Below are 115,343 nucleotides of genomic sequence, written 5' to 3'. Positions count from 1 at the left end.
ACTTTGCGGCCAAGCATAAGTCGTAACTGGATAACCTGCAAGGGGAAATGCAAACCATGTACTATTACCACATCGGGTTTAAGGCTTTTAATATACAAATGCAAAGCCCACGGAAAATATTTGAGCGCCGCTTTTGGGTATCTTCTGAAATGGTAGTTAACCCCGTTTTGTGTCAGTTCACCTTCGTAATTGATTTGTTCAATGCTGATCACCTCGTTGCTTTTGGCCAGGGCATCTAATATGCCGGTATACATGTTAATGCGCTTTAACCAGGCCTGTGGCTGGTTAAACTCTTTGGTGTACACATAACTGGCTAAAACGTATCTCATTTAAAAAGTATTAATCGTGGCAAAAGCAAATGCTATTTTTATTTAGCGGTATCAAGGTCTTTATCCAACCCCAAAACGTGGCATGCACTATCCCTTAAATAAATCGCTTTGCGTTTCGATTTTGACCATATTTTTTTGATGATATTCATGCGGCAGGCAGGGCTGGGTAAGGTATGGGAAAACCGGCATCCGGCTTGTATCCTTTTATTTCGGCTATTAAACCAGGGATATCGCCCATCACGTATTTGAAATGGTTGCCGGTAAAGACCTTACTGTAATTTTGGGTAATTATACCCGTAAGCTGGTGATAAAGCGATTCATCAAACAGCAAAATCACGCCCTTATGCATCACCAGTAAAATATCATTGGGTGTTATATTATAAAAAGCCTGCAAACCAACTTTGCCTTTTGCTTTGGCTATTACAATATCGGCATCAAATCCGCTGGTAATGCTGCCACTATTTAGTTCCCAGGTTTGGGCAGGGGATGAAGTAAGAGAGCTGTACAATTCATCATCATTAAGCATTTGGGTTTTACGCGCAAGGCGAATGTGATGCCAGATGTCCCAATGCCCGGTAAGTGTGCTATCTGTGCCAAATAAAATCGTTGTTTTGCTTTTTAGCTCATCAATGGCCGCTGTTTTATTAAGCAGGAAATAGTTTGATTCGGGGCACCAAACCAGGGCTTCGAAATGTTTGGCTTGTTGAGGATCCATAGCTACTCCATGGATCCCGATGAGTTTACGCTTAAGGATATTCCATTTAATTAGTTCATCTATTTCGGTATGAGCGATATCGTTTGTGCCCTCGCCTATATGGATCACCGCCGGCTTATTTATTTTAAGCGGGTTATTGAGCCGTTTTTTCCAGTTTTTTTCAAACCGGACAGAGTGGATACTCTGGCAATTATCAAATATAGTGATGAGAGGATCATTTATGGTAGCTTTTTCCCCGTGGTTTACTACTGTGGTAACGCCGCAAAGCAGGTTTTTATAAACGCCCCAGCGTTCGCGCAGGGCAATAGGGATTTTTAGCACAGATGCAATCTCACCGGCGTAAACGCGGTGAATGTGTTTTCCCCATTCGGTATAACTTTCATAGGTTTTGTTGCCAAGCTGCGGAAAAAGATTAAAATCAAGATGGTCATGCGAGTTGATCAGGCCCGGAAAAGCAATGGCATTCACAAAGGTTAGCTGTTCGTGGTCATCAGTATGTGAGGGGGAAACCTGTTTTATTTTACCCTCGCTTATACTTATGCTCACCACGGCATCGTTTCCCGGTATCATGACCTTATTCAGTACCATCAGTTCTCGTCAAGTGCAACCCGTAAATAATGGGGAAGCCTTTATATTTATCATAAACATGAAGCGCGTTTTTATTGGCATAATAATGCTTCATGGTTTCATCTATTTTAATTTCTTCTTCGGCAATTAGCTTAAAACCGTTGTTTAGCAACAGATCATTAATGGTATTTACGGAGTGCACATAATTTTCGACCGCTATAAAGCTGCTGCCATGTTTAAATGTCCGCTTGCCGCCGTTTGCCAGTGTCTGCGGATGGAAATCGGTAATAATGATGTCGCCGGTCGGTTTCAGGATCCGCATCCAGGCCTGCAAGGCAACTTCAATATTTTTGATGTGCGCAACGGTAAGTGTTGAAACTATGGTGTCAAAACTCCCCGATGGCATGTCACCGAACAGGTCGTCGGTAATTCGGTAAATATTTGCCGATGGAAACTTTTGCTGTAAACGGGCCAGCATCCCGGCAGATGTGTCAAAGCCTGTTAACCGCCCCGGATTTAGCGCAAACATCTTTTCCCAATGTCTGCCGGTACCGCAGCCAATATCGGCCACGTTTTTACCGGCGATAACTGTATCCGTAACCAGGCGGGGAAACAAAACTTCATCCAAATCGAGCATCAGGTTGCCGGGCTGCTTATCATAGTTTTCGGCCCAGATGTCATAGGCATCAACCGAGTTTTTTTCCAGGATGTTGGGCGGAAAAAAACGTTGCTTAATATAATTTTTTACAGTTTGGATCACAGTTCCGGGGGTATTTAATTAAACCTTATATCAGCAGATACGGCTGTTAAATAATAATGGTTGCCAGCTATTTTATTTATAAAGGCAGGCAACCTGTGTGAAAGCCAGGGCGTATTTATTAGTGTGAAAGTGATAGTGTAGAAGCTCAGATTAATTGTTGAATGGGCAATCCCCTCATTTGTGATTGGGTATGGCAGTGGGTTTTATTTTGTGTGCAGACTTTGTAATGGCAGGGGTGCTTTACAGGTTGCTTAAACTAAAAGATAAACCCATTGCCGGGGGGATTGAAAGCAAAGTATTGATACTAACAGATGAACAAGATATTATTATTTAACCCGCGCAGTGCAAATAACAAGTATCGCATACCTAATTCGATACTAAATATAGCGGCCTCGGTTGATGGAAAATATGATTGGGTAATTGTTGACGGCAATTGTGAGCATGACCCGATGGTTAAGATAGATAGCTATTTAAGCACCGGCGAGTTTAAATACTTTGGGTTTACAGTTATGCCCGGTCCGCAGTTAAAGCAGGCTATTACTGCGGCAAAAATTATAAAGCAAAGATATCCCAATACCAAAATGATCTGGGGGGGGTATTTCCCATCAAATCAGCCTAACGCGGTTTTATATTCCGGTTATGTCGACTTTATTATCAACGGGCCTGGTGATCACGCTTTCCCCGCCTTGATTGATGCCCTGGAGAAAAACGAACCTTATGAGTTTATCCGCAACCTCATCTATAAAGCAACCGATGGCAAGATCATCAAAACCGCTAAGGAAGACCTTTTAGATCAGGACAGCCTACCGGCCTTGCCATATGATAAGCTGAGTACTTTTTATCCCATTACCAAGTTTTTGGGTAAAACTTACCTGGGCGAAAAAACGATGGCTTATCACTCCAGCATCGGTTGCCCCTTCACCTGCTCCTTTTGTGCTGTAGTGCCAATATATGAGGCAAGATGGAAGGCAAAATCGGCCCGGAATGTTTATAAGGATGTAAAATATATTAAAGATAAATGGGGTGCAGATGCCATTGAGTTTCATGATAACAATTTTTTTGTATCAGAAAAGCGCGCGGTTGAGTTTGCCCGTTTAATAAAACCGGAAAACATGACCTGGTGGGGTATGGCCCGCATCGATACCATGTCGAAATTTAAAGATTCATCCCTTGCCGCAATCCGCGAATCAGGATGTAAGATCATCTTTTTCGGAGCCGAAAGTGGTAACAATGCCATTTTAGAACAGATGGATAAGGGCGGCACGCAAACAGGCGACCAGATCATTGAGTTTGCCGAACGCCTTAAAAAGTTTGACATCATACCCGAATATTCCTTTGTATTAGGCACTCCAGCGCCAACCCAGGAACAGGTTCAGTCGCAAATTGATTTTGAAATAGACTTTATAAAAAAGGTAAAGGCTGTTAACCCTAAAACCGAGATCGTAATTTATACCTACAGTCCTGTGCCTACCGAAGGGTCAGAATTGTTTAAGCAGGTAATGAAAAGTGGCTTCCGTTTCCCCGAAACGCTGGAGGACTGGATCAGCCCGGCATGGGAAGCCTTTGATCTTCGTAAAAATCCGCTCACGCCATGGCTCACGCCGGAGATGATTGATAAGATCAGAAATTTTGAAACAGTGCTGAATGGGGTGTATCCAACGGTAACTGATATCAGGCTCAATATGATTAAACGTATGGCCATCAAACTTGTAGCTACCATGCGCTATAAGGCGAGCATGTACCATTATCCTTATGAAATAAAGTTGCTACAAAAGGTTTGGCGTTACAGACAGCCCGAAATACAGGGATTTTAATTTATGCAGATGACAGGCCAATCGTTATATCATACCTTTCAGCGTTTCCGCACATTGCAAACGCACCGCATCGCTGCGCTACCCATCGTGATTTTGATGCCGCACAGTGCCTGCAACTGCCGTTGCGTAATGTGCGATATCTGGAAGGATAATAAAAACCTGAAGCAGCTTACCGAAGCCGACGTGACCGATCTGTTAAGTGCTTTACGAAAATTCGGTACAAAGCAGGTATTGATGTCGGGCGGGGAAGCGTTGCTGAATACCAATTTTTTCAGGCTATGCGAGATTTTGCGTGCTGAAAAGATCAAGGTTACGCTGCTGTCGACAGGTTTGTCTATCAAAAAAAACGCATTCAATATTTTAAAATGGGTTGATGATTTGATTGTTTCTTTAGATGGCGATGAGCTTTTACATGACGCTATCCGGAATGTACCTGGCGCATTCAATAAACTCCGGGAAGGGGTGAAATTCATTAAATCTATTGAACCAAAATACCGCATAACAGCTCGTACGGTGATCCATCGGCTAAATTACAGGAACTGGCCGGCTATTATTGAAGCGGCAAGGCAAATGGAGATAGACCAGGTAAGTTTTTTACCGGCTGATGTTAGCAGCCATGCCTTTAACCGCCAAACAGCATGGGCCGAGCCTCGGCAACATGAGATACTGCCGACTGAAAATGAACTTGCCGAATTTCAGGAAATGACGAACCAGGTGCTGGCTAATAAAAGCGATTTTGCCAACAGGTTCATTGCCGAATCCCCTGCTAAGATCCGGGATATTTATGGTTATTATGCTGCTTTTTATGGCCATAATGCATTCCCGTTTAAAAAGTGTAATGCACCATGGGTGTCGGCAGTGATTGAGGCTGATGGCGCGGTAAGGCCTTGCTTTTTTCATGAGGCGATAGGTAACATCAGGGATAATTCATTAAATGATATTTTGAACAGCAAAGAGGCGATCAATTTTCGCAAAACACTGGATATGGCTAATGACCCTACCTGTGTTAAATGTGTGTGCTCGCTTAATTTATCGCCGCTGGCGAGGTTGGATTGATAATAAAAAAGCAATGAGCGCGGAAATTTGCGATTTCTTCCCCTGGGAGGGTATAGGAAATTTCCCTGGATTTAGAAACAGGCTAAAACACGATGAACAATATACTGTTTACACATTCTTACTTTTTACGGTTCGACCCAAAGCAATGGGGCATAGGGCAACCTTATGCGCCACTGGGTACTATATATGCTGCTGCGCTGATGCGGGAGCAGGGTTACCGGGTAAGCCTGTTTGATACCATGTTTGTGAGCAATCCTGACGAGGTGATAGCCGCTATTGAGTTGAATAAACCGGATTTTTTTGTTGTTTATGATGATGGGTTCAACTACCTGACCAAAATGTGCCTCACCAATATGCGCGAGGCTGCATTTAAAATGTGCAAGCTGGCTAAGGAACGTGGCTGTACAGTTATCGTTTCCAGCTCAGATTCAACCGACAGGTATGCAGCATATCTTGCCGAAGGAGCTGATTTTGTGATATTGGGTGAAGCCGAACAAACGCTGATAGAACTAATTGAACATATCCGAAGTGGCAATACTGATCATTTTGAGATAAAAGGATTAGCTTACCCGAACGGCAGCGAGATTATTAAAACGCACGGCCGTGCAGTGATGAAGGAACTGGATAGTTTGCCCATGCCCGCCTGGGATTTGGTGAATATGGATACCTACCGGAATATGTGGATGAAGAATGCAGGCTATTTTTCAATTAATGTGGTAACCACCCGCGGTTGTCCGTTCAAGTGTAACTGGTGCGCCAAGCCTATTTATGGCAACCGGTATAATTCTCACAGTCCGCAGTATATTGTTAATGAGCTTAAAATGCTTAAGGAGCGGTACCAGATGGATCATATCTGGTTTTGCGATGATATTTTTGGATTGAAACCCGGTTGGGTACAGGAATTTGCCAAAGTACTGGCACAGGAGGGAATTAAGATCCGTTTCAAGATCCAGTCGCGGGCCGATTTATTGGCAGAGGAAGAAGCTGTAGCAACCCTGGCCGCCGCCGGTTGTGAAAACGTGTGGATAGGAGCCGAAAGCGGATCGCAGAAGGTACTGGACGCCATGGATAAGGGTATCACTATCGATCAGATCCATACGGCTACGCACCTCATGAAAGCGCATCGCATTAAGCCATCGTTCTTTATCCAGTTCGGTTATCCCGAAGAAACGCGGGATGATATTATGCTTACCATAGATATGATTAACCGGTTGCTGCCATTTGAAATTGGTATTTCGGTATCATATCCGCTGCCGGGTACCGGTTTTTACGAGCGCGTTAAAACCGAGTTGAAAAAGAAAACCAACTGGACAGACTCCGACGAGATGGCGCTGATGTTTAAAAACACCTATCCGCCTTTTTACTATAAGCAATTACATAAATACGTACACCGTAACTATCACAAGCACCTGGCAAAAAATAGCTTCCAAAAACTGCTAAAAGATCCGTTCGGGAGCTCGGTAAAAAATATCAGGAAAGCGTTATCGGTGTTTTATTATGCGCCGCTTACTTATCTTGAAAAGCTGAAGCTGGAAAAATTTGAAAAGGCGATATGACCGGCACCGCATCACGTATAAACGAACAATTTGCCGAGGCTGCATTTAGCAACCAGTCGGTAGTTTTTGATGAGCTGTACTCAGGCGACACGATAATTGCGTACAAGCGCAAACGCGTGCGTGATCATATCCTGCAATACCTGAAGACTGGAAGCAACATCCTTGAACTGAATAGTGGTACCGGTGAAGATGCACTGTTTTTTGCACAAAAAGGATTTAAAGTACATGCTACTGATATTTCAAAAGGGATGCAGCAGCAACTCCGCGAAAAGATTGTAAAGTATGATATGCAGCATGCCTTAAGCAATGAGCTTTGTTCATATACGCAGCTTGAACAGCTAAACAACAAAGGCCCTTATGATCTGATCTTTTCCAACTTTGCAGGCCTCAATTGTACTGGCGAACTGGAAAACGTATTGAGCTCATTTGCCGGGCTGCTAAACCCCGGCGGCACAGTGACCCTGGTGGTGCTGCCTAAATTCTGCCTTTGGGAAACTTTACTGGTATTTAAAGGGAAATTTAAAACTGCTTTTCGCCGGTTTTTTAGCAGTAATGGCCGCAAGGCGCATGTTGAAGGTGTATACTTTGATTGTTTCTATTACAACCCATCCTACATTAAAAAACGTTTAAAATCCGACTTTAAAGTATTGGATGTTGAGGGCTTGTGTACCATCGTACCGCCATCATATATTGAAGGCTTTGCCGAAAAACATCCGCGTGCCTATAAAACACTTGCCCGTTGGGAGAATAGGTTGAAGGCCACCTGGCCGTTTAAGTACGTGGGCGATTATTATATTATTTCGCTGAGGAAAATGTAATTGAAAAAGTTGCCCGAACTTTTTGCGGAAACTATAAACAAGTATCTCATGCAAGTTTTAGACTTAGCATTTTAGGGCCGAAATAATTTCGGTATGACAATAAGGAGGAGTTTTATTGCGCCATCCGTTCTTCAAATTGCTGTAACAGGATGGAAACTTTAATCCGATATTTTTCTATCAGTTTAATTTGAAAGTTTTCGGGAGAGGGCTTGGCAAAATGTTTGCTTGCGGCCATGCTCATTGCTGTACCCCGCATATTCAATTTCTTCATTTCAGTTTTCTTGTTCCATCGCCCGGAGGTGATTTTCATCAATACATTATCCAGCCAATCGCCGAACGAATTATTGAACAGGCTTTCTGTAAATGTTTTATACCACCGCTTTTTTAATGGTTTAGCAGTAGCGAGGCGCATACATTTGTTAGGCAGGAAACCGGAGGTCCAGGCATTAGATTTATAAAAGCTTTCAAAGGTAAGGTCACCCTCTAATGGGATAATAGTTGCTACTTCAATTGCTGTATAAATGTTCTTTTCAACTATCTGCAGTTGGGCCTCATCAATATAGTAGTTCATGCAGTAGTTGTGCTGCTTACCAACCAAAAAGGTAAGTTTTTTGAACATATGCATAAACGTACGTGCAAGCCAAAGCCTGTTGCGTTCGGTAATGATAAAAAAATCAATGTCCGAATTGTCATCGGCAAAGTTCTTAGACAAAGAACCGGAAATGCCAATACCGCGAACGTAAGGAAACCGGATCAGGAAGGCGCCTACTTCTTTAGCTTTATTGATTAGCGTGGCAGCTTTTTTGTTTCCTTTATTACGCTTCACCGCTATCATATAATCGTTTTTGAGCGAATAAAACCTGTCGAAATGAAATACCAGCTTATTGACGATAAGTTGATCAAGCGCTTCAGTGAAATCATGCCGGCCATACTTGTTTTCCAAAAACAGGAATATCTCGCCGTAGGTTAACGGGTAGTCCCACATGTCAAAATAGGCAAGGGTAGCTAAAATATTATTCTTGGTATTTAACAATCGTTTATTGTTTTGTTCAACTAAGATGGCTGTGTTTTTCACGTCTTTGTATATATAATGATGACGTACCCCTTGCAGCTTTGGTTGCCTGTGAATAAACTAATTACACAATATTTTTAGCGCGGATAGCTGTTGTTTCTGAGCTTGCAGAAAATATTAGTAATGAGAAAAATACACTGTAAAAAAAGATGCCTTTATCCACATCTAAAAAGTTTTCTGAAAAGGAAACGGCGGTTATAATAACCATAAAAGCCATGAGCAATAGGTCGCGTTTTGCAACGGCTGCCCTGATGCCAAATGCCAGCACGCACAGGTAAACCATCAACCCAACGATCCCCGATTTAATAAAAAAGCTGATAAACTGGTTATGTGCATTCAACCCGGCCAGGTACGACCGATAAAATTGATGGTCAAAAAATGGGTCTTTGAGCAATCCAATTTCAGTGCCTGCGCCATGACCTATAACAGGCGATTGTGCTCCCACACTAATGGCCACGTTCCAGCGCGCTAATCGCGGATCAGTAAGCTCGGCATCGGTTGATTGACTTAGGTCTTTTTTTAACTCGGTTACATAACGTTCTTTAAAAGTATCCCGGGTATAAATGCCTGCCATCACCACTATAAATAATGCTGTGCTAATGGCTGTGAACCTGAAGCGGCTTGGCCCTTTTAGCATGAACCAGGGCAGTGCGATATTTATAATAAGTAGCAAAGCTATAAATATCGATTTTGAACTAAGCTGCAGAATCCCCATTGCTAAAATGCCACAGCAAATGAGCCAGAAAAATTTACGGGCCTTTACTGTTTCCCTCACTAAAACATACAGCAGATAAACCAGCGCTATAGCTATCTGCATGGAGAAAAATGTAGCATGGATTTCCAGCGGTTCCGAAAAATTGTGGTTTGTGAATGCTGGGGATGCTAATGCTTTTAAAGGCAGATGATAATATTTTATGGTAAAAATCGCCTGTAAAAAAAGGTAAGTGATAGTGATGGTACAGCCTAATGAAAATACAAGTAAAAACTTACGCCTGTATTTTTTTAAATCGAGCGGATTAAAACAAAAAATTAGCGGGATAAGCAAAATGGTAACCTGCCTGCCTAACTCTGTAAAAGCCTGGGGTTTATTGGTGGTGTAAATAATGCTTAAAAGCGTTACAAAAAAAACAGCGGCCAAAGCAAAGTTAGCCCTTGTTAATAGCGGCTTTATGGTTGTTTTGCGAATTTGTATAATGGTATGCAGAGCCAGGCCTATTAAAAACAGGTGGCTGTAAAACAGGTTGAACGGCAGGCTCAGCAATAACAGCATCAACAGGTAATAGCTTATCCTGTTGTTTAGCGTATCATCAGGTCTTAGTAACTTTTCCATGTTGTTGCTGATAGCATTCCAGTATAAAATCTTCGTAATCGTTGATCACTACCTCCCAGTTAAACTGGTATTGGATCTTGTGAAGGTTGTTTTTTACCATTTCGCGTTCGGGATCCTTGCGCTGTACATTCTCAACCAAATGGCGCACTTCGTTAGCATTATCAAAATAAAAAGCATCTGAGTTGAGTACCGATTTATTGAAAGGGTTATTATGGGCGGCAATCAGGGCTTCGCTGGCCATGGCTTCAAGCAGGGACGGATTAGTACCGCCCACGCTATGCCCGTGGAAATACAGGTAGCTGTTGTTCTGTAGTGCGCGCACAACCGAATTGTCAAAATTGGCGCCCTTAAACTGGATGCGGTCATCGTTTTTAAACCTGTGGGTTATGAATTTGCCAAAGCGGTTACTGGTATCGCCCAAAACCATAAAGCTTTTTTTTGATGAACTGTTGTTAAAGCCTTCTAAAACAGTTTCGATGTTGTTTTCGGGCTCCATACGGGCCATCAGCAAAAAATAATCTTCTTTAAGCACCTCGCTTTTATCAAACTGCTCTCGCTCCTGGTCTGAAAACAGATCGGCTCCATAAGGGATATATCGGCTGTCAACCTCGTACTTATCCTTAAGATATGACCTGATCACCCTTGAGTCGGAAATATAATACTGGCTGTGTTTCACGGCCAGCTTTTCCGCGTACTTCAAAAATTGTTGTACAGGCTTTGAGTACTTGGAGCGTTTCCACTCCAATCCATCCATATTGGTAATGATAACGCTGTTGGACGGGTAAAGGTGCCCCCACACCGAGCTGCTGGTGTAGCCCATAAGCAGTACCACATCAAACTTACGTTTACGGGCATCCATAAGGCAGTTAAAATCATAGGCAAACTGCCCGGCAGTGCCTATCAGATACTCCGGATCGTAACAATGTACAATGTTAACGCCGTTCCAGGTATCGGCTTCATAAGGGTGGTTGTGGGAGTTATAAACGGTGACTGAATGTCCTTTTTTTACCAAGCCAGCCGATACATATTCGGAAATATGCTCAAACCCGCCATAGTAATTCGGGATGCCCCTCGTGCCTAAGATCGCTATTTTTAGTTTCATGACAATGAAAATTTGCTTGTAACAAGTTGTAAAATATGGTGCTGCTTTTTTGCCAGTGGTATTGCTGTTCAACATGCTGCGCTACCTGGCTGGTGAAGGCATCGCCGGGTGGTTGCTGTGCGGCAAGTAATAGCTTTTGCTCAAAATCCGTATGATTGGCCGGGTTAAAAGTATATGGCGCAAAAAAGCCAAAGTTTTTCATGGCTGTTTCTGAAGAGCATAGTACCGGCGCCCCACAAATGGCTGCTTCAAGCGGCGGGATCCCAAAGCCTTCGGCTTTTGAGGGATATACAAACAACCTGCAGGCCCGGTAAAAAGCTGCCAGATCCGCTTGTTCTGCCCGCGGTATCCACCTGAAAAACCGCTCTTGCTCAGGCGTAAGGCTCTTGATCAGCCTGGCTAAGCCCGGAGTTTTTATGGATGCTTTACCAATGAACACCAGGCTAATGCCTTTTTCGTATAGCTTCAGTTTCAAATATTTTTGCAGTAACAAAAGGTGGTTTTTGCGGGGTTCAATGCGGCTGGTGTACAGGATGAAACTGCTTATGCCGAATTTTTCTGCTACCCAATCTTCTGCCTTTTTTTTTGATGACTGGTATTGCAGTAATGAGTTATTTACCCCGTTTTGGATAATATGCACTTCGTCAGCGGGGATCTGGTAATAATTACAGATCCGTTCTTTTGAATAGTCGGATACAGTGGTTTTGATGTCGGCATTTTTAATACTGCGACCAAAAAGGTAATTGCGCGTTAAGCAGAACAGGATGGGGAAATCCGTCCTGAAATCGTTAAACAGCATATCGTGCATGGTTACTATGTACCTGCAGCCCGCCATTTTTTTAGGGCTGACGTATTGAAAATGTGCAAAATCAAACCTGTATTTTTTGATGTAGGCCGGTATATCAAATACAAAGCGCAGGATGTTGATTCCCCTGTTTTTATAAGGCAATATGTTTTGCGGCGGCAGCAGCGGGAACAATCTGCGGATATTATCGGTATCGTGGACGCCGATGTAAATATCTATGTCCGGGCGGTGGGCCAGCAGGTGGTTGTATAATTCGCGTATAAAAGTTTGCGCTCCTTGAAATTCTTTATCAAAGGAGTGGGCATCAACAAACAGTTTTATCTTTTTAGCTGCCATAATTCAATTCGTTTTGATTTAAAACAGCGGTTGGCAGTTCGGCGTCGGCTAATCGGAAATTGCGTTTACCTAATTGGTATAAATTCATCAGCATACGCTCGGGCAGAAATGACATCAGCAGCAAGAAATAATTTTTGAGATGCAGCGGGCTGATAGAGAGTGTTTTCAGCAGGTTTTCCCTTGCCTTTTCCGGCTGATAGTTATTCCACAGGTATTTTTTGCCGAGCAGGGCATAATAAGCTCCTTTTTTGATGCGTGGAGATAACTGTTTATTGCCGATCTCAGACAACCGCCTTCCTTCGGCTTCAGTAATGCTCCCCTTGCGCAGGGCATTGTACTTGATCTGCCTGAATTTACCTGTACGCCATTTTTCATCAATGGTAACGGATTCGGCATTGAGCCTCACCTTAATGAGCGGTTGATTAAGGTTAAAAGCTTTTTCGTGTTTAAGAATACCTGCCCACAAAAAATGATCTTCAAAAGTGTAGGCCAGCTCATTGTAGCCACCGGCATTTAAAACGGTATCACGCTTATAAAATACACTGGAGTGAATGAAGGGACAAATCCTGTAACTGAGCTGCCTTATCTGGTTATGGCTCAGGGCGTCAGGTTGCCAGGTAAATATCAGATCGCCGTTAACATCGGTATAGTCAACTCCCGAACCAATAATGCTATAATAGGGATGTGATGTGATGAAATCATACTGCACCTGCAGGCGGTAAGGATAACATACATCGTCGGCATCGAAACGGGCTATATAAGGCGCCCGCGCGTGGCGTAAACCCTTATTGAGGGCCGCAGCTACACCTTTGTTTTCCTGGCCCAAAACCACTATACGCTCATCGTTAAATGAGTTAATAATATCTGCCGTGTCATCAGTTGAGCCATCATTTACAATCAGCAATTCAAAATCAGCAAACGATTGTTCAAGTACCGATGTAATGGCTTCGCGAATATATTTACCGGCATTATACGCAGGCATTAAAACAGTAATTTGAGGGTTATGCATACGCAAGTTCCTCCTGCACTGTAGTTTTTGTTTTCAAATGGGGGGTAGTGGTTTCTTTTATATTGAGGAGTAACATCAATTCAAAAATTACCAGTACCGAGAGCTGCTCAAACCAGTAATCGAGAAAGAATATGCCCGTTACCATCATTAGTATGGGCAAACCATAACTAAGCTTTTTATAATGCCGGGCAAAAAAGCCAATGTAAAATATAAGCAGGGCAAGCAACCCGAGGATACCGTATTCACTCAGCATTTGATCGTAAGTGGAGTAGGGGTTATTTCGTACCGAACGGAAACCTGCATCCTTGCTGAAAAAGCTCAGGTACAGGTCTAAATGATTGTGCATAAATGCCGGGTTGATATAGATGTATTTTTGGGGATAATTGCCCCTTATACCGGCACCAACCGCCCTGAAAGCTATTTTGGATGAAAAATTTCCGGGAGCTAAGCCCACTATACTTTGTAAAGGATGACTGATAAGATAATTAAAGGTTTGTATTGCACCGGAAATCTTTCCAGGCAATGCAGGATTGAAGGGCTCAAGCCGGCAAAGTGGTAGCTGGGCCCTGTGAGCAGCTATACAGTCGATAAGCTGTTGCCTGTCGGGAGTCATTTCGCCGGTGTTATAAAATTCGGCAAAGTGTGTGTTTGGCCCCGGGATGTATAGCCTGCCGTCATCGGTAAGCGGCAAGCTTTTGATCTTTTTATCAAGTGCACTTGGTTTTTCCTGTTCAGCCTTTATCCTGCTCAGGCTATCCAGATAGTTTTGTGCAAATCTCCTTCTTTGTTCATCCCTGGTTATGAATCGCCCTCCGGGATTGGCACTTGTTGCCTGCACTGCTGCCTGGCCCTGTTTCTCAATGCGATTTTCCCGCAGCGTACTTTTAGTAACCTCGTTAATATACTTTTCATTTTGCGGCGATATTTTGACCAGGGAGATCACATAAAGCAGCAATGCCACTACTATCATACTTTTTTGATTGCGCGTGGTTTTAAAAACAAAAATGAAAGCGAGGATCAGCAGTACCAAAATGCTGATGAGGTTACTGTAGGTAAGTGCCAGCGTGCTCATGCACACGATCATCATGGGCAAGCTAATCTTATAAATGAAGTAAAACACACCGAAAGCACAGATAACGGCATTGGTTGATGAAATGTCAAAGCTTATGCCCATTACATCATCGCCGGTATTGATATAATAGCGCTGATGCATCCCCATAAAAGCATAGGGGTTAATGCTTTTAGTGATCCACATAATATGCATTAGGTTACCCGCCGAGAAAGCTGCGTTTATGATAAAAAAAATGATCAGTGTACGGTAAATGGTTTCGGCATCTGTTTTATCAACCATCAGCTTAACCTGGTGAACGGCCAGCAGGGCCAGCGCCCAGCATATCAAAGCCCAGCCAAAAACGGGTATATAATACAGGTTGGCAAAATTTTGGTTGATGATGGCTGCAGCAATAGCTATTGGGAAAACGAGCAAATAGAATAACGGGATCCTTGAATTGCGCAGCTTAAAGCCAAATTGAAAGTTAAACTGGCTTATGTAAACAAAAAGCAATGCCACTATCTTAAATGGGATCCGCACGTTGATAAACAGCAGCAGGAAGATCAGCAGCCGCCAATCGGCATAGGTTTTCCACCTCTTAATATCAAAACCCGGCAAACTGATTGTCATTATTCCCTGGTATTTATTGATGTCCATATCCCGGTTTTGCCGGCCTTGTCGCAATTGTTTCGTTTAAATAGGTTACGTGCCAAAAAATGGAATGGTTGCCTCGTTAATGTGCTGATATATGCAGATATTTAACCGGGATATTAAAATGTTACAGGCAACCGGCCGATAAAAACAATAGTATAAGAGTATAAACATATACGTCGTTGTTCAGGAGTAAAGCATTCATCAGTTTTTTTTCGTCAGGTTTGCAGGCACTTGCCTTGCAGGTGCTTGGCAGTATCTTTTTTTATATTATTTCTGTCTACCTGAGTAAGGACAGCTTTGGAGCCATTAGCTGGATGAATGCCTTATCGATATTTGTTACCACCATCCTGGGGTTCGGACTGGAGCAGGTAGTGATCAGGCGTATAGCAGCCTCACAACGGTCGGATTGGGCGGCTGCTGCATTTTTGTTCCATTCGCTCGCTACTTTTTTTGTAACCCTGGGTGTACTGTTACTATTAAGTTTAGTATTGCGTGACAATATTTACCAGGCGCTTCCATGGTTTTTTATAGCCCAGGGCCTGCTTTTCCTGGGTATTCCGTTAAAACAGTTTCTAAACGCAAAGGAAAAATTTACGCCTTATGGCATAATCGCCATTATAAGTAACAGCCTAAGGGTTTGTGGTGCGTTTTATCTTATTACTATCCATCAATTACAAGTTCGCTCTGTAGTTATGGTAATGATAGGTACAGCCGGGGCCGAATTGTTGGCCCTGCTCATTTATGTTATCACGAAAACAGATTTTAGTTTTAAATTTCAATTTCGAGCATATAAAAAGTTGCTTAAAGAGGCCACGGCGCAGTATGTATCGGTAATATTTGATATGAGCTTATCGCGGATGGACTGGCTGTTGCTGGGTTTTATGGCAGGCAAAACCGTGCTGGCCGACTATAGTTTTGCATACCGGGCTTATGAGCTTTCACGGTTGCCAATGCTTATTATAGCTCCTGTTATTTTACCGCGCCTGTCAAGGCTGATGGCCTTAAAGCCATCTAACCAATTGCAGGAGCAGGTAAATTCCTTTAATACAGTCGAGTCGCTGTTGGCTATGCTCTTACCACTTGTCCTTAATATACTTTGGACACCTGTAGTGGGGATGATAACCGGCGGCAAATATGGCGCTGCCAATGCTACCGAATTTTTGATCCTATCGTTGTGCATACCCCTGCAGTTTTTTATAAACCTGCTTTGGTCGTTAAGTTTTAGCGCTAAAAAGTATAAGGCCGTATCATCTGTTACCGTAATCTGTGCTACAACAAATATTGCGCTTAACCTGATATTGATCCCGCTGCTTAATGGCAGTGGTTCGGCTGTGGCATTTTTAATTACCAATATATTACAGGCGGTGCTCTATTACAGGTTGGTGAATGAAAATATTATGCATATCAGCTTACGGCCATTTGTGATACTACTTCCTGCTGCTTTGGCCGGCTGGTTTATAACAGCTTCAATCAACATACATTTCTTGTTCAGGCTTTTATTGGGGATAGTTTTTTATTTGTTAATAGCTTTAATATCACAACAATTGAGCAGTCGTAATATTCAAAACAGTAAACAGTTTTTAGCGCAATGAACATTTTATATCTGTGCGATGAATATCCTCCCGGACCACATGGCGGTATCGGAACCTATGTACGGCTCATTACCCGGCAAATGGTAAAGCTGGGACATAAGGTAATTGTTGCCGGATTGTATAGCCGCGGATACGGAGGCGCGAATGAATTTGAAGATGAAGGTGTAAACGTTTTGAGATATCGCTGGGGCATTGATGATAAGTGGTTTGAAAATCAGCGGTCTGCCGGGGTGCGGATGCTTAACAGGATATTACTGGATACAGGTATTACGCAACGGGATATAAAAAGAAGCCTTGCCTCTTATCAAAAAAAACTGGAACAGATCATAGCTGATGAGCAGATCGGTATTATTGAAATGCCCGATTATAATGATTATATCAGGTATTGTAAATCATATGTGCCGTTCCCCGCATTACCCGTTCCTGTAGTTGTTAAATTGAATGGTTCCATTACCTACTTTAATGCTGAGGCAGGGATACAGATTGCACCGCATGTTTTGAAAATGGAGCAGGATATTTTAAACCGCGCAGCGGCTGTTAGCAGTGCAAGCGCCTATACTGCAAAAAAAAGTGCTGTTTACCTGTCGTATAACAAGTCCATCACGGTGTTGTATAATGGTATAGATACAAACGTAGCCTTTGAAAACAGTCCCCTGGTTGATAATAAACAGGTGGTATTTACGGGGAGCCTTGTTCAAAAAAAAGGGATTTTTCAGTTAGCGGAGGCCTGGAATACAGTTATAAAACAGGTCCCTGATGCCCGGTTACTGATACTGGGGAAAGGCCCGGTAAGTAAAGTAATCGCCTGCTTGCAGAAGGATGCAAAAAGCAGTGTTGTGTTTAAAGGGCACGTGGGGAGGGATGAACTTTATGCCTGTTTAAGTAATTCGGCAGTGGCGGTATTCCCATCATATGCCGAAGCTTTTGCACTTGCGCCGTTAGAGGCCATGGCATGTGGAACAGCGGTGATCAATTCAAACCGAACATCCGGCCCCGAACTTATTGATGATGGCGTTAACGGGCTGCTGATAGATCCAGACAATGTTGAGCAATTGGCATCGGCGATAGTTACATTGCTTAATGAGCCTGAAAAACGCCTGCGACTTGCTTTAGCTGGCAATGAAAAGGTAAAACAATGTTTTGATATCGATATATTGGCCAGGCAAACGTTGCAGTTTTACCAACAGGTGCTGGACAAATAGTTTTAAGTCGATAGTACTTAGCCTCAGCTCAAAAGTCCTGTTTAATTTTGACTTCAGACTACCAACTATACGATATCATACCTTGGTCAGTTAATCTGCTCTATAGCCAACTCGTTACGATAGGTGTTTCGCGTTTGAGACAACTCTTTATATTGTTTCAGATAAGCGTATTTAAGGCGTGTGTTTTTATAAATAACACGCGCTATAGCCAATCCTTCAGCTCCATCTAAAAAACCAAGTCTGATAATGTAATTGCGTAAAAAGCCAAAAGCGGGCGAGAAATATAGCTTGATAAACGTTGCCTTTTTACCGGCTTTGTAATATTTGGCTGCGCTTAGCTGTGCATAAAGAATAGCTTTACGCTTAAAGTCGTCAATATCGGTTACAGAGTGGTGTTGGATATAACCCGCTATGCTTTTGATCTCGGCATCGGAAGGTAAAAGCAGAGTTTCGTGTACTTCGGTTTCGCCCCATTTTACCAATGAACGATTAAACAAACGCAGGTGATGATCATTTCCCCAATTACCAAAACGGATCAGCTTTTTGCCAAAGTATGATTTGAATTTGATATCGTAAACAACATTCGGTTTGTCAAAGGTTAAATTATGGAGCGATTTAATAAGCTCCAAATCAGGTACCTCATCAGCATCAATACTTAAGATCCAGTTGTAGCGGGCCTGGGTTACCCCTTTATTTTTGTTTGCTCCATATCCGCTCCAGCTTTTTTGAAACACCCTGCAGCCATAACGGGAGGCAATAAGCGGCGTGCTATCGGTACTGTCATTATCAATCACAACAATATCATCGGTAATTAAAGAAGCCATTTTTATACAATCTTCAATTAAGGCAGCTTCGTTTTTAGTAATGATCACAACAGACACCGGTACCATGCAGCAGTAGTATTATTAGTATATAAATTATTAAGGGCTTGTTATGCCCTTTTATAATATATATCGTGCATGTTCAGGGGATGGTTGCCTTAAGATAAATAAACCGGCGAAAAAACATTATGGATTTTGCTTATTCCATTCTGTTATATTAATCAGCTTGTCAGAAATGGCATTTCGACAATTCGGATTGGGACACAGGATAATCCAGCGATCTTTTGCTTGTTCAATTATCGGACGTGTCCCGCAGGTTTTACAATTTTTTACAGGGAAGTTTGGGTTTATGTCGATTCTCATAAAAGGCCTTTAAAGCAGGCGGGGTTTACATGGCATTACGCTATAAATACACGTACAGGTTGCCTCATTGTCAAAAATATAATTATTTGCAAAGATTTTATTGAGGCTGTGTTAGCTTGTGCATATTTTGTATAAATGATTTCCGTAGGTGAGAAAAGTGTGCATGATTTTATCCAATTGTGAGAAAAATTTAAATTATTTTGCACAACGGGCAACCTTTTAATAATAGTTGCCGTGATGTGCGTAGATAAGGTTAAATTTATGTGTTTGATTCTGAGTTTATAACCCCCGTATGGGCGAAGAAGAGTTACATCAACTGATCAATGGCTGCGTAAAGCAGGACAGGAAAAGTCAGAAAATGCTCTATAAAGCGTTTTATGGATTTTCTATGGGCATTTGTCTCCGTTATGCAGGTAACCGTGATGAAGCTGCAGAAGTTATGAACCAGGGTTTTATGAAAGTATTTACCCATATAGACAGGTTTGATACTTCAAGGCCGTTTAAAGCATGGATTGGACGTATTATGATGAATGTTTCTATTGATTATTATCGTGCCAATTTAAAAATGGCCTATACCGAGGATTTGGAGAAGGCAGAAAATGTGAGTGAGGGAGACCTGACAGATAAAAATTTAAATTATGAAGACCTGCTGGCTATGGTACATCAGTTGCCGCAGGCTTATCGTACGGTTTTTAACCTTTTTGCGATTGACGGTTATTCGCATGAAGAGATAGGGGAAATGCTAAATATTAATCCGGGAACATCAAAGTCAAACCTGCACAAAGCGCGACAAAAACTAAAACAAATGATATTAAAAGCAGAGGAAACTGCTAATAAAACAAATTACAACAGGGGTATGGATATTAACCCAATTGTGGCGTATAATGGCATAGGTATAGATGTAAGGACAACCTTTTTTAATAATGGTATCAGAGGATGAAAAGCGAAGAAGATTTAGATAACATTTTTAAGAAGGGGCTGGAAGACCCGGCAAATCATCGCGCGTTTAACGAGGATGACTGGAATGCGCTTGAGCAAATGCTTGACAAAGGCAAGAAACGTCGTGGAATCGTTTACTGGTTGCCAATTGCAAGCGGAATAGCAGCGATGTTACTGCTGTTTTTAGGATGGTGGTTTTTTAAACCTAATGTAAAGGATGATAATACAGCTGGGCAACAACAGGTTAAGGTTAAGCCCGCTGCGCCTAAAACAAATCCGGTAACGAACGGTGTTGCCGTACAAAATCCTCAGGTTACAGATAGTATCAAAACAACATCGCCAACAAATAACAATGTTGCAGCTAACAGCAATAAGAATAATTATGTTAAAGCCGGCCAAACAGTTTTGATACCTTCTGTAGCTGGTGCTAACCGCGCCGTTACCGGATCAAACAAAAAGGGAATAGTTGGTCGTGATACCATCATGTCACGTCCTTCTGAGCTGATAGCAAACACAGATCCTTCAATTAATCCCTTAAATAATAAAGCTTCCATTGAAAGTTTACTGGAGAAAAGAGCTTTGTCGCTTGACATACAACCGGCACCTTTAGCAGTTCCTGACTTTAAGACAAATATCGAGAGACAGCCTGTTGCCGCATCTGTATCCAAACCGGACAAGAAAATAACTAAACAAAGCTTTGGTTACCGGCCGCAATGGGCTATCACGGCCTTGGCTTCTTCTGATGTTAATGGTACAAATTCGTTCCAGGGCAAGGTTGGCAGCAATTATGGTTTGCTGCTTTCATTTGGTGCCACTAAAAAGTTAACAATTACAAGTGGTGTTGTGTATTCATCAAAACCTTACAATACAAGCTTTGCCAATTATCGCACTGCATATGTGTTTAAAAATGAGCCAACGGATGTAACGGCAGACTGTAAAATGCTTGATATTCCGGTTAATATAGCCTACCAGGTATATGGCAATTTTCGCAATAAATTATCGATAGGCACTGGTTTATCGTCCTATCTGATGTTGCATGAAAAGTATACTTATAATTATGCCGATGGTGTTAATAGTGCTGCGTGGCCTCAAACTTATACTGTACCTAACAGTAAGGGGTATTTATTGAGTATTATCAATATAAATGCAACTTATGAGCACAAAATAAACTCAAAGTTTGGGGTAAGCGTTCAGCCTTATATGAAAGTGCCAATTTCAGGAGTTGGATATTCTGATATTAAACTGCAGTCTACGGGTGTAGCGGTGGGGGTAACGTATAATCTTAATTCGTTCAGCAAACCCTAAGCTTTTGTACAACCCTTACGGTAAGGCTTGCATTCCTCTTATACTAAATGGAATTATTATCTTGCGCCACATTTACCGTACAAGATCAATCGCCATGAAAAAACTACTGTTTTTTGCCCCTTTGTTATTACTGTTTTCATGTGGGCATGGCCCGGCACAGCAGCTCGAAAATAAAAAGCTCAATAGCCTTGCTGTTGAATATGTAAAGCTTGGCCTTGCAATAGGGCAATACGACGGCGACTTTGTAGATGCTTATTATGGGCCGGATTCATTGAAGCCAAAATCGGAGCCCCTGAAAACTTTCCCTAAGGATAGTCTGCTGGCCTCGGCAAACAGCCTGATGAATGACCTGCGCACCATCGCCAATACTTCGAAAATTGATACCAATAAGATCCGCGCTAATTGGATGGCCGATCAGTTGGTTGCTTTCAGTCGCCGGATCCGTATTTTTTCGGGAGAGGAAAGGCCTTTTGATGAAGAATCTCGCGAGTTATTTGGTGTAGCTGCCCCGGTTTATACCGATGATTTTTTTAAGGGGCAGATAGCCCTGCTCGACAGCATTTTACCGGGTAAAGGAAACGTGAACGACAGGTTTCAAAAGCTGGCCAATAAGTTCATTATACCAAAAGATAAATTAGACCCTGTTATAAAAGCGGCTATTGCCGAGGCCCGCAAGCGCACAATTGTCCATTACCAACTGCCTGCCGGCGAAACATTTACGCTGGAATATGTAACTAATAAGCCATGGTCGGGTTATAACTGGTACAAAGGAGGTTACAAAAGCACGGTACAAATCAATACCGATCTGAAGATTTTTATTGACCGCGCTATTGATGTGGGCAGTCATGAAAGTTATCCCGGACACCATGTATACAATATGTTGCTGGAGAAAAACCTTTACCATGATAAAGGTTGGGTTGAAATTTCCCTGTACCCGTTGTTTAGTCCGCAATCGTTGATTGCCGAGGGTAGTGCCAATTACGGTATTGAGGTAGCGTTCCCCGGTGATGATAAAATAAAGTTTGCGAAAAACGTATTGCTGCCGTTGGCCGGTTTGGATACCGCCGGTGCCGACCTGTATTTCAAGGCCCTGGCTATAAAAGGTACTTTAAACTATGCCCGCAACGAGGCAGCAAGAGGCTTGATCAATAATACCATGAGCCAGGATAAAGCATTGTCGTACCTTAGAAAGTATTGCCTTATGAACGATGAGACTGCTCAAAAATCAATCAGCTTTATCAAAAAATATCGTAGTTATGTTATCAATTATAATTACGGCCAGGATTTGGTGAAAAACTACATTGAATCAAACGGAGGCACCGCAAAAGCTCCCGCAAAACGCTGGGAGCTGTTTGGAAAACTGTTGAGCCAGGAGGTTGCACCTGTTAGTTTAGTGAAGAAATAAAAGTAAGGGTTCCCTGTAGAGGATGCTTGTGATACATCTTGTAATGCCATGGCTTTTTTAGCTATGGCATTTTTTATGGACGAAATGATATACGCAGGCAACGGATGAATATTTGTAAAATAATTTTTATTCATACATTTAGCGAACACTGTTGCAAACACGCGCCGCACCATATATGCTGAAATGCGTCGGGACTCAATTAACACCAAATTTTTACATTATAAATGATTAACACCCGGTATTTGATAGCCCTGTGCTTTGCGGCAGGCATTTATGCGTCCTGTAAAAATCAGCAAGGTAATCAAAATAATAACTATAGTGGTTGGCCTGCCTATGCGGGTTCAAAAGAAGGGGTACGGTATTCATCCAATGATGAAATTACTTTAAATAATGTAAACAAGCTAAAAGTGATGTGGACTTTTAGCACCGGAGATAGGGACACTGCTAACCTGAGCCAGAATCAATGCAACCCAATTATGGTCGATGGTATTTTGTATGGTACCAGTCCTAAATTGAAGCTGTTTGCGTTAAATGCTGTTACAGGCCTGCAAAAATGGCTGTTTGACCCCGCTAAGGATGATACTACTAATAATGGCGACCCTATGGCTTACTATAAAGTGAGCCGTGGAGTAATATACTGGCAAAATGATAATGGCGGTGAAAAAAGGATTTTCTACAGCGTGGGAGCTAAAACCTGGGCTATTGACGCCGAAAACGGCACTCCGGTGCGCTCATTTGGCAAGGGTGGATATCTCGACCTTACTAAGAATTTAGACAGGGATACCAAATCATTTGTTGCGGGAACTACGCCCGGCGTGGTTTATAAAGATGTGTTGATTGTTGGTGACCGCGTATCCGAATCAGCCGATGCGGCTCCTGGGCACGTGCGTGCTTACGATGCCCGGACAGGAAAGTTAAAATGGATCTTCCACACCATACCGCATCCCGGCGAAGTGGGGTACAATACATGGAAAGATACAGCGGCTTACAAAAAATTTGGCGGGGCTAATAATTGGGCAGGGATGGCTTTGGATGAAAAGAGGGGGATCGTGTATATTCCCACCGGCTCAGTAGGTGGCGACTTTTATGGTGGGTTCAGGAAGGGGCAAAATCTGTTTGCCAATTCATTGCTGGCACTTGATGCGGCTACGGGTAAGCTTAAATGGTATTACCAGTTTGTACATCATGATTTGTGGGACAGGGACCTGCCCGCCAACCCCAACCTGGTAACCATCGTTAAAGACGGCAAAAAGGTAGATGCCGTAACGCAGATCACCAAGCATGGTTATGTATTTATGTTTGATAGGACTACAGGTAAGCCAATATTCCCGATAGTGGAAACGCCTGTGCCAACCAAAGCGCTTCCAGGCGAAGAAGTTTGGCCTACGCAACCCATCCCAACTTTGCCGCAACCTTTCGCCCGGCAAATGTTTAATCCCGAAGATGTTACCGACCGTACGCCCGAAGTGCACAGGGAAATGCTGTCAAAATATAACCAGGTAAAAAACCGGAACATGTTTACCCCGCCAAGCAAGGAGGGAGGCTGGATCTTCCCCGGTTTTGACGGCGGGGGCGAGTGGGGCGGAGCTGCAGTTGATCCTGAAAGTAAGATACTATACGTAAACTGCTCTGAAATGCCATGGGCGCAGGTAATGATTGATGTACCTAAAACCAACACTAACGATCATTCACCTCAGGCATTGGGACACGTGGTGTATAATACAAATTGCATCGGCTGTCACGGCGCCGAACTGAAGGGTAATGGCACCTCCTATCCATCGTTGGTAAACATCGGCAAAAAGTATACTGCCGATCAGGTGAGCGGTATTATTGCTGCCGGCCGCAACATGATGCCTTCTTTTAAACAGATTTCGCCCACAGATAAAAAGAACCTGCTTGCTTTCCTGCTCAAGATCCCGGAAACTAAGGGGGCGAAAGAGGTAGCCAAAGAACCAACCGGCAATCGCTCCGCCAGTTCGGAGGCGGAAAAGAAAATGGTTGATGAAGTACCTTATGCCATGAATGGTTATAACCGTTTTTTAGATAATGATGGCTATCCCGGTATAAAACCGCCATGGGGTACGCTCAATGCTATCAACCTTACATCGGGCAAGTTGCTTTGGAAAGTGCCGCTGGGTGAGTATCCTGAGTTAACCCAAAAAGGAATCCCTGTAACTGGCACCGAAAACTATGGCGGCCCCGTGGTTACCAAGGGAGGTTTAATTTTTATTGCTGCAACTAAGGATGAAAAGATCCGTGCGTTTGATAAACGTACCGGCAAAGTGGTTTGGGAAGCTAATTTGCCGGCGGCGGGTTATGCTACCCCTGCAACTTATTCAATTGATGGTAAACAGTACATAGTTATTGCCTGTGGCGGCGGAAAAATTGGAAGTAAGTCGGGAGATAGTTATGTTTGTTTTGGATTAACCGACTAACATCTCTTTATGGATTTATTTGAAGCAGTTTTTGATTTGTACGAACAGATACGGTTAAAAGCCGAAAATGATTTTCAGGATCTGATCAAATGCCAGTACACGCAGCAATGTTACAGCGATAATGGCGCTTTTTGCCTTGTATTGGAGATCACTGTTTTAAAAAATATCTCTGATGATGATTATGGGCTGGTGTTTTCCATCAACGCCCAAACAGAACCAAATCACCCCGACCATAAAAGTGATGCTAAAGGTATATTTTTAATTGCCGATGTGCATCGTGGTGATAACAAGGTGATCAGTAATTTGGATGAGATTGTTTTTGACCCGCAGAATGAAGATGCTGTTAAGGAAGGTTATGCTAAGATTGAGCAATTTGTTAAACCGTTTACCGCGAGCGTGAGTGATCTGCTTGTCCAGGGGTATGATATTAATTTAGAGGATAATTCGGTAAATTAGGGTTGCTGGAGCACGTTTGTTTAATGAACTCCTGTATTTAGTTTCAATAATGCTTATCTTTATATCATGACAACGATGATATTACAAGTTCCTGAAGCGTTGGAAAAAGAACATGACGAAACGGTTCGTCTTATTGCAGCTAAACTTTATGAAGCTGGAAAACTATCTTTAGCACAAGCTGCCGAAATGTGCAGCATGAAAAAGTGGGATTTTGCGGAGATCCTTATCAACTTTGGTGTTAATTATCTCGACCCAAGTGTAAAAGCTGATTTAGATCGTGATTAAGAAGATAGTTGTTATTACCGATACAAGCTGCTTTATTATTTTAGATAAGATCAAAGCATTACATTTACTCCATGACTTATTCTCGAAAGTAATTACAACTCCCGAAATAGCAAATGAATATGGTAGAGTACTGCCTGATTGGGTAATTGTACAACAGGTTCAAAATTTAGATTTGCAAAATCAGATAAAAGAAATTGTTGATCCTGGTGAAGCAAGTGCAATAGCTTTAGCTGCTGAAATTAAATCTGATTATTTGTTGACGGATGACCGGGCCGCCAGAAAACTTGCCGAACAAAGAGGTATCATGGTTAAAGGCTCGGCAGGGGTATTGCTTTACGCCAAGCAACAAAAAGCAATCCCGCTAATCCGTCCCTACCTCGATTGCATTCAGCAAACCAATTTTAGGATATCACAATCACTTATTGATAAGCTACTTTTAGAAGCACATGAATAAGTGATGAATTAAATGCTTTACAACATCTAAAACTGCTCCTCATAAACCGCCCCTCCGGGCGTTTCCAGCTTATAATGTTTTACCTGCCCCGGTCCTTCAAATTCAAAACGGATGCCTACAATACGGCCCATGGTGTGAGCCTGTTTAAATTCAAAGATCTGTTTGTTATTAAGATATATTTTCAGGTAATGGTCTTTAACGCTGCATCTCAGGTTTTGAAATTGTGACATATCTGTACCAAAGGCACTCAGGTCATGGTTTTTTCCATCAACCCATTCTTCGCCGGTTAAAATGCCCATATCGGCGATACACCCTTTGTTTACTATGGGGATCACAATGGCAGTACCGTTACCTAAAATGGTGAGGTCGGCTTTGGCGCAGGCCGATTGGCCGGGTGTTGAGGTATTGCGCAGGATACAATCCATAGTGAAATTATCTGCATTAATTCCCGGAAATTCGCGGATGTTAGCAAATTTTACCCTCGTATTGTTAAAAACAGGCGTTCCTGATTTTTGCTCCATGACATCTGCTGTAATTCCCATAAACCCTTGCCCTTTAATTTCTTCCGGCGAAAGATAAACAGGTATGGGCTGGTGATCAAGGATGCCTTTCCAGCCCTTGGTTTTAATAAATACCGATGTTTCCTTTCGCACATGTTTGTCTACAATGAGCTTTGCTATAAAATAACCGGGATCATAATAGATAGAGGTATACTGTTTGCCGTCACCGGGTACCTGTTCGCGGCGATTAGGGTCCAATGATTGCTGAATAAAAACGCTATCAGAATGAAATGCTGAGGCGTCATAATTAAATACAGCCGAGTTCGGCAAATCGTCAGAAACTTTCTTGCTGGTGAATTTTATTGAGCCGGGATCAATAGGTTTATTGCGCTTGCTGCTCATGAAAAACAATGCGCCCAATACCAGCAGTAATGCGCTGCCAAACCATATATAGCGTATACCGGGTTTTGAAAGCGGAACCACAACTGCGGTATCTGAATCATTTATTTTAACCGGTTGCTCAATTACGCCGTTAACCTGGTGGTGCTGCCTGAAATCGCGCCAACTGGTGTAGTCAAGGAAACGGGCAAGGGCGTTCAGTGTTGCTGCATTGGGAAAGCTTTCGTAGCGCACCTTACCCCAGATCCTTTTTAGGGTTGATACACTGAGCTGCACCCGTGTTTTATCAAAGATTTGCTGGCTTAGCTGCTCAAAGTCATCATTACCCCAAATATCACTATCACCCCAATTTAAGGTTCGCTCAATAAGCTGCCGACATAACAAAAGCAATTGTTTTTCCTTTTCCATTGATCTACAGGTAATAATGTGGTTTAAAAATCCCTAAAATGCTTTGAACAAACTTGAACTTAACTTGAAATGCCGCCCGTGCTTTATTGTAATGACAATTTGCAAGTTTTGATTAAAGTTAAAATCAAAACCCATGAACAACAAGATTTTATTGTTTGCCATACTAAGCATGACGCTTGGCGGCGGCTTTTGTTACAGTCAGCAAAAAAGAGTTACATATGATATTAACCAATTGCTTAAGGAAAATAAAATGGTGAAAGCCTACACCCGCCAAACTGTTAAAGAACTTACCGATGGCAATAAACAAGGCCTAACATTAGATGGTATTTTATGGCTTAAAGATGTGAATTTTAAGACAGGCACTATCGATATCGATTTACGGGGCAGAGATGTTTTTCAGGAAAGCTTTTTGGGTATAGCTTTTCACGGGGTTGATACTACAACCAATGATGTTATCTATTTCCGCCCTTTTAATTTCCAAACCACGGATACGCTTCGCCGCAAACATACGGTACAATACATCAGCGAGCCGGATTTTCCCTGGGATAAACTCCGTAAGGAGCATCCGCTGGTTTATGAAAATGCAGTAAACCCTTTTCCGCTTGCCGAGGCCTGGTTTCATGCGCGTATTGTAATTAATACCAATGATATTATTGTGTATGTTAACCATTCCGATCAACCATCGCTTACTGTAAAAAAACTGAATAACCGGCAGAGCGGGCTCGTTGGCCTTTGGTCGTCCGGGCTGCCAGGCGATTTTGCCAACCTTGTTATTACTCAATAAGTATAAAACAACCATCATCATGAAAAAATTAGTCTTAATGTTAACACTGTTTGCTGCCGTGGAAACACGGGCACAACAAAAGCACCAGGTATACAACCTTTCGATTGTAAACCCTAAACAATGGATCATTCCTAAAAACGATACGCTTGACTATGAGCTGGGTACTTTCCAGGGACAAAAAGCGCTGCTCATCAAACGGAAAATCGGCGACTACAAATCGGCCAGTTTAGCGTATAAACCGGGTTTAAATTTTAAGGACGGTATTATTGAAATGGATGTAGCTTGTGTAAATCCCAAAGGAGGTTTTGTTGGTTTGGCTTTTCATATCCGGGATGCCCATCATTATGAAACAGTTTATTTCAGGCCGGGATCATCCGGTACTATTAACGCTATCCAGTACATGCCCGAAAAGAAGGTGGAGTTTAACTGGTGGGACTATGAGGCAACAAAATACCAGGCTAAAGCTATAATCCCGCAAAATAAATGGTTTCATGTTAAGGTGGTAGTTCATGGCAGCAAAATGGAGGTTTATGTAGATAATGCCCCGAAGCCGGCTATGGTGTACACCCCGCTTGATCCATCATTGAAGAGCGGTTCGGTAGGTTACTGGCACGGCAACTGCCCACAGGGGGCATATAAAAATCTTGTCGTAACGGCTTTTAACTAAGAAATGATGCTGACGGGATTTGTGTGCTCTCTGTCCTGCCTTGCTCGGTTTTTAAACTTCCTGAGTCTTCAGCTGAAAAAAATCACCCTAACTACATCGATGTAGTAGAAATATATAGTCAAATGGCTGTCTGGTGCTTGTTTTTATTGAACCAAAATCTGCACTTTTATAACTTGAAATGTGCCCTGCATGAGCACTTTAACCAGTTATTTATAATCTATGAAATTTAAACACCTGTACAAATCAGCAATTACTGCATGTTTATTAGCGCTAAGCCTCAATTCTTTTTCGCAAAATAGCTTTAAACCTCAAAAGGATGTGTTGGCAACCATCAAAAAAAACTTTGCTGATGCGGGCATACAATATAAGTACATGGCCAAACAATTTGGACCTGAGCAGTTCCCTAAAACGTATCACCCTACTACCGATAAGTTTGAAACAAGCAATAGCAGCTGGTGGTGCAGTGGTTTTTATTCAGGTACATTACTAAATCTATATCAGCAAACTAAAGATGCTGAACTGCTTAACCAGGCTAATGAAAACTTGAAAGGCCTCGAAAAAGAACAATATAATAAAGGGACGCATGACCTTGGTTTCATGATGTACTGCAGCTTCGGTACAGCAAACCATCTTGAGCCGAAACCTGAGTATAAAGAAATTCTGATTAATAGTGCCAAATCACTTTCAACAAGGTTTAACCCAACGGTTGGCTGTATCCGTTCATGGAATTCAAAGGCTAATGATTTTCTGGTGATCATTGACAATATGATGAACCTGGAACTGTTGTTTTACGCTACCAAGGCAACCGGCGACTCGAGTTTTTATAAAATAGCGGTTACCCATGCCAATACCACTATGAAAAACCACTTCCGCCGGATTTTAGTTCGTACCACGTAATTAATTACGATGAACAAACAGGAGCGGTAAAGGAAAAGAAAACCGCGCAAGGCTTTGCTAACGAGTCGGCATGGGCAAGGGGACAATCCTGGGGCTATACGGCTATACAGTTATGTACCGCGAAACTAAAGACAAAAAATACCTTGAGCAGGCAAAAAATATAGCGCATTTTATATTGACCAATCCAAACTTGCCTGCCGATAAAATACCTTACTGGGATTATAACGCACCAAACATCCCTAACGCGCTTCGCGATGCATCTGCAGCATCAGTTATGGCCTCGGCCTTGCTTGAACTTTGCCGTTATGTTGATAAAAAGGATGGTCAGGAGTATTTTAATACAGCTCAAACTATTATCAAAAACTTATCTGCACCGGCATATAAGGCTGATTTGAACACCAACGGAGGTTTTATTTTGAAACACAGCGTGGGCCATTTTCCGGCAGGTACCGAAGTTGATGTGCCTTTAACTTATGCCGATTATTACTTTGTTGAGGCTATGGAGCGTTATAAAGCTTTTGCTAAATAACGCTATATTTATTGCATGGCATTAGGCAAGGGCAGGTTAGAAGCATTTAGTGATGGCGTAATAGCCATCATTATTACCATTATGGTGTTGGAAATGAAGGTTCCGCATGGCGAAACCCTGGAAGCTTTGAAGCCACTTATCCCGGTTTTTTTAAGCTATCTGCTCAGTTTTGTATATGTAGGTATTTACTGGAACAATCATCACCATACCTTGCAGGCGGTACGCTCTGTAAATGGTAAAATATTGTGGGCCAACCTACACCTGTTATTCTGGCTATCGTTGATACCTTTTGTAACCGGCTGGATGGGAGAGACCCACCTCACCCAATGGCCGGTTTTCTTTTATGGTGTGGTGCTCATCATGAATGGTATTGCCTACCGTATTTTGGCCTTCTGCCTTATAAAACATCATGGTGAAAACTCGCTGATAGCACAAGCTTTCGGTAGTGATTTTAAAGGCAAAATTTCTGTGGTGCTATACGCGGTTGCTATTTTATGTACCTGGTTAAATCCTGTTATCAGCGTGGTAATTTATGTAGTGGTAGCCGGGACCTGGTTCATACCCGATAAACGTTTTGAACGACTCCTCGAATCTTAACGGTTTCCTGAATTAAGATCGGGATCCCGGTATGATAAAAAGTACAGTAACCTTGCTTACTTGGTGCGCATAGTTAAAAAGCAGTTCACTTTTAACTAAGCTTTATTTACCCAAATAGTTTATTCCGGCCGCTTTTAATTTTTTAACAACCGCTGCTGCCACATCGCGCCCCTGCTGATTTCCGTTAACAATGGCATCATTAAAATGAATACCACCATAAAAGCGGGACAAAGAAGCTTCTTCAGCCGCCTGCTTAAATGATTTGAAGTCGCGGGGGCCAACACCATAGGGGATTTCCGAATCATCTGTGTAAGCAAAGTTATCACCCAACAGATAACTTAATACTCCAGCCGACGAATTTGACAACACGGCATGGCCGCTTGGATATTCCGGGAATGGCGGGGTTTGCAACATGGGCACCCATTTAATATCAATGTATTTGTTAATATAGGTTTCAGGACGGATGCCGTTACTGCGATATTTTTCGTCCCAGCAACTGATAAATGCATCCATTTCGGTCATGGCCACCATTGTTGCCACCTGTATAGATTTATCAAAACTAAGCCCGGCTTTTTTTACGGCAATACCGACAATGTTCATCCAGTGCCCACCTGGACTGATTTTTTTAAAGCCGATCATCATATGCCCCGATGTGGTGACAGCAAAAGGGTTGCAGTCCCAAAAGTTGGCAATCATGATCTGCTCTGCCGACATGTTTTTGGATACTTTGTAAACTGCATAGGCCTCTTTATAAAACTCGCTGGTGCTATCTGTGCTGAAAACTGCGGGCCTAACCGGCACAAACTGATCGGATGAATCAATAAACATCGGGCGAATGGTTTTCCAGTTGGGTTCAACGGCCTCCATATACATCGGCGGGGTAGGGAACCAGTTTTTACCACCTTTAATAGGCGAATACCGAAGCCGACCGCTCAGCTTATTATAGTTATCTGATTTGGAATATTTAATAACCTTAGCCGTCATTTCGGTGGCAGCGGCTATTGATTGTTTGATCACATCTTCGCTTATGCCTTTCTCTTTAAGCAGGGCTACATACTTATCCTCATCATCCTGTAGCATAAAGCCCGATGGGAGCATTTGCTTTCCTGTTTCCAGTATACAATACATAGCGGCTATGCGATAATCGTACTTATCGGCCGGGATGCTGATCTGGTTATCCAGTGTGTAGCTTTTGATAAAATTGCCAACCGGTATTATCTGTTTATTGTTTAGGCTAACCAAATTATAAGCCCCCAGGGTTACATAGGCATAATAGCGGGAAGCAGCGGGCGGGTTTACAACATCATGGATCATAACCGCCGAAATAGAATTTACAGCCTGATCGATATGCAGGTACGGAAGAATGTTTTTTTTATTCTTTTGCGCATAAGCTGTTGTGCTTATAAGCGCTAAAAACAATATGGATATTTGTTTGATCATTTGTTTTAATTTTTGTTTCGAGTTTCAAGCATTAAGGCAGAAGCTAATAGTTCTCTAACACACTAAAGCTCCCGATTCCAGACTTTAGACTTGTTACTTAAAACTCAGTACTTATAAAACTGCAAAGCCTGGCCCGATGCACCTATCATTACATAATTTGCGCCGTTTATTTTTATTTCCGTGGCCGATTTTACGTCACCGTTTACTGATAGCCCTGCAACCGGCTGGCTTTGGTATGTGAAATTACCTTTCCCGTCGCCGGTAAGCAGGCAGCCATAATTTGCGTCAAAGCTTCCCAATTTCAGGCGGTTATCTGAATGGTTGCCCAGCAGCAGGAAGTCTGTTTTACCGTCATGATTAAAATCGCCGGTGAGGATCTCTGATACCGATGAATATTGGGCCTGCAACGGCAGCTCAGCTTTTACAAACTTACCACCACGGTTCATGAACAGGCATGTTGCAACCTCATTAGCCATAAGCTTAGTAGCTTTAGCAAGCTCTTCGGGCGTGAAAATATCTTTCATAGTAGCATCGCAATAAGCTTTATATGAAGCGAACCTTTTACGCATCGGGTAAATCTGGTCGTTCAATTCGTCGCGGCTTACAAAAGGGTAGCTTACGCCCTGTATATAAAAGTTAAAAAACGGATCGATTGAGCCGTTACCGTCAAAATCGGCAAAATACATTTCAGCAGGCTCTGTTTGGCTGGCATGGATCTGTGTGTTTTCGCCAAGGTTGCCAGCAATAATATCAGGCTTGCCATCGCTATCCACATCGGTAATGGTTAGCGTGTTCCAAAAACCGCTGACGGGATGGTCAAAGTATTTGACTGTTTCATCAACAAAACCAGCTTTGGTGTTGGTAAATACCATGATGGGCATAAATTCGCCGCATACTACCAGGTCTCTACGGCCATCACCATTCAAGTCGGCCCATTGAGCATCTTTGATCATACCTACGCCTGTAAATGGTGCATCGGTAATTTCAAAATGACCACCGCCCGTATTGGTAAGCAGGTAGCTTTTTGGTGCAGATGGATAAGAACCCGGTGTAACGTTTGATCCGACAAACAGGTCGATTTTTCCGTCGTTGTTATAATCACAAGGGCGTACACATGATTTACTGCTGGCGGTTAATATCGGGAGGGAGGTGCTTGAAAAGCTGAAATTGCCTTTACCATCGTTCAGATAAAGCTTGTCCTGCAGCTCATTGGCGCCGGGTTCTAATAGTGAATAGCCGCCTTTGGCTACGTACAGATCGGGGAAACCATCGCCATTGGCGTCAAAAAACGCCGCTGCTGATGTGTTTTCTTTGTTTACATCTGATATTTCCTGAACGGTATAATTGCCGCCTGCTTTTTGAATAAATATCTTACCCGGTGTGTTCTGATCGCCGGCAATAAATAGGTCCTCAAGACCATCTTTGTTTACATCAGCTTTGGCTATCACCGGCCCTGTTTTTGAGCTCATGAACAGCATCAAAGGCTGGCGTTTAAAGTCGTTGATGCTGTTTTCGGTATTAGTATAATTAATAGCCGGTTTAGCTAAACTAAAAACTGATTTGGTAGCGGTTTTTCCATTGGTTTTGAATACAGGGTTGCCTGTTTTATAGGTAATGTTTAAGCGTTGATTTGCTTTAACGGTGCTGAGCAATTGCGATGTTTGATCGGGCCAGATGATCCGTACTGAATCTGCCTGCTGCTGATTGCCTAATCCAAAATTTAAAACTGTGGATACGCACGAAAGATATCCCCTGTTAGGGTTAACTTCCTGGTACTGTACTTGCTTACCGCTATATACAAATACTTTTGAACCTATGGCGTTTGTATTTCCTTCCGGTTGTTTAAGGTTTACAGCCAGGTAGTTCTTTTTACCGGTTTCCATGGTCATGTTTTGTAATATGGAAGCCTCGCTGTTGATATTATTGGTAACCAGGTCAAGATCGCCATCGTTATCAAAGTCGGCATAAACAGAGCCGCTGGAAATGCCACCTTTATTGATCCCCCAATCTTGTTTTTTATCGGTGAAGGTAAGGTTATGATTATTTTGGAAAATATAGTTTGACAGGGTAGTAGAGGGCATAGCTTTAACCAGGTCCATGAGCAGGAATGGTTCGCGGTTCATAGCTTTTTTTAGCTTATAATCGCCCCAATACCGTAAAAAGTCCTTATTGGTATAATCTCGGAAGTAGCCGTTGGAGATGAAGATATCCTTGTAGCCGTCGTTGTCAAAGTCGGCAATTAGCGGGCACCAGCTCCAGTCTGTATTGGAAACACTTGCCAGCTGACCGATTTCGCTGAAAGTACCATCGCCATTATTAACCTGCAGCATGTTGCGCATATATTGTTTGTACAGGTTCTGGTTCAGCATCAGCTCAAACGATTCGTAGTTTTCTTGTAGTTGTAACAGCTTTTGACGTCGGTTATCAGGCGGCAGCATGTCAAGTGTCATCATATCAGGGAGGCCGTCATTATTGATATCAGCTATATCAACCCCCATTGAAAATTGCGACAAATGTTTGAAGCACTTTTTACTATCCTCGGTAAAAGTGCCGTTTCCATTGTTTATGTAAAGGTAGTCGGGTTCGTTGTAATCGTTGGTTACATAAATATCCTGTAATCCATCTTTGTTCATATCAGCTATGGCAACGCCAAGGCCAAAGGTGAGGGGATTTTGAATGATGCCCGCTTTTTTGGATACATCAACAAAATGACCATCCTGGTTTTCAAAAAGTTTATTGCTGGCCAGTTCGTCGGTTTCGGCTTTGGCTTGCGCAAATTCAAGGTTGCTGATTTTTTTAACGTTATGGTTAAGCAGGAACATATCCAGCTTGCCATCATTATTATAGTCAAAAAATACAGCCTGGGTACTATAGCCCGGATCGTCAAGGCCGTATTGTTTGGCCATTTCAACAAATTTGCTGTTGCCTTTGTTGATGAAAAGCTGGTTGCGGCGTTTGGCATTATCACCAAGGCCGGAGTAACATACATAAATATCTAAAAGGCCGTCGCCGTTAACATCGGCCATGGTGACGCCGGTTTTCCAGTCGCCGGGCCTGCCAGCGAGGCCACTGCCGGCTTGCTGGGTAATATCTTTAAATTTAAGGTTCCCTAAGTTAAGATACAGTTTATTTTGACCAAGATTACTGGTAAAAAACAAGTCTTCGAGGCCGTCATTGTTGATATCGCCAACGGCAACACCACCGCCATTGTACAGGTACTCATAGGAGAGCACATTGAGCTTTTCGTCCTCAATCAGGTCATTGCGGAATTTAACACTGGTTTCGTCGGGGGTAAGCAGCTTAAAAAGTGGCTGCTGCGCATTACCGCGCATACTTTGTAATGTAAACAGCGCAACAGTACAAAATGTAAAAGTGTTTAACCTTTTAAGTTTAAAATTAACGAGGGGAGAAGAACAACACATTATCAACAGATTTTATTTTTTCCGGGTCGCAGGGAGATTTAAATTTACTTATTTGTATTGATAATTGCCACCGGATTATTAATCCTTTTTGTTGTAAAAACCAAAAAACAAGGCTATGAAGCCATAGCCTTGTTTTTAAAATGAATTATATAGGGGTATTATTTATCCCACCATACACGTGATGAAAATTTATCACCACCAGATAATGATTGAACTCCGCTTGCTAACCCTTTAGGGTTTGTTGATGACAAGTTAATTGGGTAAATAACGCGACGCGGAATTTGAGTATCAAACTGAGCTGAGTAAACAACAGGTGTTAATACAGGGAAACCTGATCTTCTCCAGTTTGTCCAGTTTTCGTTAAACATGAACAAGGTTGAAGTTTCAACCCAGTACTCCATGTTAATTTGCTGGAGCGCGGTAGCACTAACCAATGGGTGTGTAGCAACATAAGCTGTGATGGCGGCAGCATCTACCGTAGCGGCCGAATTGATTTGCGCGACCGATTTCATGTTAGCAGCAAGAGCATTAGCATAATGCGTAGCAGCGTTACCTGTATTCCAGTTCCTGGTCGAAGCTTCGGCAAGTAACAACTCGGTTTCGCCATAAGTTAACAGCATGTTGATGGTGCTTTTATCAACAGGGTTAATGCTTCCGGATGAGGTGTAATAAACTTGGAGCCTTGGTCTTGAATATTTGCCAAGTGGTGCCGGAGCATCTGTAGCGCTTACAGCCGGAGTTGCGCCTGGGTAACCCGGTGCTTTTGATATATCAGTAGCTCCGCCGTTAAGATCATAGCCATTTGGCATACCTAACTGTTTACTGTAGGTATTATCACCAGCAAGCGATTCGTTTTCGTTAGCTGCTTTACCGTTACCCGTAGTGATTTCAGCAATTGCGCTAACTCGCGGATCGGTAGTTGATTTCATGTAATCGATCAAAGTTTTTGACCAGCGTACTTCACGGAAATCATCGGTAGTCAATAAAGCGTTAACGATAGAATTACTGTAACCATTCGCGTTATCTGTTTTTACTTTGGCGTTATCATCAACGCTTGCCATGGTACCACCGGCATAAGCTTTTTCGGCATATTTTTGCGCGGTAGCGGCATCAACTTTAGTTAAACGCATAGCAACACGCAGCATTAACGAGTAACCAAACCTTTTCCATTTGGCAATATCGCCACCGTAGATCAGATCAGAAGTCGGTTTATCTTTTGCAGCATCAAGACCGCTTACTGCCGCGTCAAGATCTGCAAGCATAGCGGTATATATATCCTGCTGCTTATCAAACTTAGGGAAAAAGATACCCTGTTTTGCCATGCCTGCTTCTGAGTAAGGAACATCACCATAAGTATCGGTAACGCGTTGCAGGATAAGTACTTTCATAATAGTGCCTATTTTATTCAGATTTGAATACGCTGCATTGCTCGCTGTAAGGTTTTTCATTTCCTGTGCGTAAGTTTCAGCGCCATAGCCCTCACTATACACACGGCCAACATAATCGTTAAATGATCCGCTTTGCGTGTATTTATCGCCGTTACCATAATAGCCGAACGTTGAAGCTAATGATTGCGACCACATACTTTGAAAAAGTAACTGCGAGTAGCCCGTTTGTGAATAATTAAGTTCAGCCTGCGCTAAAAGGAAGTTTGGATTGAACACTTCGGCCGACGTTTTATTAGGGTCGGTATTTATTTTGGTGAAATCTTTGGTACAGCCGGCAAAAAGCGACGCTGCAATACAAAGACCACTATATATAAGTTTCTTTTTCATCTCTGTTATTTTCTAAATTTAAAGTTAACATTAATACCGAATGTGCGGGTTGCCGGTAAGCTGGTACCTTCGATGCCTGCATAGTTGATATTGTTTGAGAAGCCTGATTCAGGATCGATATTGTCTGAATGTTTCAGGATGGTCCAAAGGTTACGACCTACTGCTGATACGGTAATACCGTTAAATGGTGAACCTTTCAATATGCCGCTTGTAAAGGTATAACCCAATGTTACCTGGCGTAGTTTAATAAAGTCGCCGCTTAACACGTTAAGAGCCGATACTTTATATAAACCATTTTGGTAGTAATCCTGCGCTTCAACATTTTTGGTGTTTGGCGTACCTGCTTCAGTAACACCTTTGCCTACTACACCTCCTTCACGGCCATCAAGTGTGATTTTGTTTAAACCACGGTAGATGCTGTAAGCGTTTGTTGCCGAAAGAATTTTATTACCAAAACGGTAGTCAACCAAAAACGAAAGATTAATATGTTTGTAGCTGAAATCGTTGTTTAAACCGCCGTAAATTTTAGGCACTGTTGTACCCATTGCTTTACGATCGGTGTACTCAGGATAACCGCTTGAATCGAAAATAATATTACCGCTTGCGTCGCGTTTGTAATCGTTAGCCATAATTTGCGGACCAGGTAAACCAACTACGTAAGCAAGGTTAGCATTTAACGGACGATAGGTGCCTAAATTTTGCGTAGTGCCGAATTCATCGGTTTTTAGCACCTTGTTTTTAACATAAGTAAAGTTAAACGATGGAGTCCAGGAGAATGATGAAGTTTGGATTGGTGTACCTTTAACCTCTAACTCCACGCCGCGATTTTGGAATGACTGAGAACCGATTAAGCGGGTGGTATAACCTGATGCAATGTCAAGTCCGCTACGCAGGATCTCGTTTTTAGTTTTACGGGCAAAATAGTCAAAATCAAAATTTAACCGACCGTTAAACATTTTTAACTCGGTACCGACCTCAATTTCCGAAAGGGTATATGGTTTTAAACCTGTGTTATAAAGATCAGATGAGTAATTACCGATAGTTATACCATTAATATTGTTACCCAGGCTGTAATAAGCCGAAGTGCCATAAGGGTCTTTTAGCTCACCACTTGTTTTAGCGTATGATAACCTGATTTTACCTAAATCAATATTTGGCATATGTGTCAACTCGGAGAAAATGAAGGCGCCCGATACCGATGGAGTGAATATACCTCTGTTACCGGCATTAAGCGTTGAGTATGCATCATAACGGCCGCTGGTACCAATGGTCAGGAAGTTTTTAATCGCAAAATCAGCGTTGTAGTAAGCCGAATGCACTTCTGATTTTTTAAAGTCATAGCTTGAGTTTTTGCTGCCTACGTTGTTAATGCTGTAGAAAAACGGTAATGTGAACGGACCACCGCTAAGACTGGTATATTCAGACTGGTCTTTACGGGTTGCTGCACCTGCGGTTACGTCGAAACTTAACAGGTCTTTAACAATGTCGTGTTTAACACCAATTAAACCGTCGACGTTTAATTCGGATGTTTGCATGGTTGATTGCTCGTCCAGGCCGCCCATCAGGCCTGAGTAATACGCGGTACCGGTAGGGGTTACTTTAAAGCGGCTATCGTTAATGTTGTCATAACCTAAACGGGCCTGCGCGTAAATCCAGCTGGTGAAGTTGTAGCGGGCGGTTAATGCTGTAATTAACCTTTTACGGCCAGTGTTATTGATAAACTTGTTGGCAGCAAAGTAAGGGTTGGTTACATATGGGTCGTCTGTCCAAACCTGCTCATAACCATTAGCACCGTAGCCAGGATTTAGGATAGATTGGTTTAAGTTAGGGGCAATAAACCAGATGTTGTTCGGGTTACCCGGGCCGTCAGAAAGGCTTGGACGGTTTGTAGAGTTTTCAACCAGGTAGTTGGCCACGATACCGATGTTCAGTTTGTCGGTTACGTTTTGGTTGGCGTTTAAGTTGAAAGTTTTCCTGTCGAGTTTGCTGTTAGGTACTATTGAACCGGCATTCATATCCGAAACTGATAACCTGAAAGCTCCTGTTTCGTTACCGCCGTCAAACGCTACTGTATTAGTATAAGTATTGCCTGTGCGGTAGAAGTTTTGCAGATTATTGTTTACCGCAGAATATGGGTACATTTTGCCGTCAAACTGTATGGTTTGTGAACCATCAAGTTTTGAACCCCATGCTAACCGGCTTGACGCTTGTGCGTCGGATGCATTTTGAGGCTTTACACCATGCTGACCCTGACCATATGTGGTTTGGAAATCGGTAGTGTTGTTAACCTTATCGGCCTGGTAGTTGGTATTAAACTCTACACCAAAACCCGAATTTTTTTTGCCGCCTTTAGTGGTGATCAAAATTACACCATTTGAAGCACGGGTACCGTAAAGAGCGGATGCTGACTGGCCTTTTAATACCGTAATGGTTTCAACATCATCAGGGTTGATGTTGCTGATACCGTCGCCATAATCAGCGCCACCCCATTCGCCGGATGAACCGCGCTGGGTGTTGTCTATCGGTACACCGTTGATTACAAATAACGGGCTGCCAGCACCGCCGCTGGTTACACCGCGTAATAATATACGCGCTGAAGAACCCGGTCCGCCACTTACACCGCTGATGCTCAGGCCGGCCACGCGGCCTTCTAATGAGTAGGCTACGTTGCTTTCTTTCGCTTTATCAAGCAGGTCGCCTTTTACGGTTGTAATTGCATAGCCTAATTTTTTCTCTTCTTTTTTAATACCTAAGGCAGTTACCACAACTTCGTTCAAATTATTGTTTGAGGTTAAAGTAATGGTAATAGTTGATTTACCTCCCACCGCAACTTCTTTAGTGCCATAACCGATATAGCTCAAAATCAACACAGTGTTTGGCTGAACATCAAGCGTAAAGTTACCGCTGGCATCGGTTTGTGTACCTGTAGTGGTGCCTTTGATCCTGATGCTTACGCCTACAAGGGGTTCGCCTTTTTCGTCAACAACCTTACCGGTAAGTTTAGCGAAGTTTAAGTTAAAATTATAGTTTGATTTGGCATTTGCTTTTGGCGCTTCAGCAGCCGAAGCCTGCATATTCAAGAGCACCATACCTGCAAGGGCAAATTTACACAGGTTGAGGGATTTTGATACCCATGGCCTCTGTACACCCACCGGGTGTTTGAAAAATTTCATATTTTATTGAATTTAAAGGGAGTTAATAGCGAAGCGCCCTGGAAGCACAACGCAGTTATAAACATTCAAAAATCTTTTTCGAGGCAGTAATTCCCTCCGGGTAATTATCGCCTGTAGTGGGAGAGTAAGCTTTTTTTACATAGGCATCAGTTTTCCTGGGTTTATTAATAATGTCATATAGTTTGGTTAATGATCACTGTGCTAAAGGAAAACTATCCTTTGTAGGGATGCACTTTAGTGATTTAAAGTGAGGACAATTAAATTTTAGCGATTGCCTACAAACCCATGAAAAATATTTTGCAATTATTAATTACCGGTATTTTAAACTGCCGTATGAAAAAAAGAAATTGTAATAGGGGGGATTAGTATTGCCCGCTGCCTGACATGATCATGGATGCAAGCTGTTCGTCGCGGTCATAAATATCTTTGCGGAAATTGAGCCGGTTATTCCTGTCGGTAAAGGCGGTAAAATAGGCTATAAATACAGGCATCTTTTGTTTGAGTGTAACCTGCTGTTGTTTACCGAGATGCATGGCTTTATTAATGCGGGAAGTTGTCCAGGTGCTGTCGTATTTTAAAAGAAATGAAGCCAGTTTTACCGGTTCGCCAACGCGGATACAGCCGTGGCTAAACGCCCGGGACGATTCGCCAAACAACGACCTTGAAGGCGTATCGTGCAAATAGATACTGTAACTATTAGGGAACAGGAATTTTACCAGCCCCAAAGAGTTTGCCGGTCCGGGCTTTTGCTGAATTACCGGAAGCCCGTTTTCCCGGCCGGTAATGACCATATTATGCTCGTTAAGATAATTTGGGTTGCTGCTCATGGCCGGCAACACTTCATTGCGCACAATACTTTCGGGCAGGTTCCAGTAAGGACTGAATACCACGTACTGCATTTCGCCGTAAAATATTACTGTTTGATGTACTTTTTCCCCCACCACCACATTGCAGCTCCATAATAAGCTATCGGCATGGTAAACGTGCAGTTTAAATTCAGGGATATTCACAGCGAGGTAGTCGGTAGTTAAACTTACCGGTAGCCAGCGGCAGCGCTCCATGTTTACAATGATCTGTTTGATCCGTGACTTGAGCGGTACATTCATTTCGGCCATGGTTCCGGGACCGGGTAAGCCATCGGCGCTAAGGCCGTGCCTGAGCTGGAATTGGGTTATGGCTGCTTTGAACTCGTCATCAAATTTATTGTTGAGCGTATCGCCTTTAAAATCTTCCAGTTTATATAGGCGGGCTTTTATGTTGGCAACTACATCCGACGAGTCGCCGGGTTTGAGTTTTTTGCTGATAATAATTGGCTCCCAGTTCTCATGGGCATCAAGCTGGCGGTATTTGGCCAGGAAACTTTTTAGCAAGTCGTACTGGCGGTACACCGGCTCGCTTATAGCAGGGTTTGTTTCGAAGTTTTTTTTAAGAGTGTATCCAGGTAATCATCATATGCTATCTTTTTACGCGGCAGGAACCAGTTTACCGAACGGCTGACCGAATCGCTCATGCCCCGGAAAGCCAGTTTTGAAAACGCGAAATATTGGGCAGTTAGCATTAACTCGGTGCCGATATCAGGTTTTTTGACTCTTGTTTTTGAATGATTGTCAAATATCAGTGAGTCTAAATCTTTTTGATAGGGGATACCTTTATATATGCCTTCGTTTTGCAGGTTCATCAGCCTGTCGTTCAGGTTACCGGCCTGTTCAATTAAAGTGCCTTTTTCGTACCATGCATAGGCAAATTTACGCTTACGGTAAAAACTCCGCATATCCTGCTCATAGGGAGCCAAAGCGGGATGGCTTTGAAGAAATGTGACGATACGGGTACTGTCAAATACAACTTCGGTTTGATCACTAAAGTTGCCAGGAATGGTTTTTGTCCACTCTTTAGCCATTTTCTTTTTTTGGGAATCAGCTATATAATTGTAATGTTTTTTGCTGTTGTTTTTGCAGTTGGAAAGGACTAAAACACTTAAAACAAATACGATAATATATTGCGGTTTCAACCTGTTCTGCATAGCTAATTTATTAGTTATACGGAACGCAAATTACAAGGTTTTGTTTTTAGAAAGGGAAGGGCATTGAATGTTAGCCGATATAAAATGCCAAATAAGAGACAAGGTATTTGAGGATAAGAAGGATCGATAAATATTTTTCAATAAATTCTACTAAATTTATAGATATTATAGTATATTTGTCATGTAACATTCAAAAACAGATGACGGGCAACAGTTTAATCAGCAGTAATAAATACACATCGGCTCTAAACCGGGGCGAAATGTACATGCCCATATGTTGCTGTTGTTGAAATTCTCTCCACCTCAGATAAGCTGTTACGCACCTTTAAATTTACTGACCTCAATTAATATATTTTTATGAACACATCCAGCAATAAACAATTAAGCAGCGCCATCCCGCCGGGCTTGCTCATGCGTTACCGGGTAATTTATGGATTATGCCGTTGTTGTTGAACAATAAAGCTCAACTACAATTACCTTAAAACACTATCCATAACATCATAAATCTATTTTAAAATGCAAACCACAAATAATAATAAATATCCTTTTTTCGATCTGCTTGAAGTTGTTGCCGAACCCGATCTTAAGTTTCGTAAGCTGAAATCATTACATCCTGTAAAAGCGGGCAATTTGGTCCCTGAATTTAAGTTAAGTAACGATTATAGCCGCTGGCAGCAATTTTACAATGGCGCCGAAACACATGGCCCTATTTCGCAAAGGAATTTATTAAATAAGCCGCTGGTTATTTCTTTTTATTCGCGTCATTGGGGCACCAAGGTCTGGCGCAGCTTAAGCAACTGAATAATTTGCAGCATGAGGTTAAGGCAAGCGGCGGCAACCTGCTTATCATTAGTGACGAACGTACCGAAGATCTTGAAAAATGGGCGTGGAACAAAGCCTCACCCTTAATTTTTATCATGATGCTGGTAAAGAAATAGCACAGCAATTCAGGGTGTATTCTGAGGATTACCCGGTGTGGGACAGGTTTTCGGGCATTGACGAAAACGCGCCGTTATTGGCCACCTATATTATTGAACCATCAAAACAGGTTATCTACAGCCATATCGACTGGGATTTCCTGGGCACTTTTTCTGCCGAAGACATCATCAGCACTGTTTATGAATCAGCATTGATCAGTAATGGCCGCAGATCGGCATAAACACCAGAAGGTTAAGCGCCTTACACAACAGCAATCTTATAAGTGTTTACTAAGCGCACGTATAAGATTGCTTCTTACTTTCCGAATAATATTTTTATTAGTCTGTTAATTCAGGTGCCCACCCCGCAGCCTGGCCTTGTAATAACTTGGCGTAATGCCCTCTATCTTTTTAAATGCGCGGCTAAAGTAGTTAAGGTTATTGAACCCGGCTTTAAAACAGGCTTCAGAGATACTGTTATGTGGATTGTTCATGAGTTGTTTGGCTAATTGCAGGCGCTCTTTAATAATATAATCAACCGGCGAAATTCCCAGCTCATGCCTGAACGCCCGGAAAAAGCTGGCTTTGCTCATGAAGGCCATTTGGCTCAGGGCATCAATATTAAGCTTATCGCTTAAATGCACCCTAATGTATTCCAGTACGTAGGCAAATCGGCTGCTGCTTGATAGCTCATGCAGGTTATCGCTGATCTCGTTAATGTTTTGCATCTGCATAATGCGGATTAGCAACTCTTTTAAAGTGAGGTTAGCCAGCACATCTTTGGTCAGCGCGTCGCCGGTACTGATGCGGATGAGTTTATTAATGAGTTGGGCCAGCTCGTAATTATTAAAAAAGTGGAACTGGTTATAGTTCAGCTGCCAAACCCGCTTATCTTCCCTTGGGTAATTCTCATTTAAAAAATCAAGTGTATTGATAATTTCCTGGTGGTTAATAGCCAAAGCGGTGCACTGTGATGGCTGGTTGATGGTAGCCTCCGGGAAATCAATTTTCATGGTAATATTTGGCGGCACTATAACGGTTTCTCCCGGGAGGTAATCAAACCCCGGTTTATCAAACAAGTGCATCACCTTTTTGCCGCGCAGCATGCTTGTTATTACCAGGTCGCTAAAAGTTAAGGGCACCAGCTCGCTGCGCTCAAAAGTTTCAAAAACGTTGAGTTCGCAATGGTTCATGGTGTAAGCCCTGCGGTTTTCAACCAGGGTATTCAGTTCTTTTCCGTGTGAGAGGCTTAGTGGAGATAACAGGGTTTTGTTATTCATAGCCATTTATAATTTATACCAAATTAGGTATACTTATCATGATTAGCAAGTGGGTGCAAAAAATGCGACCATTGTGCTACCTTTTGAGAACATAATGCAAATGCCGTACAGCGAGGTAGCTCTACATTAGTGTTACCAAAAAACCATAAAAATTATGAGCGCTGTTTCTAAACCATCCTTCAAGGATAAATACGACAATTTTATCGGCGGCAAATTTGTCCCGCCGGTTAAAGGCGAATATTTTGATAACGTTTCGCCTATCGACGGCAAAGTATTCACCAAAGCTGCACGATCAGGAAAGGAAGATGTTGAACTGGCTCTGGATGCCGCGCATGCCGCATTCCCGGCATGGGGCAAAACTTCAGCCGCACACAGGGCATCGCTATTAAATAAAATAGCCGATGTTATTGAAGCCAACCTGGAGTTTTTGGCCGTTGTAGAATGCATCGATAACGGAAAGGCCATTCGTGAATGTCGCGCTGCCGACTTGCCGCTGGTGATTGATCATTTTCGTTATTTCGCCGGTGTTATCCGTGCCGAAGAAGGCGGGATTTCCGAGCACGATGAATATACCGTAAGTATTTGTTTAAATGAACCATTGGGTGTGGTAGGACAGATCATCCCCTGGAATTTTCCGCTGTTGATGGCTACCTGGAAAATTGCGCCTGCGCTTGCTGCCGGTAATTGTTGCGTGGTGAAGCCAGCCGAGCAAACACCAACATCCATCATGGTATTAATGGAATTGATCCAGGATATTTTGCCGCCTGGTGTTTTGAACATTATCACCGGTTTTGGTCCGGAGGCAGGTAAGCCACTGGCTTCATCGCCAAGGGTTGCCAAAGTTTCCTTTACGGGCGAAACCACAACCGGCCGCTTGATTATGCAGTACGCATCTGAAAACCTCATCCCGGTTACGATGGAACTGGGGGGTAAATCACCAAATATCTTTTTTGAATCGGTAGCCGATGCCGATGATGAGTTTTTTGACAAAGCTGTTGAAGGCGCAGTATTATTTGCCCTTAATCAGGGCGAGGTTTGCACCTGTCCGTCGAGGATCCTGGTGCACGAAAATATCTATGATAAATTTATGTCGAAGGTGATAGAACGCACTAATGCTATCATTATGGGCAATCCGCTTGACGGGAATACCATGATGGGTGCACAGGCATCTAACGATCAATACGAAAAAATCCAATCGTACCTGAAAATTGGTAAAGAAGAGGGAGCAGAGGTACTTTGCGGCGGTGAGGTTAAAAAGCTTGACGGTGAGCTGGAAGGCGGCTATTATATCCAGCCTACGTTATTTAAAGGCAATAACAAAATGCGCATTTTCCAGGAAGAGATCTTTGGTCCGGTGGCTTGTGTAACTACGTTCAAAACTACTGAAGAAGCCATCGCGATTGCCAATGACACACTGTACGGATTGGGTGCCGGTGTGTGGACCCGCGATGCGCACGAGCTTTACCAGGTGCCCCGCGCAATACTGGCCGGCAGGGTTTGGGTAAATAATTACCATGCTTACCCGGCACATGCGCCTTTTGGCGGCTATAAAAAATCAGGTTTTGGTCGCGAAAATCATAAAATGATGCTTGGTCACTACCGTCAAACAAAAAACATGCTGATCTCATATAATAAGAACAAGCTGGGATTTTTTTAATCCCGGCTTTAATCCCCCGTTCCCCAGACTTGCGAAGTTTCTGAAACTTCGTAAGTCTTTATGTGTTTAAATATTTCTTTACTTATCTGCTTCTTCGCGCGAAATTTGAAGACATGATCAAAAGAGTAACCATAACCCCGAAGCTTCAAAGCTGATAGCCGAACTCAAATCCCGCTTTGGCGACCTGATGTTCCATCAAAGCGGTGGTTGCTGCGATGGCTCATCGCCTATGTGCTTTGAAAAGGGCGAGTTTAAACTCGGCGGCAGCGACGTGAAAATAGGAGAGGTGGATGACTGTGAATTTTGGATGAGTAGGGACCAGTTTGAATACTGGCAGCATACCCAGCTTCAGCTCGATATTACCAAAGGCCGTGGTTCAAGTTTTTCAATAGAAATACCGACGGGTTTTAGGTTTATGATCCATTCAAGATTGTTTACCGAAGACGAGTTGAAAGATTTAGAACCGGTGGGTTTTATAGATTAGCCTCCTCCAAATCTCTTACTGCTCTGCCTGCACCTTATCCAGCTTATCCATGATCTCTTTTGTATACTTTATTGATAAAGCTTTCTTAAAATACTTTTCAGCATTTGCTTTATCTCCACGGGCTAAAAAGCAATCGCCCATACTGTCATAAACGTTGAAGTTTTTTGGATAATTATCTATGTTCACTTGGAAGAACATGTCCGCTTTTTCATAATCTTTTTGTTGCAAAAACGCGTAGCCTATGCCATTCATCTCCGGCTCGGGAGGGCGTACGGTGTAACCCATTTCAGCGGACATCATTTTGTAATGGGCATCTATCATTTGTCTTAGCTGCACGGCATTATACTGTTTATCAAAATATTGGTTATAAGGCTGGTTTCGCGGAAAGCGGTTGTTTTTGAAAATAAACCGTAAGGCATCATACTCGGCATTGAATGAAACAGAATTATGATCGTCATCGGGATAATATTTTTTAGACCATTGCAGATTGTTTGCTTTATTGACAGAAAGATCATCAGCCAGTTTCATGATCGACCGGATATGATGTGATATTTCGGCCGTGTCCTTTTTTACTTGTATAGTATCCATGCCTGCATTCATCGTATTGGCAAAACCGAGGAAAAGCTTTTTGCCGCCAAAATTCTTTTGCTTAAGAATAATCGTTGCCTGTTTAAGTAAATTGTCGTTATCATAAAACATGCTCGGATCGATAGCTACATAGGCATTAAAAACATGTGTATGTTTTAATAATAAATTGATCACCGTTAATCCTCCCAACGAATGACCGATCATGGTGCGATAGGGAGCAGTTGGATATGCTTTGTCGATATATGGAATTAGTTCTTTTTCCATAAAGGCGGCAAAGTTTTCCCCTCCGCCTGATGACTTGTACATAGCGCTGCTGGTAGGCGTAAGGTCTCGTGTACGGTGTCCGGATGTATTCAAAATGCCAACTATAATCATTTGCGGCAGCACCGTATTGCCTGCAGTTGCGCTAAGTTCTTTGATCATAGTAACCAGCGACATGAAATGATCATCGGCATCTAAAACGTACAAAACCGGAAATTCCGGTTTTGAAAAGTAGTTGGTATCATATCCTGGCGTATAAACCCAAAGTGGTCGTTTCTCTTTCAGGATGTTGGAATAAATGGTATCCACCCTGCCCAAAACTATAGGTTGCTGCAGCGGCTGCGCCTTCAACAGGTATGCAATGGTGAGATGAATCAGTATCAGGATAAGCTTTTTCATGTGGCTGTTGATTTATGATTCAATGGTACAGCAACAATATGACCTTCAGAATTAAATGTGACGAATGTTGTCGTTGGCGTGACGGAAATAATTTGGAGCTTGTTTTCGTTTTAAAGAAGGACTGAAAACATGTTTTGGCAAGTTTTTGTTAGTTGTTACAATCATTCATAAAATCATGGCCGTGCTCAATACCTATAATACTGCCCGTAAAAAGAACGGCTTAACAAAGTTTGAGACGTTGATCTTCGGATTAATGATCGTGTTCAATATAGGGGCTATCATACTCTTCTTTATTGATAAAGGATATTTTGAGATGATATACAATCGCTATGGCGGTTTTATAGGATACTTAACGGTATTGTTGTTACTTGTAATTTTTATAGTGTCGGCAGTATATATTGTAAGGCTTTCGCGCTATCGCAGCATCCAGTTTTGTGTGGTTTTTATTTTAACCGGGATAGCAAGCCTGTTTTTCATCACGGAAAAAATGAGCAGTTTACCTGACCTTTTTCATCTGTCAACCCATTCGCTTTTTAAATCCAACACCGCAATATTGGGGCAAATGCAAATGGAATAATTAAAATTAATGAGACCGGAAAAATTGTGCTCTATTGGATTTTGATAGCCGCAAGTGCTTTTTACTTTTTGATATTGCCGTTTATATATCGGAGTAATTTTAGGGCTAAACGCTTTATTGATAGAATCGGAATTCCTATCCCGCACCGCAACCATGTTATCGCAATAATTATATTAACCATTTTGATAATGCTATTTTCGGCAGTAAATGAGTCGGAAGTTTTACCACTTGATTTTGCTGCAATATTTTTGCTGATCCTGCTTTGCCCGGAAAACATCGGTGTTTTCAGGCGATAGTCATATTTTTTTGCAACACTTTAAATTGTTTTTTTAGGCTCCGTTTAATCCGATCATTTACTGCAACTTTGTAATAAACCTTTCAATTACAACCTCATAAAATATGGCTACAGTTTCATTGGGCAGCCCGGCAGGCAAATGGATCATGGTTTCGGCTATACTGGCTTCGGCCATGGCATTTATTGATGGTACAGCACTTAATGTGGTGCTGCCCGCATTACAACAAAGCCTTGATGCCAAAGGAGCTGATCTCTTTTGGATCCTGAACGCTTACCTGTTGATGCTTGCCTCGCTTATTTTAATAGGCGGCTCGCTTGGCGATAAACTGGGGCGGAAGAAGGTCTTCATGATAGGGATCTTTATTTTTATAACCGGATCAGCTCTTTGCGGGTTTTCACCGGGTGTTTTTTATCTCATTGTTTTTCGGATCATACAGGGTATTGGAGGTGCACTGATGATTCCCGGGAGCCTTTCGCTTATTTCATCATCCATCGATGCAAAAGAAAGGGGCAAGGCTATCGGAACATGGTCGGCCATTACCACGATAGTTACAGTGGGCGGCCCGGTATTGGGTGGCGCCTTAGCCGATGCCGGTTTATGGCGGTACATATTCTTTATTAATATACCCATAGGGATAGTAGCTTTACTCATTCTGTGGCGCAAGGTTGCCGAAAGTAAGGATGATAATACCGATCAAACCATTGATTTTCCCGGAGCTGTTTCTATTGCATCAGGGCTTGCTTTGCTAACATTTGGTTTTCTGCGGATGCCGGCGGTTGGTTTTAATAGCTGGCAGGTTTATGGATCATTAGCCCTTGGCTTATTATTGCTCATTGTTTTTATTTACATAGAAGGTACAAGCAAACATCCCATGATGCCGCTAAACCTGTTTAGTAGTAAAACCTTTAGCGGGGTAAACCTGCTTACATTTTTTCTGTACGCGGGTTTGGGTGGCGGTATGCTGTTCATATCACTAAACATGGTGCAGGTGCAGGGGTATAGCCAGCTGCAATCTGGATTAACATTTTTACCTTTTACTGTGCTCATGATCTCCATTGCGCGTTATGCAGGAGCTATCGCCGATAAAAAAGGCCCGCGTTTATTGCTCATCATCGGTCCGGCTTTGGCGGGAGCCGGGTTACTGGTATTGTCGTTCATTAAACAAACTGCAGGCCCCTCCGATTATTGGACAAGCTTTTTCCCTGGCGTGCTTGTTTTTGGCTTCGGCATGTCATTAACGGTAGCGCCGCTTACGGCAACGGTAATGGGATCGGTAAGTGATCATTTTTCGGGCACGGCATCGGGCATTAATAATGCTATGACCCGGATTGCCAATGTTTTTGCCAATGCCATTTTTGGTGCCCTCGCGGTTTTATTTTTTTCGGGAGCGATGCAGGGGGAGTTGAAAAAGTTATCCCTTAATGAAAAAGATAAAAAGACGGTTATGGAACAATCGGCCAACTTAGGTAATGCTAAAGTGCCCGCCGGCATCGACGGATCCAACAAAAAGGCAGTCGGGATTGCCTATCACAACGGATTTATTTCGGCCTATGGCAATATTATGCGGATCTGCGCCGGCCTTGGTTTCCTGGGTGCGCTGATGTCGGTTATTTTTATCAGGAATAACGCTGTTAAGAAGGAGTGATTGTTTTTGAAAAAACGTGTATAGAGTGCCTCTGCGTAGATCCTAAAAAAATCAGATTGGGGTTGCAACCATTTGTTTATCACTATCGTCTACCTTACAAATTCATCTAAAGCTTATTGTTATGTTCAAATCGATATTCTCCCGAAATTCTGTAAAACTCTTTGCGTTATGTTTTTTATGCTTTGTTGCCGTTAGCGTATCCGCCCAGGATAAAACCAAAACGATAGGCAACAAACCCCGAAGCGGGTCATCCAATAATACCTTTGATGCTGTTAAAGGTGCGCAGGTTGGTATTGAAATGAATGCTGGTAAACAGCAGGTACAATTACTTAAGCTGAACTTTCATACTCAAAACCGATCAAGCGATAGCATTCCTTTTAAAGTAAATGTTTACCAAATGGCCGGGAAGTTTCCAAATGAAGCTAATTTGGTTAAAGACGAAATAAAAGGCTATATTAAAAAATACGACGATGTGGAAAATCATCAATTAACCACTGTCGACTTATCGCCATACAATGTTAAAGTGGCCGGTGATATTGTGGTTTCTATTGAATTTTTGACAACTAAAACCAACTCCAACGTTGGATTTGCCTGCGGCTTATTTAACGGTGGTACCTTCCATAAGGATGGTGAAACCCAATTCTGGAGGAAGATTCCGATTGTTGGTGTTGATTTTAATGTACTGGTGAAAAAGTTGAAGTAGATGCCCCTCTAAATCTTCCCTAAAGGAGAGACTTTTAACAACTGTGCTCATTGCAAACGAGCGCAGTAAATATGCTAAATAGTCTTCTTTAAACCCTGCGAGATTTACTCGAACAATTCCTGCTCATCAGTATAATATGTTTTCCGCGATGCTTCGTTAATTATGATCGCGGCGCCTGTTGGGCTGTGTTTTTTCTTTGAATTGTGAATATCCATGAAATCACGAACTTCACCGTTAATGATGTCGGGGTTTGATTTAAGGATATTTTGTTCTGCATCTTCCAATACCGATTTTATTGCCTTAACCAGGTCTTTCAGTTTGGCCTCCGGTATTTTACTGCTTATGGAGAACGGAGAAATGCGAGCGTGCCATAAAATCTCATCGGCGTACGCATTGCCGACGCCTCTCATGATCTTCTGATCAAGCAGAACAGTTTTAATATTGGTTTTTGTTTTTGCCAGGCGCTTTCTCAAATACTCGGCATCGGCATCAAGCGCGTCGGGTACGTCCTTTTTTTCGGGGTTGAGGGTAGGCGTCGCTATCCCCTGGAAATCGGTTAGTACTAATCCGCTGCCATCATCAAAGTGCAGCTCGATGATGCTGTACTTGTTGTCGTTCTTTGTATCGAACAAAAACAGTTTACCGTGCAGCATCAGGTGCAGACCCAATACATCGCCCTTGCTAAATTTAATATGCAGTTCCTTCCCTTCGCGATATACTTTTTCGAGCTTTTGCCCGCTTAATACCTCGTTTAATTCGTGTACGCTAACATTTAGTTTTTTAGCGTTAGGTACTTCTATTTTTTTAACGGTTTTACCTGCAAGTATTTTTTGCAGGTTATGGCTAAAAGCCTGCAGGTCGGGTAGTTCGGGCATAATATGTTGTTTTTATAAGTAACTTGTTGTTGTAATTAATGTTTGTTATCCGACACCATTAAACTTTTTAAAACGTTGTATGGCGCTTTCAATAGACTGGTTTTGAGTTTTATTGAGTTTGTTAAATGGTTTGAGCTCGATATCAATATTCTTTTTGCCCATATTCCGGCTCCAGTTGCCAACCACCTGGTTATTGACCATTATAGTTGGGAAAAAGGTAATAGCCCCTATTTTATCCCGAAAGCTGGCCGGTACCATGGCATCGCGATTTTTATACGCTATAATTAACTCATCGTAAACAGGCAGAAGGTAAGCCCCTGTTTTTTTTGCTGTACTGAAATCGGCATCAGTACTCATCCAATAGCTTATCTCTTCAATGATTACATTACTGAGCCGGCTTTTATTTATTTCGATCCCGGTTTTGGCATCGGCAACAGTAAGGCCGCTCCAATGTACAAAATCATTTATTGTAGCGGGGCCATGGCTTGTAAAATACCGCAAAACCAAACGAGCTACCGCTTCGTCACGATCTATGACCGGTGTCATTGGTGCACGTTCATCAAGCAGTGCGTAAGTAAATTGTTTACCCTGTCTTGCACCACTGCAAATTAATTGCTCCAGTTCGGCTTTCATTAACAGTATCGTAAGCCTGAGATCGTTGGTAGCTATGTTTGCCTGAGTTAGCGCAGCGGCAATTTCGGTACGGATTAGCTGTTTGCCGCCCTGCAGGCCTTTTGTAAATACATCAAAGCTTTTATTAAAAATGGCATCGGTAACCTCCTGTTTTTTATACATGGCGGCATTGCCTGCGTTGATCCTTGGAGCAGTAAGGCTAAGCATCCAGCGGATATCCTGAGGTAATACAAAATGCCAGGTTGGTCTTAATACATGGGTTCGTAAGACAGCGCCGTTGGTCATCGCTTTTTCCACGGCCTTGTCCGATGGAGATGACATACGTAACCCAATTGCCCATTTGGCATGCGCATATTCTTGTGCCTGCATGGCGCACATATGGCCAACCACCTCTTCGGGCTTTTTGAATTTATCGTGGTTAAGGTGTTGGTTATAAACCCGAAGATTAGCTATATCACGTGTGGTCATGTTAATCTGCTTTGATATTATTCAAAATAAATATATTTTAAGGACAACTGTTTGTCAGCAGGAAAAATGATTTAATTTGACAGGCTTATTTTGATGAACGGATGAACAGGATAGATCCTAATTATTTTGCAGGCGGGATGATTGTCGGTATTGCTATTGGCTTAGCCTTGCACAGCGTTGGTGTAGGTATAGCAATTGGTGTTGCCGTTGGTTTGTCTGTGGGCTTAAGAAAGAAGAAAGGGTAAAGGCTCTTCAAATTACAGCCTTACGAAGTTTGAAAAACTTCGTAAGGCTCATCCGGTAATTAAAAATCGTGATATAAATTTCTGAACGAGCTTCTTAACCCGAAGGTGATCATGGTGTTTTTTGAATCTTTTTGGTCATTTTTTTCCTGGCGGTACAATGCGCCGAGTTCCAGGCGTAAATTGTACTTTGGGTTAAGTATGTAAGCAACAGTTCCTTCACCATAATAAAGCTGTGTACTTATACCCTGGCCTATGGTAGTTGTAGTATTTGCCGAAGGTATAAAAGGCTTGATAATTATTTTGCCGTTATTTTCGGCCTTTGTGGCATCAAGTCCATATTTGGCATAATTAAGTTGCCCCTGGAAATCAAATCGGCCAACCGAATAATTCACAATGCCCAAAAGCTCCCTGAAGTTTGCTCCGTAAGGATGGGCCAGAGGATCGCCGTAAAACGAATAACTGCTTGTTGACTGCTGGTTACTGTAAGTGTATGGCTTAACAGTGTTATATTCAAATAGATAGTTTAATCTTTTAACTTTAAAAATATCTGCGCCACGGATACCCAGTTGCCAGCCGTTGGTGTTATCGGTACTGTTGCCCGAAAAGAAATCGCTGCCCTTGAACCTGTCAAACATGATCTGTCCGTACAAGGCAGCTTTATCAAAAATCTTGTATTTGGCATTAAAACCTAAAAATACATTATCCTTTTGATAACCACCCGGACCCAGCGAGCTTGCAAATAAAATTGGGTTCACAAAATTGGCGTCAAAGCCTGCCCGATTACCTTGGTTATCAGCTTCGGGAGCTATCAGGGCGTTAAACATACCAAACGAGGCGCGTTTGGTTATATTCCAGTCAATATAATGGAATAAAGCCCATTTGCGGCGGTTACTTCCAAAACTGTCGAATTTTTGTGCAACATTATTGAGGTCTTCAATATAGGCCCACGCTACCATATAACGTACGGGGCCAAGGTCGGCTGTAAGCCTGAGAAGCGGCATATTGGCGGCAAAGTCAGATAAGAGCACCGACCGGTATCCGTCACCAATAAACATTTTATCCTCGCCTAAAGTAATATTCAGTTTTTTTGTTACTGAATAGGAGAGTATTGCAGTTACGTACGACCAATCTTGTGAGTTGCGTGGTTGGCCTGTATACTTCCTGGCATATGCCTGGCCGGGTATAAAACCATTGGTATTGACATAGTTGTTATAATACGATACAAACTTGGCCGAATTTTCAAAACCGCTTGTGTAAAATGAAAATTTGCTGCCCACTGTTCCCCCAATTTGATATCCACGTACATTTAAGTTGGTCGAATTGCTGTTAGCGAAATCCCTGCCGGCCTGCAGATCAGTAATATAGTCGGCATAAAAGGTATATTCTTTTGCTTTTACGTCAAAAAGGTGTTCATTAAATAATTTACGCCCGCCCCAGGTTTTGCGGTCTTTAACACCAACATTCATTACCGAATCATAGGTATGCAAAATAGTACTGTCAATTAAAAAAGGACGTAATGAAGTATGAACCGAGTTTTTTACAGAATAAATATCCGAATTGAACTTTTGATACAACTGGTATGAATTAGGTAAATAAACTGATTGAGCTTTTGCTAATTGCGATGTAAATAAGGCAATTACAGCTATGATAAATGTTTTTCGAAAGCTTAGGAAGTAGAGTTTTTGCATTACAACAAAATAAGTATTAATTGTTCTAAGTTAAAAATTTCATTGGTAAATAAGGATATATACATACATGCCCCGCAGGTTGTTTCTGATATATTAAAATTATGCAAATTGATTTGGACATTGATACCTCGTTAACCGTTCATAATCATTGAATTAATTATCAATAAAGCAGGTTTATAGTTATTAAATAATTGGATTGAAATATGCCTGTTCGTGGAGATCAGTAAATAAAATTTCTTTAATCCCAGTACTTCAAAAAGTTAATTAATGTTAAATTTTGTCACGTGCAGGTGTTTTTTTTAAATAAGTTATAAAAATCATGATATTTGCCGCGCTATTAAATCAATTGATATTATTAAATGCAGTACAAAAAAATCAATAACCTGTTAGGCTGGCTTTGTTTTGTTATAGCCTCAATAACCTATATTTTAACATTAGAGCCGTCTGTAAGCTTTTGGGATTGCGGCGAATTTATTTCATGTGCCTACCGTTTACAGGTAGCCCACCAGCCTGGTTACCCGGTTTTTGCCATGATAGGCAAGGTTTTGTCGTTATTGTCATTTGGCGATAACACTAAAGTGCCTTTCTTTACTAATATGGGTTCGGCACTGGCCAGCGGTGCAACTATTATGTTTTTATTTTGGACAATTACTGCTTTTGCCAAAAAACTGATGGTTGAAAAACGAGATGAGGCTATTGACGGTTATAAATTATATGTAATTATGGGGGCCGGCCTTGTTGGTGCCCTGGCCTTCACATATACCGATACGTTTTGGTTTTCGGCTGTCGAAACCATTGTATTTGCCCTGTCATCACTATGTACTGCAATTGTATTTTGGGCAATTCTTAAATGGGATGAGCATGCCGATGAACCCGGTGCTGATAAATGGATTGTTTTTATAGCTTATGTTATCGGTTTATCCATAGGGATTCACCTGTTAAACCTGTTGACTATACCGGCCATCGCAATGGTTTACTATTTCCGCCGAACCCAAAATATTACCGTTGGCAATAGCATCCTTACTTTTTTGGCAGGGGTAGTGATTCTTGGCCTGGTACAATACGGCATCAGGGGATATACCATTAAGTTCGCGGCTTATTTCGATCTTTTCTTTGTCAACTCCTTAGGAATGGGCTTTGGTACCGGAGCATTCTTTTTCATCCTGCTAATAGTTGTTGCACTGGTATTGGGGATTCTGTACAGCATCCGCAAAAAGAAACCTGTATTAAACCTGGCTTTACTTTGCGTTGCATTTATATACTTTGGATATGGCTCATTCGCTTATATCCCTATTCGTGCAACTGCTAATACTAATTTAAATAACTCACATCCTGATAATGCTTTTACGCTTTACGGTTATCTTAACCGTATCCAGTATGGTGAAGTGCCTTTGTTAACCGGCCCCATGTATGATTCGCAGGTTACGGATCAAAAACAGGGGAGTATCATTTACCGTAAAGGTAAAACCAAATATGAAAATGCAGGTCGTAAAACTGATTATGTATATGACCATACCACAGCATTGCCACGTATGTACAGTACCGATCCTAACGACGTGCAGTTTTACAAGCAATGGCTGAGGATTCCCGATGGGCAGGCCCCAACTATGGGCGATAACCTGAAATGGATGTTTAGCTGGCAAATGTACCAAATGTACTGGCGTTACTTTTTCTGGAACTTTGTTGGCCGTTATAACGATGCCGACGGACAAACCAGCACCGAAGGTATTGACGGTAACTGGACGACCGGTTTATTTGACGGTGGCAAACATTTACCAAAATCAGTAACTGCGGCTACTACTTATACTCCGCTATACGCCCTGCCATTAATAATTGGTTTAATAGGTTTGTTTTTCCACGTTAACCGCCGCAGTAAGGACGCCTTGATTGTAGGTTTACTGTTTTTCTTCACCGGTTTGGCAATTGTATTATATGTAAACCAGGCATCAGTGCAGCCACGTGAGCGTGATTACTCGTACGTGGGCTCGTTTTATGCTTTTGCCATATGGATAGGGCTTGGCGTAATTGCCATTGCCGAATTTGGCCGCAAATACATCGACGCTAAAATGGCTGCTATCGGTTCAACCGTTATAGGCCTTTTGGTTTGCCCGGTACTTTTGGCAGCCAAAGAGTGGAAAGATCATGACCGCTCAACCAAAATGACGCCGCATGATATGGCTTATAACTACCTTATTTCATGTCCGCCAAACGCCATTCTGTTTACTTACGGCGATAATGATACTTACTCGTTGTGGTATGATCAGGAGGTTGAAGGTATCCGCCCGGATGTGCGGATCGTGAACCTGAGCTTGTTTACAGGCGACTGGTACATTCGTCAGATGCAGAAAAAGATGAACAGTTCTGAGCCGCTTCCTATCACTATGCCTTTTGATAAATATAAAGAAGGGGTGAGAGACGTTATTTATTTTAACGATCAGAAACTGCCTGGCTACCAGGATATTAAAGAAGTGTTTGATTTCATTACTTCTGATGATAAAGCTACGCAGGTACAATATCAAAGCGGCGACTATGGCAACTACCTGCCGACCAAAAATCTGAAAGTAACGGTTAACCCTGATGAGGTAATTGCAAACGGTGTAATAAAAGCCGATCAGAAAGATAAGCTTGCAACCGCCATGGAGTGGAAATATACATCAAACTATGTAACCAAAGAGAATTTGGCCATGTTTGATATTTTGGCGCATAACCACTGGAAGCGCCCCATCTGCTTCACTACTACCATTGGTAACGAAAACCTGATAGGTTTGCAGCCTTACCTGTACAAAGAAGGTTTTACCTATCACCTGATTCCGTTTAAGCCGGATACAGCTTTACATGATCAGTTGAGCAAAACTAATACTGATGTAATGTATGATAACGTGATGAACAAGTTTAAATTTGGCAAGTTCAAAAGTGCTAAATATCTTGATCACGAGTCGACTTCAATGTTTTATCCCGTAATGGTAACTACATTCCTTGACCTTGCCCAGAACCTTGTTCAGGAAGGTAAAAATGATAAAGCGTTAAAAGTAGTTCAGAAATATGATGCCGAATTACCAGACCTTTACCCATATGTGGATGTTGCCGGTCGTAAGCTATATTTAACTCAATTGGCTTATCAGCTTCATGATGTAGTATTAGGTAACAAACTGGCAGGCAATATCGACAATTATCTTACCGATCAGCTGGATTATAATGCCTACCTGCTTAGCCAGGATGTTAATAGCATTAACGGGCGCGATGTACAAATAGGCATGCAAGTGTTGAACGGACTGGTGCAGTTTACCAAAGACAACCATCAAACTGCTCTTGCTACCAAATTTGAAAACCAGTTAAAGGGTTACGAATCAAAATTTCGCTCTGTATTAGGCGGAGGGCAATAGTAATCCTCAATAATATTCTATTCGCAAAGCCATCCCGGTTTCGGGGTGGCTTTGTTGGTTTAATAGTTTACTCACCCCGACATCGCTGCGCTTGTCACCCCTCTCTACGCAGGCGTAAAGAGGGGACGAGAAATTTTAATTTTGAATTTAAGTAATATCTTTACTCATCCTATCACCTTATCAAAATGAGCAGTATTATTGATTTTTGCAGAAAATTAAGACAGCGGGAAACTGTAACTGAAAAAAAGCTTTGGTTTGAATTAAGAAACAGAAAGTTAGCTGGCAAAAAATTCCTTAGGCAACACCCTCTTTGTGTACAATCATATTTTGGAAAAAGTTTATACTATATCCCCGATTTCTATTGTCATGAAGCAAAATTAGTTATCGAAGCAGATGGGGCAATCCATTTGTATAAAAAAGAATATGACAAAAATCGCGATAAAGTGTTATCTGATTTAGGATTAGAAATACTGCGTTTTGAAAACGATGAAATAATAAGCAACATAAATGAAGTGTTGAATAAAATCATTTTACACCTGCATTAATCCCATAGAACCATAAAGTCTCGAGATCCTTTATATCCCCTCTATACGCGAAGCGTAGAGAGGGGTGGCTAGCGAAGCAACGCCGGGGTGAGTCAATTCTTCGTGCTATCGGCCTACTTTTTAATACGTTTATTATCCCATATAACCACCCCATTAAATATTAAAATAGTTACATTAAATTGATCTGAATTTCTTTATTTTCAGAGCCTGTATACAAAAGTTTTTAAAATGCGTTTTACGTTTTTCATTTGTTTGGTGATGTTGTTTTGGTGCAGCGGGACTGCTTTTGGCGATACACCATCGGTGCATATTTCGGACAGGCCAACATGGCTTAGCGTGTTAAAGCCTTATAATCAAAGGCCATCCTCGCGTACTATTGAGCGCGGTTTTTATTATGCGCTTATTGAAGAGCAGGTGCAGGTTGAAAAGCAGGCCGATTATAACCATATTATCCGCGAAATAGTATCCGAAACCGGCATTCAGAATGCATCGCAGATCTCCGTTAGTTTTGATCCTGCTTATGAACGGCTCGACTTTCATGATATCACCGTTTGGCGCGATGGTAAACCTTTAAGCCGCTTAAAAACTTCGGCCTTTAAGGTATTGGCCGATGAACAGGATCTTTCTAATTTTATTTACCAGGGAAGTTTTTCTGCCCTATGTATTCTGGATGATATCCGTAAAGGCGACCGGATTGAATATTCATACACCATTACAGGCCGTAACCCTATATTGAACGGTAAATTTTGTTCAAATATGTATGTTCAGTGGTATACGCCCATTGCACATCATTATACGGCTATTATTGCATCATCTCAACGCAAGCTGAACTTTAAAACTTTTAATACGGTACCCAAGCCTGTCATCAGTGAAGCGAACGGCTTAAAGCGTTATGAGTATGAAGGTTTCCAGGTACCACCGGCGCATGATGATGATAGCCAGCCATCGTGGTATAACGAACGCGGTTTTATCCAGGTAAGTGAGTTTGCAAGCTGGGCCGAAGTTGTTAACTGGGCCTTAAGTATAAACCCGCCGGCAGTAAATATCAAGGGTGAGCTTGGCGAGCGGATTGCGAAGCTGAAAAAAGACGCGTGTAACGACAAGGAAAAATATTTCAGGGCCGCGGTACGTACGGTGCAGCAGGAAGTGCGTTACATGGGTATTGAAATAGGCGAGTATTCGCACCGCGCAAATAACCCCGAAAAAGTATTTAAACAACGCTATGGCGATTGTAAGGATAAGTCATTGTTGCTGGTATCGATGCTGAAAGCAGGAGGGATTGATGCTTCGATGGTTTTGGTGAATGCCGATATGAACGGACATGTTGAGCAATACATACCTACAGCATACGCTTTTAACCATGCCGTGGTAACCGCCAACGTAAACGGAAAACAGGTTTGGGTTGACGCCACTATGGATAACCAGGGCGGTGAGGGCACGGATATTTACTTTCCGCGTTATGGCAAAGGATTGGTATTAAAGCCAGGAAGCGATGCGCTCATCACTATTCCGCCATCAAAAGGCGGCAAAGTTATCGGAGAGGATATTTACACCGTAAAGGACGGGAAATCACCGGTACTCTTCACCGTAAAAACCACCTATACCGGCGATGAAGCTGATTATATGCGGGGTAAACTGGAGTCATCGGGGATGGCTGAAACAGAAAAGAGCTATCTCGATTATTACGCAAAGATCTATAATAAAATAGAAGTTAAGGATTCGATTATCGTAAAAGATGATTTGAAAACCAATAAGCTTACTACCATAGAAACTTATAAAATAGCCGACTTCTTTAAGAAAGATTCTACCAGCGATAAGCTTACTGCCGATCTGTTCGCCAATTTTATTTATAACCAGTTTCCCTCTATGACCGGTCGTATCAAAACGCCGGTATCTCTTACCTACCCTTACGATGCCAGTTATGCTATGAAAGTGGTTTTGCCTGGTGGCTGGAATATTAACGAAGATCATGATTCCATTAACCGGGACTACTATCATTATGAATCAGATTTTACTGCTGCGGGCGATACTTTATCGCTTAACTACAAGCTATACTTTTTGAGTGACTATGTACCGGTAAACAAACTCGATGAGTTTAAGGCCGATATTAAAAGGCTTAATAATACCAGTTTGGGTTACAGTTTTTCTTATACGCTGCAGGGAGCTGCTAAGCCATCAACTACAAATAGTATATTAGTTTTGGTTGTATTGCTTTTGATGGTTGGTCTTGTTGTATTGGGTGTATGGTTTTATCAAAGGGAAACACCGGGCATTGTATTTGCTTACGGATCAACTTTTGTTCCGATAGGAGGATGGCTCATATTAATTGCAATAGGTTTAGCTGCCACTGCTTTGGTAACCGGTTCAAATATGGTTACAGGCGATTATTTTAGCCTCCACACCTGGAATGTGTACCATGGCAACCAGCATGAGTTTAATTTCAGGTCGCTGGTGGTGGTGGAAGCGATTGGCAATATCATATTAATGATGTATGCCATTTTTTGCCTGGTGTTGCTATTAAATAAACGTGACATACTGCCTGCCAGTATTACCGGTTATTTTGCTTTTGGCTTCGTTTTCTTTTTGACGGATTATATCTTGGCTGCTAACATCAGCAGTAAGCTTGCAGAAACAGCGATCAGCCCGCTTTTACGATCTATAGTTACGGCTGCCATATGGATTCCTTATTTCAAAAAGTCGTCTCGTGTGCAGGAAACTTTCATTGTACCGCATCCGCCTTATAATTATAGTTATGAGGGGCCAGGAGTTGCGGAAGAACCGGCATCTTAATTATTGGTAGTTAAAGACTCAGCTGTCATGGTCTTTAGCCTTTAATCGACAAAAAAAATCGACATCTCACGAAATATCGCCATGTAATTGTTGTTGATTGAATTCAAGCTGTTGATAGTCAATGATATGTTTATGTGGTATAAGGTTTGTAAATGCAAGAGCAACCATTTTCTTGCCTTTTGTATAAACAATGTCCGATAAATTGATGTTTCTCCCCGGTGCATGGCTGCAAATAGGAATTTTTAAAATAAATTTGATTTACTTTTAACAACAAAAACTACGATGAAATTTCAACCGCTGTTAGAACAGGTAAAACAGTACGCTATATCCTATTTTGACATACATCATGATCCCGATTTAATTTATCATAACCTGAGGCATACTAAAGATGTTGTTGCAGCGGCCACCCAGATAGCCAACCATTATCAGTTGAATGATGAAGATTTTTTTGTGGTGATCTCTGCGTCATGGTTTCATGATACAGGGTATTTTACTGATAAAAAGGATCACGAAGCAAAAAGTGTTGCGCTGGCTACACATTTCCTTAAACAGCATAAAGTTGAGCAGCCTGTTATTGATAAAGTATCCGGCTGTATTTTAGCTACTAAAATGCCGCAAAACCCTGCCGATTTATTGCAACAGATCATTTGCGATGCAGATTTGTTTCATTTAGGTACAGATGATTTCCGCGATAAAAATAAGTTGCTGCGCAAAGAGATGGAAGCCATCAAAAAACATGATATTGATAAGGACGAATGGCGCAGCTATAACATCGAGTTTTTGCAGGGGCATGAGTATTATACAGATTACTGTCGCCTGCTGCTTAACGATCAGAAACAAAGAAATCTTCAAAAACTAATTGAAAAACAAGCTGATGTTGAAGTAAAAGAAACCCCGGCCATGATCACTACAGAAATAGATCGTGAATCCATTATTACCGTTGAAAAAGAAAAGGATAAAGACAAAGACCACGATGACGATCACGGCGGTAAGAAACATAAGAATGACAGGCCAGATCGCGGGATCGAAACCATGTTCAGGATCAGTTCCAGCAACCATCAGCGACTGAGCGATATGGCCGATAATAAAGCCCATATCATGATCACCGTTAACTCTATCATCCTTTCGGCAATTATCAGTTTGGTGTTGCGTAAGCTTGATGAGCATTCAAATTTGTTAATCCCTACTTTCATGCTCCTGTCAGTTAGTTTGGCTACTATGATCTTCTCCATACTTTCAACCCGTCCGTCAATTCCGCCGGGTTTGTTTACACCCGAGGATATCAATAAAAAAACGGTTAATCTGTTGTTTTTCGGTAACTTCTACCGCATGTCATACCAGGATTACAGCGATGGTATGGAGAAAATGATGGAAGACCGCGAGTTTCTTTACGGCAGCTTAATCCGTGATAACTATTCGCAGGGTGTTGTGCTTGGCAAAAAATACAGGCTGCTCAGGGCATCTTACAATATATTCATGTTTGGCCTTATTGTATCGGTAGTAGCATTCATTATATCTTCGTTATTGTAGGCGGTCGGGGTACTGCCAAAAACAAAATCTGCACCTATGGAATACTCATTTTTCGACAGGGACCTGAGCTGGTTACTTTTCAATGAGCGCATATTGATGGAGGCCGAAAGCGAAGAGCTCCCTGTAATGGAAAGGGTAAATTTTCTTGCTATATTTTCATCCAACCTCGACGAATTTTATCGCGTGCGGATGCCGGTGGTAATGGCACTGCACAAGCTTAACCTGCTTAATAAAGTCGATGAAAGCGAGGATGTACTATATAAAGCCCAGCAACTGGTAGAAGCTCAGCAAAATCGCTTTGGGAAGGTTTTTACAGGCAGGCTTATTCCGTTGTTAAAAGAAAATAATGTAAACCTGCTGTTCAATGAGCCTATTCCGGCTTCTATAGCAGATAGAGTGAGCGACTATTTTTACAGCCAGGTACTTGCCTTTCTGCAACCTATTGACCTGGTAGGCGGTAAAAAACAATTCTTCCCCGAAAATAACCGGCTATACTTTTTAGTGAACCTTGGTTTGGATAAGAAGAAGGAAAGGTCAGTGATCCTCAACATTCCCTCAAACCAGTTACCGCGGTTTTTTAGTGTTAATGAAGATGGTAAACAATATATCATTTTTCTTGATGATATTGTGCGGTACAATCTTGACAAGATCTTTAAAACCGAAGAAATAAAAGGCTGTTACAGCTTCAAAATAACCCGAGACGCCGAGCTTGAGCTTAAAGATGATTATGATGGCGACGTTCAGGAGCAGATTGAAAAACAATTGCTAAAACGTGACCTGGGTTTGGCAACACGCTTTTTGCACCAGCCAGGGATTCCGTTGCGCATATTGCATTTGGTTGAAGATAAACTGGGTGTACTGGGATCAAGTGTTGTTGAAGGCGGCTTTTACCATAACCTTAAAGATTTAATGGGTTTGCCGGTAGGTATCCCATCTTTAAAATATACTAAATGGCCGCCATTGGCGAACAGGCAGATCAGCGCGGACGAATCTATATTTGATTACATTGATAAAGGTGATTGTATTTTTCACGCACCTTATCAATCCTATAACTCTATTCTCCGGTTTTTTAATGAGGCAGCTATCGATGAAAGTGTTGAGGAAATTTCTGTAACACTTTACCGCGTAGCCAGCGATTCGCGGATTGTAAATGCACTGATCAGCGCTGCTCAGAGTGGTAAAAAGGTGCGCGTGTTGGTTGAGCTCAAGGCCCGGTTTGATGAAGCCAACAATATCAAATGGGCTAAAAAACTAAAAGCAGCAGGTGCCAACATCATTTACAGCGATAAGGCTATAAAAGTACATGCCAAAGTTGGCCTGGTAAAGCGCCTTGTTGATGGCCGCGTTAAATATGCCGGACTTTTGGCAACAGGTAATTTTAACGAAAGCACTGCTGCCTTTTATACCGATCATATTATGATGACAGCCAATCCGCAATTGCTGCGTGAAATGGACCTGCTGTTTATCTATTTGGCTAAAAAAGTAAAATCGGCCGAGGGATATGATATTGATTTTGAACACCTGCTGGTGGCTCAATTTAATTTGCAATCAAAGTTTATTGAGCTTATAGACAGGGAAATTGAGCAGGCCCGTAAAGGGAAGCCGGCAGGGATTACCATAAAACTCAATAACCTGGAAGAGCGGGTGCTGATTGGCAAACTCTACGAAGCGTCGCAGGCAGGGGTGAAGATCAGGATGATTGTACGTAGCATTTGCTGCCTTATACCAGGGGTGCCGGGTATGAGCGAAAACATCACCATAAGACGTATAGTTGATCGTTACCTGGAGCATGGACGTATTTTTATATTTCATAACAGCGGTGACCAGGAGGTTTTCATGGGCTCGGCCGATTGGATGAACCGTAATATTTACCGCCGTATCGAGGTGTGTTTTCCGGTTTATGATGAGCGCATCAGGAACGAGGTAATAGCCATGCTTGATATTCAACTGGCCGATAATGTGCAGGCTGTAAAATTAAATGAACAATTGCAAAACATAAGGGTTGATAAAGCTGAACCGCAGGTACAATCGCAGCGGGCCATTTATGAACTTTTACAGCAAAAATAATATGACAAGGTTTAAAAAACAAGATGCTAAACGTGCAATGACCCTTTATGTAGCCGGAATGCTTGCCGTGGCCGTAGTTTTTTTGATCATCTCTTGTAAAAATAAAGAAAAGGCAATCCCTGATAGCCCGCCGGGGTACGACCTTAATAATCCTGTTAAATATAAAATGCCCGAAGATCTCACCGAAATCTCAGGTTTTGCCTTTCACAATGGTAAAAATGATTCGGTTTATGCCGAGCAGGACGAAGAAGGCTTTTTGTTTAACCTGAAACTGGGCGATAAAAAAGCTAACTACACCAAGTTTGGCAAAAGCGGTGACTATGAGGATGTGGCCATTTGCCGCGAACAGGTGATCATGCTAAAAAGCGATGGTACGTTATTTACTTTTCCGTTTAACCAGGTTAGGACTAAAGAAGTAACCAACGTACAAAAAACTAAAGGCCAGTTACCCGAAGGTGAGTTTGAAGCTATGTGTGCCGATGAAAAGACCGGCCTTGTTTACGTGCTGTGTAAGCGTTGTGCCGATGAAAAAACATCCAAAAGAAGCACCGGCTATATTTTGAAACTTCAGGCAGACGGTACCCTGAAACAGACCGGCAGTTTTGCAATAGATGTTAGGGAAATTGAGCGGTTGGCTGATAAAAAGCGTGTACCGTTTCGCCCTTCGGCAATAGCAAAAAATACTTTTACAAATGAGTGGTATGTCCTTTCGTCGGTAAATAAAATGCTGGTAGTTACCGATGTTAACTGGAAAGTGAAAAACGTTTACCCTTTAAGTGTTACCATATTCGGACAGCCCGAAGGTATGGCATTTGATAACCAGCGTAACCTGTATATCTCAAACGAGGGCGATCAGTTAAGTGCCGGCAATATATTGAAATTCAGCTTTAAGAAATAGTGCTGTTGAAGCACAGATATTACAGATACTACATACATCTCAACCAAACCTCATGATTAAAAAACTACCCTTGTTGTTTGTTTCACTATTGGGCATGCTAAAAACCCAGGCCCAGGATTCGGTACAGTACAGGATGATCCTCATTGGAGATGCCGGCGAAATGGATCTGCAGCAAAGTGCTGTTTTAAAACATGCGGCGGCTAATGTGCTCAAAAATAAAACTTCGGTATTTTATCTGGGCGATAATATTTATCCACGGGGAATGGGTTTGCCTGGCAGTCCTGAAGAAGCCGAAACCCAAAAGATCCTGCAATCGCAATACCAGCCTATGCGGGCTGCCGTTGCGCCTGTGTACTTTATACCCGGTAATCATGACTGGGATAAAATGGGCCCGCTTGGCTTAGCCAAGATAAAACGACAATGGGAGTACCTTGATCAGCAGGGCGATAAACTGCTTAAAATGGTACCTGAAAATGGCTGCCCCGATCCGGTTGAGATTAATCTTACCAATGATCTTACAGTAATTGCCTTTGACAGCGAATGGTGGTTATATCCATTCAATAAAAGTAACCCCGGTGCCGAGTGCGACTGCAAAAACAAAGATGACGTTGCCGATAAGATCAAGCTGATATTTGAGCGCAATAAGGACAAGGTAATCATTCTGGCATCGCACCACCCGTTCCAGAGCTATGGTACACATGGAGGATATTTTTCGCTTAAAGATCATATTTTCCCGCTTACCGTAGCCAATAAAGACCTTTGGGTACCGTTGCCTGTTATCGGTTCGCTTTACCCGTTTTTACGCTCTGCATTTTCAAACCCCGAAGATTTGGGGCATCCCTTGTATAAAGACATGATCAAAAAGGTGGATGCTGTTTTTGGAAGTTTTCCAAACCTTATCCACGTGGCGGGTCATGAGCATGGTCTGCAATTCATCAAAAGCAAACAGTTGCAGGTGGTTAGCGGCGCAGGCGCCAAGCAAACCTATGCCATTAAAGGCAAATACTCGCTTTTTGCGGATGCTACCCAAGGCTATGTAACTGCCGATCTGTTAATAGATAAACGGATGCGCTTTACCTATTACATCGATAGCGATAAAGGAGTTAAACAGGTGTTTACCTATACACAACCTTACACATCGGTAAAAAATATTCCTGATACACTACATACACCAATCAAAGCAGATAGCATCATGGTTAGGGTGCACCCCAAATATGATAGCGTGAGCAATTTTCACCGCCGGTGGTTTGGCGAAAACTATCGTAAGGAATGGGCCGCCGAAACTAAACTGCCGGTGATCAGGCTGTCGGAAATTCATGGCGGATTAAAGGCTGAAAGCATTGGCGGTGGTTTCCAGACACACTCGCTTCGCTTAATTGATAAAGATGGTAAGGAATGGGTGCTCCGCAGTGTGGAGAAACAGCCCGAAAAGATCCTGCCCGATGAATTCCAGGAAACGTTTGCCAAAGACTGGGTTAACGACGCCATGAGCGCCCAGCACCCGTTTTCGGCATTGATAGTACCACCGCTGGCCGATGCCGCCCGTGTGCCGCATGCCAACCCGATAATCGGTGTGGTATCGGCTGATCCGGTTTTAGGGCAATATGCAAATATTTTTGCCAATAAAGTTTGTTTGCTTGAAGAACGCGAACCGGGCGGCAAATCCGATAATACCGTGAAGATGATCGGTAAAATGCTGGAGGATAATGGTAATACAGTAGATGGCGACGAATTTTTACGTGCCCGCCTGCTCGATTTGCTTATTGGCGACTGGGACAGGCATGGCGACCAGTGGCGCTGGCGCGATGAGGATAAAGGGAAAGGTAAATTTTATACTGCCATTCCGCGCGACCGCGATCAGGTGTTTTATACCAACCAGGGTATATTGCCAACCATAGCAGCACAGCCATGGATTGCGCCGAACCTGCAGGGCTTTAGCGGTGAGATCTACAGCGTAAAATACTCTCTATGGAAAACCATGTTCATGCAACGATGGCCATCTGTACAATACAGTCATGAACAATGGACAAAAATTGTAAATGATTTTGTTGCCGCAGAAACTGATGAAGTACTGGAAGCCGGTTTAAGGCGTTTGCCGGAATCATCTTATAAACTAAGGCATGATGTATTGCTAAAGCAGCTGAAGGAACGCCGCGCTAATATCCCGGCCGAAATGGAGTACTATTATAAATTCATTAACAAAATAGTTGATATTCATACTTCAAATAAAAATGAGTTGGTAACTGTGAAAGATGAGCCGAATGGAAGCCTCAATGTGGTCATCAATAAGATCAATAAAGATGGTAATATTAAAGATACGCTCATGAACCAGAATTATCATCCTGATATTACCAAAGAGCTCCGCATTTATGTAAGCGGCGGTGATGATAAAGTAGTGCTTGATAATGCCACATCGCCAATTAAGCTACGGTTTATTGATAGCACAGGCACCAAAACTTACAATATTGTAAAATCGCTTAACACGGTACAGCTTTATGACCGTGGCAAAAAACTGAGCATAACTGGCGATGAATCAAAGGTTAACAAATATATAAGCAAGGATAGCGCTAATACATCGTACTTAAGGGTTAACCTGATGAATGTGATAGCGCCGCTGGCTAATATCTCTTACAACCCGGATGAGGGCGTATTGCTTGGAGCAGGTTTTAAATATACTCACCAGGAGGGTTTTCAAAAACTGCCTTACAACGATGTGCAAACAGTGTTTGCCAGTCACTCGTTCACTACAAAGGCTTTTAAGATTAAATATAACGGCGAGTGGATCCACGCTTTTGGCAAAGCCGACTTTTTGATGGATGCCCAGCTTGACTTTCCGGATAATATCAATTTTTTTGGCCGTGGCAATGAAACACCATTTGTTAAAGTAGGCGATTATCGCAAATATTACCGTACCCGCTTTGATAATTTTACCTTTAGCCCAGCCTTTAGGTGGCGCAATGAATCGGGTACTTCTGTAACGGTAGGTCCTGCTTTTCGGTACTATAAATTAGATGTTGATGACAATATCGGCCGATTTATTACATATCCGTTACTCACAAACGCGCCTGACAGTTATACCTTTGACAAAACAAAAATGCATGCCGGTATTGTTGTTAACTTTACCAGCGATAAACGCAACGATAAGGTGCTTCCGGCCTGGGGAAGTTTTGTAAATATTAAACTTCAGGAGTTTAATGGCTTAAATAATAACTCCACAAGTTTTGCCCAGCTTATACCCCAGGTTGCTTTGTACAAAAGCCTGAACGCCAAAAGCACTATTGTTTTGGCCGATAGGGTGGGCGGCGGCATTACCATCGGAAAAACCGCTTTTTATCAGTCGTTGTTTTTAGGCGGGCAAGATAATTTATTAGGTTACAGGCTTTATAGGTTTGCCGGTCAGCATAGTTTTTATAATAACCTGGAGCTGAGGATAAAATTGACTGATTTTGCCAGTTATATAGTTCCCGGCCAAATAGGCGTTATAGGATTTTATGATATAGGCCGTGTTTGGGAAAACGGGCAAAGCTCGGATAAATGGCACAACGGCACCGGTGCAGGTTTTTATGTTGCACCTGCAAGATTGGCAGTTATTAAAATAATTGCCGGTTACTCTGAAGAAGGATGGTACCCTTATCTTTCAACAAGTTTCAGATTTTAACGGAAGGGTAAAACTGTTATAAAAATGCACACAGAAGTACTCAATATAAGCAAAAACGAATGCACCATTTGTCAGGTTGAAACATGCCTGACATTTAACCCGTTCGTGGCGCATTTAAAAGAACGGATTGCTACCGAAAAAACGCTCAAAAGCGAGTTTTATCGCTATGTTTTGGAACGTTTTGAGCATGATATATGTATTGACCTGGATATGCGGCCCACGGACGCCGAAAAGTACCGGGAAATGCTGGAGCTCATTTACTCCATACTGACACCACCAATAGCTAACGAAAAGGAATTTCACTGGGCGCTAAGTACACCGGTACCTGATAAGATATTTTTCAGTACTGAGGCTTTTTATGATTTCCATTCAAGTCATCATTCTAATTTATATGCGTTGAATGTATCCAAGAACGAAATGTTCAGTGATAGGCAAAAGCGGTTCATTTATAACCTGATTCTTGAACGGATGTATGGCTTTTCGTCGGCAATTAAGAATGAATTGCTGTTTTCATACGAAGATCCTGAAACCGGTCTTTCAAGGTATTTTAATATCCAGACTGATGCCCGTTTCGTGGAGATTGAATTGAATGGCGAACTGCCTGAACTTAGTTTTGATACTATTGAACCCTATTTACATTCGCATACCAGCCTTGAGCTTATTGAAAAGGTAATACCGCTCAATATTTTTAAATTTAAGGGGTTTTCGATAATTACATTAACTGATGTAACGCTAACCCATGCGCTCGAAAATATTCGTACTGAGCTTGTTAACCATTCGGCAAATGAGGAGGAGCAATATGCGCACATCATCAGCTCACTAAAATCCCTTGCCGAAAGCCCGGGCATTGAGTTTGGGTTGATGCCTTTTTTAACTATCAATAATGAGCCTATTTTTGATAACGACGAATGCTCCAGAAGTATCCTGCTTAAGGCCGCTAAAGATTTTAACCTTGCGGAAGAAACGTTTGACGCCATCATTGATGATTACAACCAAAACCCGAGGCCTATCTTTTTCAATTCCATTACCGACGAAAAAATAGGTAAATTCCCCTTTTTGCAGGTTTTGAAACAAGCCGGCATTAAATCTTACGGAATTTTCCCGGTGTACTACAATAAGAAAAATGTAGGCATCATGGAAGTATTTTCATATAAAGAGATTGTTTTTTACGAAAAACTGCTCTCGAAATTACAGGCTACTATCCCGCTGATTGCCCAATTGCTGCAAAACAGCATCGATCAGTTTGAGGCCCGCATTTCAAGTGTTATCAAAAATAAATTTACCTCGTTGCAACCGTCGGTTCAATGGAAGTTTAATGAAGTGGCCTGGAATTATCTTAAGGAAAAAAGAAAGAAGAAAAAGAGCCCCGAAATTGAAACAGTATCATTCAGCCATGTTTACCCTTTGTTCGGGCTGTCGATATCCGCAATTCCACAGTTGAACGCAACAGCGCCCTGCAGGAGGATTTGAAAAATCTGCTCACCATACTTATTGAAACGCTCCAGGTTTTAAATGAAAATATTCATTTAAGCCTTACCGGCAAGTTGGTATCTAAATGCGAAGAGTGGCTCGAACGCATCAGCGGTTATATTACTACCAATGATGAATTGATGCTGGATACTTTCCTTCATAACGAGATTAATCCTTTCCTGGAGCATTTCAGAAATAATTACCCTGCCGAAAGGGAAACTATTGACAGGTATTTTAATGCCATGAATGAGGAAACCGGCGCTTCGTTTGAAAACAGGCGTAAGCTGGAAACCTCCATGCAGCTTATAAATACTTCTATCAACCAATACCTGGAGCAGGCTCAGACAGAAGTGCAGGAATCATTTCCCTGTTATTTTGAAAAATTCCGTACAGATGGGGTGGAATATGATATTTACATAGGGCAATCTATAGCGCCGCAACGCGTTTTCGATATGCTGTACCTTAAAAATATCCGTTTGTGGCAGCTACGGTCAATGGCCGAGATAGCCCGGATGACAAACGACCTTGGCGATCAGCTTTCACGTCCTTTACAAACCACGCACTTGATATTTATCCACTCAAACGCTATAGATATCAGTTTCAGAAACGATGAAAGGCGTTTTGACGTTGAGGGGGCCTATAATATCCGTTACGAGGTGGTAAAAAAGCGGATTGATAAAGTTTTAATAGCAGGAACTTTTGAACGCCTTACCCAGCCCGGCAAAATAGCCATGGTTTATTTTAACCCAACAGAAGCTGCTGAATATGACGAGTACATCAGGTACCTGCAAGTACAGGGTTACTTGCTTGATGACCTGGAATATCTTGAACTGGAAGAGTTACAGGGCGTTACAGGCTTAAAAGCGTTAAGGGTTGGAGTTAATTATCAATTGCCGTTATTAAATAGCTAAAAGCCTAAGGCTTAAAGCGAAAAGAAATCAATAAAGCAAAAAAGCTTTCGGCCTTAGGCTTTCGGCTTTGAGCTTGATAAGATCGCTTTCTTCATTAGTAAATCGGTTTGCTTATCGCTTCCCAGGGTAAATTCATGGCTGCTGAATACTTCAAAGCCATGTTTTTCATAAAAAGCAATTGCTTTTAGGTTGTGTTCCCAAACACCAAGCCAAACGTATTGCAGGTGTTTATCCGTAGCTGCTTTTAAGGTGAAATCAATAAATTGGTGGCCTATCTTTTTGCCGTGATATTCGGCCAAAACATAAATGCGCTCAATTTCAACTGCAGCAGGATCCTGAAATTCTGTTTGGGCGTGGCAATAGTTTAGCTTGAGATAGCCGGTTATTTCACCATCCAGCATCGCGAAGAAAAAATGAGAGTTTGGGTCACTGAGCTCTGCTTGTATTTTTTGCGGCGTGAAGGCTACAGATGCATAAGCCTCCATATCTTCTGGTTTATTTAAATGAGCAAAGAAATCAAAAAAAGTTTTTTTGCTTAGCTCCAATAATACGTCGGCATCAGCTAAAGTTAATTTTTGAATTGTTACAGTTTCGGAAATAGCCATCAGGCAAATCTAAAAAACTAATCCTTTAATCAAATTGTTCTTTCAACCTCACTAATCTGTCAATCATAAGGTTTAGCTTTTCTTCCTCGTTCTTAAACATCCGGGGTTTAAGGTAAAACGTAGTGAACAAAAACCAGACCCCGATTGATGTATATGTTACTATTTTAAAAGTGAGGGATGAATGTTCAAGTACTTCGATAAAATACATAGCCAAACCTGCGCTGAGCAACAATATATAGGTATAATAAAACCAACCTATAACTTTGCTGCGGTTTTTTTGATATGCCTTAAGGCTGTCAAGATATTCGGCAGGGTTGAGTGTTGCATCGCGCTTACTCAAAATGTGGTAATGACGTACCATTAATGAAAGATACATCAACATAGTTACCAGTACGATAAGGATCCCGATAGTAGTAACTGCAGATTTAAATGCCAGGAAAAAAGTGACGACAAAAGCGAATGCGACAGTTACAACCATGGCCACAATACTCCAGTATAACTTTTGGGTTATACTCCTTATTCCCTTCTTTACCTGCTTCAGCACCTCATCCACCGAAAGCTGATCTGGTTTTGGCTGTCCCTGCCAAACCGACATCAAATGATCAAAGTCTTTCATACTGGTTATATAACTCCGTTAATTTTTGTTTTATACGATAAATTTTCACCCTCAGGTTCCCTTCTGATATACCCGAAATTTCAGCAATTTCGGGGTATGGCACCTCATCAAGTACCATAGTTATAATAATCCTTTCTGATTCTTCCAGTTTTGAAATACATTTATAGAGCAAAGCTACCTGCTCGTTTTTATCCGATAGTTCTTCTCGTTTTGTTTCCGCTAATTGTGGGGTTAGTTCGTCTTTGGCCTGGCGTTTTTCCGAGCGCAAATAGGTTAAGCAGGTATTTACAGCAATGCGGTAAATCCAGGTTGATATCATGGCCTGGTTACGGAATTTCTCTAAATTTTGCCAAACCTTTAAAAAGGTTTCCTGTAACAGGTCGTTGGCGGCATCGTCATCGCCGGTATAACCATAGCACAGATGGAATATCTTTTTAGAATTAGCTTCATATATCTGCTTGAATGCTGCTTCTTTGTTGGCCACTTCAGTTAATTTTATATTTAGACGATGTTAAACTTTATATGTTACAACAAATGATCATTCTTTTTAAACCAGCCCAGCTTACTTTCAGCATCGCTTATTAATTTATTGTAACTATCCTGGTAGTCAAATTGTAAGTCTTCATGAAGCTTGTTAATTAAACCACGGATCTTTTCAACCTGCCTTATCAATATCAGCCTTAAGGGTTTGTATGAGGTGCGCCGGTCGGCATATTCAAGGTAATTTTCGCAAAAATTGATCAGTAATTCAATCTCAGCGCCTTTTGATGCCATAAACTTGGTGTACTTGCTCAGCAACCTCAATATTTTGCGCATACCCTTTGCTGCGTTGTAACTCAGCGATGATAACTGGCTGAACATGAAACCCGCTTCGGCTTTTACTTTTTCAATAAAAGCGGCTTCATCATGGGCTTCAAAAAGCAGGTAGGCCAACAGCTCCTTGTTTTCCTTTTTGTAGCGTGCCAGGCGCAGCATTAATTCGGCCAGATGCTCGTTAGGCAGGTGCTGAATTTCTTTTTTTATATGCTGTAATCCGTAGGCGGTAGTAGTCATGTTGTAAATAAGCAGGCAAAATACTAATTGTTTTTATAATGTATGATAATGCTAAAACGTGGTAACATGTTTTATTTGCCTAATGCAAGTTAGTGTAAAATAGAATATTCCGAAGCCTGTTTAAACCGACCGTAAATTTTGTAGTTTTGCAGGCTTATTAAATTAAATGAAAAAAAGCAGACTGACGCTCTTCATTTTTATCGCACTGGTATTGGGTGTGATAGCCGGTTATATTTATAATACCTACGTTTTTGCCGATCTTAATAAACAACTCAGTAGCGCAGGTGCTGCAATTAAAAGTATCGACAAAAAAATAGAAGCCTTACCCGATACTACGGTTGCAGCCTACAAAGATTTTAAGTTACAAAGAATTGCCCTGGTTAAACTGCAAAGCCAGGCTACCGATGCACGGGAAGATAAACTTGAACTTTATAATATCTTGAGTAAGATCTTCCTCAATCTTATAAAAATGATTGTGGCCCCCTTGGTGTTTACCACATTGGTGGTAGGCGTAGCCAAGGTAGGGGATATCAAAGCCGTTGGCAGAATAGGTGGTAAAACCATGCTCTGGTTTATCAGCGCTACGCTGGTGTCTTTATTATTAGGCATGTTATTGGTTAACCTGTTTGAACCGGGCAAAACCATGCACCTGCCGCTTCCGGATAGTCATTTAAGTACCGGTATCAAGAAATCTGCATTATCATTAACCGAGTTTGTCGGTCACGTTTTCCCCAAGAGCTTTATTGAGGCGATGGCTAATAATGAGATCCTCCAGATTGTGGTGTTCTCCCTGTTTTTTGGTGTTGCTACGGCAGCAATAGGTGAGCAGGGCAAAATAGTGATCAAAGCGATGGATGCCTTTGCCCATGTGATTATGAAGATCACCGGTTATGTGATGAAAATGGCCCCTTTAGCTGTATTTGGTGCCATAACTGCGGTAGTGGCCAAGCAGGGAATAGGTGTACTTTCAACCTATGGTATTTTTATCAGCGAGTTTTATTTTTCGCTCATCGTACTTTGGTCTGTGATTATATTGGCCGGATACATTGTATTGAGAAAGCCGGTATTCAGACTTATTAATAGAATTAAAGACGCCATGCTGATCGCATTCAGTACTTCAACGAGCGAAGCGGCTTATCCAAAGGTGCTGGAAGAGCTGGAGCGCTTTGGCTGTAGTAATAAAATAGTAAGCTTTGTATTGCCATTGGGTTATTCATTTAATTTGGATGGCTCCATGATGTACATGACCTTTGCATCATTGTTTCTGGCGCAATCATATGATATTCATCTTTCATTCGGGCACCAGTTATCCATGTTATTGGTGCTGATGCTTACCAGTAAAGGTGTGGCGGGTGTGCCAAGGGCTTCGCTGGTTGTTATAGCAGGTACGCTGGCAATGTTCAATATCCCGGAAGCTGGTTTGTTTTTGCTGATAGGCATCGATCCACTGCTTGATATGGGGCGTTCAGCAACAAACGTATTAGGCAACGCCATGGCTACGGCTGTAGTAAGCAAGTGGGAAGGAGAAGAGGTGGGTACTCAAATAATAAGAGAATAAAACATGTGTCATTGAGAGCAATCATTAGATAAATCCCAAAAAAGCAGTGATGTGAAGATGTTGTTTAGGGATGGTGCGCAGTGGCCGCGTTAGGGATTGCAGTGGAAAGCCCACAGCGTGGGTTGGGTTTGTGGTTAAGAAAGGCGAGGACTTGTAACGGAAAGCCCGGGCCGCAGGCAACGCCCACGTTTATAAACAAATAGAAAAATAATAATCGATAGCTTAGAAGTCAGCCATTCTAAAGAACGAAGACAGTCAACAAAAAGGGAACTCATTAATACCTGTAAAATTAGTCATAGCTATTAATGATCTCTGGAAAGCATAGGCGCTCTGTAAAGTTCGCGATTGCTTCGTAGCTCGCAATGACGGCTTGAAGAAATTAATCCAATAACTAAAACTCAATAATTTACTAATTAATTATATATGTCTCCCCGTTTAAAAAAAGTATTTCTGATCATGACTGTTGTGGTACCGTTTATATTGTACTGCGTTTATTATTATGGCATGATGATTAAGAATGCGCCATACCGCTTCGTTGATTTCGAATCGATCAGTTTTCAGTATGGTCATAAGGATAGCCTTGTAAATAAATACGATTCACGTACAGGTATGTTCCAATACCTTGACAGGCGCGATTCGTTGGTTAAAGAGCATTTGCGTTTAACTAAAGATGACCTGTTATACTTGCACCGTAAAGCTGCCGACCTGGGTTTCTGGGATTTTCCGTCGAAGGAAACGGGTGATACGTCGAAAGTTGCTGATGGAAAAGCTGTTCGGTACATTATTGAGTTCAAATACAAGGAAAAAACTAAGCGTGTGATCTTTGATACCGATTATTTTGGCAATCCTAAACTGATTGACGCTAATCAAAGGTTGATAGCCGAGATTCAAAAAAAACTAACTGATGTAGAGAATCGTGGTAAAAAATAAAATATCGGGATGTTGTTTATTAAATAATCAATCCCTATATTTGCACCTCGAAATTTAAAACAATATTTAACAAACATGTACGCAATAGTAAGTATAGCAGGACAGCAATTTAAAGTTGCAAAAGACCAGCAGATCTTTGTACACAGGTTACAAGGCGATGAAGGCGCTAGTATTGAATTTGACAGTGTATTGTTAGCAGAAAACGAAGGTAAATTCAAATTAGGTTCTGATTTGAAAGGCGCTAAAGTATCGGCTAAGATCGTGTCACATTTAAAAGGTGATAAAGTAATTATCTTCAAAAAGAAAAGAAGAAAAGGTTACAAAAAGAAAAACGGTCACCGTCAGCAATTTACCAAAATCGAGATCACCGGTATTACATTATAATTAAAGGTTGAACCGGAGTTGTTCTGCAATTCCATAAAAGAGATAAAAAATGGCACATAAGAAAGGGGCCGGTAGTTCAAGAAACGGTCGTGAGTCACATAGCAAGCGTTTAGGTATCAAAATTTTCGGTGGTCAGCCAGCAATTGCAGGTAATATCATCGTTCGTCAGCGTGGTACTAAACACAACCCAGGCTTAAACGTTGGTCTTGGTAAAGATCATACTTTATTTGCACTGGCCGAAGGTATCGTAGTTTTCAAAAAGAAGGCTGATAACCGTTCATACGTATCAGTAGTTCCATTTGAAGCTGCTGAAGTTGAAGAAGTAGCTGCACCTGCACCAAAAGCTAAAAAAGAAGCTAAAGCTGTTGAAGCTCCTGCTGCTGAAGAAGCTCCAAAAGCAAAGAAAGCTACTGCACCAAAAGCTAAAAAAGAAGAAGCTGCTGATGCTGCTGAAGAAACTGTAGCTGAATAATCAGTTAACAAGTATTAGGATATAAAAAATCCCGGTCAGTTTTGATCGGGATTTTTTGTTTTGTGATTATTCGTCAGATTGCAGCATAAAACAACTAATAGGAGAACTATACAAAACCCTTACCGGTTTGCCATTAATACGCCCCGGTTTCCATTTTGGTGATTTGTTTACATGAGCAATGAATGCTTTGCACATTGCTTCGTTTATTTTCCTCCTGACACTGGCATGCGTTACACTTCCGTCGGTTTCTATAATCATTTGTATAAGAAAACTGGCCTGTGTATTCTCTTTGTCGTAGTCTTTTGGTATCGGTACTTTAAAAAGATAATTTGTCCACTTTTCTGTGCCTCCGGGAAATTCTGGCTGTACATCTACTGTTTTATAAACTGTTGTATCCGGTTTAACATGCTCCCTTTTAGCTTTGCCTTGTGCAAACAACGCAACAGGTAATATAATCAAACCAAATACAAGCAGATATCTCATGTGTTTATTCGATGATCAGTTTCTTTAAATAGTAAGTATCAGGATCGATAACCGGTATAGTTTTGCTGGTTACGGTGATGCCTTTTTTATCAAGTGTATACCGTTTGGTAACACCATCAGTAGTAATATCAACAGGCAAAGGCATATCTATATTTAACAACTGAACCTGGTATTTATCGCCTCGCTGGGCTTTTATATGTATTTCCAGTTTATTGATGGAATAGATGTACAAATCAAACAGCGGCTTGAGATCCTGACCGGCAGCTTTGCTGAAATATTGGATCACATCATCAGTGCTTGCTAAATTGCTATAGGTGTAGCGCGGATCAGTAACAAAGCCTCTAAGCGTAGGGAAGAAGATACTATCGCCCATAATATACCTTAGCGTATGCATAAAGAATGCACCTTTTCCATAAATATCACCATTGTAGGCCGATTCTTCATCAATATCTTTCCCGATAACAATCGGAATTTTATTGCCGAATGAGAGTGCCGAGTTTTGGAAGAACTTGATATAAGCTTTCTCGCCTTCAAATTCCCTTACATACAGCGCATCGCCGTAAGTACAGATGCCTTCATGAATCCAATAATCGGCCCAGTCTTTGGCGGTTACTTTGTTTCCCCACCATTCGTGACCAAATTCGTGGTGCATCAGGCCATCGTAATCTTCGCCCCAAACTTTGGTGTATTTAAATTTGGCACCGTAAGCATTCATGGTTTGATGCTCCATGCCCAGGTGAGGAGTTTCAACTATGCCTATCTTTTCTTTTACCCAGGGATATTCACCAAAATATTTCTCCTGCTCTTTAATTGTTTTTACAAAGATATCAAGATGGTGCTCGGCCTTAGAGGCATGCTCTTTTAATACATAAAACTGGAGGGGTACATTATGCCCATCTACAGTAGTATACGGACGGGTTACCACGGTATAATCACCTGCATTGAATAATATACTGTAATTGTTAATGGTGTATTTGGTTTGCCAATGAAATGTCGCTGTTCCCTTTTGCTTGCTTACGCTTTTTAATAATCCAGGCCCGGCAACTACGAGGTCTTTAGGAACAGTGATAAACATATCTACGCCATCGTTCGGTTCATCTGAAGGATGATCTTTACAGGGGAAATACAATTTGCCGCCTGTACCTTCGGCTGTGATAGCCATCCACTGGTGCCCGGTTGAATCGCGGGTCCAGATAAAGCCATCATCCCATGGTGGCCGACGGGCAACGTGGGGTTTACCGCCATAAATTACTTTAACGCTTGCTTTGCCAGCAGGTAGTTCTTTGGCTGTATTAATGGTAATGAGGTTATTCTTGTATTCAAATGCTTCCTGTTTGCCATTTACTAAAACCTTGCTGATAGTTAAAGAATCTAACAGGTCAAACAATAAAACCCTGGTTGGTTTCTCCATGATTACATCAATGGTAGTAAAACCATTAATGGTTTTTTGTACAGGATCAACAGCAAGCGAAATAGTGTAATGCCGCACATCCATGATGGCTTGCTCGGGTTTAAGCTTTCCGCCTGAGGTGAGGGTTTGGGCATACAGGGAAGCTGATGCTAACAAGATTATTAAAATAAATGAGAACTTTTTCATTTAACGTTGTTGGGTTTAAAATATAACAGCATATCTGCTTGGCTAAAGGTTGGGGGACAAAATCGCTGGTTTTCGGTTGGTGAATGAATAATTTAAAAGGCTTGGGTATCCACAACGTCACACAATCCTATTTTCCTTAGTTTTAATTTCCTCGTCCATCGTGGTTGAGTTAACTATTCTATATCTCTTTTAAACGAAATAATAATATAATATTTAAAATCTATCGCTTTGCCATTTAACATGGCTGGTTCCCACTTAGGGCTTTTATTAATTAATCGCAATGCCTCCTTGTCTTGTTCTCTGGATAAACCTCTTTTTACAATTGGGTCTGTTAATTTGCCGTTTTTCGTAATTGTTACCTCAACTATCACCCGCCCTTCAATCTCCTGACTTTTAACCGGCCATCGCAAATTTTTTCTGACGAAAATGAAGAAATTATTGGTGCCGCCTGGAAATTCTGGTTGCTTGTCTACCTTAATGCCACAATTGCATTTATATTCTTCGGTATCAATTTTAGAAGTTTCAGTTTGCGCTTTTACTAAGATCGGCCAAAACGATAGGGATATGATAACGAAAATTTTTTTCATGCTCACAATTCTATTGATTCATATAGAATGGGCACGGAATATTTTGATTTGATAAACTTGCCATCGCGAGTAGCAGGAACCCACCTTGGGGAAAGGTTAATAACCCTTAAAGCTTCCTTATCAAATTCATGAGCAAAACCTTGTACAAGTTTAATGTCCGACAGTAAACCATTACTCTCCACATAAAAACTTACTTTGACTATACCTTGCTTAACAGCTGAATCTTTTGGCCATTTTAAGTTTTGATCTAAAAATTCATGAAATGCCTTATCGCCGCCACGGAAATGCGGAGGCGCAAGTTTTTGCGCCTTAGCGCTTAATGAAACCATTAAAATGATAAGGATGGGTAAAATTTTCTTCATCCTTAAATATAAATCAATTCTCCCTCACCAGCAAGCCGTCAGCAAAATCGCGCAGGTATTGTTTATGATCTTCGGGCAGATTAATAGCGTCGAGGGCTACGAAAGCTTTATCGGCATAAGTCTGCATGGCTTTTTCAGCATGCTGCCTGATATCAAGTTCGTTGTAAATGTTTGTTATGGCTTTAACTTTTTCTGCAGTGTCAAATTCAGCTGCACATAGCCATTGGTTTAGCGTTTGTGCCTGGCCGTCTTTTGCCAGTTCAAGGGCCCTGATCAGCAAAAAGGTTTTTTTATTGGAGATGATATCGCCGCCAACCTGCTTACCAAACTTTTCCGGATCGCCGTATACATCCAGAATATCGTCCTGCAACTGGAAGGCAATACCAAGGTTAACCCCGAAAGAATCAATCAAATCAGCGTCGGTTAAAGCTGCACCGCCAATGATGGAGCCGATTTTTAATGTACCGCCTAACAGCACCGCCGTTTTAAGACGGATCATGTTGATATATTCTTCAATACTTACATTGTTACGCTGTTCAAAGCTCATATCAATCTGCTGGCCTTCGCACACGCCGGTCGCAGTATCGTTAAAAACGTCAAGTACATTACGCAAAATGCTGTCATCAACCTTCATCATCAGGCGGTTGGCTTCTACCATCATGGCATCGCCGGAGAGGATAGCGACATTGGCGTTCCATTTTTCATGCACAGTTGCTTTGCCACGGCGGAGCGGGGCTTTATCCATAATGTCGTCATGCATCAGCGTAAAATTATGGAATACCTCGATAGCAAGTGCAGGTTCAATCGCCTTGTCAACGTCGCCTCCAAAAAGGTCGCAGGCCAGCAGGAGCAGGGCAGGGCGCATGCGCTTGCCGCCAATAGATAAAATATAGCTTATTGGTTCATACAGATCGGCGGGGTAAGCCGGGTAGCTTAGTTTGCCTACTGCATCATTTATTAGTAACTGTAACTCTGTAAGTTGTTTCATTTGTTTACGGGAACCCTGATTTTCTTGATTTTAGGATCGACTTGATTATAAATATCAGGAAATCCTAAAATTAGGCGAATCACGGTTCATTATTCTTGTACCAATATAAAGTCTATCTGTTTTTTGGTCAGATCAACCTGTTTTACCTTAATCTTTACTTCATCGCCCAGTTGGTAAATTTTCTTTTTACGCTGACCGATGATGGCATAGTTTTTTTCGTCCAAAGTATAAAAATCATCAGAGATATCGCGCAGGCGGATCATGCCTTCGCATTTATTTTCGATGATCTCTACATACATGCCCCATTCGGTAACACCCGATATGATACCCATAAAGGTGTTGCCAACCTGGTCGCGAAGATACTCAGCTTGTTTGTATTTTACTGATGAACGCTCTGCATCGGCGGCTTTTTTCTCCATTAAAGAACTGTGCGAACAGAGCTTTTCATAAAACTCGGCATTGGCAGATTGACCGCCGCTTAAATAATGGAACAGGAGTCTGTGTACCATCACATCCGGGTAACGGCGAATTGGTGAGGTAAAATGCGTATAATGATCAAAAGCCAAACCGTAATGACTGCTGCTTTTAGTGGTATAAATAGCTTTGGCCATGGAGCGGATAGCCAGATGGGTTAGCACGTTCTGTTCTTTTTTTCCCTCTACGTCTTCCATCAGGTAATTGAGGGATTTTGCTGTTTCCTTGTCAGATTTTGTATTGATTTTATAACCAAACCTGGCTGCAAACTGGGCAAAATTGGCCAGCGCATCGGGCTTGGGCGAATCATGCACACGATAAACAAAAGTGTATTTGTGTTTGCCTTTGCCCATTTTGCTCACCCGCTCGGCCACTTTGCGATTAGCCAGCAACATAAAATCTTCGATTAGTTTATGGGCGTCTTTGCGCTCTTTTACATAAACGCCTGTTGGTTTGCCGTTTTCATCCAGTTTAAACTTAACTTCGGTAGTTTCAAAACTGATCGCGCCGTTTTTAAATTTACGGTCGCGAAGCTTATAAGCCAGTGCGTTGAGCTTGAATATTTCTTCCTTAAAATCACCTTTTCCCGTCTCTATTACTTCCTGTACTTCTTCATAGGTAAAGCGTCTGTCGGAGTAGATGATGGTTTTACCGTACCATTCGGTAATGATATTGGCATTTTCATCCATTTCGAACACTGCAGAAAAACAAAGCTTTTCTTCTTTTGGCCTGAGCGAGCAAAGACCGTTTGATAATCTTTCGGGCAGCATCGGGATAACCCTGTCCACAAGGTAAACAGAGGTAGCCCTGTCTAAAGCCTCTTTATCCAAAGCTGAATCAGGGGTAATGTAATGCGATACATCCGCAATGTGAACACCAACTTCGTAGTTGCCATTATGCAGCACGCGATAGGACAGGGCATCGTCAAAGTCTTTGGCGTCAAATGGGTCGATGGTGAAGGTGGTGATGTTTCGGAAATCACGGCGTTTGGCAATTTCTTCGGGCGTGATCACGTCCGGAATTTCTTCAGCATCATGCTCAACCTCGGCAGGAAATGATAGCGGAAAACCATATTCGGCCAGGATGGCGTTCATCTCCGTATCGTTTTCACCCTGGGCTCCTAAGATATGTTTGATCCTTCCGATAGGGTTTTTAGCTTCTGTTGGCCAGTCGGTGATTTCGGCTACAGCTTTGATGCCATTTTTAGCCCCGTTAAGCTCGCTAATGGGGATGAAAATATCGTGCATCATCTTACGATCGTCGGGAATAAAAAACGCGTATCGTTCTGAGAGTTTAACAATGCCCGTAAACTCCATTTTGGCGCGCTGCAGAATTTCGATAACCTCGCCTTCTTTGTGCTTGCCTTTACTTTTGGCGTATACATAAACTTTCACACGGTCGCCGTTAAGGGCGGTGCGAAGCTTACGCGGAGCGATGAAAATATCGCTTTCAAACTCGTCATCGGTAACGATAAAGGCCGAACCATCGTTGGTAAGGTCAACTACGCCTTCAATAAAGGTTTTAAGTTCAAGCAGCTGGAATTTGCCCGGAGCGATTTCTTTTAATACCGATTTTTTAACCTCGTCTTTTAAGATGTCGTAGATGATCTCGCGCGATTCGGGGTCACGGACGTTTAATTTAGCAGAAACCTGTTTATAGTTGAGTGGCGTATTGCCGTTTTGTTCAAATATATCAAGTACCATTTGGGTAAGTACCTGGTGTATAGAAGAGTTGTTTTTCTTGCGTTTAGACATAGAATAGTATTTGCATCAAAGATACAGAATTTTGGGTACCCCATCTTGGCCCAATAGTGATGGATAAAGCAGTTTTAATCAACCCGGTATCGAAGCAATCAGCCTTTTGGTGTATTCTTCTTTTGGGCGATAATAAATATCGTCGGGGTAACCGGTTTCAACTATTTCACCTTTGTTCATCACCATCATCCGGTCGGAGATATGCTTGATTACAGCCAAATCATGCGAAATAAAGATGTAGGTAAGTTTAAGTTCATCCTGTAGCTCACGGATCAGGTTCAGAACCTGGGCTTGTACCGATACATCAAGCGCCGAAACTGATTCATCGCAAATGATAAATTTAGGCTGGAGCGCCAAAGCCCGGGCAATAACAATCCGCTGACGTTGCCCGCCCGAAAACTCATGGGGATAGCGATTAAAGTGTGCAGGCTGCAGATTCACCCGTTCAAGCAATTCAAGTACCTTTCGTTTGCGGGTTGTATCATTGCTGTAAAACTGATGTACCTGCAATGGCTCCATAAGTGATTGCCCAACGGTAAGCTTAGGATTTAATGATGAGTATGGATCCTGAAAAATGATCTGGATATCTTTTCTGATCTGTCTCAACTCATTTTTTTTAAGCCCCTGCAGTTCGGTACCTCCAAAGATGACCCTGCCCGATGTTGGCTCTATTAACCTTAAAATGCTTCGCCCCAAAGTGGTTTTACCACATCCCGATTCACCAACAAGGCCTAAGGTTTCGCCTGGGTATACATCAAAGCTTACATTGTTCACTGCTTTTACAACATGATCTTTCCGTTTGAAAAATCCTGTATCAGTTGGAAACCAGGTGTTTAATTTATCTGCCTTTAACAAAGGCTGCTGTTCATATAGTTTACGCTTTCTTTCGGCGATTTCGGTGTCCGGGTAATGATATAATTCCCTGATGCTTTCTATAGTTACTGCGGGCCTGGCCTCATCCAGAAAATCGGCCACAACAGGGAGTTTTTTCAAATGCTGCTGCGGGGAAGGACGGCAGGCCAGCAATCCTTTAGTATAAGGGTGCCGGGGATTTGCGAATAGATCTTTTACCGCGGCTTCCTCTATAATCTCGCCTTTGTACATCACCAAAACCCGGTCGGCAATTTCTTTGATCACACCCAAATCATGCGATATAAAGATCAGGCTCATATGCCTTTCAGCTTTAAGCTTGTGCAGCAGCTCAATGATTGTTTTTTGCACGGTAACGTCAAGTGCGGTGGTGGGCTCATCGGCAATCAAAATCTCCGGGTTGCAGGCCAAAGCCATCGCTATCATTACCCGTTGTTTTTGTCCGCCCGAAATCTGGTGAGGATAGCTGTTGAATATGGCCTCGGGCCGCGGTAATTGTACTTCTTTGAACAGCTCAATGGTTTTTTGTTTAGCCTCGGCTTTACTTGATCCTAAATGCAACCTGATAGCTTCCGTAAGCTGAAAGCCACAAGTAAGTACCGGGTTAAGCGAGGTCATGGGCTCCTGGAAGATCATGGCCACCTGGTTGCCGCGCACATGCCGCATTTCATCTTCCGATAATTTACACAGGCATACGCCATTTAAAAGCACAGAGCCGCCTATTACGGCCTGATCTTCATTGAGCAAACGCATCAGGGCAAGGGAGGTAACAGATTTGCCCGAGCCGGATTCGCCAACAATGCCAATGGTTTCGCCTTTGTTAAGTGTAAAAGAAATTCCCTTTACGGCCGTGAACTGGTTTTTGCCATTTTTAAAACTAACCGACAGATCGCTAACTTTAAGCATTATGAGCCTACTATTGTTATAAATTCGTCTGCTATCAGTTCTTCGCCGCGATAACGTCTTAATAGTTGTGCTGTAGCTATCACATCTTTTTGGCAATAAGCGCAAATGCGCTCCAACTGGTTTTCATGCCAGTATACGCGGCCTACATCGCTGCCATCTATATCGTCTTTGGAGGTTGGGATATTAAAAATTGTGGTAAGCAGGTTTAAGGAAGTGTAGTGTTTGTGATCGCCAAACTTCCATAATTCCATGGTATCTAAATGGACAATCTCCCAGGGCTTTTTACCCGCTATTTGCAGCTGCGGCGGAATTGGTATGCCGTTTACCAGTAAACGGCGGCAGAGGTACGGGAAGTCAAATTCCTTGCCATTATGAGCACATAAAATAAGGGTGGGCGGCTGACTGACCAACAGGTTGCAGAACTTGGTAAGCAATTCTTTTTCATCATGTGATGCAAAAGATTTTACCCTCAAGCCAATGTTTTTCCCGGCAATAAAGATCCCGACCGAAATGCAAACTATTTTACCAAACTCGGCCCAGATGCCGGCGCGCTCATAATGAATGTCAGCAGGTTCATCTTTGCGTTGATGCCGGGTTTTTAGTTCCCATAAAACCTGCAGATTTTCGGGCAGTTGTTCGTGGGTGCTGTACTGCGGCACAGTTTCGATATCGATTACCAATAAATTATGCAGATCGTACTGTTCAAGCATCCGGTTAAAAATTATCGAGGCAATATAATGATAAAGTTAGTAGATGATAGCTGTAGACATTTAGTTTACAGAAAAATTAAAATCGATAAGTTGTGTTTTTTTATTTCTTCAATACTTCAAACTCTATACTGATAGTATTGCCGTTGCCATCAACCAACGTAAGAATATGTTTGCCCGGAGGCGGGTTTAAAGCCACCTGGTGAAAATCTTTGGTCTCGCCAACGTACTGATCATCCAGGTGCCAAAAGATCTTCATGCCTGGCTGGCGGTGTGCTGCGTTGCAAATCATGCGGCCACGGGTGCCGTCTGCTTCAAGGGGCACGTATATTTTAGCGCCGTTTTTAGGGTAGATGACTTCCATCGTATTTCCATTTTCGGCCTGGGTACAATCCGGGCGAAAGGGCGGGAGTACATGATATTGATAGTTCCTGGCTTTGTAATAATATTCCATAGATGGCGGCAACACAAACCAGCTTTTATTGAGGATGTTATCCGGCGGCTCACAATTACCGTTTACCTGCCATTTGGCATCGGCAGATAAATGCACCAATTGATGGTAAGGACAAACAAGGGCTTTCAGGCCGCTTTTGGGTACATATTGCTCATCTGCATCCTGGCAATATTGCCCGGCCCGGTAGCCGCTTTGTTTGCACACATTTATTTTTACCATTTCGCCCATTGGCATTTCAAACCAATCACGCGATACGGGCAATAGTCTGAAGATTTCAAACAGAGCAGGAGCAGCCGTATTGATGCCCGTTAAGCCCGGCCGGCCCTCGCCATCGGTATTGCCAACCCAAACACCAACTACGTATTTGGGTGTAACGCCAATAGCCCAGCCATCGCGAAAGCCAAAGCTTGTTCCGGTTTTCCAGGCCACGCGCTGGCTCGAGCTAAATTGCTGCCAAAGCATTTCCTCGCCCGGTCGCATCACTTCCTCCATGGCCTGGAAAGTGTAATAAATAGAAGCCGCATCCAATAACCCAGACTTTTCAAGTTCAGGTTTGGCTGCAGCCTTCTTTTCATAAACAGGATTATGAAAATCAGCAGGATCATACTTGCCATTGTTTTTGTTGTAATGATTAAGTACGCGCGCCATATCGGCATAAGCGCCGCTTAATTCCCAAAGCGTGTTTTCACCCCCGCCCAATATTAACGACAGTCCATAGTGATCGGCAGGTTTGGTTAAAGTGGTGATGCCTGCTTTATGCAAAAAATCATAAAAGCGCTCGTATTTGTATTGCTGCAGCATTTTAACCGCCGGTACATTCAGCGAACGGGATAAGGCGCGTGATGCGGGGACAGCACCATCATAACCCAGATCGAAGTTTTCCGGATGGTAACCCGCGATCATGGTAGGTACATCGGGCATCAGGCTATTGGGCAATATCAGCCCGTCGTGCAGCATTGCAGCGTATAACAGCGGCTTCAGGGTACTTCCGGGGCTTCGCGGGGCATCTATCACATCAACATCGCTTTCCATTTGCGGGTCCTCCCGGTGGGATATGTTACCGGCATATGCAAGTGTTGCACCTGTTTCAACATCAAGTACAATGGCGGCAATATTGTTGATGTCGTTAGCCTTTAATAAACTATGATGCTGCTCCAGGATATTGTTTACCTGCTGCTGAAGCGACGATTTGATGCTGCTGGTAATGCGGGTATCTCCCTCGGGCTTAGCCTGATGATCGGCTTTAAAACGTTGCAGCAAGTGCGGAGCAAGTTGAGGAAGGGCCATCGGTCTGTCGGGCACAGGCTCGAGCCGGGCGAGGGCTGCAGTTGTACTATCAATGATACCTGCCTTATGCAATTTATCCAATAATGAATTCCGTTTGCGGAGCAGTATGGCCCTGTTCCTGCCGGGGTGTACCAGGGATGGCGAGTTAGGCAAAACAGCCATAGCTGCCATTTCGCCCCAGGAAAGTTTATCAGGGCTGCGGCCAAAATATCGCCATGACGCTGCATCCAGCCCAATAACATTGGTGCCGAAGGGGGCGTTACTGGTATATAACGCTAAAATTTCGCTTTTGCTATGGGTTACTTCAAGGCGCATTGCCATGAAAATCTCTTTCAGTTTATTCCATATATTGCGTTTATGCCTGGTAGCCAGCCTGATCACCTGCATAGTAAGGGTACTACCGCCGCTGCTTACCTTTTTCGAGCTCAGGTTTTGTTTGATGGCCCGGCTAAAAGCAACAATATCAAAGCCGGGGTGATGCTCAAAGCGTTTATCCTCAAAAGTGATAATGCATTGTTTGAATTTTTCGGGTACTGTGGGATTATAAGGAAAGCGCCATTGGCCATCATTTGCTATGGAAGCACCGAGTAACTGGCCCTGATCATCGTCAATTACGTAGGAGGTGGGGCTATTAAATAAAGGATTGGGCAAACAAAACCAAAATATCAGGGTTAAAACAAACAAAAAGAAAAGCGAGACTGTAACTTTAGGCTTTTTTAAATAACTTTTAGCTCGTTTTAGCACAAATTGCATTACTAAATATAAAAATATTAAGCCAGTTCAGGTTTATACAACTATAATTGTGGCAAAAATCTACCAGGCAATAATACAATAAATGACGATACAAAAATTATCAATTATTATTCCGGCTTACAACGAAGGTAAAACCATTCATTTAATTTTGGATAAAATTAAGGAGGTAAACCTTATCAACGATATTGAAAAAGAAGTCATCATTGTAAATGATTGCTCAAAGGATGATACAGAAGCAGCTATTTATAAATATAAACTTGCCAACCCCGAAGTTAACATTCAATACTTTAAGCACGAATCAAATAAAGGTAAGGGAGCAGCTTTACATACAGGTATAGCAAAAGCTACAGGCGATTACCTGATCATCCAGGATGCCGACCTTGAATATGATCCGGCTGAATACAACGATCTGTTAAAGCCCGTAGTAGCGGGTTTTGCCGATGTGGTTTATGGTTCCAGGTTTATGGGAAGCAACCCTCACCGTATCCTGTTTTTTTGGCATACCATTGGCAACAGATGGCTCACTTTTGCTTCAAACATGTTTTCCAATCTTAACCTTACTGATATGGAAACATGTTATAAACTGTTCAATACCAAAGTTATCCAATCCATAAAGCTCACTGAAAAGCGTTTTGGCTTTGAGCCAGAGGTTACCCAAAAAATCTCGAGGGTGCACCGCATCAGGATCTATGAGGTAGGTATTTCCTATTATGGCCGTACCTATGAGGAAGGCAAAAAGATAGGATGGAAGGATGGGGTTAGGGCTATTTACTGTATCCTTAAATATGGCTTGTTTAAATCAAAATAAGAGTTTTTCTGCCGGAGTAGCTTTCATAAACCGTATTTCTTCTTTACCGAAATTGTCAGCAAGAACTTGAATGACGAAAGTCGCTTTTTAGAGTGGCTCGATCCATTTTAAATTGCACACAGGAGATGCGATGTGACGCGTCCCGATATAAAAATCAACGTGTTAAACAGGTTCTAAGAGGTTTAACATTCAAAAAATTGTTGTCATTAAAATCAATGTTTTACTGCTTCCGTTGTACTTTTTCCCAAACCGCGCTTTGCCTGGTACTAAAATAGCGGATAATGCCCGCCAGCACTGCATAGTTCATAACACAAAAATAATAGGGAATGAAAAGGACTTTAATACGGAGCTGCCGCTTTTCCATTATCAGCCCAAGCAAGGCCAGCAAATAAAATAATATCTGCGCCAATAATAGTCCTTGCATAGCTGTTTCTCCAGGTTTAAGAGCCAGCACAACGTTTAAAATAAACGATAATATAAGCAGGAACGGTGTAACGGTCCATCTTAAAACCCGGTGACTGATATACTGAAAGGATAAAATTGGGTAGGGGAAAGGATTGAATAATTTTTTTAGCCTTAAAATAGATTGCATTCCGCCGGCAGCTATCCTCACTTTTCGTTTTAACTCTTCCGACACATTTTCCGACGCCGTTTCGGTAGCGTATGCTTCAGGTTCATAAATAATGCGATAGCCTTTAGCAGCTATCAGCATCGAGATCATAAAATCGTCAAGCACAGTATCCGCTTCAACAGGCTGATATAGTGAGCGGCGCACACTAAACAGTTCGCCTGCCGCGCCAACAACCGAATATAGTTCCGAATCCCATTTTTTCAGGGCTGATTCATATTTCCAGTAGAACCCTTCACCAGCCGCACTGGCATCTGCGTTCTCATCAATATGTACCCGTTTTTCGCCCGCAACGGCGCCAACTGTTGCATCGCTGTAATGCCTGCAGATCTTGATCAATGCATCTTTATTTAAAAATGTATTGGCATCGGTAAATACAACCGCGTCTGTATCAACATAGTTCATAGCACGATGTACCGCGGCTATTTTGCCGGCGCGCTGTGGCTGGTGCAGCAATTGTATCTGCGGGTACCTGGCAACAATATCGGGTGTTTTATCCGATGACCCGTCGGTTACGAAAAGCAGTTTTAGTTTTCCTTCGGGATAATTAAGCAGGAGGCTGTTGCTGATCTTTTGCTCAATAAAATATTCTTCGTTGTAAGCGGCTATCACCAAAGTACATGAAGGAAGTTCATCCAGGTTTTCTGAAGCAAGAGCTTTCCGGCCTTTAAAAGCCCTTTTGATCCTGATGATCAGGTACAGAAAAATTCCGTATCCTGCAAAAGTGTAAAAAACAATAAAAAGGCTTATGGCTAAAATTATTTTCATGCTATGGTATTAATGGGGTATCCTAAATTGCTGCTGTTTTTTGAGTGGGTAAAATTCCACCATACTGCTTTAAAAAGCATCGGAATAAAGTCGTATTGTTTTTCTTTGACGTAGTTAACCAGGTTACGGGGTACCACAATCAGCAGAAAATAAAAATAAAATAATACTTTTTTAAACGGCGGGGCATTCCGGCGGATAAAAAGGATCCTGTTCCGGTTCATGAAGTATTCCTTTAGTTTGCTTTTTTTGCCTACCGAAACAGATTCTTTATGGTAAATAAGCGCATCGGTACAAACCCAGGCTTTAAAACCTGCTCTTATGATGTGTTCGCACCAGTCAACCTCTTCATAGTAAAGAAAAAAGTTTTCGCTCATCATGCCCGCCTTTTCAATAGCTTCTTTCCTGATCATCATGGCTGCCCCGTGGCAGTAGGCCGTAGGCGCAGTTATATGATCAAACTGACCTTCGTCCTTTTGCTTTAAGCCTATCACGCTATTTCGGCAGGTGTAATAGTTCATAGGCGTGTAGCCCGCATATTGTATTAATTGTTTATCACTGAAATACTTGATCTTGGGCGACAGCATTCCTACGGCGGTGTTACTATCCATTACCTCAACCAGTTTTTCAACTAAACCCGGGGTAAACTCGGTATCATTGTTCACCATAAAAATATAATCGCCGGTAGCTACCGTAAGCCCGAGGTTATTTCCACCGGCAAAACCAAGGTTAACATCCGAGCGGATAAATATTATTTCGGGGTATTTTATTCTCCAGCCGGGAACCGGATCTACCTTACTTGCATTATCAACAACAATTATTTCTATATTACTATAAGTACTTGTATTTTTAATTGATAATAACATTTCCTCGGTAACGGATGGCTGATTAAAACTTACAGTAACAACAGAAACTTTTTTCATCTAAAAGGGGTTATTATCAATATTGCTTTTTACGGCTAATATTAGTAAAAGTTAACCAATTATATCACTATATTCCTTTGAATAATAACCAACCAAATAATGATGAGTCACTGCTTACCATAAAAGCAGATGAGCTTATACAATTGCTGAAAAAGGGGAATGTTGATAAAGAACTTGTTAAAGCCATACAGCAAAAAATAAATAATGCTATTGAAAGTAATTCGAACCAGCAAAAATTTGATGCCTTTAGCGGGTTAGATCAGGAGCAAAGCCGGCTCGATATGGTAACAAACCTGGAATTTTTGCTTACCCAACACCAGGTTGATAGCCGGGAATCGAAGAAATACTTGCTGCATGAAAGAATAAAACGTATGGTTTTGGTAGCAATTGCGGTTACCATGATCATACTTGGTTTAGCCATGATCATCATGCCTGCACCACCATATTTTGAAATGTTTACCATTTTTTATTTTTCAAAAGACGACGGTATAACTTTAATGGATGTTATATCGGTGTTAATAGTATTATCGGGTGTATATTTGTTTATAAATGCCCTACTCCGAAAAATTAACGCCTGAACTCACTAATATGCCGAAACGTCCAAAAATACTCCTGGTTGATGATAGCCCGCTGATTTTGATGGTTATAGGGCAGGCTTTGGAGAAAGAGGGTTTTATTAGCCGCAAGGCAGGTAATGTAGAGGAAGCTATGACGGCGCTTGAAAATGAAATCCCCGATTTGATTTTGTCTGATTATCAAATGCCCGGTACAGATGGTTTTGCATTCAGGCAGCATTTAATGACTATACCTGAGTATAAAAATATCCCCTTTATGTTTTTAACATCAGTTACCGATCACGCTCACATGATAGCGGGGATCAGTCTTGATGCTATTGACTACATTGATAAGGATACACCCATTGTGGTCATTATCTCAAAGATCAATAATTTTTTGAACAGCATCCGCGAACGCCACGAACACACGATCAGGGAGCTGAGCAGCGCCGCAATAGCCTTAAATTTGTATTCCGTTCCGCAGGAAATACCCCGTATTAATGGCTTTGAAATAGATTTCTGGCATAAATCGTTTGAGAATTACCCGGGCGGAGATTTTATTGATGTGTTAACTATAAATAACAGGTATACTTTTATTATCCTGGGCGATGTGATGGGCAAAAAATGGGGAGCATGGTTTTTTTCATTCGGCTATCTGAGCTATATAAGGGCAGCTGTAAGGATATGTGTTTCGGAAGGGGACGTATCAACCAAAAGTATCATGCAAAAAATCAACTCGGTAATTTACCATGACCCGGTTGTGAGCGACGTGTTGTCGACACTTTCACTTGTCAGGATCGATCCGGAGAATGAAACGCTAAGTTATACCGGCGCGGGCGACTTGCCGCTGTTGTATTTTAGCTCCAGGGAAAATAAACTTAACAGGATTAACTCATCAGGCTTGTTGCTGGGGATTAGTAAAGAGGGCGGCTTTGATGAACATTTATTTACCATGCAGCCTGGTGATCAGTTGATCATGATAACAGATGGATTGATAGATAAAGAGACACCGGCAGGAAAGAAAACTGACCTGAACAGTTTTATAGATGAGATTGAAAAATATCTTGGTAAAACCAATTCATTTGCAACCTTAAAATACGATGGCTTTTTGAACGAAAAAGCGAGAGAACAAATTGATGACTGCAGTTTAATATTTATTCAAAAAAACAGCTAAATGATATTACAAACACATCTGCTTAATAATGCATTAATTGCGGATATTCAGCTTAAAGAGGCGAATTTGGCAAATGCTGAACAATTTAAGTCGGAACTGATGAGCCTGATCAATAAAGGAAATAAGTATGTTATTGTAAACTTTGAACAGGTAATATATGTTGACAGTTCTTTTTTAGGCGCATTGGTATCGGCTCTTAAACTGGCCATGAACAACGGGGGAGACATTGCCGTAGTTGGCTTAAATAATGATATCAGGTCTTTGTTTCAATTGGTGCGGCTTGATAAGGTGTTCAGGATCTATACAAATACACAGGAGGCTTTAACCGGGGCATAAACGAATTTACTACCTTGAAAAAATTTGTTTTTAACAATGAAACCGAAGGTATTTATCCTTTAACCGTGCAGATCATTAATTATATCCAAAACATAGCAAAAGATATAGTTGATGACGACGCTGGCTTCAGGATAAAAACCATCCTGATTGAATTGCTTACCAACTCGCTCAAGCACATGGGGGATGATGTTACCAGGATCGGGATCGATCTGAAAAATAACAAATTATATATAAGTAAACAGGACAAGGGAAGGCCGCTGCAAATTAATACCAGGCAGGCATTGTTGACATGGCCGTTAACGCACAGCAAATTTACCCCAAATGAAATTGCCATCTATGGTGATGACTTTGGTACATTAAAAGGGCGGGTGAAAAACAGTAACCAATTAGAGTTTTTTACCGAAGACCTTGATGTACGGTATATTAACAAGGAAACCATTATGGGGTTAAATGAACATTATGGCCTGATGATCATTGCACGTGCCAGCGATGCGTTTAACTACAAACATAAACCTGATACAGGCGTAAATACTTTTACCTCGATAATTGAACTTAAACAGCGTTAGGCATTTCTGCGCAATTTCTGAAGTGTTTCTTGATGGTTAGGAACAATTTTATATAAGTGGCCGAACTACAGCGATCGGGAGAGCAACTTTCGGCAAAGTAATTATATTATAGGGCAATTAATTATCACACTCGTTTTCGCTATTTCATAGCTGTCTCTTCGTTTACCGGTTCTGAAGGAGCATTATCGTGCGGTGTATGAATAAACTTTTTGTTTGCTCCTTTTAACTTAAACAGCAGTAAAAACATGGTAAAAAATATAAGCGGCAGTTTAAGCATGGCTTCTAAAAGTTTTCTATTATAAAACGATGTTGGAATGGCAACTACGATACCAAGGTAACAAGCCACTGTTGCCCCGAGCCACAAATGCCAGTGCGGGCCTATGCCCGGAGTGAAAAAAGAGATCAATAGCATAAAAGGCATCAGGCCAAGCATTAATACGCGCGGCAGGATAGCCATCTGATAAATCTCATTCACGTAGTCAAAATTGCCGCGGAAAAATTGGGCGGGCGCGGTAGCTCCATATTTTTTAAGCAGGTTAAACTGAGCAGAAAGCCATCGCTTACGCTGCTTTTCAAACACTGCGGGATTACTCACTTTTTCATCGTAGATATACGCTTTTTCTGCATAAGCAACATGGATCTTATCACGGGTCAATAATAAGCCCATTTCCTTGTCAAAGCCGCCCACGGCATCAATACGCGACATTACATTTACAAACAGGTTGTACTCCAGGGCCATACCCGAACCTATAATGGCTGCCGAAAAATTAAACAACTGCTGCGATTTTCTGAAAATATGATTGTTAACTTCTTCGCTTACAGCATCAAGTATTGCTACCTGTGTGTTTGAGTTTTTTGCTACCCTATGGCCCTGCACCACCCGGTGACCTGCTTGTAAATAGTTGTTGATCTGGTATAGGTAATCGGGCGCGGCAATGTTATCAATGTCAAAAACAACCGCGGCATCAAATCCAACCGCCGTGTTTTCAATGGCTTTGTTCAGCGCTTTTGATTTGGTGCTGGTTTCAAAAACCACCTCTACTACCTGCAAAGGCATCTGCTTTAATTTAACAATGGTTTCAGGTTTCATGGAGTCGGCTATCACACAAACCGTGAACATATCTTTAGGGTAATCGATAGTTAGTGCCGCCGCCGCCGAGTTTAGAATAATTTCATCTTCTTTATAAGCGCAGATATAAACTATAAATTTACTGAGCGCAGTGGCCGTGGCCGGCTGTTTGATGGGGATTAATTTTCCGAGTACAGAAAATACAAACAGGTACAGGCTATATACGCCAAGGTATATAAACAGCAAAATGGCGATTAGGGATGCTATGAATTTAATGATTTCCATGTGTTTTATTGCTAAACCCTGTTTGTATTAATTAGCAGCAGGTTGTATTATTAAAAATTAACTTTTCCGTTTATTGTTCAAATTTGTTGCCAGCAAACTTTTGATCTCTGTTATACGGTGCTCCCAGGTATTTTGTGCGGCTATTTTTAATCTTTTTTGTTGTAAAAAAGGAGTGTCGTTTAACGATAAATTAAGGGCAGCAGAAAATTCATCAACATTTTTGCAGATATATACGCTGTCGCCGGTAAACTCTTCTAAATCTTCGTTAAAATCAGTGATCACTACCGGCCGGCCCGAGCCCAGGTATTCAAATAACTTAAGCGGAAAAATGGAACTGCTTACGTCATCTTTTTTGAAGGGGATAATAGCAACATCAAATCCTTTAAGCACGGCAGGCAACTGCTCATAAGGTACTGCTCCTTTTTTGAAAATATTAGGCGCATTAAAAGCAGGGTTGTTTTCATAATCTTTACCAACCGGCCCTACAAATACAAAGTTTTTATCGGGATTTTGTTCGAGTAGCTGCGTTAACAAATTATAATCAATACGCCGTTCAATATTGCCGAAATAACCGATTATCGGTTTAGTGATATCAGAAAGGATATCTGCTACAGGCAACGCCGGATCCAGCGCTTTTTGACTATGGCCGATGTCGGCTGCGTTTGGCACGAAGTAAGAGTTAGGGTTAAGTTTAGCTTTTGCATTGCGCAACTCTTTACTGGTGCTGATCACCAGATCCATATCTTTCACCAATATATCTTCGGATATAAGGCCGTGACGAATTTGGTATTCCTCAATAAGCGGATCAACGCAATGATAAACTTTTAATAATGGTTTTAATTTTAACAACCGATGCAAGCTCGGATAGTAAAACGCATAGGAGTTGATAAAGATGTAGTCCTTTATTTTAAGGCTTTTAATAATCTTATTGAGCCTCGCCGCTACAATTCGTTCGTTCACCTTCACGGCCAGCCGATATACAGCTCCTTCGGGCAATGAATTGATCGACGGCACCGGAGGCGTAATGATGATCTTTAAATTAGGAATCTCTGTTTGGATAAAACTATTTTGGGGAGAAAAGAAGTGCGGTTTGCGTGCCTTATACCCGGGTGTATTTTTAAACTGGATATAATCTTTCCAGGTATAGGGCCTGTCAACATAATACACGTAGTTATCTTGGGCCAAATGTTTGGCCATAGTATAGTTTGTTGATTCGAGGCGGCTATCAAACTGCATTTGCGAAAATATTACGATATGCCGGTTTTTAAGCTCCATATAACTTGCTTATTCAGTTAGTCGTTTTCCTTTTATTTTGTCCATCACAACACCTATAAGTTCTTTTAGTTCAATGTAGCCTAAAACAAAGATGTCGGATATTTTAAACTGAAGATGTTTTTTTAATGCCCAGTAACCAAATATAGCACCGGTAGCAAAGGTAAAGATAGAAGCAACTGCTACCGCATACAAGTTGTGGAATATGAGAATTCCCGTAAAATCGCCTATTATGTTAACAGTTAGCATCAGGAATACTTTGATCATGTTAAGATGTGGTTTGTTGATGATATCAAGCGTTATACCGAAAAACCTGTCGATAGGTAACAGCATTACATAACACATAAAAATCCTGAAAATATTGCCTGCATCAGAATGCTGGTATTTAGCGCCGAACAAGAGGCCGATAATAAGGTCGGCAGCAACAAAACAGATCACAGCGATGGGGGTAAGCGCTATGGTCAGCATGCCTGCATATTTTTTCATGATATAGGTGACATATTTTTGATCGCCTCGCTGTACAGCTGCCGACATTACCGGCAATGCAGTAGAAATGAAAGCCCGTAGCGGGATTTCAAAAATCTCCATAAGTCGTTGCGGAATGTAATAAACAGCCAACAGATCGGGGCTGAACATAGGCTTTACGATAAACGTATCAGAGCTCCTGAGCAGGTATGAACTTATAGATGTGCCTACACTGTATTTACCAAAATGGGCCATTTGTTTTATTGTAGCCCAGTTTTTGTGTGCTATAGTTTTTACCTTAGCCCAGCCTGTAATAATGCAAATAACGCTGCTTAACAGGTTAGCTGTAAAGTAACAATATATAGTTGTTTCAAAATTTGATTTGCCCGCAACGGCAACGCCAACCACCAGCGCCAGAAAACCTCCCTGGTTCATTAATTGCAGCGTGAACATTTTATCAAAGCGCTCTTCGGCCTGGAGCGTCCAAAGGCTCACCGCCGAGGGGAGTGTGCAGAAATAAATGAGGCTAAACCATTTAAGCGTAATAACTATATCAGCATCCGGGTTTGTGTAAATAAGATAGATCAGGAAATTTACGACGGCAAATACGCAGGTGACCATAAAACCCAGGTACCATGCAGATCCTGATATGTTTTTCATTCTCTCGGACGTGGAGCCCGAATAAAATTTAATGACCGATGTTTGCAGAAAACCCGTACGAAAGGTATCGGCCAGTGTAAATACAATCTGGAAAAATATATAGTTGCCAAAGGCGGGTTTACTTAAGCGGCGGGCCAGCAGTGATAGTATCACCATTCCCAAAACCGGCAATACGGCGTTGGTTGCCAGTGAAAGCGTGTGTTTGTTTATTAATTTTTTAAATAAACTCATGAATCATGTTTTACGCTTTCTCCCACAATTGTGTTGTGAAATTATATTGTTTTATTACTTTGGCGGGGTTGCCAACTGCTACTGAATAAGGCGGGATATCCCTCGTAACCACACTGCCAGCCCCAATAACCGAATGTTTACCAATGGTTACACCGGCGGTTACCACACAATTAGCACCTATCCAAACATTATCATCAATAGTAATTTGTTGGGTGGTTACTTTTTGATGGCGTGGCGGCATACTTACGTCCTGATAGCCATGATTAAGGCCGGATATCACAACATGCTGCGCTGTCATGCTGAAATTGCCTATTTTAACCGGGCCAATTATTACCGTACTGATGCCAACGCCTGATCCTTCCCCGATAAATACATCGCCAACGCCGTTATTGATCACAGCGAAGTCTTCTACAATACTTTTTGCGCCAAGTGAAAACTTGTTGAACGGAAAAAGGTCCATCCGTGCATTAAACCTTACTACACTGTTTTTACCCCGGTGATGGAAAAAGCGGTTAAGTATCAGCCTAACCCAAAGCCTTGGCCTCGACTGTCCGGGCGGAATAAGCATCCAGTGAACTAATTTTTTTAATCTGGGATTTGATTTTATGGATGATACAAATGACATCTGCTTAATGAATTAGTATTGCCCCTGTACTACTATTTTTTTAAATTGCTCCTGCTCCTGGTTGTCAAGGCGCTTGCATACTACAAGGATGGATATGGCCAGGTAGAACAGGATGTTTGATGGGTATTGAACGATAGCCTGCTGCGGAAAGTTACCAATATTGAACGCGAACAAGATCAGCAACATGGCCAGGCAGTAATTTTTAAGTTCGGGATTTTTGATACTGAAGTAAAAGTTTATTCCCGTTTTAAGCACCACAAAAAATAGTGTACAAAATAGGATGAGCCCAATCCAGCCCATTTCAACGGCTACGCGTACATAACCACTGTCGGGCGGGAATTTGGCTAACATGGAGTTTGGTGAAAACTTACGGCCCCAAACGCCTACAGAACCTAAGCCACCGCCAATAGGGTGGGAAAGGATATAAGGCTTGATTCTCTTTTGATTTTCAGCACGAACGTTGTAAGATGCGTCATCAGATGGGTTAAAAGCTGTTTGAAACCGCTTGATCAATGGGTTGGAGGTTGGCATTACTATCAAAATGCCGAGCATACCTCCTGCCACAAGCGTGAAAAATAAAACCCGTTTGTTGAAGTTTAAAACGGCCAGCATAGAAAGCGCTCCCGGTACCAATACATAGGCGGCCCTTGTACCGGAATAAAGCATAACATATAAAAAGAAAGCGGCGATAAAGCCCAGTAATGCTTTGCGTTTGACAGGTAATTTGCCCATAATGAGTACAATGCAGAGCAATGCGCCTATAACCATGTTGTATGAAAATGTTACAGGGTCAGAGAAGATGGCAAATTTACGCATATGCCCGTTGATGAACAGTAAACTTACACGGGTAGGGTCAGAATACAGGTATCGGCGTTCGAATGAAAAAAAACCTATATTTTCTTGTTGAAAAGCAGAAATTCCCGCCAGTATATCCAGCAATAACCAAAGCTTTAAAAGCGTTTTTATAAACTTTACCGTGCGGATCTGGTAAACAAAAACAAAGTACATCAGCATAATGAAGCCTATGGTACGCACAGTATAAATCCAGGCCAGCCGTGACGCGGCCGCAGGGTTTACAAATTCAAACATATTGTAGGCCAGCCACACCAGTATCATGTAGCTTATAGGATTTTTAAAATAGGTCCAGTTTTGTTCAGTGCGCTGTTTTATAAAAAAACCAAAGATAAGCAGATAGGTGGTTACATCCATCAAAGTACCGATAGGTACTCCGCTTGGTAATAATTCAGCAATGTAATTGATGAAAAATGCGCCTGTGATAAGCGCGCAAATGCCGAATTCGGGATAAACGGTAATGGCAAATACAATGGGTAAACCCATAGTTATCACAAAAACAGCACCTACTCCTATAAATCCAAGCTTATAGGTTAAAAAACTTATCACAAGTGAGGTGATTAGCAGAAAAAACAGGGCAAACGGATGCGAAAACTTTTGAATCAGAAGCGCTTTCCAAAAGTTTTGCCTAATTTCAGTATTACCTGTTGGTTCATTGCGCATGAAGTAGTAACTCTTTTTATAAATTTACAGGAATAAGATCTTCACAGCCCACACAAATACACTGATAAATGCGAATACTATAGCCGCTTTGCGTGTTTTTTTTTGAAGCGGACTTAAATCTTCAAATGGATCCTTTTTGGGTTTAGGAGGGTCAATTCTCATTTTAAGTAACATTAACTATATGAACCGGTGTTTTGTGCGTCGTTCAATTAAGAGTGTTTTTCTTTTTTCTGATTGTATTCGGTTTTATTAAGTACCCAGCCGGCAAACTTGTTTTCAAGCTCTTTCAAATAGGTTATGTGCTGTTTCTGAATATTGTTTATTTTCCTGTTGGCTTCAAATACAGCTATTGTTTTATTTGCAAATAATAACCATTCTTTGGATTTATTAAGCGCGGTAAGCGGGGCAGTATCAATGATTACTATATCGTATTTAGTCCGCAGCTCGTCAAATTTGCTCTTAACAAAGGCTTCGCTGCCAATTTCAAGCAGGGTTACGTCACCTCCGCGGTTGCCTAAAACAGTAGTGTTTGAGCTACTGAGTTCGGATTTGCCAAATTGGCTGTTTTTAAAATAATCTTCAAGGTATACTTGCGGCTGAGCGGTATTACTTATCGTGGCGTTATTGAAGTTGCCGTCAATTAACAACACTCTTTTATTGATCATGGAGTAAGAGTATGCCAGGCTTATGGCCAGCAGGGTTTTACCTTCGGCAGGCTCAATGCTTGTTATGGCTAAAATTTTTTCACCTTTTAATTCCTGATCGATCTCAAAGCGTATAGAGCGCAAGAGCTCCTTAAATGTTTTCATTTTTTCACGGTGCTCAACATCCCAAAGTTTGCGCAGATCAAGATTTTCACCGCTGATCTTGTTTAGATAGCCTAATAATGGCAGCTGGGTTTTATTAACCAGTTCGGTAGGGCTTTTAATGGTATCATCGATGTAAAATAATATAAACAGCCAGAAGAGACAGGCAAATAAACTGCCCATGCCGCTTAATATAATAAGCAGCATTTTTTTTGAAGGTTGGGCCACGTCCGGCTGGGCCATCTCAATTTGGACCAGTTTTATTGAAATGCTTGAACGCAGGTTAGTTTCATTGTATTTGTTCAATACATCAAGGTATTCTTTACCTGCAATATCAATATCAAAATAAAGGGTTTTTACTTTCGCATCAAACGGAACCAGGCGGGAGAATTTAGCATTAAGATTTGTGAGCTCGTCATTTATTGATTTAACGCTGTATTTAGCCAGATCGCGGGAAATCTCAAGACCAAGCTTTTGTTTAACCTGATCCTCTTTGCTCACAAGCGGATTGGTAATGTATTTATCAGATGTTAAGTTGATCTGATTTGAGAGCTGTTGCTGTAACGAATCAAGAGATTCTTTATACTTATTATTAAACCCGCTGCGTACATACTGATCTTCCAGTATATGCAATTGGTCCTGAGTGGAAATGATAGCCTGGTTGTATTTGTTGGTTATCGATTCAACATATTTCCTTTCATCGGGTGAGAACTTTTGGACGATAGCATCAATGGCGCCCTGATTGGATATTACATCCTTTTCGGCCTGCAATTTTCTGTCATTGTAAGTCATGATCTGGCTAAAAATCGCTTTGGACTGCTCATCCAGGTTCAATACACCGTTTTGAATTTTATACTGCTGTAATTCGCTGGTTTTTTCACTCAGCGCTTTACGTTTGGTATCTAACAGATTTGATAAAAAATTTACTGCATTTGATTCATTTTGCTTTACGCTTTGGGTATAATAGTCGATAAACTGTTTGCATAATGTATTCACTACAAACGCCGAAAGCTGGGGGTTTTCTGAATTAAAACTTACAGAAATAAAATCACTGCTTTCTTCACGGTAAATTAGCAGGTCTTTTACTATGTTACGCTCATCGTATTTCATTGACCTGAGCAACCCAATAAGTGAGTTCTCGGTTTTATCATAAACAGATAACGGTTGGAGGGTGGCAAATTTCTTTTTAAAAATCGCTAATACGTTATCCTTTTCATAAGGCCGCAATTCAAGTAATTCCTTACTTTGTTTACGAAAGGGATAGGGATCGCTCAGGTCGTGGATCATGAGCGAATAAGAAACCTGGTCAATAAGTTTCTTTAGCTTCATGATCGCCATGAGGTTACTGAATTCGCGATAAACCTGTTGCTCTTGTACGTTCGTCGTAGGATCCTGATCAAGAAGATGGCTGGACGCGTCAACTATGCCGGTGGCTATTTCCGCGTGCGACTGGTAATTATCAGGTAAGTTTTTTACCAGGAAAAAAGAAGTGATTACTGCTACAAGCGGTATTATTATCAGTACAGTTCTGTATTTCTTTAGCAGATTGAAAAAATTGCCTATCTCCATCTTTTACTTAACGTCTTCTAATTTGGTACCCAATAATTCTTCAAGATTGGTCTTGGCTGTAAATGTCGATAATTCAGCTTGTACTTTAAAGGCGTTTTGGCTGTATAAGGTGGTAAGCTGTTCATTATAGATCTGAAAAGTTGTTTCGCCTTTTTGAAACGCGTATTTTAATTGCTTAACAGCACTTTCGGCATCAATTACAGCATTTGCCCGCAGTCTTAGTTCGGCCTGTGCTGCCAGATATGAAAAGTAAAGACGTTTAACCTGGGCCTCAAGGTTTAACATATACTCGGCCTGTTGAAATTCGGCTGCTTTATAAATTTCTTTCGTTTGCCGGATAACTCCCGGTCTCGAAAACAGGTGTCCTAAGTTTAGCGAAAGGCTTATTTGATAACCTTTAAATATGGTTGGCTGCGAAATGTTGATAGACGTTTGCGGACTATAAATGTAAGATGCAGTTAAACCATCGAGCCATGAAAACACGGCTGAGTTATAAACGGCTTTGGCTGCATTTACCTGGCTTTGACGGGATTTTACTTCAGGGTAGTTTTTTTTAGCAGTTGCTATAAGTTTTTCAAGAAAAGGATAGTTAATGTCACTTACAAATGAAGTTTGCTGCGCATGTACGCGGGTGGTAAATAAAAGAGCAATTATAAAAATATAAATGGGCTTCAGTTTCAGGGGCATATAGTTATACTTTTTCTTTTTGGAATAATGCGGGTACTGTACCTGCAATAATTTTTAAATCTAACCAAATAGAATATTTCTGGGCATAAAAATTATCTAATTTTTTCCTTTCACGTTCAGACATGTCTTCCTTTCCGCGTTTGCTGATCTGCCATAGGCCCGTTAAACCGGCAGGGCCAAGAAAACGCATCGACCATTCGTTAGAGGTAAGCATCTCGGCCTCATATAAAGGCAATGGCCTGTTACCCACTACCGACATATCACCCCGCAGTATGTTGAATAATTGCGGTAATTCATCAAGACTTGAATTGCGTAAGAAATTACCCAGCTTGGTAATACGTGGATCATTCTTGATTTTCACAAAAGCAACTTTATTGTCGCCCCCTTCGGCGGCATATTGATTGTTTTCGGCAGATAACTTTGCCAGCAGTTGGTCGGCATCGGTACGCATTGATCTGAATTTATAAAAATCAAATACTTTATAGCCAGTACCTACGCGTTTGCTTTTGTAAAATACAGGTCCTTTTGAATCCAGCTTAATTAAAATAGCAACTATTAGCATAACAGGCGATAATACAAACATCATACCGCCCGAAATTACCAGATCGATAAGGCGCTTACCTGCCGGCATTTTATAAGTCGTATCAACTACTTTTGAAAGCTCAAGCAATTTGGGCTTTATCAGTTTAAAGCGCACCAAAAAGTTAAGCCTTTCGCGCAGGTCACTTATGGCAAACGGTTCGCCATAAAAATCATGAACCTTTAATTTAATGGCTTTTTGCCTTAGCGTTTTATCATTTTGTGATGAAAGAAGTACAATAATTAAACCACTAAGAAGAAAGCTTTGTTTAACTTCTTCAACCATTTTAATCCATTTGCCCTCAGTATCAACTTCAACCAAAATAATATCAGGAACGGATAAAATAGATTGCTCGCCTAAATAATCATTCAACTGGTCAATAGAGTTGTTGTAAGCAATTTTAAAGCCTTCATTTAGTCCAGCCGAAATCATTTCCTTAAACTCGGTGCCGGCATAGGCTATCCTGATATTAGAACCTGAACTTTCGTTCCAATCAGATGTTTGGTGATTCATAAACTTGTAAAACTTGATTAATAGCTGTTTTTAATGCAGTTGGGTTAAACGGCTTGTGAATGTAAGCATCAACCTTAAAGGGCATGTTGCTTACCTGGGCGTCAAGATCATGGGCGGCCGATAGCAATATAACAGGTATTTCACGATAAAAGCCACTAATCTTTACGTTCTTAATAAAAGACTGGCCGTCAAAATAAGGCATTTGGAGGTCGGATATAATCAATTCGGGCATATTGCCGTCTTCGAGCCAGCTAAAAGCTTCGATGCCATTATTTTTAACTACAATATCATATTCTTTTGACAGAATGAAGTTGAGTAGTTTTAGGATACTCAAGTCATCATCAACTATAAGTAGCGTTCTTTTCATACTTAATTAATGGGGGTTATTTATAAAAGAGAAGCAAATGTTTTATTAATCAGTTTGTTGTATGTTATTATTATTTATTGTAAATGCTGATATGTAAAAAAAATAAATTTAATAAATGTTATTAATGAAAAGAAAATGGTTTATTAGCTGTTTTTAACTAACAGCTAAGTATAAAATAAATAGCCTTACAATTAACGCGTTTTGTTTTTCACTGCAATTGCATGCAAAAAACATTCCTCAAATAAAAAAACAGCCGAAATTAAAGGCTTAGTAGGCTTTTATACGGTTAATATATAAAATGGTTGTGAAAAATTGCGATATTAACGGAAAGTTAATAACCGTCGAGGAATTTATTCCCACGACGGGTAGCTGTAATTCCCCAAAATGGGATTTAATTTTATACCGGGTATAGGTATTTATAGCGCTACTTTTCTATCACGGATAAAAAATTTCCGGCAGGGTCTTTAAACCAGGCTATTTTTGGACCCCCATCAAGAAAAAGGCCTTTTTCGTTTGTCTTAAAATTCTCCTGGTTATAAATCTCAAACTTAACGCCGCGCGCGCTGAGTTCATCAACTGTTTTTTCCACATCATCAACCGGGAAATTTAAAATGGTGAAGGTAGCCGGGGTATGGTTGGGTTTAGTATATATTAATATGGGGGTGCTCCCTGTAATATTAAGGTTAAGTAAGCCTTGCATTTCGGGTACATCACTTACATCTAACCCGAGTACATCAGCATAAAACGCCCTCGCTTTAGCTGTATCATCTACCGAAAATCCGCTGAATGCTTTGCTGTATTTTAACATGATAGTTGACTTTATGTTATTGATACTACCTTGCTTTTTAATAATTTGTTTTGTAAAAGTGAGTTTAGCCTTCCAAAACTTCGGCCCGGAAACCTAACTCATTTAAAAAATTGATGAGCGAGTGAGCGCATAATGTGCCGCTATCGCACTGCACCCGCAAAATCCGGTCACAATCATCAAGATCGAAATTGGCTTTATGGTTGCCAAACGTGCTATGGATGGCATTCAAAAGCATATTAGCCTGGCGGCGTTTATTTACATTGGTTTTAAAAACTTCTACTATCATAAGCCTGTTTTGGTGTGTACCTAAAACCTTTGGTTGAACAATAGAAATGTTTGATTTTTTAGGGACGGTGATTGGTTCATCCGACCCTAAAAAATCAATAAATTATTATTTGGTGGCGTTAGGATTGTGTGTGATCATCCAGTTTATGCCAAACCTGTCGGTAAGCCAGCCAAAATAATCGCCCCAAAACTCGTCATGCATAGGCGAAACAGCATTACCGCCTTCGGCTAAACCGCTATACAGTTTGTCTGCCTCCTCTCTTGATTCGGCACTTATGGTGAGCGAGAAGTTATTACCCATAGTTACGAATGGCATACCTCCTTCACCAATTGCATCCGTACCCATCAGCATGCTGCCATTAGCAAGGGGTAGTGCAATATGCATAAGCTTATCCTGGTGTTTTTCGGGCGTATTGGCAGCCGCAGGCGAGTCTTTAAAACGCATAACCATTGCAAACTCACCGCCAAATACTGACTTGTAGTGATTAAAAGCTTCTTCGGTATTACCGTTAAAGTTTAAATAAGGATTAATAGCTAACATGATGTGATTGTTTTTATAGATTTATAATTGAGTGATTTTGTGAAAGTAAAATTAAGTCTTGTACCCTAATATAGGAGGGGGGTATCAAGACATGTTAAGGGGTTAATTGCGACATTGTTTCATCACAAAAACACACAAATAGATCAATAAAGAAGGTATTGCCGGTTTTAGCTATTATCCGCCGGCAGCCTGTTCGAAACAAATTTATACAGGTATGGTGCCTTATGCGCGCCGCCAGTCCATTTTTTTGCCACGCGCTCCAAAATACCCAGCCCCAGCATTTTACGCTGAAAAGCAGCGCGGATCAGCTTTTTGTTAAGAATGGTTTCGTAGAGCGATTGCAGGTCGCCCATGGTAAATTCCTCGGTCATGAGGTTAAAACCTATCAGCTTTTGGTCAAGCTCATTCTGCAGGGTTTCCAGCGCTTTATTAATAATTTGCTGATGGTCCTGCATCAGCGCAGGCAGTTCATTCAGGCTGTACCAGTCGCAGCTATCAGATATTTCATCGGGTGTTGGGATAGCCCTGGTAAAATCAACCAGCGCATAGTATCCCACTGAAATAAAACGCTTTAATAACCAATGATCGGCGGGCGGGTTATAGCCACGGGCCTGCATAATGGCCTTAAGCGGTCCGGGATCATACCGGCTGTAATTGCCAAAAACATAAAACTGTTCCAGGTAGATGTTGGTTAAGGCTGTTCGGCTTTGAAGTACCCGCCGCGCCGCTTCGTTCACATCCTCATTATCATGAATAAAGCCGCCGGGAAGCGCATATAGCCCGGTATTTTTATAAGCCAGCAGCAATACCTTTAATTGGTTGTCGTGAAAACCAAAAATAACCGTATCTATAGCAAGACCTGGTAGAAAACCCTCGCCCGCGATGTTATTTTCCAGTTGGTGAAACTCTTTATTCATGTATCGCAATAAAATAAAGGCACAAGTAAATAAAAAAATTGACAGCTATCGAAAAAAAAATTATTATTGTAACAAATTGATACAATAAGATCGAATTCAAAGAATTTCCATCAATTAAACCTGACTAACCAAATACCAGTAATGAAGAAACCAATTTTAGTAATGTTGTTGCTTGCACAAGTTGCCTCGGTAAAGGTAATGGCGCAGCTATCAGCAAACAAAACCGCCGTTGAGAACGGTGCGCTTGAGGGTACTCGCGAAGCGTCAAACGTATTAAGTTTTAAAGGTATTCCGTTTGCACAGCCGCCCGTGGGCGATTTGCGCTGGAAGGAGCCTCAGCCCGCCAAAAACTGGGAGGGTACATTAAAGGCCGATCATTTTGGCCATAACCCCATGCAGAAGCCCATTTTTGGTGATATGGGCTTTCGTTCATCAGGTATGAACGAAGATTGTTTATACCTAAACGTATGGACGCCGGCAAAATCAGCCAAAGAGAAGTTGCCTGTATTGGTTTATTTTTACGGCGGGGGCTTAATGGCCGGTGATGGTTCTGAGTCGCGCTATGATGGCGAAAGCATGGCTAAAAAAGGCATCGTAGCGCTAACAGTAAATTACAGGCTTGGTGTATTTGGTTTTTTTTCGCATCCCGAATTAACTAAAGAATCACCTAACCATTCGTCGGGTAACTATGGGTACCTTGATCAGCACCTGGCCTTGCTGTGGGTACAAAAAAATATAGCTGCCTTTGGCGGCGATCCCAAACGTGTTACCATTGCGGGTGAATCGGCAGGGTCTATCTCCGTATCGGTACAAATGGCATCACCTTTATCAAAAGACCTGATCGCGGGTGCTATCGGCGAGAGTGGCGCGGGTATCAAACCAACACTTTTCCCTATACCATTGGCTGACGCTGAACAAAACGGCCTTAAGTTTGCTGCTAACGAGAAAGCCAATACCCTGGCCGATCTCCGGGCTATACCCGCCGAACAATTGTTGAACGATGCTTTTAAACCTGGCACGCCGCCAATGTCGGCCACTATTGATAATTACTTGCTGCCAAAATCGTTGCCTGAGATCTTTATGGCGGGCCAACAGGCTAAAGTTCCTTTGTTAGTGGGCTGGAACTCGGCCGAAGTACCATTCCAGTTCATGATGCGCGGCGATGCGCCAACGCTTGAAAATTATACCAAAACGCTGAAACAATTATATGGTGACAGGGCAGAGGAAGCATTGAAACTATACCCGGCTGCTAATGACGGGGAAGTGATCAAAGTTGCAACTGACTTATCAAGCGACCGGTTTATCGTATACAGCACCTGGAAATGGGCCGACTTACAGGTACAAACCGGAGGGAAGCCGGTTTATCGTTACCTGTTTTCACGGGTTCGCCCGGCCATGGTGGCTTCTATGGGGAATGCCACCCCGGGGCTTGCCGGCGGTGTGGTTAAGGGCGATGCGGCAAAACCGGCTCCGAAAATGCCGCCACCTGTGGGTGCTGCCCATGCTTCAGAAATTGAATATGCCATGGGGAACCTGGCCGGGAACAAAACCTATGCCTGGACACCCGATGATTTCAAAGTTTCCGAAACCATGGAAAACTACTTTGCCAACTTTATAAAAACTGCCAACCCTAACGGCGCAGGCTTGCCAAAATGGTCGGCAATTAAGGATAACAATCATGTTAAATTTATGAATATTGACGTTAAAAGCGAGGAGATGCCGGAGGTTAACCGGGCGCGCTACCTGTTTTTGGATAAAGATTACATGAAATAAGAAATAAGATTTTTTCAGACAAATGGGCTGGCTCCTGCGAATTTGCGCAGGGGCTTTTTTGTAGATCAATATCATTACATTTATATAATAATATTTAGCCCGGTAAAAAGCGTGTTATCCAAATGGTTGTTAACAGCTATGGTAATGCTTTGCTTTTTTACTTTTTCGGGGCTTACTATCCAAACCACAAATAAGGCAGCTCTTCCCGATACAACTTTGGTTGCCGGTTTTGTAAACAGGGTCTCAAAATCATTATCATATAAAGCTGCTGTTAAAACGGCTAAGCGGAATAATTGTTCAACTTTAATTTCCGGGGATATCACAGTCTGCCCGCGTTAAGCTTTTTGCATAGCCTGGAAGCCGATATCAGCATTAAACAAACTTCTAAATTGTTTATACCCGGCAAGCTCGTTAAACGCGCTCTTTTTAACCAAGCCTTCAAGCCGGATTTAGGCGATGCCGATAGTCCCTTATAGGATAATCCTTCCTTACTGATTATCCGATGTGGTAATCATTTCCATTTTAATTATTTAGGTACAAACCCCAAAGAGGGTAATGCCTGTAAATTATTTTCTGAAATCGAAATGAAAAAACTTAAAAAGTTTACGAGGCTTTGCGGGCTTTTATTGTTTATGATGTTGGCCACTGCCGGGATAGGTTCATTGGGCGTAGCGCCCACTTTAACCAAAGACAGAAAGCTGCTTGTTGATACGCACTCCAAAACAGAATTGGTAGAAAAAGCCGAAACCGACCAATGCATAGCAGATAACTTATTTTAACATGAAGTTGATAGCGGCATGGATAACTTGTTAATAGTTATCTTTGCCCTATGAACTATTTTGAATTTTACGGTATCCCTGAATCTTTTAAGGTTGACCAGGCGCTACTTAAGAAAAAGTTTTACGAGCTGAGCAAGCTTTACCATCCCGATTTCTATGCCAATGAGGATGAAACCAGGCAGCAGGAGATCCTGGAGTTATCTACCCTAAATAACAAGGCTTACCACGCGCTTGGCGACCCGGCAAAACGTTTAGAATACATTTTAAAACTGCACGACCTGGTATCTGAAGGGGCAAAACCGCAATTGCCTGCAGATTTTTTAATGGAAATGATGGATATCAATGAGCGGCTTATGGAAGTTGATGATGCAACGCACCTGGCTGCCATAACCGCAGAAACACTTGCTATTGAAGGGGATATGAATGAAGAACTGGAGAAGCTGACCAAAGATTATGAACAGTTGGACGATACTGCGAAGGAAAGCCGCCGGATAGAAATTGCAAATATTTACTATAAACAAAAATATCTGTTGCGAATTAAGGAGAGTTTATCTACATTTGCAGCCCGCTTGTAAGGAAAGATACTTACAACATGCCCAGCTGGCGGAATTGGTAGACGCGCTGGTCTCAAACACCTGTGGGAAACCGTGCCGGTTCGACTCCGGCGCTGGGTACTAACCGGTTTTAGGTTAGAAAACTGAAAGGGTTGCTCGTAAAAAAGCAGCCCTTTTTCGTTGACCTTCAGTATGTTATCGTAGAACGTCGGATCAATGTAAGCGGTTCTAAATGTACCGCCACCCCATAACAGATTATCTTTGAACACCCCCCTGACCAATGTATGTTTTTGTGTAATGTTCCCTTTATCATAAATATCATAGATATTGGATAAGTGCGGCAATACACGCGCAATCAAATCGTCACCAGTATCAATCTTGGGCTTCTTAGTATCAAGTGCCAGTTCTAACATCGATTTTTCTTCCTTAAATTTCTTGAACCAGGTCTGATAGGTAGAAGTTTCGATCTCATTATTTATTAACCGTTCCTCCAATTTATATATCTTCTCGTTGACCACTTTTAAGGCTTCAATCTTTTCTTTTGTCTTTCACGGTTAACCTTTATAGGTTCAATCAACATTGTCTTGGCAATTTCTATAATAAACCTGATCTGATGAGGTTTGAAGCTCAATGCCTTTAACAAAGCGCCGAAATGCTCATGTAACATTTCTCCTTTCAGGTTATAGCTCGTATGCTCCGTACAACGATAATATAAATAATACTGTTTACGCCCTTTTGTCCATCCAGCGGTCATTTTTTTGCCGCACCAGCACCTTAATACTCCCCGCAAAGGGAAATTATCATCCGGTTGCAGCCTTGTTTTCCGCTTACCGGATTCGAGCATATTTTGTACCAGCCAAAATTCTGCTTCGGCTACAATCGGCTGGTGTAAACCCTTCACATATTTTTCAGGCAGTTCCCGAAAAGCCGGAACTTTATTTAATCCGGCATAAACGCAGCTCTGCAAATATCCTGTATTGCCGACTTGCCCGTATAAGTAAAGTCTAACGCCTTTGCATTTTTATAGATGATGTATTGCGGAATACCTAAAATGTAGTCTCTAAATATCCTTTCGACGATCAGTGAGGGATTTAGAACACCCTAAATTTGCCATTAGTAGCCGAATAATACCTTTTTGCAGTAAAAACGTATTAATACGCGCTAAACTCAGTATAAATACGCTTGCGATTCGGATTATGCAGTGCCATATTTGAATAGGTTGCGATAAAATTATTTATGGATTTAACTATAGTTATATATGCTATGTTTATAAATTATTTAGACAAACCGTCTGTTACTATTTATCAGTCAGTGCTTTAACATTACCCGCTATGATTAATCTCTTTATTTCATATTCGCACGAGGATGAAAGGCATCTCAATCAGCTAAGGACTTTTCTTTCAGACAGGAATTGCCCCAACATCAGAATATGGGACGATGGAAAAATAGAACCTGGAGCAGAATGGGATGCCGAGATAAAAAACAGGCTTGATGAAGCACATATCGTGCTGCTTTTAATCACTCAAACTTTCTTAAACTCCAGGTATATTAATAACGTTGAGCTAAATACCGCATTAGAAAACCTGGATAAGAAAAAAACAAGGGTGGTGCCGATTTTTGTAAAAGATTGTTTTCTTGAGCCCTATCCTCAGATAACCAGGCTCCAGGGGCTGCCAGACAATAAACGTTTTCTATCTACATTGGGCGATGCTGCAGACAGGGAATACGTTCAGATCGTAAAAAAAATAAATGAAATTGCGGGCGAAATGCTTACAGATCTGCAGATTCGTAAGTCAATCGATCAGCAGGATGAACAAAGCCGGGCGGCAAAAGATATTGAGATGCTGAGCGATAACCGTAAGGTGTTTCTGTCCATTCCTGATTCTTTAAGCGGACGGGAAAAGCGGAAAGAGTTTCTTTATGTAGTTATGGGGCGCAAACAATATGAAAACTGGCCTTACGAAATTGTTCCCGGTATTAAAGATTGGGAAGCGATTGAAAAGTTACCAGAAACCGAAAGAAGCGACCGCATGCTTAAGCTGATAAAGGAATGTGCCTTTGCTATTCACATCATGATGACCGCCGATGAATTGGATGAAGGGTTTGATTTATTGCAATATAACCTTGCTATAACACACGAAAAGCAGGCCGCTTTTTTTAGCAATATCCTTTGGTTGCCCAACCCGCTTGTTAGCCAGGAACTGGATGAAAAGCTATTGATGCACCCCACCGTACTTGGAAATAATTTTGAAACGATTTTTCGGATAATTGAAGATAAGAATGCCGAGAAGGAGGCCAGGATAAAAGCGATGCGACATGATTTTGCTCCGCACAAAAAGGTATACATGTTTTATGATTTTGAAAAAGACCATAACAGCATGCTGCGTATTAAACTTAAAAACATGATGGAAACCGACAAACGGATCCTCATTAATTTCAGCATACCAGGCATTCCATTTGAAAAAGATCGCGCGGAAGCACAAGAAAGCGAGGGGATTTGTTTGTATTACGGGCAGTCGAACCCGGAGTGGTTTGTTATAAGGCAGTCAATGCTTATAGACGCCAAAGGCAATCAACAGAAAATTCTGTGCATAGATGATCCTGATATTGATTTAAAATATGACCGGGATGTAAGCAAGAATGCTTTTAATCATATTATAAAAGGCAAAGACAGAATAGATTTTGAACTTGAAGGTTTTATCAACGGACTTTTTGCACCGAAGTAATGAACAACCCAAATCAATCACCAAAGGTATCAGCAGTAGATAACGGTGCGGGATTGTCTGGCATGTGTTATCAATTGGATGAATTTTACCTGGACTTGCAGGAAGATGGTAATCATATCCGATTACTGACCCCTGCCGAAATAAAGAAAAATCCTTTTCCCGGCCTGCGGCCTTACCGCACATCTGAATTTCAGCTTTTCAAAGGCAGGGGCGGGCAGGCCGAGGAACTGATCAGGCGGCTTCAAAACAATAAATTCCTTGCGGTTATTGGTAGTTCGGGTACGGGTAAATCATCTTTGGTGCGGGCCGGCCTCATTCCGCAACTCTTCGGTGGTTATCTGCATGGTACAAGCAACAGATGGGACGTAGCTATTTGCCGGCCCGGAGCTGATCCTATAGAAAACCTTGCTATCGCGTTGGCCAGTATACGAAGCAGTTCAAGGAGCAAAGAAGTGATCGAGCACGATTTCAGGGAGATCTACCCACAATTACTCAGGTCCATTTATGGATTGTTGGATGTTGCCAGATTGCTTAATGAGGGCAAAAAAGAAGGAAAAAAACGAAACCTGCTTGTAATTATTGATCAATTTGAAGAATTATTTCGTTTTACAGCAAAAAGCGGGCTGATGGACGGGCATCAGACCCAGTTTGTAAACCTGTTGCTGAAAGCTGCCACAACTAAAGATGATCCTGTTTACGTAATTACCACCATGCGGTCGGAATTTCTTGGCGATTGTGTCCGTTTTCAGGGCTTACCTGAGGCTATTAACCGGAGCCAGTATCTTGTGCCGCAACTTGACCGGCCACAATTGAAGGAAGTAATAGAAGGTCCGCTTTTGCTGGCGGAAAAGAGCATAGCATCCGGGCTTATCGAACTACTGATCAACAAGATTGAAGAAAATAAACTAAAAG

At 41.8% G+C, this 115,343-nt stretch carries 100 protein-coding genes and 1 tRNA gene (2 of these 101 cut by a window edge); 50 read left to right on the top strand and 51 right to left on the bottom strand.

What is annotated here, in order from left to right; translation table 11 throughout:
* The 3 genes from DIU38_RS13005 to DIU38_RS12995 form a co-directional block, all read right to left on the bottom strand.
* Positions 1–329 carry the beginning of a glycosyltransferase family 4 protein gene (locus DIU38_RS13005; protein WP_112655113.1) on the bottom strand. Its footprint begins 772 nt before the window's first position, so only the first 329 of its 1,101 coding nucleotides appear in the window; it begins with the start codon at positions 327–329; the stop codon falls past the left edge of the window.
* 145 nt (positions 330–474) lie between these two features.
* Complete coding sequence (locus DIU38_RS13000; protein WP_167516163.1) at positions 475–1,614, bottom strand: amidohydrolase family protein; 1,140 nt, start codon at positions 1,612–1,614, stop codon at positions 475–477.
* 4 nt (positions 1,615–1,618) lie between these two features.
* The gene (locus DIU38_RS12995; protein ID WP_112655109.1) at positions 1,619–2,371 is read right to left on the bottom strand and encodes a class I SAM-dependent methyltransferase; all 753 of its coding nucleotides are present in this window, start codon (positions 2,369–2,371) and stop codon (positions 1,619–1,621) included.
* A 311-nt stretch (positions 2,372–2,682) separates the two neighbouring features.
* On the opposite strand from DIU38_RS12995, the gene DIU38_RS12990 reads away from it, so the two are divergent.
* The 4 genes from DIU38_RS12990 (at position 2,683) to DIU38_RS12975 (ending at position 7,615) form a co-directional block, all read left to right on the top strand.
* A complete protein-coding gene (locus tag DIU38_RS12990; RefSeq protein ID WP_112655107.1) occupies positions 2,683–4,185 on the top strand; it encodes a B12-binding domain-containing radical SAM protein in 1,503 nt (500 codons plus the stop codon).
* 9 nt (positions 4,186–4,194) lie between these two features.
* Positions 4,195–5,241, top strand: a complete 1,047-nt coding sequence (locus tag DIU38_RS12985) for a radical SAM protein (protein ID WP_167516162.1) — start codon at positions 4,195–4,197, stop codon at positions 5,239–5,241.
* Between the two features lie 92 nt (positions 5,242–5,333).
* On the top strand, positions 5,334–6,797 hold the full coding sequence (locus tag DIU38_RS12980; RefSeq protein ID WP_112655103.1) for a B12-binding domain-containing radical SAM protein: 1,464 nt from the start codon (positions 5,334–5,336) through the stop codon (positions 6,795–6,797).
* On the top strand, positions 6,794–7,615 hold the full coding sequence (locus tag DIU38_RS12975; RefSeq protein WP_112655101.1) for a class I SAM-dependent methyltransferase: 822 nt from the start codon (positions 6,794–6,796) through the stop codon (positions 7,613–7,615). Before DIU38_RS12980 ends, DIU38_RS12975 begins: the two co-directional genes overlap by 4 nt.
* Before the next feature lie 112 nt (positions 7,616–7,727).
* Here DIU38_RS12975 and DIU38_RS12970 read toward each other — a convergent pair whose 3' ends face one another.
* The 6 genes from DIU38_RS12970 to DIU38_RS12945 all read right to left on the bottom strand — a co-directional run bounded on the left by DIU38_RS12970 (position 7,728) and on the right by DIU38_RS12945 (position 14,977).
* Positions 7,728–8,690, bottom strand: a complete 963-nt coding sequence (locus DIU38_RS12970) for a hypothetical protein (protein ID WP_112655099.1) — start codon at positions 8,688–8,690, stop codon at positions 7,728–7,730.
* 61 nt (positions 8,691–8,751) lie between these two features.
* Complete coding sequence (locus tag DIU38_RS12965) at positions 8,752–10,017, bottom strand: O-antigen ligase family protein (protein WP_112655097.1); 1,266 nt, start codon at positions 10,015–10,017, stop codon at positions 8,752–8,754.
* A complete protein-coding gene (locus DIU38_RS12960) occupies positions 9,995–11,119 on the bottom strand; it encodes a DUF1972 domain-containing protein (protein ID WP_112655095.1) in 1,125 nt (374 codons plus the stop codon). Before DIU38_RS12960 ends, DIU38_RS12965 begins: the two co-directional genes overlap by 23 nt.
* Complete coding sequence (locus DIU38_RS12955; RefSeq protein WP_112655093.1) at positions 11,058–12,260, bottom strand: glycosyltransferase family 4 protein; 1,203 nt, start codon at positions 12,258–12,260, stop codon at positions 11,058–11,060. The genes DIU38_RS12960 and DIU38_RS12955 overlap by 62 nt, the downstream gene beginning before the upstream one ends.
* On the bottom strand, positions 12,250–13,269 hold the full coding sequence (locus DIU38_RS12950; protein ID WP_112655091.1) for a glycosyltransferase: 1,020 nt from the start codon (positions 13,267–13,269) through the stop codon (positions 12,250–12,252). Before DIU38_RS12950 ends, DIU38_RS12955 begins: the two co-directional genes overlap by 11 nt.
* The gene (locus DIU38_RS12945; protein WP_112655089.1) at positions 13,262–14,977 is read right to left on the bottom strand and encodes a hypothetical protein; all 1,716 of its coding nucleotides are present in this window, start codon (positions 14,975–14,977) and stop codon (positions 13,262–13,264) included. The genes DIU38_RS12950 and DIU38_RS12945 overlap by 8 nt, the downstream gene beginning before the upstream one ends.
* 176 nt (positions 14,978–15,153) lie before the next feature.
* Here DIU38_RS12945 and DIU38_RS12940 point away from each other — a divergent pair, with 176 nt between their 5' ends.
* Positions 15,154–16,566 (top strand): oligosaccharide flippase family protein, encoded by a 1,413-nt coding sequence (locus tag DIU38_RS12940; protein ID WP_112655087.1) that lies wholly within the window; start codon positions 15,154–15,156, stop codon positions 16,564–16,566.
* The gene (locus tag DIU38_RS12935; RefSeq protein WP_112655086.1) at positions 16,563–17,768 is read left to right on the top strand and encodes a glycosyltransferase family 4 protein; all 1,206 of its coding nucleotides are present in this window, start codon (positions 16,563–16,565) and stop codon (positions 17,766–17,768) included. Before DIU38_RS12940 ends, DIU38_RS12935 begins: the two co-directional genes overlap by 4 nt.
* An 86-nt stretch (positions 17,769–17,854) precedes the next feature.
* On the opposite strand, the gene DIU38_RS12930 is transcribed toward DIU38_RS12935, so the two are convergent.
* Positions 17,855–18,658 carry a glycosyltransferase family 2 protein gene (locus tag DIU38_RS12930; protein WP_112655085.1) on the bottom strand — a complete coding sequence of 268 codons (804 nt, stop codon included), beginning with the start codon at positions 18,656–18,658 and terminating at the stop codon, positions 17,855–17,857.
* A 586-nt stretch (positions 18,659–19,244) separates the two neighbouring features.
* On the opposite strand from DIU38_RS12930, the gene DIU38_RS12925 reads away from it, so the two are divergent.
* From DIU38_RS12925 to DIU38_RS12895, 7 genes are all read left to right on the top strand, one after another.
* Positions 19,245–19,892, top strand: coding sequence for an RNA polymerase sigma factor (locus DIU38_RS12925; RefSeq protein WP_112655084.1), 648 nt, complete (start codon positions 19,245–19,247; stop codon positions 19,890–19,892).
* The gene (locus tag DIU38_RS12920) at positions 19,889–21,196 is read left to right on the top strand and encodes a hypothetical protein (protein WP_112655083.1); all 1,308 of its coding nucleotides are present in this window, start codon (positions 19,889–19,891) and stop codon (positions 21,194–21,196) included. The genes DIU38_RS12925 and DIU38_RS12920 overlap by 4 nt, the downstream gene beginning before the upstream one ends.
* 94 nt (positions 21,197–21,290) lie before the next feature.
* On the top strand, positions 21,291–22,601 hold the full coding sequence (locus tag DIU38_RS12915) for a hypothetical protein (RefSeq protein WP_112655082.1): 1,311 nt from the start codon (positions 21,291–21,293) through the stop codon (positions 22,599–22,601).
* 224 nt (positions 22,602–22,825) lie between these two features.
* Entirely contained in the window at positions 22,826–25,036 is a 2,211-nt protein-coding gene (locus DIU38_RS12910; protein WP_112655081.1) for an outer membrane protein assembly factor BamB family protein, read from the top strand.
* Positions 25,037–25,045: 9 nt separating this feature from the next.
* Positions 25,046–25,492, top strand: coding sequence for a hypothetical protein (locus DIU38_RS12905; protein WP_112655080.1), 447 nt, complete (start codon positions 25,046–25,048; stop codon positions 25,490–25,492).
* A gap of 66 nt (positions 25,493–25,558) precedes the next feature.
* Positions 25,559–25,777, top strand: a complete 219-nt coding sequence (locus DIU38_RS12900; protein ID WP_112655079.1) for a UPF0175 family protein — start codon at positions 25,559–25,561, stop codon at positions 25,775–25,777.
* Positions 25,770–26,231 (top strand): DUF3368 domain-containing protein, encoded by a 462-nt coding sequence (locus tag DIU38_RS12895; protein WP_112655078.1) that lies wholly within the window; start codon positions 25,770–25,772, stop codon positions 26,229–26,231. Before DIU38_RS12900 ends, DIU38_RS12895 begins: the two co-directional genes overlap by 8 nt.
* 26 nt (positions 26,232–26,257) lie before the next feature.
* Here DIU38_RS12895 and DIU38_RS12890 read toward each other — a convergent pair whose 3' ends face one another.
* Positions 26,258–27,538 (bottom strand): hypothetical protein, encoded by a 1,281-nt coding sequence (locus tag DIU38_RS12890; RefSeq protein ID WP_112655077.1) that lies wholly within the window; start codon positions 27,536–27,538, stop codon positions 26,258–26,260.
* Positions 27,539–27,671: 133 nt separating this feature from the next.
* Here DIU38_RS12890 and DIU38_RS12885 point away from each other — a divergent pair, with 133 nt between their 5' ends.
* From DIU38_RS12885 to DIU38_RS12870, 5 genes are all read left to right on the top strand, one after another.
* A complete protein-coding gene (locus tag DIU38_RS12885; RefSeq protein ID WP_146750317.1) occupies positions 27,672–28,322 on the top strand; it encodes a hypothetical protein in 651 nt (216 codons plus the stop codon).
* Positions 28,323–28,341: 19 nt separating this feature from the next.
* A complete protein-coding gene (locus DIU38_RS12880) occupies positions 28,342–28,989 on the top strand; it encodes a LamG domain-containing protein (protein WP_146750316.1) in 648 nt (215 codons plus the stop codon).
* A gap of 219 nt (positions 28,990–29,208) precedes the next feature.
* A complete protein-coding gene (locus tag DIU38_RS34670) occupies positions 29,209–29,886 on the top strand; it encodes a hypothetical protein (protein WP_317132438.1) in 678 nt (225 codons plus the stop codon).
* A gap of 70 nt (positions 29,887–29,956) precedes the next feature.
* Positions 29,957–30,415, top strand: a complete 459-nt coding sequence (locus DIU38_RS34665; protein WP_317132437.1) for a hypothetical protein — start codon at positions 29,957–29,959, stop codon at positions 30,413–30,415.
* Positions 30,416–30,430: 15 nt separating this feature from the next.
* A complete protein-coding gene (locus DIU38_RS12870) occupies positions 30,431–31,012 on the top strand; it encodes a TMEM175 family protein (RefSeq protein ID WP_112655073.1) in 582 nt (193 codons plus the stop codon).
* Between the two features lie 102 nt (positions 31,013–31,114).
* On the opposite strand, the gene DIU38_RS12865 is transcribed toward DIU38_RS12870, so the two are convergent.
* From DIU38_RS12865 to DIU38_RS34030, 6 genes are all read right to left on the bottom strand, one after another.
* On the bottom strand, positions 31,115–32,452 hold the full coding sequence (locus DIU38_RS12865) for a vanadium-dependent haloperoxidase (RefSeq protein ID WP_208057820.1): 1,338 nt from the start codon (positions 32,450–32,452) through the stop codon (positions 31,115–31,117).
* 104 nt (positions 32,453–32,556) lie between these two features.
* On the bottom strand, positions 32,557–35,784 hold the full coding sequence (locus DIU38_RS12860) for a VCBS repeat-containing protein (RefSeq protein ID WP_112655072.1): 3,228 nt from the start codon (positions 35,782–35,784) through the stop codon (positions 32,557–32,559).
* A gap of 248 nt (positions 35,785–36,032) precedes the next feature.
* Positions 36,033–37,649 carry a SusD/RagB family nutrient-binding outer membrane lipoprotein gene (locus tag DIU38_RS12855; RefSeq protein WP_091167840.1) on the bottom strand — a complete coding sequence of 539 codons (1,617 nt, stop codon included), beginning with the start codon at positions 37,647–37,649 and terminating at the stop codon, positions 36,033–36,035.
* A gap of 5 nt (positions 37,650–37,654) precedes the next feature.
* A complete protein-coding gene (locus tag DIU38_RS12850; protein ID WP_208057825.1) occupies positions 37,655–40,822 on the bottom strand; it encodes a SusC/RagA family TonB-linked outer membrane protein in 3,168 nt (1,055 codons plus the stop codon).
* Positions 40,823–41,184: 362 nt separating this feature from the next.
* Positions 41,185–42,210, bottom strand: a complete 1,026-nt coding sequence (locus DIU38_RS34035; protein ID WP_244311297.1) for a L,D-transpeptidase family protein — start codon at positions 42,208–42,210, stop codon at positions 41,185–41,187.
* An 8-nt stretch (positions 42,211–42,218) separates the two neighbouring features.
* A complete protein-coding gene (locus DIU38_RS34030; RefSeq protein WP_244311296.1) occupies positions 42,219–42,842 on the bottom strand; it encodes a L,D-transpeptidase scaffold domain-containing protein in 624 nt (207 codons plus the stop codon).
* A gap of 516 nt (positions 42,843–43,358) precedes the next feature.
* On the opposite strand from DIU38_RS34030, the gene DIU38_RS12840 reads away from it, so the two are divergent.
* The gene (locus DIU38_RS12840) at positions 43,359–43,643 is read left to right on the top strand and encodes a hypothetical protein (RefSeq protein WP_149354092.1); all 285 of its coding nucleotides are present in this window, start codon (positions 43,359–43,361) and stop codon (positions 43,641–43,643) included.
* Between the two features lie 79 nt (positions 43,644–43,722).
* Positions 43,723–44,001 (top strand): hypothetical protein, encoded by a 279-nt coding sequence (locus DIU38_RS12835; protein ID WP_149354091.1) that lies wholly within the window; start codon positions 43,723–43,725, stop codon positions 43,999–44,001.
* A gap of 105 nt (positions 44,002–44,106) precedes the next feature.
* Here DIU38_RS12835 and DIU38_RS12830 read toward each other — a convergent pair whose 3' ends face one another.
* On the bottom strand, positions 44,107–45,039 hold the full coding sequence (locus DIU38_RS12830; RefSeq protein ID WP_112655383.1) for an AraC family transcriptional regulator: 933 nt from the start codon (positions 45,037–45,039) through the stop codon (positions 44,107–44,109).
* 154 nt (positions 45,040–45,193) lie between these two features.
* Between DIU38_RS12830 and DIU38_RS12825 the strand changes: the two genes are divergently transcribed.
* Entirely contained in the window at positions 45,194–46,696 is a 1,503-nt protein-coding gene (locus tag DIU38_RS12825) for an aldehyde dehydrogenase family protein (RefSeq protein WP_112655069.1), read from the top strand.
* Positions 46,697–46,883: 187 nt separating this feature from the next.
* Entirely contained in the window at positions 46,884–47,180 is a 297-nt protein-coding gene (locus tag DIU38_RS12820; protein WP_149354090.1) for a DUF779 domain-containing protein, read from the top strand.
* A gap of 15 nt (positions 47,181–47,195) precedes the next feature.
* Here the strand turns inward: DIU38_RS12820 and DIU38_RS12815 are convergent, their stop codons facing one another.
* Positions 47,196–48,428, bottom strand: a complete 1,233-nt coding sequence (locus DIU38_RS12815) for an alpha/beta hydrolase-fold protein (RefSeq protein WP_112655067.1) — start codon at positions 48,426–48,428, stop codon at positions 47,196–47,198.
* 175 nt (positions 48,429–48,603) lie between these two features.
* Between DIU38_RS12815 and DIU38_RS12810 the strand changes: the two genes are divergently transcribed.
* The 3 genes from DIU38_RS12810 to DIU38_RS12800 all read left to right on the top strand — a co-directional run bounded on the left by DIU38_RS12810 (position 48,604) and on the right by DIU38_RS12800 (position 51,649).
* The gene (locus DIU38_RS12810) at positions 48,604–49,005 is read left to right on the top strand and encodes a hypothetical protein (protein ID WP_149354089.1); all 402 of its coding nucleotides are present in this window, start codon (positions 48,604–48,606) and stop codon (positions 49,003–49,005) included.
* A 399-nt stretch (positions 49,006–49,404) separates the two neighbouring features.
* A complete protein-coding gene (locus DIU38_RS12805) occupies positions 49,405–50,946 on the top strand; it encodes an MFS transporter (protein ID WP_112655065.1) in 1,542 nt (513 codons plus the stop codon).
* A gap of 121 nt (positions 50,947–51,067) precedes the next feature.
* On the top strand, positions 51,068–51,649 hold the full coding sequence (locus DIU38_RS12800) for a hypothetical protein (RefSeq protein WP_112655064.1): 582 nt from the start codon (positions 51,068–51,070) through the stop codon (positions 51,647–51,649).
* Positions 51,650–51,753: 104 nt separating this feature from the next.
* Here DIU38_RS12800 and DIU38_RS12795 read toward each other — a convergent pair whose 3' ends face one another.
* Positions 51,754–52,524: a DNA-formamidopyrimidine glycosylase family protein gene (locus DIU38_RS12795; protein ID WP_112655063.1), complete on the bottom strand. Its 771-nt coding sequence runs from the start codon at positions 52,522–52,524 to the stop codon at positions 51,754–51,756.
* 45 nt (positions 52,525–52,569) lie between these two features.
* On the bottom strand, positions 52,570–53,625 hold the full coding sequence (locus DIU38_RS12790; RefSeq protein ID WP_112655062.1) for a winged helix DNA-binding domain-containing protein: 1,056 nt from the start codon (positions 53,623–53,625) through the stop codon (positions 52,570–52,572).
* A gap of 101 nt (positions 53,626–53,726) precedes the next feature.
* On the opposite strand from DIU38_RS12790, the gene DIU38_RS33025 reads away from it, so the two are divergent.
* The gene (locus tag DIU38_RS33025; protein WP_167516161.1) at positions 53,727–53,870 is read left to right on the top strand and encodes a hypothetical protein; all 144 of its coding nucleotides are present in this window, start codon (positions 53,727–53,729) and stop codon (positions 53,868–53,870) included.
* A gap of 59 nt (positions 53,871–53,929) precedes the next feature.
* Here DIU38_RS33025 and DIU38_RS12785 read toward each other — a convergent pair whose 3' ends face one another.
* The gene (locus DIU38_RS12785; RefSeq protein ID WP_243770754.1) at positions 53,930–55,558 is read right to left on the bottom strand and encodes a gliding motility protein RemB; all 1,629 of its coding nucleotides are present in this window, start codon (positions 55,556–55,558) and stop codon (positions 53,930–53,932) included.
* Positions 55,559–55,917: 359 nt separating this feature from the next.
* Between DIU38_RS12785 and DIU38_RS12780 the strand changes: the two genes are divergently transcribed.
* The 9 genes from DIU38_RS12780 (at position 55,918) to DIU38_RS12740 (ending at position 72,810) form a co-directional block, all read left to right on the top strand.
* Entirely contained in the window at positions 55,918–58,941 is a 3,024-nt protein-coding gene (locus tag DIU38_RS12780) for a glycosyltransferase family 117 protein (protein WP_112655061.1), read from the top strand.
* 185 nt (positions 58,942–59,126) lie between these two features.
* Positions 59,127–59,486, top strand: a complete 360-nt coding sequence (locus tag DIU38_RS12775; RefSeq protein WP_112655060.1) for an endonuclease domain-containing protein — start codon at positions 59,127–59,129, stop codon at positions 59,484–59,486.
* 228 nt (positions 59,487–59,714) lie between these two features.
* Positions 59,715–62,276 (top strand): DUF3857 domain-containing protein, encoded by a 2,562-nt coding sequence (locus DIU38_RS12770; protein WP_112655059.1) that lies wholly within the window; start codon positions 59,715–59,717, stop codon positions 62,274–62,276.
* 282 nt (positions 62,277–62,558) lie between these two features.
* Positions 62,559–63,806, top strand: a complete 1,248-nt coding sequence (locus DIU38_RS12765) for a Pycsar system effector family protein (protein ID WP_112655058.1) — start codon at positions 62,559–62,561, stop codon at positions 63,804–63,806.
* A gap of 36 nt (positions 63,807–63,842) precedes the next feature.
* On the top strand, positions 63,843–65,873 hold the full coding sequence (gene ppk1, locus DIU38_RS12760; protein WP_112655057.1) for a polyphosphate kinase 1: 2,031 nt from the start codon (positions 63,843–63,845) through the stop codon (positions 65,871–65,873).
* 1 nt (position 65,874) lies between these two features.
* Entirely contained in the window at positions 65,875–66,771 is an 897-nt protein-coding gene (locus DIU38_RS12755) for an SdiA-regulated domain-containing protein (RefSeq protein WP_208057827.1), read from the top strand.
* Positions 66,772–66,823: 52 nt separating this feature from the next.
* A complete protein-coding gene (locus DIU38_RS12750) occupies positions 66,824–70,429 on the top strand; it encodes a BamA/TamA family outer membrane protein (RefSeq protein WP_112655056.1) in 3,606 nt (1,201 codons plus the stop codon).
* Positions 70,430–70,453: 24 nt separating this feature from the next.
* Positions 70,454–71,899 (top strand): hypothetical protein, encoded by a 1,446-nt coding sequence (locus tag DIU38_RS12745; RefSeq protein ID WP_149354088.1) that lies wholly within the window; start codon positions 70,454–70,456, stop codon positions 71,897–71,899.
* A complete protein-coding gene (locus tag DIU38_RS12740) occupies positions 71,896–72,810 on the top strand; it encodes a hypothetical protein (RefSeq protein ID WP_149354087.1) in 915 nt (304 codons plus the stop codon). The genes DIU38_RS12745 and DIU38_RS12740 overlap by 4 nt, the downstream gene beginning before the upstream one ends.
* Before the next feature lie 53 nt (positions 72,811–72,863).
* Here DIU38_RS12740 and DIU38_RS12735 read toward each other — a convergent pair whose 3' ends face one another.
* Genes DIU38_RS12735 through DIU38_RS12720 form a run of 4 tightly spaced genes read right to left on the bottom strand, consistent with a single transcriptional unit; the run spans position 72,864 to position 75,084 of the window.
* Complete coding sequence (locus tag DIU38_RS12735; protein ID WP_112655054.1) at positions 72,864–73,415, bottom strand: GNAT family N-acetyltransferase; 552 nt, start codon at positions 73,413–73,415, stop codon at positions 72,864–72,866.
* A 25-nt stretch (positions 73,416–73,440) separates the two neighbouring features.
* Entirely contained in the window at positions 73,441–74,031 is a 591-nt protein-coding gene (locus DIU38_RS12730; protein ID WP_112655053.1) for a hypothetical protein, read from the bottom strand.
* Positions 74,018–74,515, bottom strand: a complete 498-nt coding sequence (locus tag DIU38_RS12725) for an RNA polymerase sigma factor (RefSeq protein ID WP_090525007.1) — start codon at positions 74,513–74,515, stop codon at positions 74,018–74,020. Before DIU38_RS12725 ends, DIU38_RS12730 begins: the two co-directional genes overlap by 14 nt.
* Before the next feature lie 41 nt (positions 74,516–74,556).
* Positions 74,557–75,084, bottom strand: coding sequence for a hypothetical protein (locus DIU38_RS12720; RefSeq protein ID WP_112655052.1), 528 nt, complete (start codon positions 75,082–75,084; stop codon positions 74,557–74,559).
* A gap of 166 nt (positions 75,085–75,250) precedes the next feature.
* Between DIU38_RS12720 and DIU38_RS12715 the strand changes: the two genes are divergently transcribed.
* The 4 genes from DIU38_RS12715 to rpmA all read left to right on the top strand — a co-directional run bounded on the left by DIU38_RS12715 (position 75,251) and on the right by rpmA (position 78,428).
* A complete protein-coding gene (locus tag DIU38_RS12715; RefSeq protein ID WP_112655051.1) occupies positions 75,251–76,642 on the top strand; it encodes a dicarboxylate/amino acid:cation symporter in 1,392 nt (463 codons plus the stop codon).
* Positions 76,643–77,065: 423 nt separating this feature from the next.
* Positions 77,066–77,572: a hypothetical protein gene (locus DIU38_RS12710; protein WP_176844452.1), complete on the top strand. Its 507-nt coding sequence runs from the start codon at positions 77,066–77,068 to the stop codon at positions 77,570–77,572.
* Positions 77,573–77,647: 75 nt separating this feature from the next.
* On the top strand, positions 77,648–77,956 hold the full coding sequence (rplU, locus tag DIU38_RS12705; protein ID WP_090467954.1) for a 50S ribosomal protein L21: 309 nt from the start codon (positions 77,648–77,650) through the stop codon (positions 77,954–77,956).
* Positions 77,957–78,005: 49 nt separating this feature from the next.
* Positions 78,006–78,428, top strand: coding sequence for a 50S ribosomal protein L27 (gene rpmA / locus DIU38_RS12700; RefSeq protein ID WP_112655050.1), 423 nt, complete (start codon positions 78,006–78,008; stop codon positions 78,426–78,428).
* A gap of 66 nt (positions 78,429–78,494) precedes the next feature.
* On the opposite strand, the gene DIU38_RS12695 is transcribed toward rpmA, so the two are convergent.
* From DIU38_RS12695 to pbpC, 9 genes are all read right to left on the bottom strand, one after another.
* Positions 78,495–78,911: an energy transducer TonB gene (locus DIU38_RS12695; protein ID WP_112655049.1), complete on the bottom strand. Its 417-nt coding sequence runs from the start codon at positions 78,909–78,911 to the stop codon at positions 78,495–78,497.
* 4 nt (positions 78,912–78,915) lie between these two features.
* Positions 78,916–80,508: a M1 family metallopeptidase gene (locus DIU38_RS12690; RefSeq protein WP_112655048.1), complete on the bottom strand. Its 1,593-nt coding sequence runs from the start codon at positions 80,506–80,508 to the stop codon at positions 78,916–78,918.
* Between the two features lie 173 nt (positions 80,509–80,681).
* Positions 80,682–81,095, bottom strand: a complete 414-nt coding sequence (locus DIU38_RS12685) for an energy transducer TonB (RefSeq protein ID WP_112655047.1) — start codon at positions 81,093–81,095, stop codon at positions 80,682–80,684.
* A 2-nt stretch (positions 81,096–81,097) separates the two neighbouring features.
* Entirely contained in the window at positions 81,098–81,457 is a 360-nt protein-coding gene (locus tag DIU38_RS12680) for an energy transducer TonB (protein ID WP_112655046.1), read from the bottom strand.
* A gap of 13 nt (positions 81,458–81,470) precedes the next feature.
* Positions 81,471–82,445 (bottom strand): polyprenyl synthetase family protein, encoded by a 975-nt coding sequence (locus DIU38_RS12675; RefSeq protein ID WP_112655045.1) that lies wholly within the window; start codon positions 82,443–82,445, stop codon positions 81,471–81,473.
* An 89-nt stretch (positions 82,446–82,534) separates the two neighbouring features.
* Entirely contained in the window at positions 82,535–84,673 is a 2,139-nt protein-coding gene (rnr, locus tag DIU38_RS12670) for a ribonuclease R (protein ID WP_112655044.1), read from the bottom strand.
* A 78-nt stretch (positions 84,674–84,751) separates the two neighbouring features.
* A complete protein-coding gene (locus DIU38_RS12665; protein WP_112655043.1) occupies positions 84,752–86,449 on the bottom strand; it encodes an ABC transporter ATP-binding protein in 1,698 nt (565 codons plus the stop codon).
* Positions 86,449–87,159: a 3'-5' exonuclease gene (locus DIU38_RS12660; protein WP_112655042.1), complete on the bottom strand. Its 711-nt coding sequence runs from the start codon at positions 87,157–87,159 to the stop codon at positions 86,449–86,451. The genes DIU38_RS12665 and DIU38_RS12660 overlap by 1 nt, the downstream gene beginning before the upstream one ends.
* A gap of 100 nt (positions 87,160–87,259) precedes the next feature.
* The gene (pbpC, locus tag DIU38_RS12655) at positions 87,260–89,650 is read right to left on the bottom strand and encodes a penicillin-binding protein 1C (protein WP_112655041.1); all 2,391 of its coding nucleotides are present in this window, start codon (positions 89,648–89,650) and stop codon (positions 87,260–87,262) included.
* A gap of 82 nt (positions 89,651–89,732) precedes the next feature.
* On the opposite strand from pbpC, the gene DIU38_RS12650 reads away from it, so the two are divergent.
* Positions 89,733–90,458: a glycosyltransferase family 2 protein gene (locus DIU38_RS12650; RefSeq protein WP_112655040.1), complete on the top strand. Its 726-nt coding sequence runs from the start codon at positions 89,733–89,735 to the stop codon at positions 90,456–90,458.
* Positions 90,459–90,678: 220 nt separating this feature from the next.
* On the opposite strand, the gene DIU38_RS12645 is transcribed toward DIU38_RS12650, so the two are convergent.
* Positions 90,679–91,854, bottom strand: a complete 1,176-nt coding sequence (locus tag DIU38_RS12645) for a glycosyltransferase family 2 protein (protein ID WP_112655039.1) — start codon at positions 91,852–91,854, stop codon at positions 90,679–90,681.
* Complete coding sequence (locus DIU38_RS12640; protein ID WP_112655038.1) at positions 91,851–92,774, bottom strand: glycosyltransferase family 2 protein; 924 nt, start codon at positions 92,772–92,774, stop codon at positions 91,851–91,853. The genes DIU38_RS12645 and DIU38_RS12640 overlap by 4 nt, the downstream gene beginning before the upstream one ends.
* Positions 92,775–92,851: 77 nt before the next feature.
* Between DIU38_RS12640 and DIU38_RS12635 the strand changes: the two genes are divergently transcribed.
* From DIU38_RS12635 to DIU38_RS12620, 4 genes are read left to right on the top strand one after another with little or no spacing between them, the layout of a single operon-like run.
* The gene (locus tag DIU38_RS12635) at positions 92,852–93,352 is read left to right on the top strand and encodes a hypothetical protein (RefSeq protein WP_112655037.1); all 501 of its coding nucleotides are present in this window, start codon (positions 92,852–92,854) and stop codon (positions 93,350–93,352) included.
* Between the two features lie 10 nt (positions 93,353–93,362).
* A complete protein-coding gene (locus tag DIU38_RS12630) occupies positions 93,363–94,502 on the top strand; it encodes a PP2C family protein-serine/threonine phosphatase (RefSeq protein WP_112655377.1) in 1,140 nt (379 codons plus the stop codon).
* Positions 94,503–94,838 carry an STAS domain-containing protein gene (locus tag DIU38_RS12625; protein ID WP_112655036.1) on the top strand — a complete coding sequence of 112 codons (336 nt, stop codon included), beginning with the start codon at positions 94,503–94,505 and terminating at the stop codon, positions 94,836–94,838.
* Between the two features lie 14 nt (positions 94,839–94,852).
* A complete protein-coding gene (locus tag DIU38_RS12620) occupies positions 94,853–95,404 on the top strand; it encodes a sensor histidine kinase (RefSeq protein ID WP_112655035.1) in 552 nt (183 codons plus the stop codon).
* A 139-nt stretch (positions 95,405–95,543) separates the two neighbouring features.
* Here the strand turns inward: DIU38_RS12620 and DIU38_RS12615 are convergent, their stop codons facing one another.
* From DIU38_RS12615 to DIU38_RS12555, 13 genes are all read right to left on the bottom strand, one after another.
* Positions 95,544–96,758, bottom strand: a complete 1,215-nt coding sequence (locus DIU38_RS12615; RefSeq protein WP_112655034.1) for a glycosyltransferase — start codon at positions 96,756–96,758, stop codon at positions 95,544–95,546.
* A gap of 57 nt (positions 96,759–96,815) precedes the next feature.
* Complete coding sequence (locus tag DIU38_RS12610; protein WP_112655033.1) at positions 96,816–98,033, bottom strand: glycosyltransferase family protein; 1,218 nt, start codon at positions 98,031–98,033, stop codon at positions 96,816–96,818.
* Positions 98,034–98,042: 9 nt separating this feature from the next.
* Positions 98,043–99,386: a lipopolysaccharide biosynthesis protein gene (locus DIU38_RS12605; protein WP_112655032.1), complete on the bottom strand. Its 1,344-nt coding sequence runs from the start codon at positions 99,384–99,386 to the stop codon at positions 98,043–98,045.
* A 10-nt stretch (positions 99,387–99,396) separates the two neighbouring features.
* Positions 99,397–100,011, bottom strand: coding sequence for an acyltransferase (locus DIU38_RS34660; protein WP_112655031.1), 615 nt, complete (start codon positions 100,009–100,011; stop codon positions 99,397–99,399).
* 12 nt (positions 100,012–100,023) lie between these two features.
* Complete coding sequence (locus DIU38_RS12595; RefSeq protein ID WP_243771208.1) at positions 100,024–101,412, bottom strand: O-antigen ligase family protein; 1,389 nt, start codon at positions 101,410–101,412, stop codon at positions 100,024–100,026.
* Between the two features lie 323 nt (positions 101,413–101,735).
* Positions 101,736–103,901 (bottom strand): exopolysaccharide transport family protein, encoded by a 2,166-nt coding sequence (locus DIU38_RS12590; RefSeq protein WP_112655029.1) that lies wholly within the window; start codon positions 103,899–103,901, stop codon positions 101,736–101,738.
* 3 nt (positions 103,902–103,904) lie between these two features.
* On the bottom strand, positions 103,905–104,588 hold the full coding sequence (locus tag DIU38_RS12585) for a TolC family protein (protein WP_146750315.1): 684 nt from the start codon (positions 104,586–104,588) through the stop codon (positions 103,905–103,907).
* A gap of 4 nt (positions 104,589–104,592) precedes the next feature.
* Positions 104,593–105,681: a sugar transferase gene (locus tag DIU38_RS12580; protein ID WP_112655027.1), complete on the bottom strand. Its 1,089-nt coding sequence runs from the start codon at positions 105,679–105,681 to the stop codon at positions 104,593–104,595.
* Positions 105,662–106,048, bottom strand: a complete 387-nt coding sequence (locus DIU38_RS12575; protein ID WP_090525064.1) for a response regulator — start codon at positions 106,046–106,048, stop codon at positions 105,662–105,664. The genes DIU38_RS12580 and DIU38_RS12575 overlap by 20 nt, the downstream gene beginning before the upstream one ends.
* A 424-nt stretch (positions 106,049–106,472) precedes the next feature.
* Positions 106,473–106,856 carry a VOC family protein gene (locus DIU38_RS12570; protein WP_112655026.1) on the bottom strand — a complete coding sequence of 128 codons (384 nt, stop codon included), beginning with the start codon at positions 106,854–106,856 and terminating at the stop codon, positions 106,473–106,475.
* Positions 106,857–106,920: 64 nt separating this feature from the next.
* On the bottom strand, positions 106,921–107,142 hold the full coding sequence (locus DIU38_RS12565) for a hypothetical protein (RefSeq protein WP_223266127.1): 222 nt from the start codon (positions 107,140–107,142) through the stop codon (positions 106,921–106,923).
* 105 nt (positions 107,143–107,247) lie between these two features.
* A complete protein-coding gene (locus DIU38_RS12560) occupies positions 107,248–107,682 on the bottom strand; it encodes a VOC family protein (protein ID WP_091167712.1) in 435 nt (144 codons plus the stop codon).
* Between the two features lie 167 nt (positions 107,683–107,849).
* Entirely contained in the window at positions 107,850–108,599 is a 750-nt protein-coding gene (locus DIU38_RS12555) for an NUDIX hydrolase (RefSeq protein WP_112655025.1), read from the bottom strand.
* 141 nt (positions 108,600–108,740) lie between these two features.
* Between DIU38_RS12555 and DIU38_RS12550 the strand changes: the two genes are divergently transcribed.
* Positions 108,741–110,372 carry a carboxylesterase/lipase family protein gene (locus DIU38_RS12550; RefSeq protein WP_112655024.1) on the top strand — a complete coding sequence of 544 codons (1,632 nt, stop codon included), beginning with the start codon at positions 108,741–108,743 and terminating at the stop codon, positions 110,370–110,372.
* 80 nt (positions 110,373–110,452) lie between these two features.
* On the opposite strand, the gene DIU38_RS12545 is transcribed toward DIU38_RS12550, so the two are convergent.
* The gene (locus DIU38_RS12545) at positions 110,453–110,695 is read right to left on the bottom strand and encodes a hypothetical protein (protein ID WP_112655023.1); all 243 of its coding nucleotides are present in this window, start codon (positions 110,693–110,695) and stop codon (positions 110,453–110,455) included.
* 261 nt (positions 110,696–110,956) lie between these two features.
* Between DIU38_RS12545 and DIU38_RS12540 the strand changes: the two genes are divergently transcribed.
* From DIU38_RS12540 to DIU38_RS12515, 5 genes are all read left to right on the top strand, one after another.
* The gene (locus DIU38_RS12540; protein WP_112655022.1) at positions 110,957–111,151 is read left to right on the top strand and encodes a hypothetical protein; all 195 of its coding nucleotides are present in this window, start codon (positions 110,957–110,959) and stop codon (positions 111,149–111,151) included.
* A gap of 50 nt (positions 111,152–111,201) precedes the next feature.
* On the top strand, positions 111,202–111,726 hold the full coding sequence (gene hscB, locus DIU38_RS12535) for a Fe-S protein assembly co-chaperone HscB (protein WP_091167701.1): 525 nt from the start codon (positions 111,202–111,204) through the stop codon (positions 111,724–111,726).
* Positions 111,727–111,745: 19 nt separating this feature from the next.
* Positions 111,746–111,825 (top strand) — tRNA-Leu (locus DIU38_RS12530).
* Between the two features lie 1,211 nt (positions 111,826–113,036).
* Complete coding sequence (locus DIU38_RS12520) at positions 113,037–114,431, top strand: toll/interleukin-1 receptor domain-containing protein (RefSeq protein WP_112655020.1); 1,395 nt, start codon at positions 113,037–113,039, stop codon at positions 114,429–114,431.
* Positions 114,431–115,343 carry the 5' portion of an nSTAND1 domain-containing NTPase gene (locus DIU38_RS12515; protein ID WP_112655019.1) on the top strand. It continues 3,155 nt past the right edge of the window, so only the first 913 of its 4,068 coding nucleotides appear in the window; it begins with the start codon at positions 114,431–114,433; the stop codon falls past the right edge of the window. Before DIU38_RS12520 ends, DIU38_RS12515 begins: the two co-directional genes overlap by 1 nt.

The sequence above is a fragment of the Mucilaginibacter metallidurans genome (assembly GCF_003286435.2).
GTDB lineage: Bacteria > Bacteroidota > Bacteroidia > Sphingobacteriales > Sphingobacteriaceae > Mucilaginibacter > Mucilaginibacter gossypii.
The sequence above is the reverse complement of the archived record's forward strand: the minus strand, read 5'-3'. Positions and strand labels throughout refer to the sequence as shown.

Bases quoted from the DNA above. Each gene is read 5' to 3' on its own strand.
- DIU38_RS13000 (WP_167516163.1), bottom strand. From the start codon at position 1,614: ATGATACCGGGAAACGATGCCGTGGTGAGCATAAGTATAAGCGAGGGT.
- DIU38_RS12990 (WP_112655107.1), top strand. From the start codon at position 2,683: ATGAACAAGATATTATTATTTAACCCGCGCAGTGCAAATAACAAGTAT.
- DIU38_RS12985 (WP_167516162.1), top strand. From the start codon at position 4,195: ATGACAGGCCAATCGTTATATCATACCTTTCAGCGTTTCCGCACATTG.
- DIU38_RS12980 (WP_112655103.1), top strand. From the start codon at position 5,334: ATGAACAATATACTGTTTACACATTCTTACTTTTTACGGTTCGACCCA.
- DIU38_RS12975 (WP_112655101.1), top strand. From the start codon at position 6,794: ATGACCGGCACCGCATCACGTATAAACGAACAATTTGCCGAGGCTGCA.
- DIU38_RS12965 (WP_112655097.1), bottom strand. From the start codon at position 10,017: ATGGAAAAGTTACTAAGACCTGATGATACGCTAAACAACAGGATAAGC.
- DIU38_RS12960 (WP_112655095.1), bottom strand. From the start codon at position 11,119: ATGAAACTAAAAATAGCGATCTTAGGCACGAGGGGCATCCCGAATTAC.
- DIU38_RS12955 (WP_112655093.1), bottom strand. From the start codon at position 12,260: ATGGCAGCTAAAAAGATAAAACTGTTTGTTGATGCCCACTCCTTTGAT.
- DIU38_RS12950 (WP_112655091.1), bottom strand. From the start codon at position 13,269: ATGCATAACCCTCAAATTACTGTTTTAATGCCTGCGTATAATGCCGGT.
- DIU38_RS12945 (WP_112655089.1), bottom strand. From the start codon at position 14,977: ATGGACATCAATAAATACCAGGGAATAATGACAATCAGTTTGCCGGGT.
- DIU38_RS12935 (WP_112655086.1), top strand. From the start codon at position 16,563: ATGAACATTTTATATCTGTGCGATGAATATCCTCCCGGACCACATGGC.
- DIU38_RS12930 (WP_112655085.1), bottom strand. From the start codon at position 18,658: ATGGTACCGGTGTCTGTTGTGATCATTACTAAAAACGAAGCTGCCTTA.
- DIU38_RS12925 (WP_112655084.1), top strand. From the start codon at position 19,245: ATGGGCGAAGAAGAGTTACATCAACTGATCAATGGCTGCGTAAAGCAG.
- DIU38_RS12920 (WP_112655083.1), top strand. From the start codon at position 19,889: ATGAAAAGCGAAGAAGATTTAGATAACATTTTTAAGAAGGGGCTGGAA.
- DIU38_RS12915 (WP_112655082.1), top strand. From the start codon at position 21,291: ATGAAAAAACTACTGTTTTTTGCCCCTTTGTTATTACTGTTTTCATGT.
- DIU38_RS12910 (WP_112655081.1), top strand. From the start codon at position 22,826: ATGATTAACACCCGGTATTTGATAGCCCTGTGCTTTGCGGCAGGCATT.
- DIU38_RS12905 (WP_112655080.1), top strand. From the start codon at position 25,046: ATGGATTTATTTGAAGCAGTTTTTGATTTGTACGAACAGATACGGTTA.
- DIU38_RS12900 (WP_112655079.1), top strand. From the start codon at position 25,559: ATGACAACGATGATATTACAAGTTCCTGAAGCGTTGGAAAAAGAACAT.
- DIU38_RS12890 (WP_112655077.1), bottom strand. From the start codon at position 27,538: ATGGAAAAGGAAAAACAATTGCTTTTGTTATGTCGGCAGCTTATTGAG.
- DIU38_RS12885 (WP_146750317.1), top strand. From the start codon at position 27,672: ATGAACAACAAGATTTTATTGTTTGCCATACTAAGCATGACGCTTGGC.
- DIU38_RS12880 (WP_146750316.1), top strand. From the start codon at position 28,342: ATGAAAAAATTAGTCTTAATGTTAACACTGTTTGCTGCCGTGGAAACA.
- DIU38_RS34670 (WP_317132438.1), top strand. From the start codon at position 29,209: ATGAAATTTAAACACCTGTACAAATCAGCAATTACTGCATGTTTATTA.
- DIU38_RS34665 (WP_317132437.1), top strand. From the start codon at position 29,957: ATGGGCAAGGGGACAATCCTGGGGCTATACGGCTATACAGTTATGTAC.
- DIU38_RS12870 (WP_112655073.1), top strand. From the start codon at position 30,431: ATGGCATTAGGCAAGGGCAGGTTAGAAGCATTTAGTGATGGCGTAATA.
- DIU38_RS12865 (WP_208057820.1), bottom strand. From the start codon at position 32,452: ATGATCAAACAAATATCCATATTGTTTTTAGCGCTTATAAGCACAACA.
- DIU38_RS12860 (WP_112655072.1), bottom strand. From the start codon at position 35,784: ATGCGCGGTAATGCGCAGCAGCCACTTTTTAAGCTGCTTACCCCCGAC.
- DIU38_RS12855 (WP_091167840.1), bottom strand. From the start codon at position 37,649: ATGAAAAAGAAACTTATATATAGTGGTCTTTGTATTGCAGCGTCGCTT.
- DIU38_RS12850 (WP_208057825.1), bottom strand. From the start codon at position 40,822: ATGAAATTTTTCAAACACCCGGTGGGTGTACAGAGGCCATGGGTATCA.
- DIU38_RS34030 (WP_244311296.1), bottom strand. From the start codon at position 42,842: ATGCAGAACAGGTTGAAACCGCAATATATTATCGTATTTGTTTTAAGT.
- DIU38_RS12840 (WP_149354092.1), top strand. From the start codon at position 43,359: ATGCAAACCACAAATAATAATAAATATCCTTTTTTCGATCTGCTTGAA.
- DIU38_RS12835 (WP_149354091.1), top strand. From the start codon at position 43,723: ATGGGCGTGGAACAAAGCCTCACCCTTAATTTTTATCATGATGCTGGT.
- DIU38_RS12830 (WP_112655383.1), bottom strand. From the start codon at position 45,039: ATGAATAACAAAACCCTGTTATCTCCACTAAGCCTCTCACACGGAAAA.
- DIU38_RS12825 (WP_112655069.1), top strand. From the start codon at position 45,194: ATGAGCGCTGTTTCTAAACCATCCTTCAAGGATAAATACGACAATTTT.
- DIU38_RS12820 (WP_149354090.1), top strand. From the start codon at position 46,884: ATGTTCCATCAAAGCGGTGGTTGCTGCGATGGCTCATCGCCTATGTGC.
- DIU38_RS12815 (WP_112655067.1), bottom strand. From the start codon at position 48,428: ATGAAAAAGCTTATCCTGATACTGATTCATCTCACCATTGCATACCTG.
- DIU38_RS12810 (WP_149354089.1), top strand. From the start codon at position 48,604: ATGGCCGTGCTCAATACCTATAATACTGCCCGTAAAAAGAACGGCTTA.
- DIU38_RS12805 (WP_112655065.1), top strand. From the start codon at position 49,405: ATGGCTACAGTTTCATTGGGCAGCCCGGCAGGCAAATGGATCATGGTT.
- DIU38_RS12800 (WP_112655064.1), top strand. From the start codon at position 51,068: ATGTTCAAATCGATATTCTCCCGAAATTCTGTAAAACTCTTTGCGTTA.
- DIU38_RS12795 (WP_112655063.1), bottom strand. From the start codon at position 52,524: ATGCCCGAACTACCCGACCTGCAGGCTTTTAGCCATAACCTGCAAAAA.
- DIU38_RS12790 (WP_112655062.1), bottom strand. From the start codon at position 53,625: ATGACCACACGTGATATAGCTAATCTTCGGGTTTATAACCAACACCTT.
- DIU38_RS33025 (WP_167516161.1), top strand. From the start codon at position 53,727: ATGAACAGGATAGATCCTAATTATTTTGCAGGCGGGATGATTGTCGGT.
- DIU38_RS12785 (WP_243770754.1), bottom strand. From the start codon at position 55,558: ATGCAAAAACTCTACTTCCTAAGCTTTCGAAAAACATTTATCATAGCT.
- DIU38_RS12780 (WP_112655061.1), top strand. From the start codon at position 55,918: ATGCAGTACAAAAAAATCAATAACCTGTTAGGCTGGCTTTGTTTTGTT.
- DIU38_RS12775 (WP_112655060.1), top strand. From the start codon at position 59,127: ATGAGCAGTATTATTGATTTTTGCAGAAAATTAAGACAGCGGGAAACT.
- DIU38_RS12770 (WP_112655059.1), top strand. From the start codon at position 59,715: ATGCGTTTTACGTTTTTCATTTGTTTGGTGATGTTGTTTTGGTGCAGC.
- DIU38_RS12765 (WP_112655058.1), top strand. From the start codon at position 62,559: ATGAAATTTCAACCGCTGTTAGAACAGGTAAAACAGTACGCTATATCC.
- ppk1 (WP_112655057.1), top strand. From the start codon at position 63,843: ATGGAATACTCATTTTTCGACAGGGACCTGAGCTGGTTACTTTTCAAT.
- DIU38_RS12755 (WP_208057827.1), top strand. From the start codon at position 65,875: ATGACAAGGTTTAAAAAACAAGATGCTAAACGTGCAATGACCCTTTAT.
- DIU38_RS12750 (WP_112655056.1), top strand. From the start codon at position 66,824: ATGATTAAAAAACTACCCTTGTTGTTTGTTTCACTATTGGGCATGCTA.
- DIU38_RS12745 (WP_149354088.1), top strand. From the start codon at position 70,454: ATGCACACAGAAGTACTCAATATAAGCAAAAACGAATGCACCATTTGT.
- DIU38_RS12735 (WP_112655054.1), bottom strand. From the start codon at position 73,415: ATGGCTATTTCCGAAACTGTAACAATTCAAAAATTAACTTTAGCTGAT.
- DIU38_RS12730 (WP_112655053.1), bottom strand. From the start codon at position 74,031: ATGAAAGACTTTGATCATTTGATGTCGGTTTGGCAGGGACAGCCAAAA.
- DIU38_RS12720 (WP_112655052.1), bottom strand. From the start codon at position 75,084: ATGACTACTACCGCCTACGGATTACAGCATATAAAAAAAGAAATTCAG.
- DIU38_RS12715 (WP_112655051.1), top strand. From the start codon at position 75,251: ATGAAAAAAAGCAGACTGACGCTCTTCATTTTTATCGCACTGGTATTG.
- DIU38_RS12710 (WP_176844452.1), top strand. From the start codon at position 77,066: ATGTCTCCCCGTTTAAAAAAAGTATTTCTGATCATGACTGTTGTGGTA.
- rplU (WP_090467954.1), top strand. From the start codon at position 77,648: ATGTACGCAATAGTAAGTATAGCAGGACAGCAATTTAAAGTTGCAAAA.
- rpmA (WP_112655050.1), top strand. From the start codon at position 78,006: ATGGCACATAAGAAAGGGGCCGGTAGTTCAAGAAACGGTCGTGAGTCA.
- DIU38_RS12695 (WP_112655049.1), bottom strand. From the start codon at position 78,911: ATGAGATATCTGCTTGTATTTGGTTTGATTATATTACCTGTTGCGTTG.
- DIU38_RS12690 (WP_112655048.1), bottom strand. From the start codon at position 80,508: ATGAAAAAGTTCTCATTTATTTTAATAATCTTGTTAGCATCAGCTTCC.
- DIU38_RS12685 (WP_112655047.1), bottom strand. From the start codon at position 81,095: ATGAAAAAAATTTTCGTTATCATATCCCTATCGTTTTGGCCGATCTTA.
- DIU38_RS12680 (WP_112655046.1), bottom strand. From the start codon at position 81,457: ATGAAGAAAATTTTACCCATCCTTATCATTTTAATGGTTTCATTAAGC.
- DIU38_RS12675 (WP_112655045.1), bottom strand. From the start codon at position 82,445: ATGAAACAACTTACAGAGTTACAGTTACTAATAAATGATGCAGTAGGC.
- rnr (WP_112655044.1), bottom strand. From the start codon at position 84,673: ATGTCTAAACGCAAGAAAAACAACTCTTCTATACACCAGGTACTTACC.
- DIU38_RS12665 (WP_112655043.1), bottom strand. From the start codon at position 86,449: ATGCTTAAAGTTAGCGATCTGTCGGTTAGTTTTAAAAATGGCAAAAAC.
- DIU38_RS12660 (WP_112655042.1), bottom strand. From the start codon at position 87,159: ATGCTTGAACAGTACGATCTGCATAATTTATTGGTAATCGATATCGAA.
- pbpC (WP_112655041.1), bottom strand. From the start codon at position 89,650: ATGCAATTTGTGCTAAAACGAGCTAAAAGTTATTTAAAAAAGCCTAAA.
- DIU38_RS12650 (WP_112655040.1), top strand. From the start codon at position 89,733: ATGACGATACAAAAATTATCAATTATTATTCCGGCTTACAACGAAGGT.
- DIU38_RS12645 (WP_112655039.1), bottom strand. From the start codon at position 91,854: ATGAAAATAATTTTAGCCATAAGCCTTTTTATTGTTTTTTACACTTTT.
- DIU38_RS12640 (WP_112655038.1), bottom strand. From the start codon at position 92,774: ATGAAAAAAGTTTCTGTTGTTACTGTAAGTTTTAATCAGCCATCCGTT.
- DIU38_RS12630 (WP_112655377.1), top strand. From the start codon at position 93,363: ATGCCGAAACGTCCAAAAATACTCCTGGTTGATGATAGCCCGCTGATT.
- DIU38_RS12625 (WP_112655036.1), top strand. From the start codon at position 94,503: ATGATATTACAAACACATCTGCTTAATAATGCATTAATTGCGGATATT.
- DIU38_RS12615 (WP_112655034.1), bottom strand. From the start codon at position 96,758: ATGGAAATCATTAAATTCATAGCATCCCTAATCGCCATTTTGCTGTTT.
- DIU38_RS12610 (WP_112655033.1), bottom strand. From the start codon at position 98,033: ATGGAGCTTAAAAACCGGCATATCGTAATATTTTCGCAAATGCAGTTT.
- DIU38_RS12605 (WP_112655032.1), bottom strand. From the start codon at position 99,386: ATGAGTTTATTTAAAAAATTAATAAACAAACACACGCTTTCACTGGCA.
- DIU38_RS34660 (WP_112655031.1), bottom strand. From the start codon at position 100,011: ATGTCATTTGTATCATCCATAAAATCAAATCCCAGATTAAAAAAATTA.
- DIU38_RS12590 (WP_112655029.1), bottom strand. From the start codon at position 103,901: ATGGAGATAGGCAATTTTTTCAATCTGCTAAAGAAATACAGAACTGTA.
- DIU38_RS12585 (WP_146750315.1), bottom strand. From the start codon at position 104,588: ATGCCCCTGAAACTGAAGCCCATTTATATTTTTATAATTGCTCTTTTA.
- DIU38_RS12580 (WP_112655027.1), bottom strand. From the start codon at position 105,681: ATGAATCACCAAACATCTGATTGGAACGAAAGTTCAGGTTCTAATATC.
- DIU38_RS12575 (WP_090525064.1), bottom strand. From the start codon at position 106,048: ATGAAAAGAACGCTACTTATAGTTGATGATGACTTGAGTATCCTAAAA.
- DIU38_RS12570 (WP_112655026.1), bottom strand. From the start codon at position 106,856: ATGTTAAAATACAGCAAAGCATTCAGCGGATTTTCGGTAGATGATACA.
- DIU38_RS12565 (WP_223266127.1), bottom strand. From the start codon at position 107,142: ATGATAGTAGAAGTTTTTAAAACCAATGTAAATAAACGCCGCCAGGCT.
- DIU38_RS12560 (WP_091167712.1), bottom strand. From the start codon at position 107,682: ATGTTAGCTATTAATCCTTATTTAAACTTTAACGGTAATACCGAAGAA.
- DIU38_RS12555 (WP_112655025.1), bottom strand. From the start codon at position 108,599: ATGAATAAAGAGTTTCACCAACTGGAAAATAACATCGCGGGCGAGGGT.
- DIU38_RS12550 (WP_112655024.1), top strand. From the start codon at position 108,741: ATGAAGAAACCAATTTTAGTAATGTTGTTGCTTGCACAAGTTGCCTCG.
- DIU38_RS12540 (WP_112655022.1), top strand. From the start codon at position 110,957: ATGAAAAAACTTAAAAAGTTTACGAGGCTTTGCGGGCTTTTATTGTTT.
- hscB (WP_091167701.1), top strand. From the start codon at position 111,202: ATGAACTATTTTGAATTTTACGGTATCCCTGAATCTTTTAAGGTTGAC.
- DIU38_RS12520 (WP_112655020.1), top strand. From the start codon at position 113,037: ATGATTAATCTCTTTATTTCATATTCGCACGAGGATGAAAGGCATCTC.